At 55.0% G+C, this 115,343-nt stretch carries 103 protein-coding genes and 1 pseudogene (1 of these 104 running past the window's edge); 24 read left to right on the top strand and 80 right to left on the bottom strand.

Annotated elements, in window-relative coordinates; translation table 11 throughout:
- Together trmB and RB620_RS13045 are read right to left on the bottom strand one after the other, a co-directional pair.
- Nucleotides 1-113, bottom strand: the 5' end (the start) of a protein-coding gene (trmB, locus tag RB620_RS13050) for a tRNA (guanosine(46)-N7)-methyltransferase TrmB (RefSeq protein WP_308094946.1). It extends 640 nt beyond the left edge of the window; 113 of the gene's 753 nt are visible here — the first part of the coding sequence; the start codon lies at nucleotides 111-113; its stop codon lies beyond the left edge, outside the window.
- A 169-nt stretch (nucleotides 114-282) separates the two neighbouring features.
- Nucleotides 283-489, bottom strand: coding sequence for a hypothetical protein (locus RB620_RS13045; RefSeq protein WP_308094945.1), 207 nt, complete (start codon nucleotides 487-489; stop codon nucleotides 283-285).
- A gap of 280 nt (nucleotides 490-769) precedes the next feature.
- Between RB620_RS13045 and mnmL the strand changes: the two genes are divergently transcribed.
- Genes mnmL through RB620_RS13025 form a run of 4 tightly spaced genes read left to right on the top strand, consistent with a single transcriptional unit; the run spans nucleotide 770 to nucleotide 3,770 of the window.
- Nucleotides 770-1,732 (top strand): tRNA modification radical SAM protein MnmL/YtqA, encoded by a 963-nt coding sequence (gene mnmL / locus RB620_RS13040; protein WP_308094943.1) that lies wholly within the window; start codon nucleotides 770-772, stop codon nucleotides 1,730-1,732.
- A 4-nt stretch (nucleotides 1,733-1,736) separates the two neighbouring features.
- Nucleotides 1,737-2,321: a tRNA 5-(aminomethyl)-2-thiouridylate-methyltransferase MnmM gene (mnmM, locus tag RB620_RS13035; RefSeq protein ID WP_308094941.1), complete on the top strand. Its 585-nt coding sequence runs from the start codon at nucleotides 1,737-1,739 to the stop codon at nucleotides 2,319-2,321.
- Nucleotides 2,322-2,361: 40 nt separating this feature from the next.
- On the top strand, nucleotides 2,362-2,763 hold the full coding sequence (locus RB620_RS13030) for a VOC family protein (RefSeq protein ID WP_308094938.1): 402 nt from the start codon (nucleotides 2,362-2,364) through the stop codon (nucleotides 2,761-2,763).
- Between the two features lie 32 nt (nucleotides 2,764-2,795).
- On the top strand, nucleotides 2,796-3,770 hold the full coding sequence (locus RB620_RS13025; RefSeq protein ID WP_308094936.1) for a type I phosphomannose isomerase catalytic subunit: 975 nt from the start codon (nucleotides 2,796-2,798) through the stop codon (nucleotides 3,768-3,770).
- Between the two features lie 123 nt (nucleotides 3,771-3,893).
- On the opposite strand, the gene RB620_RS13020 is transcribed toward RB620_RS13025, so the two are convergent.
- From RB620_RS13020 to RB620_RS12990, 7 genes are all read right to left on the bottom strand, one after another.
- Nucleotides 3,894-5,720: a B12-binding domain-containing radical SAM protein gene (locus RB620_RS13020; protein WP_308094934.1), complete on the bottom strand. Its 1,827-nt coding sequence runs from the start codon at nucleotides 5,718-5,720 to the stop codon at nucleotides 3,894-3,896.
- Nucleotides 5,721-5,826: 106 nt separating this feature from the next.
- Nucleotides 5,827-7,371, bottom strand: coding sequence for a trypsin-like peptidase domain-containing protein (locus RB620_RS13015; RefSeq protein WP_308094932.1), 1,545 nt, complete (start codon nucleotides 7,369-7,371; stop codon nucleotides 5,827-5,829).
- Between the two features lie 151 nt (nucleotides 7,372-7,522).
- Nucleotides 7,523-9,106, bottom strand: a complete 1,584-nt coding sequence (locus RB620_RS13010; RefSeq protein WP_308094930.1) for an ArnT family glycosyltransferase — start codon at nucleotides 9,104-9,106, stop codon at nucleotides 7,523-7,525.
- A gap of 43 nt (nucleotides 9,107-9,149) precedes the next feature.
- On the bottom strand, nucleotides 9,150-9,710 hold the full coding sequence (locus RB620_RS13005; RefSeq protein ID WP_308094929.1) for a GNAT family N-acetyltransferase: 561 nt from the start codon (nucleotides 9,708-9,710) through the stop codon (nucleotides 9,150-9,152).
- A 118-nt stretch (nucleotides 9,711-9,828) separates the two neighbouring features.
- Nucleotides 9,829-10,335, bottom strand: a complete 507-nt coding sequence (locus RB620_RS13000; RefSeq protein WP_308094927.1) for a ferritin — start codon at nucleotides 10,333-10,335, stop codon at nucleotides 9,829-9,831.
- 95 nt (nucleotides 10,336-10,430) lie between these two features.
- Entirely contained in the window at nucleotides 10,431-10,652 is a 222-nt protein-coding gene (locus tag RB620_RS12995; protein WP_308094924.1) for a DUF1450 domain-containing protein, read from the bottom strand.
- 221 nt (nucleotides 10,653-10,873) lie between these two features.
- The gene (locus RB620_RS12990; RefSeq protein WP_308094923.1) at nucleotides 10,874-12,295 is read right to left on the bottom strand and encodes a S41 family peptidase; all 1,422 of its coding nucleotides are present in this window, start codon (nucleotides 12,293-12,295) and stop codon (nucleotides 10,874-10,876) included.
- A gap of 94 nt (nucleotides 12,296-12,389) precedes the next feature.
- Here RB620_RS12990 and RB620_RS12985 point away from each other — a divergent pair, with 94 nt between their 5' ends.
- Both RB620_RS12985 and RB620_RS12980 read left to right on the top strand, forming a co-directional pair.
- Nucleotides 12,390-13,184 carry a Cof-type HAD-IIB family hydrolase gene (locus RB620_RS12985; protein WP_308094921.1) on the top strand — a complete coding sequence of 265 codons (795 nt, stop codon included), beginning with the start codon at nucleotides 12,390-12,392 and terminating at the stop codon, nucleotides 13,182-13,184.
- A gap of 14 nt (nucleotides 13,185-13,198) precedes the next feature.
- Complete coding sequence (locus tag RB620_RS12980) at nucleotides 13,199-13,420, top strand: cysteine-rich CWC family protein (protein ID WP_308094920.1); 222 nt, start codon at nucleotides 13,199-13,201, stop codon at nucleotides 13,418-13,420.
- A gap of 120 nt (nucleotides 13,421-13,540) precedes the next feature.
- On the opposite strand, the gene fur is transcribed toward RB620_RS12980, so the two are convergent.
- The 10 genes from fur to RB620_RS12930 form a co-directional block, all read right to left on the bottom strand.
- Nucleotides 13,541-14,017 (bottom strand): ferric iron uptake transcriptional regulator, encoded by a 477-nt coding sequence (gene fur / locus RB620_RS12975; protein WP_308094918.1) that lies wholly within the window; start codon nucleotides 14,015-14,017, stop codon nucleotides 13,541-13,543.
- Nucleotides 14,018-14,297: 280 nt separating this feature from the next.
- The gene (locus RB620_RS12970; RefSeq protein ID WP_374121406.1) at nucleotides 14,298-15,299 is read right to left on the bottom strand and encodes a sulfate ABC transporter substrate-binding protein; all 1,002 of its coding nucleotides are present in this window, start codon (nucleotides 15,297-15,299) and stop codon (nucleotides 14,298-14,300) included.
- A 90-nt stretch (nucleotides 15,300-15,389) separates the two neighbouring features.
- Complete coding sequence (locus RB620_RS12965; protein WP_308094914.1) at nucleotides 15,390-16,454, bottom strand: sulfate/molybdate ABC transporter ATP-binding protein; 1,065 nt, start codon at nucleotides 16,452-16,454, stop codon at nucleotides 15,390-15,392.
- A 3-nt stretch (nucleotides 16,455-16,457) separates the two neighbouring features.
- On the bottom strand, nucleotides 16,458-17,255 hold the full coding sequence (locus tag RB620_RS12960) for a sulfate ABC transporter permease subunit (protein ID WP_308094913.1): 798 nt from the start codon (nucleotides 17,253-17,255) through the stop codon (nucleotides 16,458-16,460).
- Nucleotides 17,252-18,013, bottom strand: a complete 762-nt coding sequence (cysT, locus tag RB620_RS12955) for a sulfate ABC transporter permease subunit CysT (protein ID WP_374121405.1) — start codon at nucleotides 18,011-18,013, stop codon at nucleotides 17,252-17,254. Before cysT ends, RB620_RS12960 begins: the two co-directional genes overlap by 4 nt.
- Nucleotides 18,014-18,274: 261 nt before the next feature.
- On the bottom strand, nucleotides 18,275-19,216 hold the full coding sequence (locus RB620_RS12950) for a DUF1861 family protein (protein ID WP_308094910.1): 942 nt from the start codon (nucleotides 19,214-19,216) through the stop codon (nucleotides 18,275-18,277).
- The gene (locus RB620_RS12945) at nucleotides 19,213-20,331 is read right to left on the bottom strand and encodes a glycoside hydrolase family 130 protein (RefSeq protein ID WP_308094908.1); all 1,119 of its coding nucleotides are present in this window, start codon (nucleotides 20,329-20,331) and stop codon (nucleotides 19,213-19,215) included. Before RB620_RS12945 ends, RB620_RS12950 begins: the two co-directional genes overlap by 4 nt.
- A 29-nt stretch (nucleotides 20,332-20,360) precedes the next feature.
- Nucleotides 20,361-21,239 (bottom strand): carbohydrate ABC transporter permease, encoded by an 879-nt coding sequence (locus tag RB620_RS12940; RefSeq protein ID WP_308094906.1) that lies wholly within the window; start codon nucleotides 21,237-21,239, stop codon nucleotides 20,361-20,363.
- 11 nt (nucleotides 21,240-21,250) lie between these two features.
- Complete coding sequence (locus tag RB620_RS12935) at nucleotides 21,251-22,240, bottom strand: carbohydrate ABC transporter permease (protein WP_308094903.1); 990 nt, start codon at nucleotides 22,238-22,240, stop codon at nucleotides 21,251-21,253.
- Nucleotides 22,241-22,306: 66 nt separating this feature from the next.
- Nucleotides 22,307-23,608, bottom strand: coding sequence for an ABC transporter substrate-binding protein (locus tag RB620_RS12930; RefSeq protein ID WP_308094902.1), 1,302 nt, complete (start codon nucleotides 23,606-23,608; stop codon nucleotides 22,307-22,309).
- A 212-nt stretch (nucleotides 23,609-23,820) separates the two neighbouring features.
- On the opposite strand from RB620_RS12930, the gene RB620_RS12925 reads away from it, so the two are divergent.
- A complete protein-coding gene (locus RB620_RS12925; protein ID WP_308094900.1) occupies nucleotides 23,821-24,825 on the top strand; it encodes a LacI family DNA-binding transcriptional regulator in 1,005 nt (334 codons plus the stop codon).
- Between the two features lie 65 nt (nucleotides 24,826-24,890).
- On the opposite strand, the gene RB620_RS12920 is transcribed toward RB620_RS12925, so the two are convergent.
- The 7 genes from RB620_RS12920 to RB620_RS12890 form a co-directional block, all read right to left on the bottom strand.
- Complete coding sequence (locus tag RB620_RS12920; RefSeq protein WP_308094898.1) at nucleotides 24,891-25,526, bottom strand: YigZ family protein; 636 nt, start codon at nucleotides 25,524-25,526, stop codon at nucleotides 24,891-24,893.
- A gap of 24 nt (nucleotides 25,527-25,550) precedes the next feature.
- Nucleotides 25,551-26,900: a glucose-6-phosphate isomerase gene (locus RB620_RS12915; protein ID WP_308094897.1), complete on the bottom strand. Its 1,350-nt coding sequence runs from the start codon at nucleotides 26,898-26,900 to the stop codon at nucleotides 25,551-25,553.
- Nucleotides 26,901-27,021: 121 nt separating this feature from the next.
- Nucleotides 27,022-27,543: a DUF420 domain-containing protein gene (locus RB620_RS12910; RefSeq protein WP_308094895.1), complete on the bottom strand. Its 522-nt coding sequence runs from the start codon at nucleotides 27,541-27,543 to the stop codon at nucleotides 27,022-27,024.
- Nucleotides 27,544-28,015: 472 nt separating this feature from the next.
- Entirely contained in the window at nucleotides 28,016-28,333 is a 318-nt protein-coding gene (gene ppnP / locus RB620_RS12905; protein WP_308094894.1) for a pyrimidine/purine nucleoside phosphorylase, read from the bottom strand.
- Nucleotides 28,334-28,397: 64 nt separating this feature from the next.
- Nucleotides 28,398-30,413 carry a transketolase gene (tkt, locus tag RB620_RS12900; RefSeq protein WP_308094893.1) on the bottom strand — a complete coding sequence of 672 codons (2,016 nt, stop codon included), beginning with the start codon at nucleotides 30,411-30,413 and terminating at the stop codon, nucleotides 28,398-28,400.
- Between the two features lie 53 nt (nucleotides 30,414-30,466).
- Nucleotides 30,467-31,303 (bottom strand): formyltetrahydrofolate deformylase, encoded by an 837-nt coding sequence (purU, locus tag RB620_RS12895; RefSeq protein WP_308094891.1) that lies wholly within the window; start codon nucleotides 31,301-31,303, stop codon nucleotides 30,467-30,469.
- Nucleotides 31,304-31,416: 113 nt separating this feature from the next.
- Nucleotides 31,417-32,547: a deoxyribonuclease IV gene (locus RB620_RS12890; RefSeq protein WP_308094890.1), complete on the bottom strand. Its 1,131-nt coding sequence runs from the start codon at nucleotides 32,545-32,547 to the stop codon at nucleotides 31,417-31,419.
- Between the two features lie 100 nt (nucleotides 32,548-32,647).
- Between RB620_RS12890 and RB620_RS12885 the strand changes: the two genes are divergently transcribed.
- The 3 genes from RB620_RS12885 to RB620_RS12875 all read left to right on the top strand — a co-directional run bounded on the left by RB620_RS12885 (nucleotide 32,648) and on the right by RB620_RS12875 (nucleotide 34,613).
- Nucleotides 32,648-33,085 carry a DUF2621 domain-containing protein gene (locus tag RB620_RS12885; protein ID WP_308094888.1) on the top strand — a complete coding sequence of 146 codons (438 nt, stop codon included), beginning with the start codon at nucleotides 32,648-32,650 and terminating at the stop codon, nucleotides 33,083-33,085.
- A 98-nt stretch (nucleotides 33,086-33,183) separates the two neighbouring features.
- Nucleotides 33,184-33,678, top strand: a complete 495-nt coding sequence (locus tag RB620_RS12880; protein ID WP_308094887.1) for a hypothetical protein — start codon at nucleotides 33,184-33,186, stop codon at nucleotides 33,676-33,678.
- Between the two features lie 20 nt (nucleotides 33,679-33,698).
- Nucleotides 33,699-34,613 carry a TIGR01777 family oxidoreductase gene (locus RB620_RS12875; RefSeq protein ID WP_374121404.1) on the top strand — a complete coding sequence of 305 codons (915 nt, stop codon included), beginning with the start codon at nucleotides 33,699-33,701 and terminating at the stop codon, nucleotides 34,611-34,613.
- 37 nt (nucleotides 34,614-34,650) lie between these two features.
- On the opposite strand, the gene RB620_RS12870 is transcribed toward RB620_RS12875, so the two are convergent.
- The 14 genes from RB620_RS12870 to RB620_RS12805 all read right to left on the bottom strand — a co-directional run bounded on the left by RB620_RS12870 (nucleotide 34,651) and on the right by RB620_RS12805 (nucleotide 49,548).
- Nucleotides 34,651-36,240 carry a DUF6382 domain-containing protein gene (locus tag RB620_RS12870; RefSeq protein WP_308094884.1) on the bottom strand — a complete coding sequence of 530 codons (1,590 nt, stop codon included), beginning with the start codon at nucleotides 36,238-36,240 and terminating at the stop codon, nucleotides 34,651-34,653.
- A gap of 34 nt (nucleotides 36,241-36,274) precedes the next feature.
- Nucleotides 36,275-36,799 (bottom strand): prepilin peptidase, encoded by a 525-nt coding sequence (locus RB620_RS12865; protein ID WP_308094882.1) that lies wholly within the window; start codon nucleotides 36,797-36,799, stop codon nucleotides 36,275-36,277.
- A gap of 12 nt (nucleotides 36,800-36,811) precedes the next feature.
- Nucleotides 36,812-37,849, bottom strand: a complete 1,038-nt coding sequence (locus RB620_RS12860) for a TadE family protein (protein ID WP_308094880.1) — start codon at nucleotides 37,847-37,849, stop codon at nucleotides 36,812-36,814.
- Complete coding sequence (locus tag RB620_RS12855) at nucleotides 37,815-40,058, bottom strand: TadE/TadG family type IV pilus assembly protein (RefSeq protein ID WP_308094878.1); 2,244 nt, start codon at nucleotides 40,056-40,058, stop codon at nucleotides 37,815-37,817. Before RB620_RS12855 ends, RB620_RS12860 begins: the two co-directional genes overlap by 35 nt.
- A gap of 29 nt (nucleotides 40,059-40,087) precedes the next feature.
- Complete coding sequence (locus RB620_RS12850; protein WP_308094876.1) at nucleotides 40,088-40,804, bottom strand: TadE/TadG family type IV pilus assembly protein; 717 nt, start codon at nucleotides 40,802-40,804, stop codon at nucleotides 40,088-40,090.
- 28 nt (nucleotides 40,805-40,832) lie between these two features.
- Entirely contained in the window at nucleotides 40,833-41,021 is a 189-nt protein-coding gene (locus RB620_RS12845; RefSeq protein ID WP_308094875.1) for a Flp1 family type IVb pilin, read from the bottom strand.
- 40 nt (nucleotides 41,022-41,061) lie between these two features.
- Complete coding sequence (locus RB620_RS12840) at nucleotides 41,062-41,931, bottom strand: type II secretion system F family protein (RefSeq protein WP_308094873.1); 870 nt, start codon at nucleotides 41,929-41,931, stop codon at nucleotides 41,062-41,064.
- A gap of 15 nt (nucleotides 41,932-41,946) precedes the next feature.
- On the bottom strand, nucleotides 41,947-42,801 hold the full coding sequence (locus RB620_RS12835; RefSeq protein ID WP_308094871.1) for a type II secretion system F family protein: 855 nt from the start codon (nucleotides 42,799-42,801) through the stop codon (nucleotides 41,947-41,949).
- Nucleotides 42,779-44,020 carry a TadA family conjugal transfer-associated ATPase gene (locus tag RB620_RS12830; RefSeq protein WP_374121403.1) on the bottom strand — a complete coding sequence of 414 codons (1,242 nt, stop codon included), beginning with the start codon at nucleotides 44,018-44,020 and terminating at the stop codon, nucleotides 42,779-42,781. The genes RB620_RS12835 and RB620_RS12830 overlap by 23 nt, the downstream gene beginning before the upstream one ends.
- Complete coding sequence (locus RB620_RS12825) at nucleotides 44,010-45,179, bottom strand: P-loop NTPase family protein (RefSeq protein WP_308094867.1); 1,170 nt, start codon at nucleotides 45,177-45,179, stop codon at nucleotides 44,010-44,012. Before RB620_RS12825 ends, RB620_RS12830 begins: the two co-directional genes overlap by 11 nt.
- A 345-nt stretch (nucleotides 45,180-45,524) precedes the next feature.
- Nucleotides 45,525-45,923: a nucleoside-diphosphate kinase gene (gene ndk, locus RB620_RS12820; RefSeq protein WP_308094865.1), complete on the bottom strand. Its 399-nt coding sequence runs from the start codon at nucleotides 45,921-45,923 to the stop codon at nucleotides 45,525-45,527.
- Between the two features lie 34 nt (nucleotides 45,924-45,957).
- On the bottom strand, nucleotides 45,958-46,758 hold the full coding sequence (locus RB620_RS12815; RefSeq protein ID WP_308094863.1) for a pyruvate, water dikinase regulatory protein: 801 nt from the start codon (nucleotides 46,756-46,758) through the stop codon (nucleotides 45,958-45,960).
- Nucleotides 46,755-47,390, bottom strand: a complete 636-nt coding sequence (locus RB620_RS12810; RefSeq protein ID WP_308094861.1) for a helix-turn-helix transcriptional regulator — start codon at nucleotides 47,388-47,390, stop codon at nucleotides 46,755-46,757. The genes RB620_RS12815 and RB620_RS12810 overlap by 4 nt, the downstream gene beginning before the upstream one ends.
- 373 nt (nucleotides 47,391-47,763) lie before the next feature.
- A complete protein-coding gene (locus RB620_RS12805) occupies nucleotides 47,764-49,548 on the bottom strand; it encodes a M3 family oligoendopeptidase (RefSeq protein WP_308094859.1) in 1,785 nt (594 codons plus the stop codon).
- A gap of 129 nt (nucleotides 49,549-49,677) precedes the next feature.
- Between RB620_RS12805 and RB620_RS12800 the strand changes: the two genes are divergently transcribed.
- Together RB620_RS12800 and RB620_RS12795 are read left to right on the top strand one after the other, a co-directional pair.
- Nucleotides 49,678-49,878 (top strand): YycC family protein, encoded by a 201-nt coding sequence (locus RB620_RS12800; protein WP_308094857.1) that lies wholly within the window; start codon nucleotides 49,678-49,680, stop codon nucleotides 49,876-49,878.
- Nucleotides 49,878-50,120: a hypothetical protein gene (locus RB620_RS12795; RefSeq protein WP_308095014.1), complete on the top strand. Its 243-nt coding sequence runs from the start codon at nucleotides 49,878-49,880 to the stop codon at nucleotides 50,118-50,120. Before RB620_RS12800 ends, RB620_RS12795 begins: the two co-directional genes overlap by 1 nt.
- Before the next feature lie 45 nt (nucleotides 50,121-50,165).
- On the opposite strand, the gene RB620_RS12790 is transcribed toward RB620_RS12795, so the two are convergent.
- Both RB620_RS12790 and RB620_RS12785 read right to left on the bottom strand, forming a co-directional pair.
- Nucleotides 50,166-50,879: a DUF2225 domain-containing protein gene (locus tag RB620_RS12790; protein ID WP_374121402.1), complete on the bottom strand. Its 714-nt coding sequence runs from the start codon at nucleotides 50,877-50,879 to the stop codon at nucleotides 50,166-50,168.
- Nucleotides 50,879-51,268: a globin domain-containing protein gene (locus tag RB620_RS12785; RefSeq protein WP_308094855.1), complete on the bottom strand. Its 390-nt coding sequence runs from the start codon at nucleotides 51,266-51,268 to the stop codon at nucleotides 50,879-50,881. Before RB620_RS12785 ends, RB620_RS12790 begins: the two co-directional genes overlap by 1 nt.
- A 543-nt stretch (nucleotides 51,269-51,811) precedes the next feature.
- Here RB620_RS12785 and ylbJ point away from each other — a divergent pair.
- Together ylbJ and RB620_RS12775 are read left to right on the top strand one after the other, a co-directional pair.
- On the top strand, nucleotides 51,812-52,951 hold the full coding sequence (gene ylbJ, locus RB620_RS12780; protein ID WP_308094853.1) for a sporulation integral membrane protein YlbJ: 1,140 nt from the start codon (nucleotides 51,812-51,814) through the stop codon (nucleotides 52,949-52,951).
- An 89-nt stretch (nucleotides 52,952-53,040) separates the two neighbouring features.
- On the top strand, nucleotides 53,041-53,832 hold the full coding sequence (locus RB620_RS12775) for an NAD kinase (RefSeq protein ID WP_308094851.1): 792 nt from the start codon (nucleotides 53,041-53,043) through the stop codon (nucleotides 53,830-53,832).
- A gap of 50 nt (nucleotides 53,833-53,882) precedes the next feature.
- On the opposite strand, the gene RB620_RS12770 is transcribed toward RB620_RS12775, so the two are convergent.
- Nucleotides 53,883-54,596, bottom strand: a complete 714-nt coding sequence (locus RB620_RS12770; protein ID WP_308094849.1) for a YutD family protein — start codon at nucleotides 54,594-54,596, stop codon at nucleotides 53,883-53,885.
- Between the two features lie 30 nt (nucleotides 54,597-54,626).
- Nucleotides 54,627-55,619, bottom strand: a complete 993-nt coding sequence (gene lipA, locus RB620_RS12765) for a lipoyl synthase (RefSeq protein WP_308094847.1) — start codon at nucleotides 55,617-55,619, stop codon at nucleotides 54,627-54,629.
- A gap of 226 nt (nucleotides 55,620-55,845) precedes the next feature.
- On the opposite strand from lipA, the gene RB620_RS12760 reads away from it, so the two are divergent.
- A complete protein-coding gene (locus RB620_RS12760) occupies nucleotides 55,846-56,925 on the top strand; it encodes a M23 family metallopeptidase (RefSeq protein WP_308094846.1) in 1,080 nt (359 codons plus the stop codon).
- Between the two features lie 90 nt (nucleotides 56,926-57,015).
- Here RB620_RS12760 and RB620_RS12755 read toward each other — a convergent pair whose 3' ends face one another.
- The 15 genes from RB620_RS12755 to RB620_RS12685 form a co-directional block, all read right to left on the bottom strand.
- Nucleotides 57,016-57,207, bottom strand: coding sequence for a hypothetical protein (locus RB620_RS12755; protein WP_308094845.1), 192 nt, complete (start codon nucleotides 57,205-57,207; stop codon nucleotides 57,016-57,018).
- Between the two features lie 271 nt (nucleotides 57,208-57,478).
- Entirely contained in the window at nucleotides 57,479-58,606 is a 1,128-nt protein-coding gene (yunB, locus tag RB620_RS12750; protein ID WP_308094843.1) for a sporulation protein YunB, read from the bottom strand.
- A 469-nt stretch (nucleotides 58,607-59,075) separates the two neighbouring features.
- The gene (locus tag RB620_RS12745; RefSeq protein WP_308094841.1) at nucleotides 59,076-60,065 is read right to left on the bottom strand and encodes a PfkB family carbohydrate kinase; all 990 of its coding nucleotides are present in this window, start codon (nucleotides 60,063-60,065) and stop codon (nucleotides 59,076-59,078) included.
- 10 nt (nucleotides 60,066-60,075) lie between these two features.
- Nucleotides 60,076-61,566 (bottom strand): glycoside hydrolase family 32 protein, encoded by a 1,491-nt coding sequence (locus RB620_RS12740; RefSeq protein WP_308094839.1) that lies wholly within the window; start codon nucleotides 61,564-61,566, stop codon nucleotides 60,076-60,078.
- Between the two features lie 29 nt (nucleotides 61,567-61,595).
- Nucleotides 61,596-63,068: a glycoside hydrolase family 32 protein gene (locus tag RB620_RS12735; protein WP_308094837.1), complete on the bottom strand. Its 1,473-nt coding sequence runs from the start codon at nucleotides 63,066-63,068 to the stop codon at nucleotides 61,596-61,598.
- Nucleotides 63,069-63,071: 3 nt separating this feature from the next.
- Nucleotides 63,072-64,679: a glycoside hydrolase family 32 protein gene (locus RB620_RS12730; RefSeq protein ID WP_308094835.1), complete on the bottom strand. Its 1,608-nt coding sequence runs from the start codon at nucleotides 64,677-64,679 to the stop codon at nucleotides 63,072-63,074.
- Between the two features lie 76 nt (nucleotides 64,680-64,755).
- The gene (locus RB620_RS12725) at nucleotides 64,756-66,123 is read right to left on the bottom strand and encodes an ABC transporter substrate-binding protein (protein WP_308094833.1); all 1,368 of its coding nucleotides are present in this window, start codon (nucleotides 66,121-66,123) and stop codon (nucleotides 64,756-64,758) included.
- Nucleotides 66,124-66,272: 149 nt separating this feature from the next.
- Entirely contained in the window at nucleotides 66,273-67,232 is a 960-nt protein-coding gene (locus RB620_RS12720) for a carbohydrate ABC transporter permease (protein ID WP_308094832.1), read from the bottom strand.
- A gap of 22 nt (nucleotides 67,233-67,254) precedes the next feature.
- Nucleotides 67,255-68,157: a carbohydrate ABC transporter permease gene (locus RB620_RS12715; protein ID WP_308094830.1), complete on the bottom strand. Its 903-nt coding sequence runs from the start codon at nucleotides 68,155-68,157 to the stop codon at nucleotides 67,255-67,257.
- Nucleotides 68,158-68,168: 11 nt separating this feature from the next.
- The gene (locus RB620_RS12710) at nucleotides 68,169-70,466 is read right to left on the bottom strand and encodes a DUF5696 domain-containing protein (protein WP_308094828.1); all 2,298 of its coding nucleotides are present in this window, start codon (nucleotides 70,464-70,466) and stop codon (nucleotides 68,169-68,171) included.
- 33 nt (nucleotides 70,467-70,499) lie between these two features.
- The gene (locus RB620_RS12705; RefSeq protein WP_308094827.1) at nucleotides 70,500-71,135 is read right to left on the bottom strand and encodes a Yip1 family protein; all 636 of its coding nucleotides are present in this window, start codon (nucleotides 71,133-71,135) and stop codon (nucleotides 70,500-70,502) included.
- Entirely contained in the window at nucleotides 71,132-72,601 is a 1,470-nt protein-coding gene (locus RB620_RS12700; protein WP_308094826.1) for a hypothetical protein, read from the bottom strand. The genes RB620_RS12705 and RB620_RS12700 overlap by 4 nt, the downstream gene beginning before the upstream one ends.
- Before the next feature lie 19 nt (nucleotides 72,602-72,620).
- On the bottom strand, nucleotides 72,621-73,490 hold the full coding sequence (locus RB620_RS12695) for a carbohydrate ABC transporter permease (protein WP_308094824.1): 870 nt from the start codon (nucleotides 73,488-73,490) through the stop codon (nucleotides 72,621-72,623).
- An 18-nt stretch (nucleotides 73,491-73,508) separates the two neighbouring features.
- Entirely contained in the window at nucleotides 73,509-74,408 is a 900-nt protein-coding gene (locus RB620_RS12690) for a carbohydrate ABC transporter permease (protein WP_308094822.1), read from the bottom strand.
- On the bottom strand, nucleotides 74,405-77,281 hold the full coding sequence (locus RB620_RS12685; RefSeq protein WP_308094821.1) for an extracellular solute-binding protein: 2,877 nt from the start codon (nucleotides 77,279-77,281) through the stop codon (nucleotides 74,405-74,407). The genes RB620_RS12690 and RB620_RS12685 overlap by 4 nt, the downstream gene beginning before the upstream one ends.
- Before the next feature lie 154 nt (nucleotides 77,282-77,435).
- On the opposite strand from RB620_RS12685, the gene RB620_RS12680 reads away from it, so the two are divergent.
- Nucleotides 77,436-78,353, top strand: a complete 918-nt coding sequence (locus tag RB620_RS12680; protein ID WP_308094819.1) for a hypothetical protein — start codon at nucleotides 77,436-77,438, stop codon at nucleotides 78,351-78,353.
- Nucleotides 78,354-78,372: 19 nt separating this feature from the next.
- On the opposite strand, the gene RB620_RS12675 is transcribed toward RB620_RS12680, so the two are convergent.
- The 4 genes from RB620_RS12675 to RB620_RS12660 form a co-directional block, all read right to left on the bottom strand.
- A complete protein-coding gene (locus RB620_RS12675) occupies nucleotides 78,373-80,121 on the bottom strand; it encodes a response regulator transcription factor (RefSeq protein WP_308094818.1) in 1,749 nt (582 codons plus the stop codon).
- Nucleotides 80,122-80,128: 7 nt separating this feature from the next.
- Nucleotides 80,129-81,913, bottom strand: a complete 1,785-nt coding sequence (locus RB620_RS12670) for a cache domain-containing sensor histidine kinase (protein ID WP_308094816.1) — start codon at nucleotides 81,911-81,913, stop codon at nucleotides 80,129-80,131.
- A gap of 29 nt (nucleotides 81,914-81,942) precedes the next feature.
- A complete protein-coding gene (locus RB620_RS12665) occupies nucleotides 81,943-83,289 on the bottom strand; it encodes an ABC transporter substrate-binding protein (RefSeq protein WP_308094814.1) in 1,347 nt (448 codons plus the stop codon).
- A 231-nt stretch (nucleotides 83,290-83,520) separates the two neighbouring features.
- Nucleotides 83,521-84,387 (bottom strand): sugar phosphate isomerase/epimerase family protein, encoded by an 867-nt coding sequence (locus RB620_RS12660; RefSeq protein ID WP_308094813.1) that lies wholly within the window; start codon nucleotides 84,385-84,387, stop codon nucleotides 83,521-83,523.
- A gap of 199 nt (nucleotides 84,388-84,586) precedes the next feature.
- Between RB620_RS12660 and RB620_RS12655 the strand changes: the two genes are divergently transcribed.
- From RB620_RS12655 to RB620_RS12645, 3 genes are all read left to right on the top strand, one after another.
- Nucleotides 84,587-84,802 (top strand): hypothetical protein, encoded by a 216-nt coding sequence (locus RB620_RS12655; protein ID WP_308094812.1) that lies wholly within the window; start codon nucleotides 84,587-84,589, stop codon nucleotides 84,800-84,802.
- Between the two features lie 95 nt (nucleotides 84,803-84,897).
- Nucleotides 84,898-85,056 (top strand): DUF3934 family protein, encoded by a 159-nt coding sequence (locus RB620_RS12650; protein WP_308095012.1) that lies wholly within the window; start codon nucleotides 84,898-84,900, stop codon nucleotides 85,054-85,056.
- Between the two features lie 14 nt (nucleotides 85,057-85,070).
- Nucleotides 85,071-85,373, top strand: coding sequence for a hypothetical protein (locus RB620_RS12645; RefSeq protein WP_374121401.1), 303 nt, complete (start codon nucleotides 85,071-85,073; stop codon nucleotides 85,371-85,373).
- A 47-nt stretch (nucleotides 85,374-85,420) separates the two neighbouring features.
- Here the strand turns inward: RB620_RS12645 and RB620_RS12640 are convergent, their stop codons facing one another.
- The 5 genes and pseudogenes from RB620_RS12640 to RB620_RS12620 all read right to left on the bottom strand — a co-directional run bounded on the left by RB620_RS12640 (nucleotide 85,421) and on the right by RB620_RS12620 (nucleotide 92,373).
- On the bottom strand, nucleotides 85,421-86,146 hold the full coding sequence (locus RB620_RS12640; RefSeq protein WP_308094810.1) for a type II toxin-antitoxin system prevent-host-death family antitoxin: 726 nt from the start codon (nucleotides 86,144-86,146) through the stop codon (nucleotides 85,421-85,423).
- A 184-nt stretch (nucleotides 86,147-86,330) separates the two neighbouring features.
- A complete protein-coding gene (locus RB620_RS12635; protein WP_308094809.1) occupies nucleotides 86,331-87,368 on the bottom strand; it encodes a glycoside hydrolase family 18 protein in 1,038 nt (345 codons plus the stop codon).
- A complete protein-coding gene (locus RB620_RS12630; protein ID WP_308094808.1) occupies nucleotides 87,365-90,019 on the bottom strand; it encodes a transglutaminase domain-containing protein in 2,655 nt (884 codons plus the stop codon). Before RB620_RS12630 ends, RB620_RS12635 begins: the two co-directional genes overlap by 4 nt.
- Before the next feature lie 6 nt (nucleotides 90,020-90,025).
- Nucleotides 90,026-91,047: pseudogene (locus RB620_RS12625) on the bottom strand (carbohydrate-binding family 9-like protein).
- Nucleotides 91,048-91,086: 39 nt separating this feature from the next.
- Nucleotides 91,087-92,373 (bottom strand): alpha-L-fucosidase, encoded by a 1,287-nt coding sequence (locus tag RB620_RS12620; protein WP_308094806.1) that lies wholly within the window; start codon nucleotides 92,371-92,373, stop codon nucleotides 91,087-91,089.
- A gap of 98 nt (nucleotides 92,374-92,471) precedes the next feature.
- Here RB620_RS12620 and RB620_RS12615 point away from each other — a divergent pair, with 98 nt between their 5' ends.
- Nucleotides 92,472-94,772, top strand: a complete 2,301-nt coding sequence (locus RB620_RS12615) for a helix-turn-helix domain-containing protein (RefSeq protein ID WP_308094805.1) — start codon at nucleotides 92,472-92,474, stop codon at nucleotides 94,770-94,772.
- 79 nt (nucleotides 94,773-94,851) lie between these two features.
- Here the strand turns inward: RB620_RS12615 and RB620_RS12610 are convergent, their stop codons facing one another.
- From RB620_RS12610 to RB620_RS12565, 10 genes are all read right to left on the bottom strand, one after another.
- Nucleotides 94,852-96,471, bottom strand: a complete 1,620-nt coding sequence (locus RB620_RS12610) for an extracellular solute-binding protein (RefSeq protein ID WP_308094803.1) — start codon at nucleotides 96,469-96,471, stop codon at nucleotides 94,852-94,854.
- A 41-nt stretch (nucleotides 96,472-96,512) separates the two neighbouring features.
- A complete protein-coding gene (locus RB620_RS12605) occupies nucleotides 96,513-97,421 on the bottom strand; it encodes a carbohydrate ABC transporter permease (RefSeq protein WP_308094802.1) in 909 nt (302 codons plus the stop codon).
- A gap of 18 nt (nucleotides 97,422-97,439) precedes the next feature.
- On the bottom strand, nucleotides 97,440-98,384 hold the full coding sequence (locus tag RB620_RS12600) for an ABC transporter permease (protein WP_308094800.1): 945 nt from the start codon (nucleotides 98,382-98,384) through the stop codon (nucleotides 97,440-97,442).
- Between the two features lie 427 nt (nucleotides 98,385-98,811).
- Nucleotides 98,812-101,568, bottom strand: a complete 2,757-nt coding sequence (locus tag RB620_RS12595; protein WP_308094798.1) for a discoidin domain-containing protein — start codon at nucleotides 101,566-101,568, stop codon at nucleotides 98,812-98,814.
- Between the two features lie 10 nt (nucleotides 101,569-101,578).
- A complete protein-coding gene (locus tag RB620_RS12590) occupies nucleotides 101,579-103,024 on the bottom strand; it encodes an ABC transporter substrate-binding protein (RefSeq protein WP_308094796.1) in 1,446 nt (481 codons plus the stop codon).
- A 150-nt stretch (nucleotides 103,025-103,174) separates the two neighbouring features.
- Complete coding sequence (locus RB620_RS12585; RefSeq protein WP_308094795.1) at nucleotides 103,175-104,044, bottom strand: carbohydrate ABC transporter permease; 870 nt, start codon at nucleotides 104,042-104,044, stop codon at nucleotides 103,175-103,177.
- On the bottom strand, nucleotides 104,041-104,964 hold the full coding sequence (locus tag RB620_RS12580) for a carbohydrate ABC transporter permease (RefSeq protein WP_308094793.1): 924 nt from the start codon (nucleotides 104,962-104,964) through the stop codon (nucleotides 104,041-104,043). The genes RB620_RS12585 and RB620_RS12580 overlap by 4 nt, the downstream gene beginning before the upstream one ends.
- A gap of 277 nt (nucleotides 104,965-105,241) precedes the next feature.
- On the bottom strand, nucleotides 105,242-106,570 hold the full coding sequence (locus RB620_RS12575) for a response regulator transcription factor (protein ID WP_308094792.1): 1,329 nt from the start codon (nucleotides 106,568-106,570) through the stop codon (nucleotides 105,242-105,244).
- A gap of 41 nt (nucleotides 106,571-106,611) precedes the next feature.
- The gene (locus RB620_RS12570; protein WP_308094790.1) at nucleotides 106,612-108,423 is read right to left on the bottom strand and encodes a cache domain-containing sensor histidine kinase; all 1,812 of its coding nucleotides are present in this window, start codon (nucleotides 108,421-108,423) and stop codon (nucleotides 106,612-106,614) included.
- Between the two features lie 228 nt (nucleotides 108,424-108,651).
- Nucleotides 108,652-109,461 (bottom strand): TrmH family RNA methyltransferase, encoded by an 810-nt coding sequence (locus RB620_RS12565; protein WP_308094789.1) that lies wholly within the window; start codon nucleotides 109,459-109,461, stop codon nucleotides 108,652-108,654.
- 177 nt (nucleotides 109,462-109,638) lie between these two features.
- Between RB620_RS12565 and sspI the strand changes: the two genes are divergently transcribed.
- Nucleotides 109,639-109,887, top strand: coding sequence for a small acid-soluble spore protein SspI (gene sspI, locus RB620_RS12560; RefSeq protein ID WP_308094788.1), 249 nt, complete (start codon nucleotides 109,639-109,641; stop codon nucleotides 109,885-109,887).
- A 4-nt stretch (nucleotides 109,888-109,891) separates the two neighbouring features.
- Here the strand turns inward: sspI and RB620_RS12555 are convergent, their stop codons facing one another.
- Together RB620_RS12555 and RB620_RS12550 are read right to left on the bottom strand one after the other, a co-directional pair.
- Nucleotides 109,892-111,148: an alpha-D-ribose 1-methylphosphonate 5-triphosphate diphosphatase gene (locus RB620_RS12555; protein ID WP_308094787.1), complete on the bottom strand. Its 1,257-nt coding sequence runs from the start codon at nucleotides 111,146-111,148 to the stop codon at nucleotides 109,892-109,894.
- A gap of 105 nt (nucleotides 111,149-111,253) precedes the next feature.
- Nucleotides 111,254-111,811: a GbsR/MarR family transcriptional regulator gene (locus tag RB620_RS12550; RefSeq protein ID WP_308094785.1), complete on the bottom strand. Its 558-nt coding sequence runs from the start codon at nucleotides 111,809-111,811 to the stop codon at nucleotides 111,254-111,256.
- Nucleotides 111,812-112,066: 255 nt separating this feature from the next.
- On the opposite strand from RB620_RS12550, the gene RB620_RS12545 reads away from it, so the two are divergent.
- The 3 genes from RB620_RS12545 to RB620_RS12535 are packed head-to-tail and all read left to right on the top strand — an operon-like array spanning nucleotide 112,067 to nucleotide 115,025.
- Nucleotides 112,067-113,284: a quaternary amine ABC transporter ATP-binding protein gene (locus RB620_RS12545; RefSeq protein WP_308094784.1), complete on the top strand. Its 1,218-nt coding sequence runs from the start codon at nucleotides 112,067-112,069 to the stop codon at nucleotides 113,282-113,284.
- Nucleotides 113,271-114,104, top strand: coding sequence for an ABC transporter permease (locus tag RB620_RS12540; RefSeq protein WP_308094782.1), 834 nt, complete (start codon nucleotides 113,271-113,273; stop codon nucleotides 114,102-114,104). The genes RB620_RS12545 and RB620_RS12540 overlap by 14 nt, the downstream gene beginning before the upstream one ends.
- Nucleotides 114,105-114,140: 36 nt before the next feature.
- A complete protein-coding gene (locus RB620_RS12535; protein ID WP_308094780.1) occupies nucleotides 114,141-115,025 on the top strand; it encodes a glycine betaine ABC transporter substrate-binding protein in 885 nt (294 codons plus the stop codon).
- Nucleotides 115,026-115,343: the final 318 nt, after the last annotated feature.

Below are 115,343 nucleotides of genomic sequence, written 5' to 3'. Positions count from 1 at the left end.
TCGTTGCCGAAAAATTCTCTCCATTTGCCGCGATGCGGCGCCGCGTCCAGCACAACCAGCTCCGGCTGGCTTTCCAGACTTTCCCGAATGCCTTTCCTGCCTCTCAAACGCATAGCTTCGAACTCCTTCTTCTGATCGCGTTAATAACAATTCGTCCTTTATTGTGCCCAACTAGACGTCCATTGTAAAGCGTTTTTACCTCGGGAAACGAAAAAGCCGCTGCCTCGCGGCTAGCGGCCTTGCGGATATGGATTCGATCATCGACGCGCGGTCGGATCGGCTTTAGCTAAGCAGTTGGTAAGGGATCGGGGCGTTTTCCTTGGATTCGCGCTCGTACGTGTCTTCGAGAATCTGGTTCAGCTTCTTCCGGGCCGAGACCTCAACCGCATGGTTGGAATGGAAGCGGATGCCCGCAAGCGCCTGCAGTTCTTTAACGGTAAGCTCCACCGTTACTTTCTCGTCGCCATAAGGAATTTTTGCCGTTGTCATCTCACATCACCTCATCGATTTATTTTCTTCATTATTTCCATTTTATCGACTTATCATGTGTACGGTTACATTTAGGCTATGTCAGATACGTTTATTGATTTGTCGCACTTTTAATATAACACACCATGTTAGGTTACGCAAGCCTAAATTATTCCTTGGCGGATTTATTTTCCAGTACTCCAGATCCGAACAATCTTGGGAGGGTCATGGATTAGGCATGGCTTTTCGGTCGCTTTTTCGTTAAAATGTAGGATGAACGCAAGATGAGAAGGGGATTTTCATGATTCAGCCGCAACCGTTCTCCACGCAGCCGCTGCTGTGGGGGGAAAAAAGATTTCATACATGGAATTACGAAATGCGGGAGCAGTTCGGCTGCAAAGTATTCAAAGTCACGCTGGATGCAGGGTTCACCTGCCCGAACCGGGACGGCTCCCTCGCCAAAGGCGGCTGCACGTTCTGCAGCGCCAGAGGTTCCGGAGACTTCGCGGGCAGCCGGCGAGACGATCTTGTCACGCAGTTCAACACAATCCGGGACAGGCAGCACCGGAAGTGGCCGGAGGCCAAATATATCGGCTATTTCCAAGCCTATACGAACACGTACGCGCCGGTCGAAGAGCTTCGCGAATATTATGAAGTGATTCTGCAACAGCCGGGAGTCGTCGGGCTGTCCATCGCGACTCGCCCCGATTGCCTGCCGGACGACGTCATCGATTATTTGGCCGAGCTGAACGAACGCACTTATCTTTGGGTCGAGATGGGCTTGCAGACGATCCATGAATCAACGTCGCAGCTCATCAATCGCGCGCATGATACCGAGTGTTATCTCGATGCGGTACGCAAGCTGCGCGAGCGCGGGATCCGCGTCTGCGCCCACATTATTTACGGTTTGCCTCAAGAGTCCCGCGAGATGATGCTGGATACCGGCCGCGCCGTCGCCCGCATGGACGTGCAAGGCATCAAGATCCACTTGCTGCATCTCATGCGGAAGACGCCGATGGTGAAGCAATACGAAGCCGGCCTGCTGCGTTTCCTGGAGCAAGATGAATATATGAAGCTCGTGGTCGACTCCCTCGAGTTCCTGCCGCCGGAGATGATCGTGCACAGGTTAACCGGGGACGCGCCCCGCGATCTTCTCATCGGCCCGATGTGGAGCCAGAAAAAATGGGAAGTGCTGAACGAGATCGACGACGAGCTGCGGCGCCGAAAGACATGGCAAGGCAAGCTCTGGCAGCCGGAGGGATAAGCTGATGGGATTCTTATCGGTACTAAGCATGGCGCATAAGTGGATCGCGGAGCGGACGCAGCCGGGCGATACGGTCATCGACGCAACCGCAGGCGGCGGCGTCGATACGCTCGCCTTGGCGGAACTTGTTGGCCCGAAGGGTTGCGTCTACGCTTTCGACATCCAGGAGGATGCCTTGCATAGGACGAGGCAGCGGCTGGCTCCTTTGATCGAGGCGGGCAGGCTGCCGCGACTTCACCTGAAGCTGGCCGACCATGCGGACATGGCCGACTATGTGGACGAGGAAGCCGCAGGCTGCGCGGCCGCGGTCATGTTTAACCTAGGCTATCTGCCCGGTGGCGATCCCGCAGTCATTACGAGAACCGAATCGACGCTGCGGGCGCTCGAATCGGCGCTCGATCTGCTGCGGCCGGGCGGCATCCTGACCTGCGTCCTCTATCCCGGCCATCCGGGCGGGGAAGCGGAGGCTGCCGCCGTCGAAGCTTGGGCGGCGAAATTGCCGCAATCTGCCGGACAGGCCGTGCTCTACCGGCAGCCTCAGCGGCAGGCCGCACCCTATTTGATCGCTGTTGAACGCCGCAAATCTTAGGATCCAAAACCAAACCGTACATATGGAAGGGGATTTTCGAATGGCAGTCAAAAAAATTGAGCATCTCGGCATTATGGTTAGCAACATCGAGCAGTCCGTTGCCTTCTACACATCCGTTCTAGGTCTGGAGCACAAATACACAATGCTGCATACGAACGGCATCATTCGGCTCGGGTTTCTGTCCTTCCCGGGTCATGAGGAGACGGAGATCGAATTGATCGAAGGGTATAACAGCGCTTTGCCCGCAGAAGGGAAAACCCATCACACGGCTTACACCGTCGACGATATCGAAAGCGAATTCGAGCGCGTGAAAGCGCTCGGCGTTCCACTGCGCGATACCGAAATCACGACGTTGCCGAATGGCGCCCGTTACTTCTTCCTGTACGGGCCGGACGGCGAGCTGCTCGAGCTATTCCAGCCGGCAGTGCAATTAGGCAACTAACAAGCACGTATTCAAAGATTGGAGGAATAAGTATGACCGTTCAACCTTATCCACTGAAGTTCAAGGCGGAGATGAAAGAGAGAGTTTGGGGCGGCAGGGCGCTGGAGCAATTCGGACTGGAGCTGCCGGATGGCGCCATCGGGGAAGGCTGGATGATCGGCGATCATCCGAACGGCACGACGAAGGTGATCAACGGCGAGCTCGCCGGTCTCGGACTCGATGAAATCCGCGGGCAGTACGGCCGCGAATGGTTCGGCAGCCGCGGTTTTTCCGAGAAGAACGGCCGATTCCCGCTGCTGATCAAGCTGCTCGATTGCAATGACGACCTGTCTGTGCAGGTCCATCCGACGGACAGCTACGACCGGCTGCCTGCCGGCGAACTTGGCAAGACGGAGATGTGGTATATACTCAGCGCGAAGCCTGGAGCCAAGATCATTTACGGCCTGAAGGAAGGCATCGACCGTGCTTCCATGGAGCAAGCGATCAATGAAGGCCGGATCATGGAGACGCTGCAAGAAGTGTCGGTAGAGGCCGGCGACGCATTCTACATCCCGGCAGGCACCGTGCACGCGCTCTGCTCTGGTGTCGTCGTAGCGGAAATTCAGCAAAATTCCGATACGACGTACCGCCTTTACGATTACGATCGTCCCGGACTCGACGGCAAGCTGCGCGAGCTGCATGTCGAAGACTCCCTGAACGTCATCGCCTACGAGGGCGCAGGCGCGCAGCGCATGAAGACGGATGGCGTCGGCGCCGGCGAATGGCTAACGATCGCTTCATCCCCATACTTCCAAGTGGAGAAGGGCGTAATCGAAGGACCGCTTCCGCTGTCGACCGATTCCGACAGCTTCGTCATTCTAGTCGTCGCCGCAGGCGAAGGCCGGCTGCGTTGGGCGGACGAAGAGCTTCCGGCCAAAGCCGGCGAATGTTTCCTTCTTCCTGCGACGCTTGGCCGTTATGAGCTGTCCGGCAGCATGACCGTACTGCGCAGCGTCGTTCCAGCCTAAGGAGCGGCAAACTCTGCACCCAGAGCCGACGGCTCGTGGATGGGTTTCGAAATGAACAAAGGTCGGAGATGACGGACTTAACCGTTGTCTCCGACCTTATTTTTACGATTAAATCTCTATCGCCTACAGGGCCGTCGCCGGCTCCATTTGCATCAAGAACGGTCGCGGCTTCGACTTGCTGTTTTCCTTATCGAGCGCATACAACATGATTAGAAGCGAATGGCGATCGGTCGACAGCTCTCCCGTCTCCAGAAACGCAGCCAGATCGAACGGCAGCTTCTCCAGTACGGCGTGCTTATGCAGATCCCGCTCGTTCAGCCCGACCGCCGCGAACTCCGCCGACACGTTCTCCGGCCGCTCCGCAAGCATCCGCATCCATCCGCTCCACTCCGACTTGTCCATCGAGTAATCCCACCACGTTTTGCGCGGCTTATAGTTGTGATTCAGGAAATAATCGTATTTCATTAACCCCAGCACGACGCTCGTATCAAGCTTTGAGCCGACCGTCCCGCCATCCTCGCCAAGCGCCGTATCCTTCGGCAGCGTCGATAAGAAACCCCATAGTCGCGAGAACAGATCTTCGAGCTGATGGCCGATCTTGCTCCAGCCGCGCTCTTCCCAATAATCGCCGAACATTTGGAAGAAATCGAACGGAGACGGGAACACCCGATCGACCAAATAAAGAAGTGTATGGTCCATGCGATGGGCGTTCCAATATTTTTCCAGCACATCCTCGACGCGTTTGATTCTCACGATATCGCCGAACGGCATCAATTCGTTGCCTAACATCTCGTAAGGCGCGCGGTCCATGTAGATATAACCCCACTTGTCCGCGTCGCGCCTCAGGCCGGTACCGCGCAGCATCTTGAGGAAACCGAGCTGCAGCTCTTCGGGTCGCAGCGCGAACACGTCGTTGAAGGTGCCTCTGAACGTGTCGTAATTTTCGAGCGGCAGCCCGGCAATCAAATCCAAGTGCTGGTCGATCTTGCCGGAATCCTTCACTTTCGTCACGGTGCGTACGAGCTTCGACCAATTCTGCCGGCGCTGGACGGCCAAATTCGTAGGGTCGTTGGTCGACTGGACGCCGATCTCAAAGCGGAAGATGCCCGGGGGTGCATGCTCGGCCAAATAATCGAGCACCTCCGGCCGCATAATGTCCGCCGTAATCTCGAATTGGAAGACGCAGCCACGATGGTTCTCGATCAGAAATCGGAACATCTCGAGCGCGTAGTCCCGTTTGATGTTGAACGTCCGGTCCACGAATTTGATCAGTTTGGCGCCGTTGTCGATCAAATAAACAATATCGGATTTGGTCCGTTCCATATCGAAGTAACGAACGCCGACCTCGATGCTGGACAGGCAGAACTGGCAGCTGAACGGACAGCCTCGGCTCGTCTCGAAGTAGACGACGCGGCTGCCGAGCTGCGGAATGTCTTCGGCGAACCGATACGGCGACGGAAGTTCGTTTAAGTTCAGCTTCGGGCGCGGAGGATTGACGAGAATTTCCGTTCCGTGCTCCCGCTGCTTCCTGTAGGCGATGCCGAACACCATATGGTATTTGCCCGCGCCCTGGATCTCCGTCAGCAGATGGTCGAACGTTTCTTCTCCTTCTCCCACGACGATGAAGTCTACTTCGGGCAGACGCTCCATCCAATACTCGGTATCATAGCTGACCTCGGGTCCCCCGAGCACGATCTTCAGCTCCGGCTTAATTTTGCGCAGCATGTTAATCACCGTGATCGTCTCTTCGATATTCCAAATGTAGCAGGAGAAACCGACCACGTCGGGATTGCGGCCGAATAGATCCGAAGCGATGTTCATCGCCGGATCCTTGATCGTATATTCGGCGATGTCGATATCGAACCGGTCGCCACTGAACGCCTTCAAGCAGCGAAGGGCGAGCGATGTATGAATGAACTTAGCGTTTAATGTGGAAAGCACGACTTTCATGTTTAATCCCTCTCTTAATGAACAAGCTGCCTTCTATTGTACCGAACTTCCGCGCAAAATAGAAGCGGCGCCGATCTCGCGTACCGCGGCGATCGGCGCCTGCCTATTATATCCTCGTGCGAATATACATTTGATCCTTGAGCTGCATGTCGATAACTGTATGCTTCACCCGCCACTTGCCTTCACCGATGAACGTTACTTCTCCCTGCGCAAAGCCGCGAGGCTGGAAGCCGTAATCCCGCTCGAAGGAAATGAGGACTTGAATCTTGTCATCGGGCAGCATGCGATGGAACTCTTGGCCGAGCAGAACCGTCCAGAACCGCAGCTCATCCTCGACTTGCTTCGCATAATATAAGTAGAAGAGCGGGTCGATGTTGGCCGTCAAGACGAGCCACCCTTCCGAATCGCGCTTCGCTTCCCACTTCGTAAACTCGGCAACGCCTTCCGATGTCGCAACCGACGAGAATTCCTTCTCAAGCAGCTTCTGAATATCGGATAACGGAGCACCTACCAGCGTCTCGGGGAAAATCGGCTCCAAAAATTCGGCGTCCTTCACCATCTTGTCCGTCACCTGATCCATCAGCATGGCGGCGTGGAACGCGGATACGGCGAAATTCAAATCGGCAAGGCTGTTGTCGTACCCCGCCGAAGTGATGCCGATGAATTGACCGTATTCGTTAAACAACGCGCCTCCGGAGCTGCCGTGATCGGTTGGTGCGTTGAACTGAATCCAGCTAACGCCGGCGTCATAGCTTAAATTGCTGATCAAGCCGTCCGAGACGGTATTCTGCAGGCCGAGAGGGCTTCCGATCGCAACGACGCGATCTCCCTTATTCGCTTCGAAAGCGTAGCCGACTTCTACCGGCATCAGATCATGAGGCTTCTCGGTGCGAATAATCGCGAGGTCCGCCGCTTCGTTCACGGCAACGACACCCTTCACCTTCATCTCATCGGAGTAGATGTCGTACGCGGTTGCGGATGCCGCGTCCGCGATGACATGGTAGTTGGTCAGGATCAAATCTTCGCCAACCGCAATGCCGCTTCCTTGGGCCTTGTTCGTCATGATCATCACGACGCTGCCGTCATATAGATTCACGATATCGTTAGCGGACAATTTCGGAAGATCGGGCAGATTCCCTTCCTCTTCCCCTAGCTCGTCTTCGCCCTGATAGCTCCACGTTTCGATCTTGATCGCGTTCGCGGCGGAATCCCATTCGACCGATGCTTCAAGCTGCTCGGCTACGAACCGGACCGGTACATAAGGCACGCCGTTCTTCAAGATCGCGGGCGTTGCCAAGACAACCGTATTCCCGTTTACGATCGCTTCCTTCTTGCCCACGGCCATAGAAAGCGTTAATCCGCCATCTCTCACGATAATCGTGCCCGTCTTGGATTCCAGCGCCGATACGACGCCCATAGCATCCAGCAATTCCTTCATAGGCGCGAGAGCCGCGCCGTTCTCCTTCACAATCGGAGACGACAACGTCATCTTCTTGCCATCCACCCACAATGCCAACTCTTGCGATTGCTGCGAAGCCGTCTTCGCCGATGCGGCATGCGCGTAGCTGCCCGTAGCGGCTAGCGGCGCGAATAGCAGCCCCGCGGCCAACATCGTGCATACCGCCGCCTTATACCAAGTCGATCGTTTCATCTCTAGCTCCTCCAAATCTCCCATTTTACGACTAGAAACATACACCAATTAATCCTATCACCCTTATTTTGGAATGTCTATTGTTTCTTGCTAGTTTTGAAGACCCGACTTATATTGAATCTCTCCTTATATCGGCAGAAACATGTTCGGTTTAGAGCGAATTGGAAGCCTTTTCCGTCAAGACGGAAAAGTTTTTGAATCTGCGAATCTCGTAACCTTCCAAAATTGCGGCAGGCGGAAGCTCGCTATTATGCAGGACGTAGGCGGCCGCCCTCCCGCGTACCGGCGCGGCGTCGCCGAACGTATACCTGCCGAATGAGCGCACTTGCTGGAATGGCGCGCCGGGATTGCTATAGGTCACCGTGTCGACGAACGAACGCGGATCGACGCGCTCGTAGAACAAGACGTAGATATAAGGCATGTTCACTGCGCCCGTCACCGCGATCGGGCCGTCCGTCTCGCCCGAGGCATAGCGGACTGCTTCTCCGAACGATTCGTAGAAGGTAGGACCTATCTCGTCCGGGTACTTCGTAAAGTAATGCCAGCCGAACAGCGCGAACAACATGACGAAGGCGGGCAGCACGATTTTAAGAGAATCGCGGATCCATTCGCCGAACCAGACTAAACCTGCCGAACCGAGCAATAAGATCGGATAAAAAATAACGTTGATCCGGTTCATGTTGATATCCATGATAAGTGCCATGAGCAGCGCCGCCGCGAACCATAGACAGACGATGGCATGAGGCGCGCTTTTGTTCTTGAACATCTTCGCGGCGACGACGCCGATTCCGATCGCGATGAATGGAATCCCTAGCGGATATATGTAGCCGTAGTCGGGAATCGCGTTCCATGGCAAACCGTCGTCCTGCGATAGTAGCAGCTCCAGCAGTTTATTCGCACGAAGCGCGATCCCTTCCGCCAAACCGTCCGAGAAGAGCGCGGATACTTGCTCCACCCTCGGAACCGTTAGCTTCGGAATCGTGAAGAAAGGCGTTACGATCGCCTCTTTACCTGCTTTATTAATATAAAGGAACAACAGGATAGGCAGAGACAAGACGGCCAGAAGAGCTGCCTGCAGCAGCAGGATGGCGGGTTTCACGCGTTTCGTAGCCCACAGGTAAGTCGCGGCGGCAACGGTGAACACCGGGACAAAAAAGTAAGCCGTGCCGTATGCGTACAGCGACAAGGCAAGCATGATCGTGGAGCCGTATAGCCACTTCGGCTTTTCTAGTCCCAGCAGCAAGAAATAAACCGCAAGCAGCGCCAGCGTCGGGAACAGATTCGACTCCAGCCCCCACCTGGACATCATGATATGCCAAGGACAGATGGCGGTCAGGAACAACGCGAGCAGGACTCCCTTGCGGCTGTCGAACATCCTCCTGCCGATGCCGTACATGGCTGCCATGCCGATCAGCCCGAAGAGCATGCTGACCGCGCGCACGGACCAGACATTCAAGCCGAACAAATAAATAAACGGCATGGAGAAGTAGGCGTACAGCGCATTCTGTCCGCTCCCCCACGCGATCAGATGTACGGGCAGGCTCGCTCCGTTGCGGTCAATCCCATAGTGCAAGATCGCGTAAGCATCGTAGCCTACAGAAGCTTCGTCTTGATTAAGCCCAGGCGGGATCACTCCTCCGTACCACAATCTGACGAGCGCTCCAACAGCGAACAACAGAATAAGCAGCGGATTGCGCCTTATCCACCCCAACGACGACTTCAGTGCCTCTTTCACCGTTCTCCCCCTAAGAGAACCGTCCGCTAAACTTCATGAACGGCTACAGCTCTTTGATCATTCGTATATACGTCCCGCCGCTTACGATCCATAAGCCGTCATCGACGAAACCCAGCTTTCGGTACAGCGCGTACGCGCCTTCATTGTATTGCTCGACGATAAGAGAGAGCCTTCGGAACCCGCCCGCTTTGCCGCGCTCTTCGAAAGCCGCGATCAGCGCTTTGGCGATGCCCTGTCCCCGGTAACGCTCATCCACCGCGACGGCGTCGAGGTAGAAGTCGCCGGGCTTGCATTCCGGCACCAACGCTCCGGCAGCCTCCGCCCCGTAATTTCGCTCCAATCGCTCCCTTATCGGACGATCCAACTCGATCGCTTCATCGCCGGGATAACAAATCAGCATCCCAGCGATACCGCCGTCCCTGCGATCCACAATGATATTGCCGTAGCTGATCCGGTTCCGCTCTTGCCCGATGTATCCGAGCAGGACATCCCATGTTTCCGAATCTTCGGACGTGCCCGATAACGTATGCGCAATCGAACCGATGGCCGACAGAAGCAGCGGCATCAGCTTGTCCGCGTCGCTTTTCAAGGCTGAATCAATCATATTACACCTCTCCCTATCTGAAAACCCGAATTATAAAAAAATAGAGCCCTCCCAGCATGTTTCACATGCTTGGCGAGTGGCTCTACCCGAATTCCCGAACGATCGGTCCCGCTTAGGATTATTCCCCCGCCGGAGGCGTGAAGGAACGTCCCGCAAATTCCGCGTCCAGCATATAGAAGGCGTTGCTGTCCTTATCGATCCGCTTCAGCTTGTTGATAATGCTGTCGAACAATGCTTCCTCTTCCACCTGCTCGTCGATGAACCACTTCAGGAAGTTGATCGTCGCATGTTCGCGGTCGTTCATGGCGAGGTCGGACAGGTTGTAGAATCTCTCCGTATTTTGTTGTTCGTGCTTGTAGCCTTGTTCGAAGGCATGAAGGATGGAAGTATATTCGTTAGTCGGCTCCGGCAGCGCTTCTAATGTTGCGCGACGGCCGCGGTCGTTCAGGAATTTATAGATCTTCATGGCGTGGAACCGTTCTTCTTCCGCTTGAACGATGAAGAAATTCGCGAAGCCGTCCAGGCTGTCTCCGGAGCAATACGCAGCCATCGCAAGATACACATGGGCGGAGTAAAACTCGAAATTCATTTGTTCGTTTAAAGCTTTGGCCAATGAGTCTTTCATATAGATGTGCACCTCGCCTTCTTATTTGTACTCATTCTAACATAAAAATAAGAGGCGGCAAATGGCCGCCCCTCCTATATTTCCCAACTTTTAAATTAACCAATCATTTTTTTCAAACGTTTATATAGCAGCTCGGGGGTTGGCGCGCTTACGGTCTTAGACTTGACGACGACAAAACATTCCATCTTGCACGTCTTGCAATTGCCCAGGCAGTCGCTTTTCTTCCGCTTGATCCCGGGATGCTTCTCCTTCATCGCCTTATAGACCGACTTCGAGCCGAGCTTCAAGTTGCGTTTGCAATATTTGACCTTCTTCATGCTCCACCCCGCGTCGCCAAGAATACAACCTTTGATAATCGCTCTCATTAAGATGATAGTAATTATCATTCCCGTTGTCAAGAGGCGAGTTAGAAAATACCATGCCCAGATGGCGCATGTTTCAAAGCTGCGCCAGCCCAGCGCCGTGATCGCGTAAAAAAAGGACCATCCTCGCCATGACGGCGCCGGGATAGTCCTTTCGCTTTCGGATTCGCTTTCGCTTACTGCTGCTTCAGCAGCTCTATGCCTTTCTTCACCTGCGTGTCTTCCTGCTTCAGCTTCGCGCGCAGCAGCTCAATCAGCTTATAGCTGGTCGCGTCGCCGAACTTGCCGGTAACGTCCAGTCCATGGTCGCCCTGGAACTTGCGAAGAGCGGCTTCCGCCTCCGCGTCGAACAAGCCGTCTTGGCCAACAGGCGCATAGCCGAGCGCCCCAAGCATGCCTTGCAGCGACTTGACCTCGTCTCCGTAGCTCCCGCGCTTCAGCACCGTGCCAAGGGCGAGCTGACGCAGCGAAGCGTATTCCGGCAGCGCGACGACATGATCCGGCGCGACGCCTTGTTTGTTGATCCACGTGCCGCCCGGCGTCTTCCACTGCGCTTCCGTCAGGCTGATCACGGACCCGTCCTTGAACTGCTTGAAGCCTTGCACGACGCCCTTGCCGTAGGTCTTCTCACCGACAAGGACAGCTCCTGCCGATTCCTTCAGTGCCGATGCGAGCACCTCGCTCGCGCTAGCGGAACGTCCGTTCACGAGCACGACGATCGGCGCCTTCCACTCTTCCTGCTGTTTGGACTTTAGCGATACGATTCTTCGTTCGTTTTTGTAGACGATGTCCAGAATTTTTTTGTCCTTGGGTATGAGGATGCTCGCGATTTCGGTTGTCGGCTGCAGAAGACCTCCGGGATTCGAGCGAAGGTCGAGCAGCAAACCCTTCAGCTCGCCATCCGCCTTCAGCTTCTCTAGCTCCGCCTTGAACTCCTTAGCCGTCTCTTCCGCGAACCGGCTGATCGTAATAAGCCCAATGCCCCCTTCAAGCCTCTCTGAGGTGACGGTATGCACGGGGATGGCTGCCCGCTTCATCGTAAATTCCAGCGGCTCCTGCTCGGCAGCCCTGTGGACGCGGATCTTGATCGTCGTGCCTTCGTCTCCCCGCACGATGCCCAGCAGATCCTGCAACGTCTTGCCGGTGACGTCCTTGCCGTCTACCGCGATGATCACATCGCCCGGCTGCAGCCCCGCCCGTTCCGCCGGCGTATCTTTGATGATTACGCTTATCATCACTTTGCCGTCCTCTTGCTTCATCTCCGCCCCGATGCCGTAGAACTGGCCTTCGTACGACTGCGTGTACTCTTCCCCCTTGTCGCCGGCCAAATAATGCGAATATGGATCTTCCAGCGCCTCAACCATGCCGGTCGCCGCTCCTTGAATGAGCTGCTCCGGCGTCGCGCCGTTCAAATAATCGTTTAGGATATGGGTGTAAGAAGCGTTAAACTGCTTGAATAGCGGTTCCTTGATAACCGGATACCGCGTTCCCATGAACATCATGCCGAGCGCGAAGCCGGCGGCGAGCAGCAGGATCGCCCCGATCGCGTAGAGGGCGCCGGAGCGCTGCTTCGCCTGGGTTGACGCATTATTGTACATGTGATGATCTCCTTGTATGTAGGCTCGAATTTCGCTACAATCAACTTTATTATGACGATAGAGACTGGATGCCGAGAGGAGCCTTACCGTACTTATGTATAAGCTGATTGCCATTGATGTAGACGATACGCTGCTGACTGACGAATTGACCGTGACCGAAGGGACCAAAAAAGCGATGGAAGCCGCAATAGCCGCGGGTGTGACCGTTACGCTCGCGACCGGTCGCATGTTCGCGTCGGCGCAGAAGATTGCCCGCCAGATCGAACTTAATGTACCTATTATTACGTATCAGGGAGCGCTAGTCAAAACGCTGCTGGACGGCCAGGTGCTCTACGAGCGCAACGTGCCGACGGACGCCGCAGTCGAGTTGCATGAATATTGCCAAAAGCAAGGGCTTCATCTGCAACTGTACGTAGACGACGAGTTGTACGGGACGGAGGATAACGACCGGATTAAGGCCTACTCCAAGCTGTCCAACATACCTTACAAAATCGAACCCGATTTCGACAAACTGATCCGTAAGCCGATGAACAAAATGCTCGTCATCGACGATCCTGCCCGCCTAGACGAAATCGCGCTCGAGCTTGCCCCGCTGATCGGCGACCGGGTCCATATTACGAAGTCCAAGGCGCATTACCTGGAGTTCATGCACAAAGAAGGGACCAAAGGCCACGCTTTGCAATTCATGGCCGAACATCTCGGCTGCACGATGGATCAGACCATAGCCATGGGCGATGCCTGGAACGATCGCGAGATGATTCAGGCGGCCGGGCTCGGCGTTGCCATGGGCAATGCGATCGACACGCTGAAGGAGATCGCCGACTACGTCACGTTCTCCAACAATGAAGAAGGCGTTAGGCATGTCATCGAAAAATTCGTTTTGTCCTAAGGAGTGACGAATCCATGACGGACCGCTGCCCGATCTGCGGAAGCGATAATGGCTGCGCGCTGAAGGAACCGGGGACGAAGGCTAACGAGTGCTGGTGCTTCCATGCAAAGTTCCCGCAAGAGCTGTTGGCGCTCGTGCCAGAAGAAGCGCGGAATAAATCCTGCATATGCCGCCATTGCACGGAAGGCTTCTCCTCCGCCGAAGAATCTTCCTCTCCGGCAGACCCGCGATCGTAATCCATACGAAATGATCAAAGAAACCGCCGGAATAATAGCTTCCGGCGGTTTCTTATTGATAAAGCAAGCAACCTAATCGATTGATTCAACAAGCAAAGAACACCCGATTCATGCATTCGCTTACGAAACAGCTTTGTTCCCCCGCTTGCATTCGCCATTCGAACATTCCTTGTAATTGCCGATAAAATCAAGCCGGTGATCAAGCACTTTAAATCCGTATTCGCGCTCAAGCCTCTCTTCCAGCTCCGTCAGCCAGTCTTCCTTGATCTCGTCCAGCGCGCCGCATTTCTCGCAGATCAGATGATGGTGCATATGCTCTTGGCCTTCGCCCCGAAGATCGTATCTCGCGACTCCGTCGCCGAAATTCATCTTCGCTACAACCTGCAGATCCGCCAGAAGCTCCAGCGTCCGGTAGACCGTCGCAAGCCCGATCTCCGGAAACTTCTCCTTCACGAGCATATATACGTCCTCGGCGCTCAAGTGGTCTTGTTCGTTCTCCAGCAGCACGCGCACGATGATTTCCCGTTGCGTCGTCAGCTTGGAGCCGTTCTCCATCAGCGCCCGTTTTATTTTGTCGATCTCAGCCGAAACGTTCATTCCGCTCCGCTCCCTTCCGCCGAATCATCTATTTTTGGTTTACGTGTATGATTATTCATATACCAAAGCAAATAATTTAGAATTATTCTAAACTAATGGTAGTCGATTTGGGCCGATAATGCAATCTCAATATGCGAACGTTCGGGTCCCGTTCAGTCGATCATTGCATCACGCGAGACATCTCCCTATTCTATAGCAATAACGCGATTGACTCAACCGAAAAAACCAACCGACTCGCAAGGAGGTCGGCTGGTTCCGGTTAGCTTATTCATATCCTCATCTAAATGCCGGCGAGCACCTGGTACCACACGCCCTTCTTGGCATACAGTTTCTTCCGCACTTCGTCCCATCCGCCCAAATACGAAATATCGAACAACCCTTCCGGTACCGCGAATTGACCGCTCGTCTCCTGCTTCACGACGGGACTAACCGGGCGGAAGCCGTGATTGACAAAGATGCGCTGGGCTTCTTCGGTGTGAAGATAAGCGATGAACGCTTCGGCTACTTTCCGCGTTCCGTGTTTGTCGACGTTCTTATCCACGACCGCCGCGGGATTCTGAATTAATATCGTATGTTTCGGCACGACGATCTCGTAAGGCACGCCCTGCTGAATGCGTGCTCTCAGCTCGTTCTCGTACGTCACGATGACGTCGCCTACTCCGTATTCGAAGGCAGCCATTGAAGCCCGGCCGCTCTTGTCCAGCGACTCCACATTCGCGTGGATCGCCTCCAGGAACGACTTCGCGTAAGCCTCCGATTTCGTGCCTTCGAGCTCCTCCGACCGTTTGAGACCCGCGCCATAAATCGCGTTAATATCCCACTGCGCGCCGCCGGACGTCTTCGGATTCGGATAAAGCACCTTCACTCCGTCCTCCGTCAGGTCTTCCCAGTCCCGGATGCCAAGCGGATTGCCTTCCCGCGTGCCGAGCACCACGATGGATTCCGTAATCATTCCGCCCTCGCTGCCTGCGCGCCAATCATGATCGATGAATCCCGCGGTTTCGATCTTATCGAGGTCGCCTTCCATCGCCAGCACCGCCACGTCGGCTTCGAAACCTCCCGCGATGGCCCTTGCTTGCGTGCCGGACGCTTCGTACGATTCCTGGAAAACCACCCGCTGCCCTGTCTCCTTCAGCCATTGCTCCTGAAATGCCGGCAGCAGCTCCGCAAACGCATCCCTTACAACGGAATAAGCGCCCACGACTAACGTTACGTCTCCTTGCAGAGCATCGACAGCGGCTTCTTCCTTTCCGCAGCCGGCCGCGGTCAAGATCGTCGTCATTATGATCAACGAAGCGAGCAGCCGCTTGTGTAATTCTCGAATTCGTATCATCTGGTCAACAACTCTTTCTCGTGAAAGTCGTTAGCGTGATTAGATATGGATCGGCATCGGATCGACCTTCAGCGGATTCTCCATGATCCAGCTGTCATTGTCGTTGAACATATACGCACGGTGTACCAGCACATGGACTTGTTCGCCTACCTGGAGCACTTCCCTCTCCAAGGAGCGGTACGTGATGAGTTTCGTATCCCCGATCGCGAGCTCCACCATCCATTCGCTGCCGCGAAAATGAAGATGCCGGACCGTAGCCGGCATTGCCGCCGATGCAAGCTTGATCTCGCCCGGCTTGCCGTGCTCGATGTATTCCGGACGGATAAGCGCCTTCGTGCCCGGGAGCTCGACGGCCGCGTCGAAACCTTTTAACGAAGAAATATTGTCTACGATCGTCGATTCGCCGATAAAGCTTGCGACGAACGGCGTCTCTGGATTTTTGTAAATCGCCCATGGGCTGCCTTTCTGCTCCAAGCGGCCTTTGTTAATGATCATGATTTCGTCGGCGACCTCGATCGCTTCCTCTTGGTCATGCGTAACGAAGATCGACGTAATGCCGACGCGCTCGATCATATCCTTGAGCCAAGTGCGGAGCTCTGTCCGGATCTTCGCGTCGATCGCCGCGAACGGCTCGTCGAGCAGCAGCAGCTGCGGCTCCGGCGCTAACGCTCTCGCGAACGCGACCCGCTGGCGCTGGCCGCCCGACAGTTGGTGCGGGTAACGATGCTCGAAGCCTTTGAGGCCCGTCAGTTCGACCAGATACATGACCCGCTCGCGGATCTTCTCCTTCGACAGCTTCTTCACCTTAAGTCCGAACGCCACGTTATCGTAAACCGTCATATGTTTGAACAGCGCATAGTTTTGGAACACGAATCCGATGCCGCGCTCTTGCGGAGGCAGATCGTTGACGCGTTTGCCATGGAACACGATATCACCGCTGGACGGCGTCTCGAGACCCGCCAACATGCGAAGAATGGACGTCTTGCCGCCGCCGCTTGGGCCGAGCAATCCGATCAGCTTGCCCTTCTCGATGTCGAAGCCAACGTCTTTCACGGCGTGGAAGTCGCCGAAGCTTTTACTTAATCCGCGCACTTCAATATGCATGGGCTAATGCACTTCCTTTCTTTTCTTCGACCACTCCATTAGCAGCAGGAGTCCGACGGAGACCGCGGCAAGCACCAGCGCGATTCCGTTCGCGGCCACCACATTGAAATTTTCGACATCCTGATAGACGAGCGTGGTAGCCGTCTGCGTTTTGTTCATAATATTCCCGGAAACGACGAGAACCGCACCGAACTCGCCAAGCGAGCGGGCAACCGTCAGAACGACGCCGTAGATGACGCCCCAGCGGATGGACGGCCAGGTTACTTTCCAGAAGGTGTACCAGGAATACGCGCCGAGGGTAGAGGCCGCTTCTTCCTGCTGCGCGCCGATCTCTTGCAGCACCGGCATCACTTCGCGGACCATAATCGGGAACGTGACGAACAACGTCGCTAGTATCATGCCGGGCAGAGCGTATACGATATCGACGCCCATATCCGCGAACAACGCCCCGATAACCGTCCCAGGTCCCAAGATCAACACGATCATCAGTCCGCCGATAACCGGCGACACCGCGAACGGAAGGTCGACCACGCTGTTCAGCAGTCGTTTCAGCTTCGGTCCGAGCCACTCGGCTCTAACCAGGTACAACGCAAGCATAACGCCGAATATAGTATTGATTGCCGTCACGACGACGACGATGATGCCCGTCATCATTAAGGCATGGATGGATTGCGGTCGAGACAAGGCGTCCCAGAAGCCTTGCAGGCCATCCTCCCAAGCGCCGGTGAAAATTTTGACCAGCGGCACGATGAGGAGAAGAGCGAACACGACGTAAGTTAGAACGATCCACAGCCTTCTCATGGCTTCGACCTCCTAGCCTGCAGCTGGTTCACAACCCAGAGAATCAGGAAGGATAACGTAAGCAGCATGACAGACACGGCTGCGGCTCCTTGCGGATTGTTGCTTTCAATCTCTCCAAAAATATAAACCGATGCGACCAGCGTCTTGCCGGGAATATTGCCCGCTACCAGCACGACGGCTCCGAATTCCGCCAGCCCTCTGGAGAAAGCGAGCATCGCGCCGCTCAGAATGCCAGGAAGCATCGTCGGGAAGATGACGCTGAAGAACGTTTTCGCCTTGGAGGCGCCGAGCGTATAGGCGGCTTCCTCTTCCGAACGATCCAGCTCTTCCAGCAGCGGCTGAATGGCCCGGATGACGAACGGAAATGTAACGAACAGCATCGCGATGACGATGGCGGGTTCATGAAATACGATTTCGATGCCTACTGCTTGCGCCAACTCGCCCACCAAGCTGTTCGGACCGAGCAGAAGCAGGATAAGCAGGCCGCCGACTGCGGTCGGCAGCGCGAAAGGCAAGTCAACCAGGCTGTTCAAGATGCTCCGGCCTGGGAACCTGTAACGGATCAGCACCCAGCCGATCATCGTTCCGATTAACATATTTAACAAAGTAGCGATCGCAGCCAGCTTCACGGTGAGCAAGACGGCCTTCCAAGCGAGCGGGTCCGAAATACTCTCCCAGAACGGCATCCAACCGAGCGAGAAGGACTGGGTATAAATTCCGATGATCGGCAACACGATAAGACAGATAAAATAAAGCATGATGGCGCTTCGGAACCCGAAGCTCCACGGTTTCCCACGGAATAAAGCATTCACTGTGACTTAACCCTCCAGACCATCGGCTCGAGCCGTAGGTGTCGCAAACGATAACTACATAATTCCTATTAACTTACTAGGTATTATAAATGTAGCATCCTCCCCTAAAGGAAGTCAATGGTTATTTAAGAAAAATGAATCGATGCTATAGTTTATGCTTATAGCATTAATGTGCCCCTGCGGATTCCGCAGGGGCTGACGTCGTTATTATTCAAATCCGATGAACGGATCCTCAATTTCGATCTTCTGAGCCTCGGCATCACTGATGCCTGCATACAATTCGGCCTTGCCTTCGGGAAGGCGCACAATGCCGCCGCTGAACACAACATCCTTTAGATCATCGCGCTTTGTCGGGCCCTCCACAAAATCCGCTCGTTCCGCGACGAGGCTCATCTCCGTATAAGCGCCTGTCAGCGGATCGTATGCGAATACCATCGGATAATAATGACGGTCTCCGCGTTCGTCGAAGCAGGCAACATGGCCAAGCACGCCCAACTTCCCGTTCGCGAGCAAATGAATTTCGTTCGCTCCGCCCCACTCTTCGTCCAGGAACTGCTCCAGCAGCGGCGCCTCGAGCACAACCTCCTTCGTCAACCGCTCCAGCGAAGGAACGGCGGTATAACCGATTTTCCCTCTGCCGCCTTTGGATCCCTGCGGTCTGGTGAATACGCCGACGCTGCCGTCCGCCAATTCGACCAGACGCAAATCCTTCATTTGATCGGGACCTTCATAGAATCGTTCCAAGCTCGCAATGCCGTCGCCCTTGTAGAAGACGGTTCGCCAGCTGAGCGCATTCTCCACTTCGGGGTGGGGGAAAGTCTGCACGCCGCCGAATACGAGCAGCCCTCCAATTCGGGTATGGAACGGGTCCTGCAGCTTGAACACGGGCGCACCATCCTTCGGCACCCATTTCTCCCCGCGACGGATAAAAAACCAGATCTCCGATTCCTCGCTGTCCCGGCTTTCCACGCGGCCGGCGATTACAAGCTCTCCCTCGTCTTCGAACGGTGCGGCAATGTTGTAAACATCCCGATCGCCCATTCCGTCAAACACGATTTTCTCCGCTTGCCCGGCTTTGCCGCCGCCGGCTCGGTAAGCCGCGAGCAGCTCGCTGCAAGCTTGTGTCCTGCCCTCTCGCCATGCCGTCATGACCGTGCAGCTCCTCTCTGTTCGCTTCTTCTTAACAAACTCATGAGCGGCTCAAGCTCAAACGAAACGCATGCAATCGAATCGTCGGCCGCGCCGTAATACATGATCGCTTGGCCAACGTTCACGACTGTGCCGCATGCAAAGATGACATTTTGGAAAAATCCACTTGTCTCGTAATCCGCTTCCGGCGTCATAAACGGTTCGTCCATTCTGGCTATGACTCGTCCCGGGTCTTGCAGATCCAGCAGCGCAGCTCCCAAACAATACCGGTTATCGCGGTCCGCCCCGTGATACAGAATGAGCCAGCCGTCCTCCGTCTTGATCGGTACGCAGCCCGCTCCGATTCGTGTGTCGTCCCACTTCTTGGACCTAAGTCCCATCAGGAAACGATGGCCGCCCCAATGCTTCAGGTCGGGAGACGAGGCGATCCACATCTCCGGCTCGCCTAGCCCTTCGGGAACCGGACGGTGCAGCATGTAGTAGCTGCCGCCGATCGTTTCCGGGAAAAACGCCACATCTTTGTTCGTCGGCGCCAGGATCATGCCTTCCCGCCGGAAGGAGACAAAATCTTCGGTCGTCATCATCCCTACGGCAACGCCTTTGTCGGATACGGCGCTGTAAGCAATGTAATACTTGCCGTTCAAATCCGTTATCCGCGGATCTTCAATCCCCCATCTCTCCATCGGCCCTTCAGGCAAGACTGTCGGGCGCTCGTCGATCTCGAAGCTTACGCCGTCCCGGCTGCGCGCAACGCGCAGATGCGAAATCGAGGTCAAATACAACGTATTTCCTTCCAGATCGCGAATGACGCGAGGATCGGAGAAGTCCAGCTCCGAATCGTTCCGGTCGAGTTCAATCGTACGCATAACGGGCATGTCGGCATGGCCCTCTACCCGGTCGCAGTTCAGCACCGGAACAAGCGCCTTGCGCGGATCCGCTTGAACGGGACGTTCTGCTACTCGAACGAGCAGAATCGTCTCGTCGCCATGCTGCGCGACGCCTGCATTAAATGCGCCAAGCACCTCCCAGTCCGGGAAAGACGGCTTGATGTCCTTTGGCGTTATGATCGGATTGCCTGCGAATCGTGTAATTTCTATTGTTTTGTCTATAATCAATGTAGCTCCTCCTATCCGTAAACCCAAACTTAATCTTTAATGCCCGTAAACGTGATACCTTCGATAAAATAGCGCTGCGCCGCAAAAAACAGCAGGATCACCGGCAGCGCAACCAGTGTCGACATTGCCATCAAATAATTCCATTGAGGCGCTTCGTTAACGCCGCCCATAAAGAAATACATGCCGACGTTCAGCGTATACAGCTCCATGTTGGACAAATAAATGAGCGGGCCGAGAAAGTCGTTCCAATAGCCTCGAAAGGCGAATATGGCGACTGCCATCAACGCCGGCTTCACTTGCGGAAGCATGATGTGATAGAACGTCTGGAAGAAGTTCGAGCCGTCGATCTCGGCCGCATCGTCCAATTCGCGCGGGAGCGTAAGAAAAAATTGGCGAAGCAAGAAGATATAAAACGGCCCCCAAGCCGTCCATGCCCGCAGCACCAGCGGATCAAACTGTCCGACCAGACCGAATTCCTGCCAGATGAGGAAGGTCGGAATCAGCGTGACGTGAAACGGCAGCATCATCGTCGCCAGCAACACGAGAAACAGAAAGTCGCTGCCAGGGAAACGGAACCTCGCGAAGCCATAGGCGACGATCGTGGCGCTGGCCAGCTCCGCCGTGATCCCGAGCGCCACAATAAAGACGGTGTTAAACAAATATTGATTAAACGGCATTGCCGTCCAAGCATCGACGAAGTTATGCCACTGCGGCGGATCCGGGATCCATTGCGGCGGCCAAGCGAATATATCCCCTTCGGCTTGCAAGGCGGTCGATACCATCCAGAAGAACGGAACAAGAATGACGACGGCAAGAAAGACGACGATGCCGTAGATCAAGACGCGATTAATGGCTCTGACCCGCTTGCCGGAGAACGCCCGCGTCCGAGCGGAATATCTATTTTCCATGAGATTGCCTCCTATCGTTTGACATCCGATTCATAATGAACCCATGCAGGGCTGGATCGGAATACAAGCAGCGTCATCGCCAGAATGATGACGAACAACACCCAGGCGATTGCCGAGGCTTCACCCATTTGCAATTGCGTAAACCCGCGCTCGTACACGAGTTGATTCATAAACTTGCCCGCTGAAGACGTCGGACGCACAAACATGGCGATTGTAAAAATTTGCAGCGCGCCGATCATGCCCATAATCACTTGCAGCAGAATAACCGGCGATATTTGCGGAATTGTAATATGTTTGAACTTCGACAACGATCCCGCTCCGTCAATCTCCGCCGCCTCGTACAACGAACGCGGAACCCCTTGCAGGCCGGCGAGGAACACAACGGTGTTCGTTCCGAATATTCCCCACAAGCTCATAATGACAAATGCGCCAAGGACATACGTCGGATCGCCGAACCAATTCGGTTTATCGATGCCGAACAACTGGAAGAACGGAGACAACACATAATTGATGATTCCGGTTTCACTGTTGAACATCCAGCGCCATAGCAGCGCCACCGCAACCTCCGGCATAACCGCCGGCAAGAAGAAGATCGTTCGGAACGTGCCGTTGCCCTTCAGTTTGTTGTTTAGCAGCATGGCCACCAGCAGCGCGCCCATCACGCCAAGCGGCAAGGACAAGGCGGCATACATCAGGGTAACCCTTACCGAAGGCCAGAACTCGACGTCCTGAGTAAACAACTTGACGTAATTGCCCAGTCCAACCCACTCGGCGCCTCCGAAAATCGTTGATTTCGTGAAGCTTAGATATAACGAATTGCCCAAGGGATACAACGTAAAGACAAGAAAACCTACAAGCCACGGCGATACCAGAGCCAGGCCGATCGCTTGTTTCTTCTTCCACCCAAATCTCGAGAAGACGAAATACAATACACAACCGATGACAAGCAATAACGCCGGCACCAGAATCCATCGCATCAACGTAGCCAGATGGTTGTCCATAACGCCCCCTCCTTTCTCAGTATGATAAAGGGAGGAGGCAACGCCCTCCTCCCTCTTATCGGCTCGTCACTTTTTTAATGCGGCCTCTAACAACGGCTTCACGCTCGCGATCAGATCGTCCGGGTCAGCCCCTGCGTTAACGATTGGATCCATCAACTGCGTCCAATAAATGTTGTCCCAATCCGGGTACTGCTCGGAGTAGCGGTAAGGACGGGCATATTCCATCGAAGCGATGATCGCTTCCAGGGAATGCGTTTTTTTCGGATGCAGCTTCTGCAGCGTCTCAAGATCGGCCAGCGAAGCGCGCGGCGGCATGATCTTCCAGTGATGGATGGCGTCCGTCAAGTCCAGCAAAGCGTCGACGGCTGTATCCTTATGTTTTGTTTTGGCATTGATGCCCATGCCGAGAATATCGCCGAATGTCGCATGAATGCCGGTCGGACCCGCAGGAACCATAAACGCCTGCACGTTCTCGATCGTTGAATCGAGATCGTCGGCCGCGCCGCCCATGAACATGGCGACTTGACCGTCGCGGAACATCTTGTCGAAGCCGCGGTCGCGAATAATTTGCTGCGGCGGAGTCAGCGGCCCGTTCACCAAGTCCGCGTAGAAGTTCAGCGCTTCTACCGCTTCCTTGGAATCGATCGGAGAAGCGCCGTCTTCGGTCAGGACGTCTCCGCCGTTCTGCCAGATAAACATTTGAGAAGGCGGCCAGCCATTCAGTGTGAAGCCCCATTGCTGAGTCGACTTGTCGTCGAAGCCCGCGTCTCCCGGGTGGTTGCCATTCGCATCCTTCGTCAGCTTGGTCGCTGCTGCGATCATGTCATCCCATGTCCAATTCTCGTCGGGATACGTGACGCCCGCTTCATCGAACATTCCTTTGTTCACATACAGCATAACCGGCTGTTGCAGCCACGGCAGACCGTACACTTTGTCCTTGTTCGTGAACGGCTGGAGCGACGCCTCATAATAATCGTCGAGCTGCCCTGCAGGATGATCGGATTCATTTAGCCGATCCGTAATGTCCAGCATTGCGCCTTGAGCCGCGAATTGCGCCGCCCGCTGCGCGTTGATCCAGAACAAGTCCGGGCCGGTGCCGCCGGTCAGCTGCGTAATCAAGCGCGTATCGTACTCGGCCGGATTAGAATCTTGAATGAGCGTATACGTTGTAGACTTGGCGTTAATGTCGTCAATCAGCTTCTGAAGCTCCTTCGCTTCGTCCGCTCCCGCCCAGGTCGCCAATCGGATCTCTACCTTTTTGTCCGGCTTTCCTTCGTCGCCCTTGCCGCTGCCGCCGCCCGAGCAAGCCGCCATAGTCAAGGAACTTGCAAGCATAAGTGCCGTCATGAACGAAAATCGTTTGTTCACATGAAATCCCCCTCTTAAATGAAAGTAAGTAACTCTTTTTGTAACGTTACAATATAATTACAATTACATTATCTAATTAGTTGACAGCGCTGTCAAGGAAAAGTTGCAAACGCTTTATAAAACGATACCATTTACAATTTGACAAAGTGAGTGTATATTGATTTGTAACGTTACAAAACATAAAGAAACTATGCGGATAGCGAGGGGCAGTTATGAACAAGAAGCAAAAGGTCGTGATGCAAGACATTGCCGATCGCCTAAGTATCTCCAAAAACTCCGTATCGCAAGCGTTGTCGGGCAAGGACGGCGTCAGCGAGGAGACGAAGATGAAAATTCTCCAGACCGCCGACGAGATGGGCTATCAATATAAAAAAAAGCAAGTGTCCGGCGCCAATGCTCCAACCAAAACGATTGGGCTTATTGCTTCCGAATTTGCTTTTTCCATGAAAAACTTTTTTGGCGAAATCTATTTGTCCATTGAACGCGAAGCGCAAAAAAACGGCATTACCTTAATGATTCAATCCGTATCTCCATCCATGCGCGACCGGCTGATCATGCCTTCCTTCATTCAGGACGGAAGCGTGGACGGCATCTTTATCTTGTCGCATATCAGCACCGAATATATTAAACAAGTGATCGCCCAAGACATTCCGAGCGTATTGATCGACCACCACCACCCTCTCTTGTTATCCGATGCCGTGTTAACCAACAATCGATTCGGCGCTTATATGGCAGTTAAACATCTGCTGGATCTCGGGCATCGCAAGATCGGTCTGATTGGGAATATTGACGCTTCGCCAAGCTATCTGGAGCGCTGGGAAGGGTATATACTGGCCATGCGCGAGCACGATGCCGCCGTCAATCAGGAGCATGTATTCGTTGACGTGATCGAGGACGAGACGAGGATCGACACCGTCGTACGGTCGATCGAACAGCAGCCTGACGCATGGTTCTGCCTGAATGACGGATTCGGCTATTATGTATGCTCCTCGTTGAAGGCGCTCGGCTATCGCATTCCCGAACAAATCGCGATTTGCGGATTTGACAACACGCATTTCTCTCAAATGTGTATCCCGAAGCTGACAACGATGGATATCGACATTCCGTTCTTCGCGCACAAGGCATTCTCCCAGTTGCTGTGGCGCATGCAGAACCCTGACGAGGTGTATCAGGAAGTGCTGCTTCCGACTGCATTGGTCAAACGCGAATCCACGTAACGCAGGGAGACGAAACAAGGCTGTCCCCGAGGTCATCATAGACCCTAGAGACAGCCTTTTTGCTCTTATTCGCCTTCTATATAATAGCGGCTCTCGCCTTCCGTGATCGTCACTTGCCCCTGCGTCAGATCGGTCATCCACGCAATGAACGACTCCTTCTCCGGCTCCTCGGGCAGACAGCAGACGATAACGCGGTCCGTGAATTCGGTGCCGCCCACTCTCGTCCCGCGGCCGTGCAGCTCGTTCTCTAGCTTGCCGTACCACGTATAGTCGACGTCGACGAATACTTCCCGGTGAAGAACGAGCTCGATCTCGCCGGCGGCCTCGATGCCCGCGACGGCGCCGTCCGTATAGGCGCGGACAAGGCCGCCGGCGCCGAGCATGATGCCCCCGAAGTACCGCGTCACGACGACGGCGACGTTCTTCAATCCCTTGTTCTTGATGACTTCCAGAATAGGCTTGCCCGCCGTTCCGCTCGGCTCTCCGTCATCGGACGCCTTCTGGTGCTGGTCGCGCTCCCCTACCACGTAAGCGGAGCAGTTATGCGTGGCTTGCCGGTGCAGCCGCTTGATCTCCTCGATGTAGGCGACCGCTTCCTCCTCGGATTGCACGGGCTTCGCGTGACCGATAAACCGTGACTTTTTAATCACGATTTCGTTATGAGCTTCTTGCCTGACCGTCCTATACCTGATTAGATTCATCTCGCTTGTTCCCGCTTCCGGGAACTACAAGCGCGCTTCCAGCTCGGCCTTTTCCTTCTCGAAGCCCGGTTTGCCGAGCAGCGCGAACATGTTGCGCTTGTAAGCCTCGACGCCCGGCTGGTCGAACGGATTCACTCCGAGCAAGTAGCCGCTGATGCCGCAAGCTTTCTCGAAGAAGTACACCAGGTAGCCGAACGTGTACGGCGTCATGTCCGCGATGTTCACGATCAGGTTCGGAACTTGACCGTCCGTATGCGCCAGCAGCGTGCCTTCGAACGCCTTTTTATTTACGAAGTCCATCGTTTTGCCCGTCAGGAAGTTAAGACCGTCCAGGTTATCGTCGTCATGGCCGATCGTGATATGCTCCGCCACTTCCTTCACTTGAATGACCGTCTCGAAAATGTTCCGGTTACCCTCTTGGATGAACTGGCCCATGGAATGCAGATCGGTCGAGAAGTCGACGGACGCCGGATAGATCCCTTTGTAGTCCTTGCCTTCGCTTTCGCCGAACAGTTGCTTCCACCATTCCGACACGAAATGCAGGTTCGGCTCGTAATTGACGAGAATTTCCGTCACTTTGCCTTTGCGGTACAAGGCGTTCCGAGCAGCCGCGTACTGGTAAGCTTCGTTCTCGGCCAGATTCGGATTGCCGTACTCCTTGGAAGCGTCGGCCGCGCCTTGCATCATGGCGTCGATGTCGATGCCCGCAACCGCGATCGGCAGGAGACCAACGGCCGTAAGAACGGAGTAGCGGCCGCCCACATCGTCCGGAATGACGAACGATTCGTACCCTTCCTCGTTCGAAAGCTTTTTGAGCGCGCCCTTCTCTTGATCCGTCGTTGCGTAGATGCGTTTGCGCGCTTCTTCCTTGCCGTACTTCTTCTCAAGCTCCGCGCGGAAGACGCGGAAAGCGATGGCAGGCTCCGTCGTCGTGCCGGATTTGGAGATGACGTTGATCGACCAGTCTCTGCCTTCGAGCAGCCCAAGCAGATGCGTCACGTAAGTCGAGCTGATGTTGTTGCCCGCGAACAGCACTTGCGGCGTCTTGCGCTGCTCCTTCGTTTGGATATTGTAAAACGAATTCGAAAGCATCTCGATCGCCGCGCGCGCGCCGAGATAAGATCCGCCGATGCCGATGACGATCAGCACTTCGGAGTCGGATTGAATTTTGGCGGCTGCTTGTTTGATCCGCGCGAATTCTTCCTTGTCGTAGTTCGTCGGCAGATCGATCCAGCCGAGGTAGTCGGAGCCTGCTCCCGTACCGTTATGTAATTGGCTGTGCGCCGCTTTGACTTGCTCCGTCAGATTGTCGATTTCGTGTTTGCCGATGAAGGCCAGCGCTTTGCCGTAATCGAATTGAACCGTTTTGCTCATGGTTACTGTTTCCCCCTAGTTTCCAACTATTTTTTAAGAATATCGGATTTACCCCGCAAACACAAGCTTCTAGGGTATGGTTCCCCGCCATGGAAGAGCCGCGTTTCCCGCTTGCCGGCGCTTAATAATAGGGCGATATCATGAGATACACGACTACTCCGGTGAAGCTGACGTACAGCCAAATCGGCATCGTCCATCTCGCGATCCGGCGATGTTTCTCGACCTGGTTCGTCATCCCCCGGACGGCGGATAGCAGCGCGAGCGGCACGACAACGACGGCCAATACGATATGCGTCAGGAGCACGAAGAAGTAGATTCCCCTCAATAGGCCTTCGCCGCCGTATTTGGTCGATTCGGTGAGGTAATGGTACGTCACGTACGAGGCGAGGAACAATGTCGTGGACAAGAACGCTAGGCCGATAAAAGCACGGTGCATTTTTACGTTTTTGTTCCGGATCGCGAACAGCGCGACAAGTAGCGTTAGAAACGTAAAGCTGTTGAAAATCGCGTTCAGCAGCGGCAGCACTTTGACGTCGAAGCCGATCTCGCCTTCGTAAGCCGGCAAGAAGAACAAAATGGCGACAAGCGCCACGATGACGACCGTGAGTACGGCTACTAACGGCGTGTAATTTTTTTCTTTCATGGATCGAATCCCCCTAGTCGTGACTTGTCATGGTTGTCTTAACTGTAGCCCATTTGGCATGCGGAATTCAATGCAGCAGCGATGACGTTTATGTGAAATCGCAATGCCGGGCGGGGAGGACTGGGCAAATGTAGCTGGAATTTCGCGCACAATGAGGTCAATGGGCAGGGTGGCGAGCCAATGTAGCTGGAATTTCGCGCACAATGAGGTCAATGGGCAGAGTGGCGAGCCAATGTAGCTGGAATTTCGTACACAATCATGTCAATGGGCAGCGTGGCGAGCCAATGTAGCTGGAATTTCGTACACAATCAGGTCAATGGGCAGGGTGATTGACTATTATAGCTGGAATTTCGTACACAATCATGCCAATGGGCAGGGTGGCGAGCCACTTAGTTGCAATTTTATGTGTGGGCGCCCCATCAACGCAAAGGGCTGCATTGCCGTAGCGATGCAGCCCTTATCCCAATATGGATTACTCGTAGATATACGAGCAGCAGTAGTCCGTCACTTCAGCAACCTGAAGCTTGAATTTCGTGTTGGCAGGCACTTTGAACTCGCCTTCGCCTTGAATGTGCAGCCATTCCGTCTCGCCAGGCAGAAGCACCTTCAGGTCGCCTCCCAGAATCTCCATGATTTCCAGGCAGTCCGTACCGAATTCATAGTCGCCTGGCAACATAATGCCAAGCGTCTTCTTCGTGCCGTCCGCGAATACGACCGCGCGGCTCGTTACTTTGCCATCGAAATATACGTTGGCTTTTTTGATTACCGTTACATTCTCGAATTGCGACATGAGTGATCTGATCTCCTTTTTCTCGATGGGACATTTATTGATAAGGCTCAGGAAGTCAACCGTTCTACAGCAGTGCTTTCACCTTGCTGACAACGTTCTCTACCGTGAAGCCGTATTCCTTGATCACGCGATCGCCAGGGGCGGAAGCGCCGAAACGGTCGATCGCCAGAATATCTCCTTGGTCGCCTGTGTAACGCTCCCAGCCGAACGGATGAGCCATCTCGATCGCGAGGCGGGCTTTCACGCCAGGCAAAATGACGGAATCTCTGTACGCCTTCGGCTGCTTCTCGAACAGATCCCAGCTTGGCATGCTGACGACGCGCACCTGGATGCCCTCTTCCGCCAATGCTTTCTGGGCGGCAACGGCAAGCTGTACTTCGGAGCCCGTAGCGAGCAATTGCGCTTGAGGTTCGCCGCTGGCATCGGAGACAACGTAAGCGCCTTTGCTTATGTTCTCGCGAGCGCCCGTTACCGTTCCTTCCAAAATTGGCAGGTTCTGGCGCGTCAATACGAGCGCTACCGGATTGCCTTTGTTCTCCGTCGCGTAAGCCCAAGCCGCGGACGTTTCGTTCGCGTCCGCCGGACGGATCACCGTCAAGCCAGGGATGATGCGAATGGAAGCCAGCTGCTCGATCGGCTCATGCGTCGGTCCGTCTTCGCCGACCGCGATGGAATCATGCGTCAGCACGTATACGACAGGCAGATTCATCAGCGCGGCCAGACGAATGGCAGGACGCAGGTAGTCCGTGAACACGAAGAACGTGCCCCCGAACACTTTGATGCCGGAGTGCAGGCTAATCCCGTTCATCGCGGCGGCCATGCCGAATTCGCGAACCCCGAAGTAAATATTGCGTCCGTCGTAGCTGCCCGGCTTGAACTGGGTCAGCCCTTTCAGATGCGTCATCGTGGAGCTCTCCAGGTCGGCGGAGCCGCCGGCCAAGTTCGGCACGCGTTTGGCCAGACCGTTCAGCGCGTTGCCGGAAGCGACGCGCGTCGACAATGGCTTGTCTTCCGTCGTGTAGGCAGGAAGATCGGCATCCCAGCCTTCAGGCAGGTTGCCTGCCGTAGCCAGCTCGAATTGTTTCGCCAGCTCCGGGTAAGTTTCCTTGTACGAAGCAAAAAGCGTGTTCCATGCCGCGTTCGCTTGCTCGCCTTTCGCTTTCACTTCGCCGAAGTGAGCGCGAACTTCGTCCGGCACGTGGAACTGTTGGTTCTCGTCCCAGCCATATACTTGCTTCGTCAGCTTCGTCTCGTCCGCGCCCAGCGGGGAGCCGTGCGGGCCGGCGTGGCCGCCTTTACCGCCTTTGTTCGGGCTGCCGAAGCCGATAACCGTCTTCACTTCGATGAGCGTCGGCTTCGACGTATCGGCTTTCGCTTCCGCGATCGCCTTCGTCAAAGCGCCAAGATCGTTGCCGTCGGCTACGCGAAGCACTTGCCAGCCATATCCTTCGAAGCGCTTCTGAACCGTCTCCGAATAGGAAAGATTCAGCTCTCCGTCAAGGGAGATGTCGTTGGAATCGTACAGCACGACGAGCTTGCCGAGCTGCAGATGGCCCGCCAGAGATGCCGCTTCATGGGAGATGCCTTCCATCAAGTCGCCGTCTCCGCAGATGGAGTACGTAAAGTGATCGATGACGTTATAGCCTTCTTTGTTATAGACGGCTGCAAGATGGGCTTCCGCCATCGCCATGCCGACCGCCATCGCCACGCCTTGGCCGAGCGGGCCTGTCGTTGCGTCTACGCCGGCCGTATGGCCGAACTCAGGATGGCCCGGCGTAAGCGAACCCCATTGGCGGAAGTTCTGCAGCTCTTCCATCGGAAGCGCGTAACCGGACAAGTGGAGCAGGCTGTACAGAAGCATGGAGCCGTGGCCGGCGGACAATACGAACCGGTCGCGGTTAACCCACTCCGGATTGGATGGGTTATGGTTCATATCCTTGGCGAACAATTGATAGCCCATCGGAGCGGCGCCCATCGGCATGCCCGGATGACCGGATTTTGCTTTTTCGATCGCGTCGATCGCAAGCGTGCGGATCGTATCGATCGAAAGCTGTTCAATGGATTTTTGCGTGACTGACATTTCTGTTTCCTCCTATTTGGTCAATCTCATTCCGAATATTGTATCACCCGCGATTAATTGAATACAACCGTCTTGTTCTGATGGACGATGACGCGATCCTCGATATGCCATTTCACGGCGCGCGCGAGCACGACGCGTTCGATGGTCCGCCCGATCCGCTTCAGATCGTCGACGTTGTCGCGGTGCGTGACGCGCTGCACGTCCTGCTCGATAATCGGTCCCCCGTCGAGCTCTTCCGTCACGTAATGCGCCGTTGCCCCGATAATTTTGACGCCGCGGTTATACGCTTGAGCGTAAGGCTTGCCGCCAACGAACGCAGGAAGGAAGGAGTGGTGAATATTGATGATGCGATTCGGGAACTGCTCGATGAATTTCGGCGAGATGATCTGCATGTAGCGGGCAAGCACGATGATGTCCGCCTTATCCGCCACGACCTCCATCTGCTTGCGTTCCGCTTCCGCCTTCGTATCCGCCGTAACCGGGATATGATGGTACGGGATGCCGAACGATTCCACCAGCTCCCGCATGTCGGGATGGTTGCTGATGACCATAGCGATCTCCGCATCGAGCTCGCCCGCGCGCCATTGCCACAGCAGCTCCATCAAGCAGTGATCTTCCTTGGAGACGAAGATGGCAAGACGTTTCTTGCGGCTCGCCCTGAACGTATGCCATTTCATCTGGAAGCGGTCGGCCACGCGCGCGAAGTCCTCGACTAGCACGGGCAGCTCGCGGTCCAGATCGTTCAGGTCGAATTCGAAACGGATGAAGAACATGCCGCCTTCGGGATCCATCGTATATTGGTCCGAAGAAACGATATTGGCGCCATGCTCATAGAGGAAATGCGATACGGCCGCGACGATGCCCGAACGGTCCGGACAGGAGATCAGCATCCGAGCGCGTCCTCCGTTTCCTTTCGAAGTTTTTGCAGGTTGGGATGACATCAGACGATTCTTCCTTTTCTATTGTAGATTTTGTTCGAATTTGAACATGCATTCCTGTTATCTTATGCTTTTACCAAAAGATCCTTCCCGGCGAACCACGCGGTCAAGCGCTGATTCACTTGCTCCTCCGTCAAATCGGACGATATCGGACCCTCGACTTCGAGCATGTCGTACAGGCGCTCCATCGGTTCGCGCGGGTCGGCTTTCTTCGCCTTCGCGTCGTTTTTCAGCAGCGTCCACGTATCGATCACGTACGATCTCGGGTCGATCTCGTGTTTGCCGAAGAAGCTATGCAGCCTCTCGACATCCTCAAGGAAGCTTTCGCCGAAGCGCTCCTTCACATCACCGCGCAGAAGCGAGATCTCGGCTTCGTACATCGGACGCTCCTTTTTGTCGACTTTGCCGATCCAAGGCGTTTCCAGGATAAACGGGCGATTCTTGAGCCCTTCGTGACGAATAATGCGCGAGATCGCTTCGTGGCCGAGCCAGCCGGCTCCGATTGGAGCATGGCGGTCCTTGCCCGCGCCTCTCGGGTTTTTGCTGTCGTTGACGTGAACCACGGCGACGCGGTCCAGGCCGACGATGCGGTCGAACGTTTCCAGCACGCCGTCCAGGTCATGGACCAGATCGTAGCCAGCGTCGTGCATATGGCATGTATCCATGCATACGGTCAGACGATGATTGTCTTTGACCTTCTCGATAATCGACGCGATCTCCTCGAAGCTGCGTCCGATTTCCGTTCCTTTGCCCGCCATCGTTTCGAGAGCGATGTTAACCCCCGTGCCGCTCGTGCCGGCGAGCACCTCGTTCAGGCCTTCGGCGATCCGGTTAATGCCGTACTCCGCGTCCTTGTCCGTGTAAGCGCCCGGATGAAGTACGATGTTGCGGACGCCGATGCTGTCCGTGCGGCGGATCTCTTCCTGCAGGAAGTTAACCGCGAGCTCGAACGTGTCGTCCTTATAGGAACCCAGGTTGACAATGTATGGGGCATGGACGACGATTTCGCCGATGCCGGCTTTCTCCATCAGCGCTTTGCCTTCTTCGATATATAACGTGTCGATCGGTTTGCGGCGCGTGTTTTGCGGCGCTCCGGTGTAAATCATGAACGAGCTGGAACCGTACGAGATTGCTTCTTCCGCTGCCGTTAGCAGCCCCTTGTCCGAAAATGAAACATGGGAACCTATTTTCAACATAACTTGAACGCCCCTTTCGGTTGATCAAACCTTATTTTACAAGGAATGTCGAAATAAATCTAGGAATACGATATAATTCATTATTGAGGTGACGTAAGGTATGGACGCAACGCCAAACTGGTTTATGTATTTTATCGTGTTCTGGGCAATCGTGATGGTACTCGCCATGTCCGTTGGCGGTTTCTTTATGTTTCGCAAATTCCTGAAGGTGCTGCCGATGAGGGACGGCAAGTCCAAGCTCGATTGGCAAAACTATTGGGTCGAACGCAGCCGCAGCATGTGGAACGACGAATCCAAGCAGTTTCTGGACGAGCTCGTGTCCCCGGTCCCGACCGCGTTCCGGGACATCGCCAAACATTCGATCGCGGCCAAGATCGGCCAAGTTGCCATCGAACACGGCTCCGCGTCCGTAACGCGCGAGCATTGCATCGAAGGGTACATAAGGGCAACACCGAAACGCGATTACCGGAGCCTGGTCAGTTTCCTAGAGCGCAAGGGTATCGACTATACGCCGTACGTGCATTTGATCAACAAATAGGCAAGAGGCGCCGAACCGCAAATCATGCGGGATGAGAAAAAATTCATGCAACCTCTCCATTCGCTAGATCGTCATACTACACAGGAGGTGGTTCATCCATGACGAACAAAATGAACAAGAAACGCACGAAAGCAGCAACGGCCGGAGCGCTGATGCTGGCAATCATGCTAACCGTATCCGCATGCGGCGCAGGCCAAGACAAGCCCGCGCAGAACGGCAACGGTACGACCGAAGCCGGCGTAAACGATCAATTGCCGGAGGAGAACGGGGTTCAAGAGCCTGGCTCGATCGGCTCGGGCGAGACGCCGCGATCGGAAGAAACGGCAACGACAGAGGGAGAAGCGGTTACCGAAGAACCTGCCGATCTCATCATCAGCAACGAAGGCATATACACCGGACAAATCGATCCGAATTCCATAGAAATCAAGTCGGATCAAGGCGCCGATTCGTATCAGATTACGGAGGAACTTGCTCCCGTAATCGAGGCGCTGCCGACAGACGCGGCGGTCACGTTCGAATATACCGAGAAGGTCATTGACAGCGAGCAAGGCATTAAGCAGCGTTGGCTGACGAAGATCGAAACAAAATCGTAGAACGAAGCGGAGTGATGGCGGTGCGGATAGCGGTGACGGGCGGAACGGGATTTATCGGCAAAGCCTTGGTGAAGGCTTTGGTTGAACGCGGCGATACGGTTTGGATCATATCTCGGCAAGCGGCATCGACTCCAGAAGCCGCCGACTCCCATCTTCGCTCCGTTAGCTGGGACATGCTGGAGAAGGAACCGGCCATTCTTGAAGGCATCGATACCATCGTTAATCTGGCCGGGGAAAGCATTAATCAGCGCTGGACGAAGTCGGCCAAGAATCGGGTACTGAGTTCCCGCCAATGGGCCGCCGCCCGCGTCGCTAAGCTGGTTCTCTCGCTCGAAGCCAAACCTTCGGTCGTCGTGAACGCTTCCGGCATTTCTGCATACGGGATTTCCGAACGCGATGTTTTTCATGAAAACAGCCCAACCGCCGTGACCGATTTCCTGTCCGGAGTCGTGAAACATTGGGAAGAAGCCGCCGACGCCATACCTGTTCCGAGGCTTGTGAAGCTTCGAATCGGCTTGGTGCTTGCCCGCAAGGGAGGAGCATTTCCTCTGATAGCCCTGCCTTACCGGTTGTTCGGCGGGGGCAGGGTCGGATCCGGCAAACAAGGCTTGTCGTGGATTCATATCGAAGACATGATCGGGCTTATCTTATTCTGCCTCGACAACGAAACGGTGTCCGGACCGGTCAACGCATCCGCTCCAGAGCCGGTCAGCAATGACGAATTCGGCAGAGCGGTCGGCCGTGCCTTAAGCAGGCCGCATTGGTTCCCGGTCCCGGCCGTTCTCATGAAAGCTCTGTTCGGCGAAATGTCCACGCTGCTGCTGGACGGTCAGCGCGCCCTGCCTACCAAATCGCTGGAGCTTGGTTTCCGCTTTTGTTACCCGACGCTGGATAAAGCCATGCGCCAGCTCCTGGTCAAATCCCACCATGAGTAACCGGCCATCATCAGGCTAACTGAAAATCCCCCCAGACTCAGCCTATCTTCAATTGATAAGCGGGTCCCTTGTTGCCCGCGAGTTGAATCGTATCGCCGACCGCTATCGGATACGACTTGTAAGGAACCATCATCGTCCCGTTCAGCAAACTTCCGTTTCGAGAGCCTAAATCTTTGGCCGCGTGGCAGCCTTGCTCCTTCACGATCTCGAGATGCAGCCGTGATACGCCATCCGCCTTTTCTTCATATCCGATGCCTTCGCCAGCCCTGCCGATTTGGAAACGGTCCGACTCGAGCGGGATTTCCTCTTCCTTTCCGTTCCAGCTTCGCTTCAAGACGATAATCGGTAATCCCGCTTGTGCATCGGCGCTGCCGCCGGCTTCGTTCGCGCCTAGGACAACCGTTGGCGGAAGCATGCCGCGATTCAAGGCGGCTGCATAACCATGATCCACGAGAGGTTTTCCGGGTAGTGCATAACTGCCAATGGAGCTTGTCGTCCCTCCTAGCCCTATCAAGCTCTCTCGGATTCTCGGGCGATTTTGCCATCGACTCTTCTGCTGCAACGGTTCGGATCGCGGTTCGAAAGCATCGAACGGCTCGTTCGAATTCGAATTCATATCCGATTCGTTGTCGGCAAGCAGCAGCTCCGTGCCTTTTCTCCAAAGCAACGCAGCCCCGACCAAAAGCAGCATGGTTAATCCCAAACTAACGAGCAGCGTTTGCGCTGACGGATGGCCCAAATAAACGAATCGCCATATACATGCCGCCCCAAGTACGAACGCCGTCACCGATAGCCACTTGCGCTTCTTGGATCGTTCGCTCGCGGAATCGAACCCATTATCAATATCCGCGTCCGGCGCCTCCATGCCGATCGGATTATCGACTCCCGAAACAAATGTCTCGGGCAAACGGCGCTCCGTATCGATTCGATTCGCATATGCATCGGCTTCGCCATATTCGCCGCCGTATCCCGCTCCCCCGCCAGGCGGTATCGCTGCCTTATGTTTTTTAGTGTGCACAAGCGATGCCGCATAAGCTGCGGATTCTCGCTTCGCATGACGGCTGCCCATCGCATCGAGCAGCAGCTCCCTTAGCTCGACAAGCGGCCATCGGTTGCCGTTGAACAGCTGAAGCATATCCCTAAGCCCTTCTCCATCCACGTTCTCGACATAAGCCGTCCATCTTGCAACCAAAGCCAGCAAATCGTCGCCTTGCGCGCTTTCTTCTCTCCGGCTATTCAGCGGTACGTAAACGAATGACAAATCTTCAAGGTTCTCCCCGGCAAAAATGAACGTATCGCCGAGCAAACAACCTTCCGGCCTTAACATGTAATCTCTGCATTCGATAAGCGCGCCTGCAACCTGCAAAATAAGACCATAAAATTGTTCCATCGTTAGCGGCTGATGCTGAAGCTTGTGCAGCAGCATCTTCTTCCCCGATAAGGAATACCGGAATGTGACGTTCCCGTCCATCTCGAGCCACTCCAGCGGAAGCAAGCAGGGAATGCGCTGGGACTTCAGCATGTTGATCTCCAGCTCGTCCAGATCCGATCGGCGAATGCCTCCTTCCCGGTCCAGCGTCATTTCATGTCCCCGCCCCATTACAAAATCAATTCGGTATGGCTTCATGGATACTCTCCTCCCTTTTCGAAATTAACGATGATCATGGAAATATGGGCCAAATCGTGACGACCGCTGGAGCAACGGCTATCATGAACGGCATTCGCTTGCTTGCGCCCGAACGTTTGATCAAACCCCGGTTGGCTCCCGACCGATTTATCTCGCCGCCAGGGTGGACGATAAGCGAGTCTATCAATCTCCCGATCGCGCCCGAAGCGAACCGTCGCGCCGCCAGCAGAATCAGTCCGATCAGACCGGCGTACACGATCGACGCCATCATTAATTGAAGGACAGCCGCGGCGCCGATCCAAGCCCCTGCCGCCCCGAACAGCTTCACGTCTCCCGCCCCGATTCCGCCTAATAGATAGAGCAGCAGGAACGGAAGAAATCCCGCTGCCGCCCCCCACGCCGCCGTTCCCGCTCCCGCGATCCCGTTCGCCAGAACGTGGAAGAGAATCCCCGCGGCGAAAAAAGGAATCGTCAGCCGGTTCGGGATCGTTTTTTTCGTTAGGTCCGTGGCCAGCGCGGCAGTTAAAAGCAGCAATGCTGCCACCGTTGCTAGACTCATGACATTCCACCTTTACTTTATGGATGCGGCCGTAACGGATTCGCTCCGGTCCCTTTTCTCCACGACAAAATGTTTCGACACGCTGGCCTCCCCTCCGTTCGATTGAGCTTGTACGGTTAGCTGCCAGATCCCGGGCGTCGTGTTGCCCGATACATGCCAGGTCCATGATGCAAAACCGTTGCCGTCCGCCGTCGCTTCTCCCAAGTGCTTCGCCTTGCTTGCTCCGCTCTTATACATGACGCCAAGCGAGACGGAAATGCCCGGCTCCGTTCGAACGAGGACGGTCGCTTTGTGCCCGGGCCGGAGCGGCGACGGCGATATCGAGACAATTTGCAACAGCGGCATAATGTCGCTGCCTTCTCCGATCTTGGAGCCGTAAGACGCGGCAGCCGCATCGCTAATCCAAACACGTTCGAAGGCTTGCTCTCGAAGGACGATTGATTTTCCTAACAAGGGGATCTTCACCGGGAATTCGTATTGCAGCGCGACGATCAAATAAGCGGTTTCTTTGGTTTTCAAATCGGGCAAGGTCAGCCTGGCGAGCTTGATTCGCTTCGGATCAAGCACGGAATCGACGACGAATCGGCGAGCTAGCGGCTCGACGATGCCTCGTCCCAGCTCCGTCGCGGCCATATCGACTAACGGCCCCCAATCGCCGCGAAGCGCTGAGCTTGCCAGCTCTCCCGCAGGGTCGGGCAGCCATTCCGCCGCTTCGGCCGCCACTTCGCCCCATTCAGGGAGCGGGACTGGAGTCGGCAGCGACGGCAGCGCCCCGGTTAGGCCGCTTGCGATACCTTGCTGCGCCAACTCGGCGGGATACATGTGCGAAGCCATGCTTCTCGCGGTCTGCGCGGCCGCCGAATGCAGCGCCATCTGCGCCGTGCACAAGGAAATGACCAGCACGAACGAAGTTAATGCGAGCAGGATGAGCGGCAACACGATGGCCGCTTCCATGACGATGGAGCCTTCCGCTCTGCCCAATAAGGAACGCTCGGGCAGCCGGGCGCCTAGCCTTTTAATACGACCAGCCCACGGTTTCTGTCGTCTCATAACGCCCTTCCTTCACCCTTCCCTTCAACACGCCTAACCTTCCGATCATCTTCGTCACGCTGGGCAGAAACCATAGTTTAACCGATACCGTTGCTTCTCCGGTCACGCCGGTGGGCACCTGCGCCAATACCAGATCGCTGTTCTGCTCGATAACCGCGATCATGCGACCTAGCCTTTCTTCTTCCTTTCCGCCATGGAGCAGCGCAAACAACCGCAAGTAATCCAGGTAGGACAGCTCGGTCTTTACGTATTTGGACAATGGAGCCGCTCCCTTCTGCGCGAAGGCGAGCATATCTTCCGTCGTTTTCTCTATCCCGTAAAGAACGGCGGCAGATAAGATGAGCAGCGGGTGTCCGAGCGTTCGGCTTGCGATTAGCCCTTCCATCGTGCGGATCGCAAGCCTAGCGCCGAACAATTCGCCATAAGCCGCGATCAGATTGCCCATAGGGTCGTGAAATCCGTAGAGAACGTATTCCATCTCCTGATTATGGAAGGATGCCGCCTCCGCCACCCCTTCCACGTCGCCATGCTGCATCAGATCCAAAAGCTGCTGCGGAGCGAAGTGGCTGAATTTGCCTGCCGCATACTCCCCAAAATAAAAAACGTCCCGGCTCTTCGACAGCATCTCAGACATCCCCGAGAACAAACCTTCCATCTGCCGGGAAGACAGCTCCACCGCTTCGTCGGCATTTTGCGCTTGCATGAATCGTCCCCCTGGCTCGGCCGACGCGTTTCCCTTCTGATTGAACAGAAGATTGTCCTCGAACCGTTGCTTGACTTGCAAAAACAGCTCCCTGTGCTCCGGCAGCTCTCTCAGGCTAGCCAAGCCGTTCAGAAGCCTCCCCGCTTCCTTCCATGCCGAAGCCGTCTTGGCTTCTTGCGCCTGTAGCTGCCCCTTAAGATCCGCGTTCATCAGCTCCGTCCTGCGCTTCGCCAGTACGGATGCTTGTCCGATGTAGGCAGCCTCGTAATGGTTAACGGCAAGCTGGATTTCCGTGACGCCCAGACCGAGAGGCGCCTGCGCCGACGTTAATTGCGGATCTGTCATCGCCTGCGACAGCCGGGACAACATTTGGTCGATTTCGCTCGTAACGCCCGTTCCGTCGGTCCCCTGTTCGTTCAGCTCATTCCGATACGCAGTAAACCATGCAGATTCCCGCACCAGCCTATCGCCGGTCTTGCGAATCTCCTCAATCTCCGCGGCCGCGGTCCCCGAGGCCGGATAGGACTCCGAGCCGGGAACCTTCTTGCCTTGAACGCCGTCGTAACCGCCGGGAACCGGATTTTGAGCGCGATTCGCCACTCTTCTCATTTCGTCGTTCACCGCTTCCGCCTGAGCCAGCTTCTGCTTCGCGGTGGACAATAGCTCGGCGTGTCGTCGCTCAAGCTTGGCGCTCGCTGATCGAAGCTGCTGCGTTGTTGCCGATACATCGTCTTCATAGGACTGGATTTGGTCCGCATACGCCGGCTCCTTCCCTTCGTTTCGCTCGGCATCCAGCAGGAGATATCCCGCATACTCGGAGAAACGTCCCAAGAGCAGCTGCACCGTGCCGGATTCGCCGTTGCTGCCCGCGGATGCGGCTCCGGCCGGCACGAGCGGAAGCGCCTCGCCGCCTGATACGGCTTCCGCAGCTTGCTCTTGAAGCAGCAGCGAGCCCTCGAGCAACGCCTCCCGCTTCTCGTAAAGTCTGCGGAGCTCGCCGAGCGTATCGATGGCGGTACTGCTTTGTTTGAGCGACTGGGCGAGCGGGACAAACTTGGCGACGACCTCGAGCGTAAAGTCGACGGGCGCTTTGTATTTCATCTCCTCCAATACTTGTCTTGCAAAAACGCGATGTTCTCCAAGCACGTCTGACGTATTCAGCTTTCCAGATTCGACTTTCGTCCTGGCAAGTCCATAATCGTCATCGGAGCCGGCCTGCTTTCCCCCGAGATTCCCTTCAAGAACATCCTTGAAGATTGTTTCTCCTTCCGTGCCTCCTCTTCCGAACAATCCGTATCGTTCATAGAGCCATGCATCGTAGGCCGACAGCACGGACCGGACGCCGGACCGAGCAGCGTCCTCCGTCATGAGCTGAACCGACATGATTCTCGCGTAATCGATCAATGTTCCGAAAAACAGCAGCAGCGAAGAGAGTACAATAACCGCGAAGATCGTCACCGTGCCGTCTTCCTTCAACCACAGCCGCCGCCATTTGATTACACGCATGCTCGTCCTCCTCTGTCCCTGATGCTTCGTTATGGCTGGCTTCCGTTACCGTACGATGCCAGCACATCCGCAGCTTGTTTTTTCGTAGTTGGATTCGTCGCGGACGCGTTCGCGAACTTATTGGCGTAATAACGCGCCAAGTCTATGGTGCGTATGAACGAAACCGGCTCAGTAATGAGTGCGCCTGAAGCAGCCGATGGATCGCCGATCCTGAATCCTTCCCCCGGATAAAGAAGGGCAGCCCCGATCGGTTTCTCCAGCTTCACCTGTACGAGCCGATGCAGTCCTTCATTCGTTCGCGAAATCTCACCCGCGTAGGATAGCCCAGCCGCTATGAGCCAATCGGACGCATTCGCAAGTTTTTGCTCCGCCGGACTTCCGCTTCCCGACTCCGCCCGATCGGACGGCAACAAAACCGAAGCCGATTCGACGTCGCTCGCCAGCCCGAACAAACTTCCGATCGCCCCATCCGCCCGTAACCCGCCGTACAGTTCATCGTATCCCTTCTCCGACAGCATCCCGCTTCGCGGATCGCGGCGGCTATTATCCCAGCTGAATGCGGCACGCTCGGACGTGATCGAAGCGGCATACGTCACGACAACGTTCTGATAGACAAACATGCCCACGAACAAAAACAGGAGAATAAGCGAAAACAGGATCGGAAACACAAACGCCGACTCCAGGCTAAAACTCCCGTCCTCCCGGGCAAGGAACCCCTCTCGGCGCGTTCGGCACAAACGAAACATGAAGCCCGCTCCGGGCTTCGCGCGGCAGCTAATTTTCGAAGATTCGGTTCGCTTCGTCATCCGCTTTGCCCATTAAGTTCTCGATTAGCTCGATGATCCAATCTTTAAACAGAAGCGCAATGATGATAACGACCGCGATAATCAAAATAATTTCCAGCGTACCGAGTCCTTGCTCGTTCCTCCAGAACGATTTCCAACCAAACATGAGCTTCTTCATCAGCTTTCATTCCTTTCTGTAGTCGATATCGAAAAACTTGCTAGGACATAAGCATGAATGCGGGGGCCGCGACGATCACCATCATAATGAACAAAATGCCGACCAGCGGAAAAACAAGCTTGGAGGATGCCTCCTCGCCGCTCGTTCGCGCAGCGGCCTTCCTCTTCTCCCATAGCGAATAGGAGAACTCCCGCAGCGCGAGAACAAATTGATCGCCTCCCCTGTGGTAATTCAGCAGGACGACCGTTGTGAATACCGCCGCCTCCTGAATGGCGCAGCTTCTGTTAAACCTTTCGATGGCCGTGCCGAAAGACTGGCCGTTCTTCATCGCCATGACCGTATGCCGCCATTCCTTGTGAAGGGGATGCGCTGAGTTTTCCTTCCCTTCCAAACTTTTGGCGAACGCGCCTTGCACCGTCTCTCCAGCGCCAACAAGGAGCATGAGCCTCGCCAGCATATCCGGAAGCGCCGCTATGATAGCCCTTCGCCGGCGTTCCACTTCGCGCCCCGCCTCTATGAAGCGGCGAAGCACTAGGACGATCGCAATTACCGCTCCCATGGCGGACAACATGGATTCGCCCGCTAACCACGACAACCAAACGCTTGCGACGAAAGCGCAATAGGCTTGTCCGAGCGCCGCCGATACTTCCGCTTTCGTTTGATCCATGGACCATGACACGCCGTTTAGCACCGTGCGCTGGCGATGCAGCTTTTCTACCCGCTGCTGCACGAGCTCCCAACGTTCCGTTATGCCGAGCAAACGGCGAAACGGCCGATCCAACAATCTCGTCCTCCATCCGCCATGGAGCCGCTGCCGCTTGCGCAAAGCTTCGATGATTTCCTTGGCCGCTGCCGCACCGATCCAATAAAGCCATGCCGCCGTTACGATACCTGCAGCCGCTGCGATCATTCGGTTCCTCACTCCTTACATTTCAATGGACATAATCTTGAAAATGAGCCAAAAGCAGCCCGCAAGGAGCAGCAGCGCGAACGTCAACAGCACATAACCGAACCCTGCGTATAGCGGCGCCATATAGTCCGGAGCGGCAAAACCAAGAAAACCGAGAAAAACAAACGGGACTGCCATCATCACCGAGGCTTCAAACCGCTTCTGCGCCATAAGCACCAAAATTTCGCTGTCGACGCTCATCTTCTCTCCGATCATCGCAGACGTCCGTTTCATGACTTCCAGAAGGTCCCCGCCCGAACGTTTGCATGCGGTAAGCGTATCGGCAAACATCGTAATTTCGTCGATTCCGGCTCTCCGGGCGAAATCCCGAACGGCCTCCTCCAACGTCACCGATTGATCCAGCCGATAATGAATGACGCGCAGCTCCTTGAGCATATCCGCATACGAGTCCGAATAGAGCAGGCTAAGATCCTCCAACGCGGCACGAAACGCATTTTCGACCGAACGGCCTGCGGCAAGCGATGACGCAAGGGAGAACAACATTTCCTTGAACTGAAGTTTTAACCGGTTCCTTCGCTGCCGGAGCAAGGACGCTTGCCTGATTCTGGGCGCCGCTGCTCCGGCAATCGCGGCGATGGCGGAGACGACAATCGAATGATAGAACAGATAAAACGCCGCAAAGAGAACGGCGGATCCAATCAGCACGGAAGCCGCAACTTGCTTCCGGCTCATCCGGTAGCTGGTGTAGTCCTCCAACATACTTCGGTTAGGATGGTCCCGCCCGCTGTCCGCGAATACGGCTTCCCATCCGCACCTCCGGAGCGCTCTCCGCCAGTATGAGTCCGGATTATCCCAAGCGATTGCCTTCATGCGCAGCCATCGTCTCCTTCCCTGCAAGTCTGAGTTTATTCGTTCGTACCAGCAGGCAATCTGAACGGATCAATTGGCCGGTTGGAGCGCCCTCCGCCGATTCCTTCCGAACGAATAACGCGTTCAGCTTGATTTCGCCATCCGCAAGGCCTGCCATTTCGCAAATTTCGGTCACTCGCCGTTTCTTGTCCCTGCCTCTGGCCAAATGAATGACAATGTCGATCGCGGAAACGATCTGCTGACGGATAACCGGCAGCGGCAGCTCCGCCGCGCTAAGCGCCATTGTCTCGAGACGCCGCATCATATCGATGGCGCTGTTGCCATGCCCAGTCGAGATGGAACCTTCATGCCCCGTGTTTAGCGCCTGAAGCATATCCAGCGCCTCTCCCCCGCGGACCTCCCCCACAATAATTCGATTCGGGCGCATTCGCAGCGAGGCGCGAATCAGCTCCCGGATCGTGATCCTGCCTTTCCCTTCCGTATTCGCGTTTTTGGTCTCAAGTGATACCAGATTAGGCACCGAACGGATTTGTAGCTCGGCGGAATCCTCGATCGTCACGATTCGTTCATCGCTTGGAATATGCTGCGACAACGCATTCAGGAACGTCGTTTTCCCCGTGCCGGTACCCCCGCTAATAAAAATGTTATACTTCGCTTCGACCAGCGCTTTCAAAAAATCCGCGGCTTCTTCCGTCAATGAGCCGTTCTCGACCAGGTCGGCCATGCTCATGGGTTGCTCCGGAAACTTCCGAATCGTCAAACATGGACCCTTCAGCGCTACCGGCGGCAGAACGACATGTACGCGCGAGCCGTCCGGCAGCCGGGCGTCGACGATGGGAGAGGATTCGTTCACGATACGATTGACGCCGGCCACGATGCGTTGGATGAGATCCTGCAGCCGCTCTTCGCTCTCAAAGCCTTCTTGCAGCATCGTTATACACCCATGGCGCTCGACGAATATTTCCTTGTGCCCGTTGACCATGATTTCATTGACGGCGGGATCATCCATTAGCGGCTGAAGAATATCCAGCCCGCGGAAGGAATGGTATAGCCGCCTAACGAGCTTCACCTTCTCCGTCGCGGGCAACGAATGGCGCTCGCACCATTCGAACACGGCGGCCTCGGACTTGCGCAGAAGCTCTTCGTCCGAGATCGCCCCGCCAAAGTCGATGGTCGCGCGTATCCGGCCGCGAAGCTCGGCGATCTCGTCATCCGGCAGCACGTACGTTCTCCCCTTCCTTCAAGGATTGTTTCAAAAGCTTGCAGGCAGCCGCCAAGTAAGCGGATGAAGTCAATGGACGATGACTCCCGCTATCGCGCCACTCCGGCACTTCGGGCAACCACACCGGCGTCTCGCGGACGCCGAACATCGTTCTCCAATCCCGGCCATCAGCCTCCATGCGACTTCCATTAAATACGAGTTGGCTTCGGTTCAGCACTTCGCCGTACCGCTCTCCCTGCATCTGCCTGGCATACCTCATCGCTTGCTGCTGTTTGCCGATGACGGAACGATCATCTTTCACGACCTCGTAAACAATGCCGGAACGTTCCAACAGCGACAGCTGCGGCTCGGCCCACCCGTCATCCAGATCCAGTACGACAAGATCATATCGACCTGAGAAGGCAATGGCATCCACCAGCGTAAGCGCATCTTCGCCGCTCAACGTAATCCGATCTTCCGGATTGCAGAATCCCGGCACGTAATCGCATTTGAGCAGCGGACTATATTGGCAATATTTCGCGATCTGCCCGCCGTTCGAGGAAGATCCCGACTTCACCCGATATAGCAGATCGGATAACCCTTCATGCGGCTTTCCCTCCTTCCCGCCGCTAGCCAACCATACATTCGATGTATCCCAACGTTCCATATTAAGATAACAGGCACGCAGCCCGATAACCCCCGCCGCGCTAGCCAGATGCAGCGCAATCGTCGTCTTCCCGACGCCTCCGGCCGCAGAATGAACCGCAACAACGCCAGCCCCGCCTAAACCTTCTGCTTGATTACGATGTCCTTGCCGTCCAATCGCTTGCAGCTCCATGTGCGAGCTGTTTCTAACCATCTCTTCCAAAGCCCCCATGAACAGAGGCAGCGACTGATATTGCAGCAGCTCCCGATCCTCTACACTATCGCTAAGCCGATCTACCAAAATGACCACGGGTTTGCTTCCCGCATGATCGCGCAGCTCTGCCGCCAGCTCCTTCTCGGCGGCAATGACATCGATCCCGAAGCCTTGTTTCATATATTGCTTGCATGAATTCGCGCTCGTGAACGCCGTTACTTGCCAGCGTTCCGCGAACGAGCTCCCCCGGATATAGTCCGCCAGCCTCCTGACGTATTCTTTATCCCTTGCCGCAACGGCCAGCTGCAGCTTGCTCATCGGCCCTCCCCCTCTCGTGACTCCCGCTCGCGTCGCTCCTTAAGGCAACGCAAAAAAGCACCGCAATGGAAACAGCTTATCGCTGCTTCATTACGGTGCTTCCGTTAGTGATTTAACTTTGGTTAAAATTTACCATATGATGATTGATCCCGTCAATCACTTTTAGAGGTTGTTCAAAAAGCCCACTTTTGATCACGAAGTATATCAGGTAGCGTATTCGACATCGAATATTGAATTCAGCCGAAACTTCCGGTGCTCACGTAGCTATCACTACGCTCCGCTCCTCATTTTCTAGCTTCATCCAATCTTCTCGGTGCTGAAAACCGGACTTTTTGAACATGCAATTTAATGGAAATAGAGATTAATTTCTCTCTCGGCATTCTCGTCGGAATCGGAGCCATGAACGATATTGCTTGCAACATCGATGGCGTAGTCCCCGCGGATCGTTCCCGGCGTCGCATCCGACGGATTCGTCGCGCCGATAATCGACCTCGCGTTTTTAACCGCGTCCTTCCCTTCGAGCACCATCGCAAATACGGGGCCGGACGTAATGAAATCCACCAGCTCGCCGAAAAACGCTTTCGAACTCAGATGCTCGTAATGCACCTCCGCTACTTCCCGGTCCAGCTGCATCAGCTTTGCGTCAGCCAGCTTAAACCCTTTTGCCTCGAATCTAGCGACGATATGTCCCGTGAGTCCGCGGGCAACGCCGTCAGGCTTAACCATTACAAATGTTCGATCCATCGTAACCCCTCCGTCTATTTATAGGTATTGACAATTATTTGGTAAGCCATTCAATAATGATTCCGGCTGTTTCTTCAATTGCCCTATTCGTTACGTCGATGATCGGGCAAGATAATGTCTCCATGACGGATGCGGCATAATCAAGCTCTTCCTTGATCCGCTCGGGCGATGCATATTGGGCGGTTGACGGCAATCCCAACGCCTTGAGCCGCTCGGTACGAATCTCGAGCAGATGGCTGGGCTGCATCGTCAAACCAACGATCAATCGGCCGGGACCCTGCTTCAGCTCCTCGGGCGGATTGACCTCCGGCATAAGCGGCAGGTTCGCCGCCCGTATCCCTTTGTGGGACAGGAATACGCTGAGTGGCGTCTTCGAGGTGCGCGACACGCCGATGAGCACCACCTGCGCCTGCATGAGGCCGGTCACGTCTTTGCCGTCGTCGTATTTGACCGCGAATTCGATCGCTTCGATCCGTTTGTGATACTCTTCGTCGATCGAATGGAGAAGGCCGGGCTGCCTGCGCGGATGGTCATTGAAAGTATCGACGTAAGCCTGCATCATCGGACCCATCACATCGACTGCCCGCACGCCTTGCTTGACGGATTCTTCGCGCATCAATTCTCTCAGCTCCGGCTGTACAAGCGTATAACTGATAAACCCGCCGGTTAACGAGGCTTCTGCAACGATTCGCAAAATCTCGTCTTCCGTACGAATGTGGCCATACCGTTTTATTTTGACGTTGTCGGAGGAAAATTGCCTTAGTGTTGCTTTCGCGACGGCTTCCGCCGTCTCTCCAACAGCATCCGAACACACATAGATGTAAGGCTGTTTCATAAACCGGGCTCCCCCAATTCCTGCGAGGTTGCTATGTCCGCCATCAAACGAATGATATTCGATTTGGACACCCAACCCGTAACGACGGGCTGCTCGCCATTCTCGCCAGAAGCGACGGTTACCGGCAAACAATCCACCTGATGCAAGGACATCTTGCGGATGGCATCCCATACGGAATCATCAGGCGACAACGTCACGATGTTGGGGTACCGCGTCATCACCATGCTAACGGGAATGGAAGCCGCGCTCGCATTGCCTAACGTGATTTTGAGAAGATCCTTCGGAGTAATGATGCCGGCGAACCGCTTATTCTCCGTAACGACGAGGAGCGTGTCCGCATTCTCCGTAAACAAAGTAATAACCGCGTCGTGCACGGACAGCGAATCGGGAATGTTGACCGGGACGCCTTGTACGTCCTTCACTTTCATCGCGTTAAACCGCTGCAGCGGTTCTCCCGCCGATCGGAATGTATTTCCGAGGAAATAGCCAACCTTCGGCTTCGCGTCCAACATCCCGAGCATGACGAGCAAAGACAGATCCGAACGAAGCGTCGGCCGGCTTACGCCCAAATATTCCGCGAGCTGCTCGCCGGTTACGGGCGAATGTTTTTTCACAAGATCCAAAAGCTCCAACTGCCTGGAAGAAAGCTGAATCGTTCTCCCCTCTTTCCTAGTTTCCGAATCGATCGGAAAGGCATATTTGACTCACATTCAATTGGTAATGATAACGTTTTCCGTCATTAACATATCATATTTTCATATGATGTACAATATAAACGATATAGTTGTCATGTTAAATCCTCAATCGATGCCTTTCGATGATGAGCGACCTTCAGCTTTGCAAAGCAAAGCATCTTCGTAAGCACAAGGTAGGTTTTATCGCCAAATAGAATTTCGGTTTTCGATCGCTCGAAAACTTAAAATTCTATTGTGGTAAAAGCACAAAAATACCCCGACGCAATCCGCAAAAATTGCATCGGGGTTCTCTGTTTTCGTTGCGCCGCGTTTACTTCTCTTCCGTCATGTCCAGGAACTGCTTCACGTCGACATCCGTCAGCGCGACGGCCGCACGCCAGAAGTCCGCCTTCTCCAGATCGACGCCGAGATGTTTCCGAGCCAGCTCTTCCACCGTCATGCTTCCCGTGTCGCGGAGAAGGGCGACGTATTTGTCCGCGAACGCCGGACCTTCTTCCAACGCTTTGGCATATAGCCCCGCGCTGAACAAATAACCGAAGGTGTACGGGAAGTTGTAGAACGGCACGTCGGTGGCGTAGAAATGCAGCTTCGACAGCCAGAAATACGGATGGACCTCGCCAAGCTTATCTCGATACGCTTCCCGCTGCGCCGCTTCCATGAGCCCGTTCAGCTCGTCCACGGATACTAGCCCCTGCTTCCGCTTCTCGTAGAAACGGGTTTCGAACAGCAGGCGAGCATGGATGTTCATAAAGAACGCAACCGAACGCTGGATCTTATCCTCCAAGAGTCCTAGCTTCTCTTCGTTGTCCTCAGTTGCCTTCAGCGCGCGGTCCGAAACGATCATCTCGGCGAAGGTCGACGCCGTCTCCGCAACGTTCATCGCATACTCCTGCGCGAACGCAGGTTTGTCGTTCATCACATGCTGATGGTAGGCATGGCCAAGCTCATGCGCAAGCGTCGAAATATTCGACGCGGTGCCTGAGTACGTCATGAAAATGCGCGTCTGCCCGCTCTTCGGGAACGCTGTGCAGAAGCCGCCCGGCCGTTTGCCCGCGCGATCCTCCGCTTCGATCCAGGCGTCCTTGAACGCCATCTCGGAGAATTCCGCTAGGCGTGGATCGAACTCCCGGAACTGTTCGATGATGAACGCCGCTCCCTCGTCGTACGATACCGTCTTCGCGGACGAGCCGATCGGCGCTTCAACATCATGCCAGTCGAGCTTCTCTACGCCAAGCAGGCGGGCCTTGCGCTCAAGATAGGCAACGAGCGATGTTTTGCCCTCTTCAATGGCGTCCCACATCGCGTTTAGCGTCGCCTCGCTCATCCGGTTAATCTGAAGCGGCTCGCGCAGCACGTTGTCCCAGCCGCGGTTCTCGTACAGCTTCAGCCGGAAACCGGCCAGCCTGTTGAGCGTCTCCGCTCCGAGCTCCGCGAACGACGACCATTCGCGCTCCCATTCGGCGAATGCTGTCTGGCGCACGGTCCGGTCTCCGTCCGAGAGCCGGTTGAACATTTGTCCCGCGGACAACAGCTTCTGCTCGCCGTTCTCCTCGACGCGGAATTGGGCTCTGGACACCAGCGTATCGTAAAAATCTCCCCAGCCATGATAACCGTTGATCGCGAGATCTCCGGCTAGCGCTTCCAGCTCCGGCGCCATCTTCTGCTTCGCAATTTCCCGGCGTTCACGCAAGTTGAACGCGATCTCGGATACTTCCGGCTTGCCGAGCAGTTCCTCCAAGGCGGCATCCTCGACGCCGCGAAGCATATTATCGTATTTCGTCATGGCCGACGTGTACTTGGCCGCGATCGTCTTCACGCGATCGTTCAAGACGCCCGCCGCGCCGTCCTTCATATTTTGCGCGACCAAACAGGCCACAAACGATTCGGATTGCCGAAACGCAAGCAAGATCTCTTGGGACAAGGCCGTCATCTCGAGCAACCGGCCTACCGGATCGCCGTTATTACCGGAAAGCAGCTCGTTCAGCTTCCCGATCCCGTTCTCCATGCCTGCAAGCTCGGCTGCGAACGCCTCGGACTTCGAACCCCCCGGATAAAAAACATCCAAATTCCATTGCAAAGGATATTGATTAGCCATATACCTCTCACCTCGTCATATGTAATGAGCCATCCAATAGAAAAAACCGAGCAGCTTCCGCAATCCATTTGCGCAAACCCACTCGGCGGTGTATAACATTATTATATCTATAATGGAGGAAAACGCCACATGTCCAAACCGTTGCAAATTTCGCCCGATACGGCGATCAAGCTCTCGAAACAACTGAACGTGCCGATCGAGCGCCTCATGCATATGCCTCGCCATATCCTGCTGCAGAAACTGGCGGAGCTCGCGAAATCCGAATCGGAGCCCGCTTCCGAGGAAGCCGCTTCGGCGAAACCGGCAGAGGAGGATCCCTCCCAGCAATGATGATCCCATTCGAGAACACTTGGCCTTACGAGTCAGTAATGGGCGATCTGTACGTTGCCGAGTGCCCATTCTGCGACGCGGAGAACGTACTTCTGCTGCTGAAGCCGGACGAGCTTCCCGTCATTCGCGAAGGCAAAAAAAGACTGATGGTATTCCCATGCTGCCATGGACGGATCACGATCGTGGACGCGGATCAGGATTATTTGCTGGCCGACGGTCCGCTTCGCAAGTCCAAAGTCTGATTGTTGGTCCCCCAGCCTCCTGTTCCGCACAAAAAACGTCTATGATTATGCCGTACTCGCCGTCTCTTCTGTACCGCCGGCCAAAGACGGACCTTGCTCCATCTCCTCGCGAACAAGCTGCCATTGTTCGCGGCAAGCCCGAATCATGGCCGCGTCCATGATTCGTTTGTCGCTGACGACGCGCGAGAACCATTTGACCGCTTCATGCCTTTCCCCGATCCTTCGATTCAGCTCCCCGATAAGGAACATCAGCCTCGCGTTGTTCAAGCTAATGCCTTCCAGCTGGTACACACGTACGTATGCCTCGAGCGCATAGGTCAAGAACCGTCTTTCTTCCTTCTCGTTGCCCTCGTAACGGTACAACCAAGCGATATGATGAAGCAATCCCGAAATAATCCGATCGGGCGCCCCCGTCACCTGCGCCGTCAGCAAAGCGAGCTTGTAGGTCGCCATCGCTTGTTCCGCCGAACGTTCCCCGCCGTAGTCGAGTCCTTTCCAATTCGAGCCGATCCGGTCGTAATAATCTAATTTCTGCTTGTCGCTCAGCCGTTCGAGGCCGTTCTCCGTCGAAGCGTAGCCGCAGCTCGGGCATACCCGCACGACATAAAAATCCGGATTGACGCCCTTCGTGTAATAGCCGCAAAAATCTGAATCCATGCGTGTTGCTTTCTTGAAACTCGGGCGCACTCTAGCTGTCAGGTAAGTGGTTTCGCAGCAAATGCAAACAATCTTGGATTCATACAGCGGTTCCAAGGGGATCACGTCTCCTCTTCAGATGTGTTGACGAAATGATACGCAGGTCCCGACAACCGTTCGATAATTGCCGCCTGCAGCTCTGGCGCAAGCCCGGTTTCCTCGAGCGCCCGGCGCATGCAGCCCAGCCATGCGGCCGCATGCCGCGGCGTTATCGGGAAGGGCAAATGCCTCGCCCGCATCATGGGATGGCCGTATTGGTCGGAGTACAACGATGGACCTCCGAAAAATTGAGAAAGAAATAAAAACTGCTTGTCCATCACCGGATTGATATCCTCCGGGAACAGAGGGCCTAATAAGGGATGCGCTTGCACCTTCGGATAAAACGATTCGACTATAGACCTAAGTCCTTCCGCTTCGCCGATCGCCTCATAAAGGCTTATATTCCTATTCATCGTCATCTTCATCTCCAATATGTAGGTATTTAGTATTATATCATAAGGTGAAACGGCTGTCGCCGTCCTTTGGCGGCGCAGCGCGTTTCATTCCGAGAAATATAAGCACAGTATAGAGAAAACTTATACTTTCTTATATTTTAAGAAAAGTTTCCTATGGACAAAAAAAAGCCCGCGGTCGCGGGACTTAGGGCTTATGATGGTAAGCAACCGGTTGGTTAGGTTTCGTATTCCTCTTCGTTTGGTGCCGCGATGGACTCCCTGATGACGTAGACAAAAGCGCAGACAAGGATGCCGGCGATAATACTCATAATCATCACTCCAAGCGTGTCAGGATGATTCTATTGTACCATAAAAAACGTCGTTTAAAACCTAAAACGCAAGCGTTTACAAACTGTAATGTTCCTGTAACATTCCGTAATAGTGCATGTTCAAAAAGTCCGGTTTTCAGCACCGAGACCTCTAATAGTTATGGATGTCCCAAACCCGTCATATAAGTAGGTATAGAGTCCGTACAGGCTATCCATTCGAAGGAGGAACGAGATGCTGCGCGTGATGATCCACCCCTTGTCCCTGACGGCGTTGTCCGCGTTGTTCATCGCGCTGCTCATGGCCGTATACCCGGACGAAACGTTATATTCTTCCTTGCGCGGCTTATCGATCTGGTGGCAGGTGCTGTTCCCTGCCTTATTCCCGTTTTTCGTCATCTCCGAGCTCATGCTCGGCTTCGGGATCGTTCATTTCTTCGGCAAATTGCTCGATCCCCTCATGCGTCCTCTGTTCAGGCTTCCCGGAATAGGCGGTTTCGTCGTCGCGATGGGTTATATGTCGGGTTATCCCGTCGGCGCGCGGTTGACGTCCCAGCTTTGGGAGCAACGACTCATAACGAGGAACGAAGGGGAGCGTTTAGTCGCGTTCACGACGACATCCGATCCGATCTTTCTGATCGGCGCGGTATCCGTCGGTTTTTTTCACAACGTTGCGCTCGCGCCGCTCCTGGCCGCCGCCCATTACGGAAGCGGATTTCTTATCGGACTTTTGATGAGATTCCATGGGATGCGGGAAGATTCGGCTTCCGCGCCAACCATAGGCGGCACTCCGGTTCCGAATGCTCCCAGCCCTTACGGCGCATTGGAGCCCCACGGTTCGAAGTCTGGCAGGAGACCGACCCCACGTTCCAAAAGCCGGCTGTATATCGCGCTGCACGCCATGCATGAAGCAAGGCTTCTCGACGGCCGAAGCTTGGGCAAGCTTCTTCAGGATTCGGTCCAATCCGCGCTTAAGCTGATGATCGTCGTTGGCGGCCTTGTCGTATTTTTCTCTGTCGTCATGGAAATGCTTACGCATGCGGGCCTCGTGTCAGCGCTTGCCGAAGGGCTTCGTCTCATCTTCAGTCTCTTCGGCTTGCCGGCAGCGTTAGCCGACGCCTCCATTTTCGGCTTGTTCGAGGTTACGCTCGGCGCCAGAGCCGCAGGCATGGCCGGTACCGGACTTCTGCATCAAGCCGCGATCGCAGCTTGGGTGCTGTCATGGGGAGGCTTATCGGTCCACGCGCAGATCGCCAGCTTGATCAGCCGTACGACGATGCGGTATCAGCCCTTTCTGGCAGCGCGGTTGCTGCATGCTTTTCTCGCCTCGGGCATGGTCTATCTGCTGTGGGGTTGGCTTGGTCCTCCGCATTAACGCGGCAAACCGTCATTCGCATCGTTGAAATAAGCGGCAATTTCCGATATCATCTAGATACGACTGACTGTTCGGAAGGAGAAAGCGACTTGAAATACGCCGTAATCGACAGAGGGGACCCGGTATCCAAATCCCTGGTTCAACAATTCCACGCCCTTGCCGCCGAAAGAGGGTTCGTCTTGCATGAAGAGAGACCCGAATTCGTCATCTCCATCGGCGGAGACGGCACTCTGCTTCAGGCGTTCCACCAACATGTGGATCATATCGCGGACGTCGCTTTCATAGGTATTCACACCGGTCATCTTGGTTTCTACGCGGACTGGAACGCGGATGAGCTGGAGGAATTGGTGAGGCTGATGGCCGAGGAAACGCCTCGTTTGGTCCGCTATCCGCTCGCCCAGATCGAGGTTGAGACAAGCACGGAGACGCTCCATTACTTGGCGCTGAACGAATTTACGCTGAAAGGCGTAGACGGAACGTTGGTCGCCCAGATCAATATTAACGACGAGCTGTTCGAAATGTTCCGAGGCGACGGGATCGTCATTTCGACTCCTTCGGGAAGTACCGCATATAACAAAAGCTTGGGAGGCGCCATCGTTCACCCTTCCATCGAATCGCTTCAGATCGCCGAGATCGCTTCGATCAACAATCGGGTATTCCGGACGCTTGGTTCCTCCGTTCTGCTGCCGAAACATCATCATTGCGACATCATCTCCAAAAAAGATCAACGCATCCAGCTGAGCGTCGACCATGTGAACATGATGTACGGCGACATCCGGTCGATCCGATGCAGCGTCTCGACGCGCAAAGTGACGTTTCCTCGTTACAGAGCCTTCACGTTCTGGAACCGCGTACGCGAAGCCTTCATCGATATGACTTAAAACAAAGACGCCGGGTACTCCGTTTGGGGAGCGCCCGGCGTCTCTTTCGTTTACTGTTGCTGTTGCTGCGACTTATGATTCTGGCCTTCCGAAGCGGCTGCCGATTCGCTTGCGGCAATCTTCATCGGTTTTTTGGCGCGATGGTCGTGATGGCGGTTGCGGTTGTTCTTCCGGTACGGTTGGTCGCGGCGTTTGCCCTCTCCGCCTTCCGCCGAACGCCCTTGGCCTTCTTGCTTCGAAGGGTTGCCCTGCTGATTGTTCCCGCCATGGTCTTTGTGGCTGTTGTGGCCGTGGTTATGCCTATGCCGTCCGCCTGAATGGGAATCCCTTCGTGAAGGTGCAGGCCTTACGCTCTCTTCGACTTGCTCCAACTCCGCGGAGATAGCCGTAGCCGCGGATTCCGCGGCCGCACGAAGGTCGTAACCCTCCAAGCGAGGCGCATCCGGCTCATAGTTCAGATCCAGATCGTCTTCATCCGGCTCCCGGTTTGCGTTCTGCTTCTTCTCCAGAATGAAATACGCGCAGCCGAAATTGCAATATTCATTAATGTAATCCGAAACGCTGGAGAAGTTGCTCTCCTTACTCGCCTTCTGATGGCCGTCACGGAAAAATCCCTTCAGGCGAAGCTGGTTGTAGCCCCAGTCCCCGATAATGTAATCGTATCTCTCCAGTACTTCGCTATAGCGATTGCGGAAGGCTTCGGGATTCCACCCGTTCCTGTTCTCGTGCATGAGCTCGTACGACTTGCCTCCGATATGAATCAAAGCCACTGTTCCACCCCACTTCAGCGTCGATTAATTAGCTCCGGCCAGCGCGCCCGCGGCAGCGCTAGCGCATGAGCCCGAAGATTCCAGGCCGTAGCCCGTGCCTTCTGCTTCGGCCTGATCGGCCGTGTCCGCCGCGATTGCCGCATGCGCGGAATCCGTCTGTTCGTGCGCATGGTACGAGCTGCGGACGAGCGGTCCCGATTCGACGTGGCGGAATCCGCGATTTTTGCCCTCTGCCTTAAGCTGGGCGAATTCGTCCGGGTGAACGTACCGTTCGATCGGCAGATGTTTCGGCGTCGGCTGCAGATACTGGCCGAGCGTCAGAATGTTGCAGTCTACCGCGCGGAGATCGTCCATAGCTTGCAAAATTTCTTCATATTGTTCCCCTACGCCAAGCATGATGCTGGATTTCGTAGGAATTTTCGGTTTCATTTCTTTGGCGCGCTTCAGCAGCTCCAGGGAGCGTTTGTACTTTGCTTTCGCGCGGACGCGGTCGGACAGGCGTTCCACCGTCTCGATGTTATGATTTAGGATATCCGGGTTCGCATCCATCACGACCTGCAGCGCATCCCAATTGCCCATGAAGTCTGGAATAAGCACCTCGACGCGGCAGAACGGCAGCCGCTTCCGGATCGCCGTAATCGTAGCCGCAAAGATGGACGCCCCGCCGTCGGCCAAGTCGTCCCTAGCGACGGAGGTCACGACGCAGTGCATGAGACCCATCTGCTCCGCTGCTTCCGCCACGCGCTCCGGCTCTTGCAAGTCAAGCTCCGTCGGCATGCCCGTCTTCACCGCGCAGAACCGGCAAGCGCGCGTGCAAATATCGCCTAGAATCATGAACGTCGCCGTCCGGTTGGACCAGCATTCGTAAATATTCGGGCAACGCGCTTCTTCGCATACGGTGTGAAGCGTCTTGTTCCTCATCATGTTTTTGATTTCGGCGTAATTGCCGTCGGTCGTTAATTTTATGCGAAGCCAGTCCGGCTTTGGCAGTTTCTCGCGTTTGTTGCGTTCGCTCATGTATGTTCCCTGCTTTCACGTTCTGTTATAAGTTTACGGCATTGCCATCATTATAACACGCCATGCAGGCAAAAAGTAATGATAAGGCTTTCGAGATTAGGCCGCTATCCATAGTTTATCGGAATGTTATCTATCGCAAACCGATATAAGTCGGGGATTTGGGATAAAAACGGAAGTTCTGCAAAACATAGCGTTATGACCTCATGCTTCCGAAAGGGTGAGACGTTTGAAGGCAATCATTCCGATAGCCGCGTTTGTTGCGGCTGCATCGATATTAGCCGTGCCGGCAACGAGAGCCGCAGCTGCTTGGGAGAACGGAACAGTTTATCGCCCGGCGGCGATTTATGCAACTCGTATTGCCCGATCCGCGGCGGAAGAGGCAGGGGCCGCGAACCCGTTCGACCAGCGCCGGGATCTGTACGACAAACTTAGCAGCGTTACGGGCGTCGAATGGTACTGGATCGCGGCAGTGGATCAATATGAACGCTCCATGTCCAAAGCGAAGCCGAAAACCCATCCGATCCTCGGACAGACTGCCGGCGTGTTCGTTGAGCCGGAGCGTTGGGCGGGCACGCTTAATCCCGACGCCGAAGACAGTTCGCCGGTGTCCATCCGATTCTTCAACGGCATCGGGAAGGACGGAGACGGCAACGGATTCGCCGAGCGGACGAACGACTTCGACCTGCTCTACTCGCTCGTCTCCTACATGAGCGCGAGCGGTACGTCGGAAGTCCGGTTCCCGGCGGGCGTATGGGATTATTACCGCAACAGCAGGGCCGTGCAGCGGGTTCAGCAATTCGCCTCCATCTATAGGCATTACGGCAAGCTGGACTTATTCGAGCATGCCTTCCCGCTGCCTCTCGGCACCACCTATTCCTACAAGGATACATGGGGCGACCGAAGAGGCTGGGGCGGACGCCGCAGCCATGAAGGAACCGATATTTTCGCCGGCCATGGGACTCCCGTCCGCAGCACCTGCTACGGCGTCATCGAAATCAAAGGCTGGAACAAATTTGGCGGCTGGCGTATCGGCATTCGCGATTTGAACAATCACTATCACTATTACGCGCATCTGTCCGGGTTCGATAAGTCCCTTGGCGTAGGCGACATCGTGGCGGCCGGACAAGTCGTCGGTTGGGTCGGCAGCTCCGGCTACGGCAAGCCGGGAACGTCGGGCAAATTCCCTCCGCATCTGCACTACGGCGTCTACAGCGATCGCGGCCTCGTGGAATGGGCGTTCGACCCGTATCCGATGCTGCGTCGCTGGGAACAGTCGGAGCGAAAGCGGCTTCGTTCGAAACAGTAAGGTCGATTATGGCATAAGAACCCGTCACTTCGCTGACGGGTTCTTATTTTTCCGACGGGAAATTGCTTATCCAATGCCAGCGACGACCGACTATCGCAACCTACCTGCTGCGCCGTTTGCCTGCCGCCTTTCCATACCGCCTGCCGTTACTGCGACCTGCTGCCTACTGCCTGCCGCCTGCTGCCTGCTGCCTGCTGCCTGCTGCCTACTGCCTGCCGCCTGCCGCCTGCTGCCTAATGCCTGCTGCCTGCTGCCTGCCGCCTTCTGCATATTGCCTGCCACCTGCTGCCTCCTGCCAACTGTTGCCTCAACAAGCTATCCCGTTGCCGTTGCTGCATTCTGTACAGCATTTCCGAAACAAAATCGCATCATATCCATGTATTTCTGTATTTTGTGCAGCAATTTGGCCCTAATTTTCCGTCCACGCCATGAATATGCGAAAAATGCTGTATGTTATGCAGGAATGACTTTGCCCCAACATTTGATGCAAAAAAATGCTGTACGAATTGCACCATTCGAATCATTTTGAAACTCATCCACCGTCTCGTATTCCTTATTCCGCTTCCATTTGAAGCAGCGAATCCACTTGCGTCTCTCCGTTGTCCGAAGTATGGTCCGATGGCAGCGAATCCGCGGAAGGTTCCTCTTCTGTCCCTGCGTCGTTCGGATTTGTCGTTACGCCTCCTCCGGAACCTTGCTCCAGCGGCACCGAAATATTCGGAGCTTGCTGCGCCGATTCCCCGACGGGCTTGCCCGTGCTATCGTAGTAATACATCGGCACGTCGCCGACCACCAGCAAATACGAGATCGGAATTTCCGTATCGACGAGCTCGGGCTCCGAATCGAACGGGATGATGATGGACACCTCGGCGACGACTTTGATGTATACCTCTATCAGTACCATATTGATTCCCGCGTTGCGCTCGCGCGTGCTCAACTCTACCTTGGCCGCGCCGACAGGCTCGAACTTAACGGGCACCGTCGGACCGAAGGACGAAATAATAGCGCTGCCGACCGCGTGTCCGATCGGAATATGCTCCGGAATATCTTTAATTTCGCTAAGCGCTGCCTGCACGGTTTGCACCGTTTCCGACGTGATGCTGATATGCTCCGCGTAATTCAGCATGAAGCCGGAAATTTTGCCGTTCGCGTTCATTTTCCAATCGATCAATTTATCGGCTTCAGACTTGCGCGCGACCTGATCCGTAATCGCTTTGTTGATCGCCTGCGTCGCCACTTGCTTCACCCTTATCTTCGCGATGTTCATGAGCGGCGGACGCAAATTGCGCTCGATGAAAATAAAGGACGGTATCGTAAACAACATCATAAAAACGAGCATCCACAGCAGCAGCGTCCGCTTGCGCATGCGGGGCCGGCTTCGAGGCTCTCTCGGCTTCGTTCCCCAAACCGCCGGTTGCGAAACCCGCTTTGAGCGGCCGCCGAAGGAGAACATTGGCGACCTCCGGCTGCTTCCCCAGCTTGCGGCCGGCTTCGCCGCTGCCGGTCTCGTTCCCCACTTGATGCCGCTCCCGCTTGCCGAGCTCGATTTCGACGCCCCGCTTTTTCCGCGCCCGCTTCCCCAGCTCACCGTCTTCACCCGGCGGAACGAACCGCCGGAGCCATGGCCGGACAGCGCGTCGCCGATCCGGTGCCACCAGCTTTTTCTCCCCCATTTCGCCATCGTCATCCCCTCCGATCCTGTCCTGCTACATACCCAAGCTTATGCGGGGAGGGAGCAAAAAAGAAACGGAAGGACTTAATCGGCGGAGGTTCGAAGTTTGCTCCAAATGACAAAAACCATTCGATGATATAACGGAACTCAGCGCTCTTATTACGCATTATTGAGCCCATTTAGATATCTAACGGAGCCCACAACTCTTAAATCGATTGAAAATGGTATTTTTTCAGGAATAGTAACATAATAAGACTCCTTACTTCCGTTAGATTTCCAAATCGAATAAAAATGAACCGAATAGCGACGACTGCTTCCGTTAGCGTCCGAGAACAACCGCAACCGCAATGGCATCGGTTTTTCAGGATCGTTCTACTAGGTTTCCCAGATTCCGTTGAGATTCCGTTGATCAAACGGGCTTTGCAAAGCAAAAAAAGGCGGTTGTCTAATGACAACCACCCTCCTAATAACAGCTTCCTCACTTCTCTTCCAATTCTGCAAAAGTCATTGCCTGCTCTAGCGTCGGAAGCGACGGGATCGCGCCTTTACCGGTCGCGGTCAACGCGCCCATCGCGTTGGCGAACGCGAGCATTCGAAGCAGCTTCTCCTCCGTCCAAGCCGGCGAGGACAAGTCGTCCTCCCCAAGCAGGCGGTACAATACGCCTCCGAAAAAGGCGTCGCCCGAACCCGTCGTGTCGACGACGTCCACTTTGAAGCCGCCATTCCTTGCCGTAAGCGCCGCCCCGTCTACCGAAGTCGTCCGGCAGTAGCTGCCATCCGGCCCAAGGGTTACGAGGAGCAGCTTCATGCCGTATTGCTCCATCAACTGCATGGAGCCTGCATCCAGCTCATCCGTGCCGGTCAGGAACAGCAGCTCCTCCTCCGACACTTTGACGACATCGGCCAACGCCATCCCTTCCAAAATCGCGGCCCTCGCATGCTCCGCGTCCCGCCACAGCGACAAACGCAGGTTCGGATCGTAGGAGACGACCGCGCCGCTCTCCTTGGCCAAAGCCGCCGCTTCCAGCGTTGCCGTGCGCGAAGGCTCGTTCGTCATGCTGATGGAGCCGAAATGGAACAAGCGGGTACCGCCGACCAACCCCCGGTCTATTTGCTCCGTCCGCAGCAGTTGATCGGCTCCTGGCTTGCGGCAGAACGTAAAGGAACGATCGCCGCCCGGGTCCAAATGGACGAAGGCAAGCGTCGTCTGCGCTTCCTCCGTCACGATCAAGCCTTCGACGTTTATGCCGCTGCCGCGCAGCGTATCCGCAAGGAAACGCCCGAACGCGTCGTCGCCGACCGACCCGATAAAAGCCGTCCGAACGCCCAGCTTCGATAGGGCAGCCAGCACGTTTGCCGGCGCGCCGCCGGGATTCCGTTCATATAAGGGTTGACCCTGCTCCGATTCCCCGTGCGGCGTAAAATCGATCAACAGCTCCCCGAGCGCTACTACATCCATCTTCTTCATCCCTCTCCGCTTACCCCCAGATGCCATTAAGCCGCCACGAATCAAGCGACACGAGTTCCGCCTCGCCGCCGCGGGCAACAAAAGAAATTCCCGTTTGATCCGCTTTGCCGTAAATCCGGTTCGTCATGGCGATCCGGCCGTCGTTCGCGAACAGCTCCGCCGACGAGCGGTCCAAATAAAGGCGAAGCTCGATCGTACCGTCGGACAACAACGATAACGGCGCGACGCTGACTCCGCCGTCGCCGGCGCCTGCCCGGCTGCGGTCCATGCTCAGCTTTCCTCCAGCGACATCATAGACGATCTCCGCATAAGCTTCACCGTCCGCGGAAGCAAAAAAGCGCAGACCCACCTCGGATGCGTCTCCGGGGCGAATGCGGGCGATCAGCTCCAGTTGTTGGCCTGCAACTCCCGCCACGCCCGCAGGCTCCCCGTCCCGGAGAACGATGCCGCTTGCTTGAACCGCCTCGCCGCGAAGCACCTCCAGCTCCTTCACGGGACGGCTGCGCAGCGTGCCGTCCGCCTCAAGCGTCAGCTCTCGCGGCAACGTCATCGCGCCGTACCAGCCAAGCTCCTGCTCCGGTGCGACTGCTCCCCAGATGTTCATCCAGGCGAGCATGATCCGGCGGCCTTGGTCGTCCAGCAACGTCTGAGGCGCGTAGAAATCGAATCCGTAATCGATCAGCTCGGCGTACCCCTTCTCCAGCCTGCATGCCTCGTAATCGAATCTGCCCGTCACGTACAGATTTTTGTAGGATCCCGTGTTCATCGGCGAGATAAGAAGAGCGTGATGCTCGCCTCCGCCGATCGGGAACAAATCCGGGCATTCCCACATATCCCCCATCGTGCCGTCGCTCTCCAGCGCGGCCCCTCTGTACGTCCACACTCTCAAATTCTCAGAGGTATAAATGATGGCTTTCCCCAGCCCGTCCTTGCCGTAGCCGACCGCCATATACCAGAGCTCGCCCCGCTTCCATACCTTCGGATCGCGGAAGCCGAACCGCTCGCGGTCGGGCGAATCTTCGATCACGGGATTCTGATCCGGCTTGTTAAACACGATACCGTCGACGCTGACGGCCAAGCTTTGCACCTCTTCCGGCGAACGCCCGTCGACATGACCGGTATAAATCAGCGTCAGCGTGCCGTTATCGTCGACCGCGCTGCCCGACCAGCAGCCTTGGCCGCCTGCGGGCCCGCTGTCGTAGGTTTCGGACGGCGCAAGCGCGACGGGCTGATGCTCCCAGTGGACCAAATCGAGGCTTGTCGCATGGCCCCAATGCATCGGGCCTTGTTTGGATTGGTACGGATCATGCTGATAAAACGCGTGATAGACGCCTTGGAATTGGATCAGTCCGTTCGGATCGTTCATCCAGCCTGCAGGCGGCATCAGATGATAACCAAGCCGATACGTCCGGTCCATGGCGGACTCGAGCGAGGAAAGCGCCTCTCCCGCCCGATCGATTAGCGCCGCGTGTTTCAATTGATTAACAGTCAGGTTTCCCATTTCTCTTCACCATGCTTTCTCTGCAACTATTACACCCACGCCGAATTCATTCTGCGTACGGTCACTTCCGTAAAAACGACTTTTCCCCCATCCGCGAACAGCTCGATGCCGTCCGCTTTCCCTTCGGGGTAGACGAGCGAAGTAAATACCGTCTCTCCGCCATCCACGAACAGCTCCACGACGGATTCGTCCACGAAAGCCCGCAGTCTGATTCGGCTGTCCTTCGCCCCATGCGGAGCCTCGAACCTTTTGCCGAAATGAAAAGGCTTGCCTTTCCTGCTGACGAAGTCGTTCCGCCCCGCGGCCGTCCGGTCCAAGAAGGCCAGCGCGGCTCCGGGCTCATACCCCAGCAAGGTGCGTTCTTCGCCGGACGCCCGCACCCGCAGTCCGAACGCGGTAGGTGTATCGTCCTCCCGCCATTCCGCCTCCGCTTCGATCTCGTAAGAGCTGCCCGTAAACTCAAGCTTCAACGCTCCGTCCGACAAAACGACGTCCCGCCAAACAAGCGGCCTTCCCTCACGAAGACTCTCCAACTCGGCAATCGGGTGCTGGCATAAGACGATCCTCCCTTTCTCAGACGTCTTGAGCGTGAGCGAGCGAGGAACGGACATGCCTCCCTTCCACGGAGAGGTCGGTCCCGCGAACGGATATTTCCAGTTGGACGTCCAGCCGAGCCATACCGTCCGGCCATCCGCTTCCGGCATATCCGAGTACGTCACCGCCGCATAGAAGTCCTGCCCGTAATCCGTCCATCGAACCTCGCCGCCGCTCTCGTCGTCGTTCCGGAATTGCCTTCCGTCGAACTCGCCGATGAAATATTGCGCCGTGGACCCGTCCGTCTCCCCGTTGTCGCCGATGCTGACATGCAGCACCCACTTCGACAAGCCAGGCCTTCCTTCCACGGGCAGCCGAAACAAATCGGGGCATTCCCATACCGCCGCGCGGCAGCCTTGGCCTTCGCCGAAGCGGCTCTCGAACCGCCATTCGAGCAGATTGGCCGATGAATAAAAATAGACTTCCTTATCGACCGACACGACCATGACCCACTTTGCCGCCTCTTCATGCCAGAGCACCTTCGGATCCCGGAAATCCTTCAGGCCGGGATTCGGTATAACGGGGTTGCCTTCGTATTTGGCCCAAGTGCGTCCGCGATCGCGGCTGTAGGCCATGCTTTGCGACTGCAAACCGTCCTTGAAGTGGGTGAATAACGCGACCATGCCGGATTCATCCCGGAAGAGCCCGCTCGTATTCCGCTTGTCGATCACGCAACTGCCCGACCATATATCGCCGAGCTCATCCCCCACGAGCGCGAGAGGAAGATGCTCCCAATGGATCAAATCGCGGCTAATTGCATGCCCCCACCGCCCCGTGAATTGATAAAACTGATGATATTCCCCGTCAACGTAGACCATGCCGTTCGGATCGCTCATCGGACCGGACGGCGGCGTCAGATGGAACCTCGGCCGGTATCTTTCCTTGTACAAGGGTTCGCCCGTCGTCATCGCTTAATCCTCCTTCGGCGTGAACAGCGCAAGCTCGGACAACGTCACGGCGCCGCCGCGGGCGTACCAGCCCCAGTTGCCGCCCGGCATCTTATAGATGCGCGTCGTCAATGCGTAATCGTCGACATAGAAGACGGCAACATCGTCTTCGATCAGAAGCGTGAACGGGTATTCCGTCCCTGCGCGGAACGGAACCGAAACGCTGACGTCAGGCTCGACGGTGGTGAGCGCTTCGCCCTGCACCGCGTCGTAACGAATCCGGCTTTTTCCCGGTTCCGCTTGAATGCCGTACGCCTTCTCGGCGTCCTCGCCGACGCTGGCCACGAACCCGGTGAACTGCGTGCCTTCTTCAAAGCGGAACTTGCCGGTCAATTTGGCGATTTGCGGCAGCTTATCGAACACGACGCCCGCTAGCCCGGATTCGCCGTCCAGCTTCCACTCTCCGCCGCTGCCCGTAGCGGTGCCGAGCGTACGCTCCATCTTCATTTCCTCGGGCTTCGATAAGTAGTCGGCAAGCTGGTCGGGCGGTTTCACGCCAAGCGTACCGTCTTCATGCGCGACGATTTGATGGGGGACGAGATTGCCTGCCCAATCCCATTTCATGAAGTCCTTCTCCATCTGGCGCGTCGGCACCCAGCCGTACAAGAAACGTTCGTCGCCCAGCATGCCGGTCTTCGCCGCGTAGAACGCCCTGCCGTCGAACAAGTCGTCGCCGTCCTTCGGCAGCAGCCATGGCCCCTCGAGCGAATCGCTGACCCGGTAATGGGTCGCTTTCTTGTCGCTGAACTCCGAGAAAACCAAATACCATTTGTCCCCGATCCGGAACACGTCCGGACATTCCAGCATGAAGAACGATGACGACGCTTCGACCTCCAGCGGCTCGCTTACCTCCCATCGCTCCAAATCCTTGGATACAAACTTCGCGATAACGCCGCCGACGCCTTCCTTCCTTGCGCTCACCAGCATCCAATAAACGCCCGCTTCTTCGTTATACAACACGAACGGATCACGGAAATCGTGTATTTCATAACCTTCCGGGGCAACAAACGTATGCTCGGGCAGCTTCGTCCATGTTTTGAGATCCTGGCTGACCGCGTGCATCATCGCTTCCTTCGGCTTTCCCTGATCCGGGAACTTCCAATTATGGCCCGTGTAGAAGGCGTGGTACGTATTCCCTTCCTTGATGACGCTGCCCGTGCCGATCGCCAGATCCGGCTCATGTTCTAAACCGACGGGAATCGATTCCCCTTCATCCGCATAGTCCGTCAGCGTCGTTGTCGTCACCTGATGCCAAGGATGGAAGCCCGGCGCTCCGTCTCGCCAATCCTGCAGGTAGAACAAATGCAGCTTATCCGTCCCGTCGTTGTACGGCATCAAGTCGCCGACCCAGCCTGCCGGCGGCTTCCAGAACAGTCGATCGGAAGGAGCCATCGCTTCCGCTTCGCCGGGAACAGCCGACTCCGCCGGCTTCTGCGATGGGGCGATCGACGCTTGCGGCGTTTCCTGCCTGCTCTCGCCCGGCCCGTTCGCGCCATTGCTGCATGCCGAGAGCGCCATTATCGCGGCGGCGCCCAATAGGCAGGCAACCGTCCTCTTCTTACGAACTGCCATTTCTTCATTCCCCCCATCTTCCCTTAAAAGGCATACCCGCCGCCATAAATCATGACAGCGGGCTGCTTCAAGAGTTTTATTGCGTCAAGGTGATGTTGATGCCTTCCTCCAGCATCGCCTTCGCCGTTGCGGCGAACGTGCCGACCGGCGTGCCGTCCTTGATGCCCGTAAGAAGCGCGGTATTGGCATCCCAGTATTTTTCGACGCCGATTGGCGCGAACAGGATTTTGCCTGCGAGCTCGTTCATGAAATCAACCTTCTCCTGGCCGTACAGCTCGACGTTTTTGGCCGTCGCGACCTTTTGCTCGTTCTCCGACAGCAGCTTGATGAACGCCGCGGCGCCTTCCGGGTTTTTCGAGACGGTCGGGATCGACCAGCCGGACATGCCGCCAGGGCCTACGCCGGGCTCGCCTTTAGGGCCTTTCGGCACCGGCACGAAGTCGATTTCGTAGTCGCTCTTAAAGACGTTGAACCCGCCGAAACCGTATTCCGCCGTCATGGCCAGCTTGCCGTTTTTGAACTCGGCGTTGAAGTAGTCGCCTTCCTTGTCCTTGTCGATGTATTTGTCCTTCAGAAGCGCGTCCTGCGTGAATTGAACCGCTTCCTTCACGTTGTCGGAATCGTGGTTCGCGGAGATCGTGCCGTCTTCGTTGTAGGTCAGCAGCGTTTTGCCGTTGGAAGCGACCATCAGCGCGTAACCCGCATCCCACCAGCCGAAGCCGAATTGGTCGCTCGCGCCGTCGCCGTCCGTATCCTGCGTCATCTCCATAGCCGTGGAGCGGAACGTTTCCCATGTCCAGTTGCCTTCGGCGTACAGCTCGGAAGGTGATTTCACGCCGTTGTTTTCGAATAACGTTTTGTTGTAATAGATCACGATCGGAGCCGCTCCCACGCCGGCCGCGTACGGCTCGCCGCCGAACTCAAACGCTTTCAAAACCGAGCTGTTCCAGAGCGGGTCGGCCAGATCGATGTAATCGCCAAGCGGCATCAGCATCTTCTTCAGCGGATAGACGGGGAAGTTCTGGTCGTTCGCCTGCGCCACGTCCACCTGCTCGCCCGCATTCACCATCGAGATCAGCGTCGCCTTCTGGTCGCCCCAAGGCACCGCGATCAGATTGACCTTGCCGCCATGCTGCTTCTCGAATTCGGGAATTGATTCCAGAAGCGCGTCGTACGCATCCGGGTTATTCGTTTTGCTCTCTTGATACTGCTCGAGCGACGTATGGTACAGCACCGTAATGTTGCCGTTTGCAAGCTTAACCAGCTCTTCTTCCTTAACCTCATTGCCTTCGGCTTCCGCGCTTCCGTTGCCCGCGTTTCCGGTATTGGCCGCATTGCCGGCATTGCCCGCATTGCCGTTGCCGCCGGAGCAAGCCGACAGCACCGTAGTCGTCATCATCACTGTCGCAAGCATCATTGCCCAAGATTTTACGTTTTTGTTCATTTGGATAGCCTCCTCGTTTAATGGATGATTCCTTTTTTTGGTTGACTCCCTCGATCATTAACCAGCAAAACAAAATCCTCTTGCCTGCCATGCAGAACCTTCGGCCTCGCCTCCCTTCAAGCCGGGCGGGTCGCCCCGCCCGCTGCCCGTTACTTAATGCCTACATGCTCGATGCTGTCGGCGAATTGCCGCTGCGTAATCAAATAAAGAACGATAAGCGGCAATATCGCGAGCAAAGCGCCTGCTTGGATCCTCGTCACGATCACCAGCGGGTCGCTGATCGTCTGCACGTTCACGATGGATTGCAGATCGACGCGCAGCATGGAAATCGCGATCGCGAAGTTTTTTTTCATATTGCCGAGCAAGAGGTTCGACATGTAATATTCGTTCCAGTGCCAGACAAAGGAAAACAGGAATACGGTAATCATCGCGTTTCTGGCGTTAGGCAGCATGACCCGGAAGAACGTCTTGAACGGTCCGCAGCCGTCCATGTAAGCCGCGTCCTCAAGCTCCTTCGGCATGCCCATAAAAAACTGGCGGAAAATAAAGATGAACAGTCCCGCCCTTAACCCCATGGCGAACATGGAGGGCAGATAAAACGACCAGTAGCTGCCGACCAGACTAACGGACTCCGGCCCTCCGGTTATCGCCGACGTCAGCTTCATGAGGCCGAACGCATCGAAGTACCGCATATCCGCGTAGAGCGGGAGAATGATGGTCTGAACCGGGATGACAAGTGTTAAGATGACAAGGGAGAACAGCAGCCCCGAGAAGGGGAACTTGAATCTAGCAAAGCCGTAAGCGACGAAGGCGCAGGACAGGACGTCGAGCAAACCGCAGCCGAGGCCGATCAGGACGCTGTTCTGCAGCGCGTCCCAGAAGTCCATGACCCGCAGCGCGTCGGCAAAGTTGCTAAGCGTGAACGACTTCGGCACCCAGATGACGCTCGGGTCGATCGCCTCCTCCGGCTTTCGCAGCGCCATGCTCATCATATAGAGCAGCGGGTACAGAAGCTGGTAAGCGATCGCCGCGAGCAGCGCGTAACGCGCCGTCGCCGACGCTATTTTTTTGGCCAGCTTCAGCTGGCGTCTTCCTACAATGGCGTTCAACTTTCGATTCCCCGCTTTCCGATTAATCCTTGAGGTATACGATCCGTTTCTTGAGCAGTACATACACGAGCCCGAGGAAGGCCGCGATCGCAAGGCAATACAGCCATGCAAGCGCGCTGCTGTAGCCGAACCGAACTTGGGAGAATGCCGTGTTGTAAATCATCATGATGACGCCGTTGCCGTAATCGGTGAACGTATCGATGATGGTATATACGATGTTCAGCAGCATCATCGGCGTCAGCATTGGCAGCGTTACCTTCCAGAACTGCTCCCAAGGACGGGCTCCCTCCAGCGAGGATGCCTCGTACAAGTAACCCGGAATCGTATGCAAGCCCGCTAGGAACAGCAGAACCTGGACGCCGGAGCGCCATGTCAGGTCGAAAATGCGGCTGATGACGTTATTGAAGATTTCGATCAACTGAGGCCCGAGCCCGAGCTCCGTCAAAATGCCGTTCATGCCCGCTCCCGCGAACAGGTAGACGCTCTCCGCGCCGCCCCGCATTCCCTGCGAGAACACGTCCTCCTTCAAAATTTGCATCAGGACGCCGGAGGCGATGATGACCGGAAGGAAGGATACCGCCCGCATGAAGCCGCGGCCCGGGAACTTATGTTTGATCATCACGGCGACGAACAGACTGTACACCAAGATGAGCGGCACGCCGTACAGCATATTAATGAAGGAATTGACGGCTTCGCGTATAAAGCTTGGATCCTTGTAGATCGCATACTCGAAATTTTCCCAGCCGATGAAGCTTCCTTTCAGCCCCTGAGGCGTCAGCTCCAGGTTTTGAAAGGCATAGATGAAGGAAGTCAGAAGCGGCTTTGCGAAAAACAATATAAATCCGATGATCCATGGCAGCACGAACAATAACCCGTACAGCTCTTTCTTCTTCGTATAGGGCATTGCCCGTAGACGTCTGAACATGCTCTCACTCCCTAACGAATGAGGTAGCCGTTCGCCGGAATGTCGAACCCGCCGGCGACGGCGTTCTTATCGTTATAATTGACAAAGGCTGTTATGCCGTTCTCGAAGTTCGTTTCGTATACGCCCTCCGCAAGCTTCCGATGGCCCGTAATCGCGCTGCCCCGGAATTCCTTCATGGCGGCGCTAAGCTCCCGGTGCTGCTCCAGCAGCTCCTCGCTCCATAGCCCGTACTCCGCGCTGTACAGATCGTCGAACTCGGTGCCCGTCAGCAGGGAAGCTTCCCTGGCGATAAAGCGGTAAGCGGGATAAGTTCCGGTCTCGATCAGCTTCAACATGTAGTCGCGCGGCATGCTGGAGAGATTGACCGGTTCGCTGTATGCGGGCAGCAAGCCGCTGGTTGCGATACGGTAGAAAGGCACCTCTTCGTCCGTGACGTCGAATCCGCTCGCGTATAGCGGCACATCGGTCAGCGCCGACGCATACGGGAACGCGTAAGCGTTCGGATGGTCGAAGAGGATAGGGCCGGCTTTCTCCGAAGCGCCGCGCAACGCTTCCTCCCAGATGCGGCCCGTCTCGTTTTTGGACAAGCCGCCCCGCTTGAAGTCGGAGTAGACGGCGGAACCGATGCCTTGCAGCGCGATGCCGCCAAGCTCGTTCCTCTCCGCGCTTGCCGCAAGCCTCACCGCGGCTTCGGCCGCGGAGTCCGGCTTCATGAGGTACCATCTTGCCGAGCTTTTGTCCTTCGTGCCGTCGCTAAGCCGGTACTGGAATTTCAGCGCCGGCGCGCGGCTGATGCCTTTGGCCGTATCGGAAAATTTGCTGAAGCCGTTGCCGCCTTCATACATTCGGGTCGGGTCTGCCGCGGGATAGAAGGCGACGCCTTTATCCGTAAGCTCCCGGCTCAGCTTCAACAATCCCTTCGTGCCGCCAAGCTTTCGCTCCGCGCTTAGCGACACCGGCACTTCGTCCATGGCGCCTCCCGGGCTCCAGCCCGTCATGCGGACGGATAGGCCAGTGATCCCTTCGCCGATCAGCTCGCTTGCGATATTCGAAACATCCTTGAAGGAAGTCAGCGTCTCCACCGTTTCGTACGGGAAGCCGAGGAACGTCTCCCGCTTCTTCGCGCCACCGACAAAGTCGATGAGCAGCGGCAGGGACTCCTCCTCTGAATCCGCAGGTTGCTCCCATGCTTTGACGCCCAGCTCCTCCTGCAGATACGTCCGGTAACGGCCCGCCATTCCCGCGTAGGTCGATTGTTCTTCGCCGCTAAGCAGGTAATAACGAACTTCGAACGGTTCTTCCCCGGTCATCGAATCCGAAGTGCGCGTCACTTGTTTTTCGTTCGGCGTGCCTTCGAGCAGTACATTCGTTTCCGATTCCATCAAGTTGAGATAGCCGAACACGTTGTTGTAGCTGTTGTTTTTGCCGCTCACCTCGGCCGTGATGCCGGCCTGGTATTCCCCGCTCGCCATGACGGCGAGCAAGCCGCGGTTTCCTTTGTTAATGCCGAACACGGGCAGTCGCGCCGTTTCTTTGTTTTCAACCGCGGCAGGGAGATCGAGCGCAGCATCCCCGCCGTAAACCCGCTCGTTATAGCTCCGGTAACTGCTCTTGCCGTTGTTGAAGCGTATCAGCGCTCCGCTTCCGTCCGGCACCAGCATGAAGCCTTCTTCCTCTGGGCCTCCCGCCCCGAAGAAAGGAAGCAGGCTAATATTGACCAAATTAAACTTTCCCGTCTGTCGAATGCCTTCGGTCACGATCGCCGCCGACAGGTAATCCTCGCCGAGCGTATATCTTACAGGGATAACGAAGCCCGCTTTCGGGAAGCCGAACGCGATCTCGACGCCTCCCTCTACTTGCTTCAGCTCGGGTTTTCCTTCCTTCACGCTGCCCGTAAAGCTGTTCGCCTGGAACGGCTTGTTCAGCCCGTCGACGTAATCGATAAGCAGCTGTGATGAAAGCTCCATTTTTTTGGCGCCTTTGGCCAGCTTGTCATGCTCGCGGTCTGCCGGATTACTGAGCCATACCGCGCCCGTGCCGGTATCCGAAACCGCGATTTCGGCGGTATCCGGGCTTACGTGCAAGGTAAGCCTGCCGTTCTCGGCAACGAGCTTCCAGCCGGACAAATCCGGCGATTCGGCCGCTTGCTTAGGCTGCGCTTCGCTTCGAACCGTTTCGCCGCCCGCGGCGACTTCGGCAGGCGCCGCCGCCTTTTCCCCTTGCGCAAGCGCACTGCCTCCCGCCCCGCCCGCGGCCGCAGCGATCAGCAGCGCGGCGACAAGCAGCGCCGGCAACATTTTTGTTTTCATCCAGGTGTCCTCCTTCCTCATGGGCTCGCAGCATCAGTAGCGGAACAGCATCTCGTTATAGATCGTGTAGAAAAACACGTACACTTGATTGAACAGCGTATAGAACAGGACGAGCAGGAACAGGACGATCGCCATGGCCGCGAACGTTAGCGCGATGGATTGCAGCGTCTTCAGCGCGCCGTAATCGTGAACGATGTTGAGTCCGATGAACAGAAGCAGCCCGCTCCATAACGTCGCGATCGTCATCGCGTATCCGAGGAACATGCCTTCCTCCTGCACGAGCACGTTGCTCAGCAGCGTCGTTAGAATAAGAGCCGCGACATACGGTATGATGGCGTACGAGCTGACGATCATGATTTCCTTCGCTTTTCCCTCGCCGTCCATCCATGTCGCGACCGCCCAATTCGCCGCTACCCACAAGCCGTACAGCGCGACCGTCTTCGCCGCCATGATCCAAACGTTAAGCGCGTTTAAGTCCGCCATATTGAACGGGTAACCCGTGCTCTGGCGCTTGAAAATCGTCGCGAAGAACAAGAGCACTACGATTACGGCCGAAATGGCGATCGAGCCTTTCCCTTCGTCCTTGACCGCGGCAAACCCGTCGAACGGATGAAGCAGGCAGCGAAGCGGATTCAATCTGCTGGTACTCGTCTGCGACATTGTCGTCATCCTCCGGCGACCTCCTTCCTCTTGGCGTTTCTCCAGAGCCGGAAGCCCTTATAGCCGTAATAGCCGGCAAGCGCAGCGATCAGCACGGTCATGATTAGAGGCAGGTTGCCTCGCACCGTATCCATCCGCTTCAGGCCGAACGTATCGGAGTAACCCGATCGGCTCGTGCCCAGCTTGTAATAATGAAGCGCTTCTTCGTAATCGCCTTCCTTCTCCAGCGCCTTCGCCATACCGAGATAAGCGATTTCGTTGCTCGTGTTGCGGCGCGCTACTTCCTTCCAGATGACTGCGGCCTCCTCGTACAGCCCCTGGTTGTATAGGATCGTCGCTTCGCGGACGAGGCTGCCGTATTCGGAGCGAACGAACCTTGTGACGTTGCGTTTGCCCGCGTCGAGAACGAGCAGCTCGTCTTTCCAGTAAGCGAGCGCCACCGGCTGCCCAAACGTGCCTCTCTGATGGCCGAGCGATCCGAAGATGGATACGGGATTGCCTTCGGCATCGTATTCGAACACCTTGCCCCTCGTCCGGTCAAGCCCGGCGATGAAACCGTCGCCGTCGACGGCGACGTCCAGGAACGACGAATCCTGCTTGACGCCGCCCTTGAAGCTTATTTCCTTATCCCCGAAATCCGCCGCTCCGCCGCTCGTCACGAGCACGTTGTTGCCTAGCGGGTTCAGCTTCTTGATTTCCTCCCGGGAATTCCGGGAAACGATGGTCGTCGTATACACGAAATTGTCCGCGCCGATATGCAGATTGGAATACTCGATCGGCAGCAGCTTCATCATGGCGTCGCGTTGCTCTTTGGAGAGGATGCTCTTCCAGAACGACTCCAGCACGACCGCCGGCGTCACTTCTACCCGGTTGCTTCCGTAATACCCCGTAAACTTGCCCTTAGCGTCAAACTGCATCAACCCGAAAAACTGCCCTTCCGACAAAACGTAAATGCGTCCCGCGTTATCCGCCGCAACCTTGACCGGCTTAAACACGAAGTCCGATGCGATAAGCGGATCCTGCGGCTTCTCGATCACGAGATCCGCCTTCCCGTCCGCTCCGGCGCGGATGACGCGTCCCGCTTCCTTGTCGGCGATATACATCGTCCCGTCGCCCGATACGAACAGTCCCGTCGGCGCGCTGAGCTTCAGCTCCGAGCCTTGCCAGCTCAAGCCGTCGATGACGGTTTCGGCTTTAAACTCTTCATTCAGTTTGACGATGCGCTTGTTGCCCGTATCGGCGACGTAGACGTTATCCTGCGCATCGACGAATAGATCTTGAGGTTCCATGAACGCTCCCGCTCCGGCCTCTATGCCGGTGTACGAACCGCCGGGAAGGTACCCGGTCGGAGACGCCTTCGACTGATCCCATTCGTTATACACGTACGACTTGTATGGAGCTTCCGCATGCGCCGTCTGACCGGCCGCCAGCATCGGCAGAAGAAGCGCGGCGGCTAACGTAAGTTTGAATTTCAATGTGGCTCACCTCTTCTTGTCACTTGATTCCCGCGAAGGTCATCGTCTCGACGACCTTGCGCTGCAATAGCACGAATACGATGATCGGCGGAATCATCAGAATGACCGAGGCGGCTGCGCCGGCGCCCATCCTTGCGATGGGATCGCCTGCGACGATCTGCTCCAGCGCCAGCCTGAATACTTTGTTCGATTCGCTGTAGATCAGCTCTTTGGGCGCATAGTTCCACAAGTTGACGAATTGGAAAATGACGACCGTCATCAATGCCGGAACCGAGTTCGGCCAAATGATGGAGAAGAAAATTTTGTATTCGCTGGCGCCGTCGATTCGGGCCGCCTCCAGGATGGCGTCCGGCAGCTGCTCGATGAATTGCTTCATCAGGAACAGGCCGAGCGACGAGCCGATCCACGGCAGGATCATCGCCGCGTACGTGTCTACGATGTTCAGCTCCGCCATCATGATGAATTGCGGAATGAACGTCACTTGCGGCACGAACATCAGCGCCATTACGATCACGGAGAACAGGTTGTTTTTGCCCGGGAATCGATGTTTGGCTAGCGGATAAGCCGCCATGGCCGCGAAGACGACATGCAGCGCCGTCCCCGCAACCGCTACGAACACGGTGTTGAAAATATACCTCGACAGAGGCACCCACATATTCGCCGCGAGCTGGTACAGATCGGTAAAGTTCGTCCAAGTCGGACGAAGCACGATCAGTCGCGGAGGGAATTGCAGCAGCTCGTCGAGCGGCTTGAACGCCGTCACGACCGCAAAGTACATCGGGAATGCCGAGAAGACGCCTAGCAGCGCAACGAATCCGAAGATGAACAAATTCCCCGTAAAGGAACGCCTTGCTTTGGCCCCGGCTTTTTTTCTGGTAATCGTAAACATGGTTCTACTCCCTCCGGATCAGATTCCGACCTTATTCAGCAGCTTCGTGACGAGCCGGTTCGTGAACACCATCAGGAAGAACAGCACGACGGCCATCGCCGACGCGTACCCCATCTCGTAGCGGATACTGCCGTAGTCCATGACATGCGTCACCATCGTTTCGCCCGCGTATTCCGTACTAGGGAAGCCTGCAAGCTGAATCGATACGTCCGCGACGCTGAACGAAATGACGATCTGCATGACCGCGCCGAAGATCAGCTGCGGAATCATGGACGGCAGCGTGATGTACCAAAGCTCCTGGAAGCGGTTTTTGATGCCGTCCATGACGCCCGCTTCGTAGAGGCTCCGGTCGACCGTCTGCAGTCCCGCGACAAACGCGAGGAAGCTGATGCCGAGACTCATCCACAGCTGGACGAGAATCAAAATGATCAGGACGTATTCCTTGTCGAGCAGCCAGGCGACGGGTTCGGATATAAAGCCCATGCCCATGAGGAGGCCGTTCAGGTAGCCGTATTCGTCCGGGCTGAAGATCAGGCGCCACATCGGGAAGATCGCCGCTCCGATCACGGTCGGGATATAAAACACCGACGTCGCGATCGAGCGAAGCGTCTTGGACAAGTCATTGATCATCCAAGCGACGAAAAAGCTGAGCATATAGCTGACCGGACCGGTCACGAAGGCGAAAAACAACGTGTTCTTAAGCGCGATGATAAAGACGTCGTCATCCAGGAACAGCCGGATGTAGTTGTACCAGCCGATGAAACGCGGCGGCTCGATCATATTGTAATAAGTGAAGCCCAGCACGACGGACAAGATGACGGGCAGGATCGTAAACAGCAGGAAAAATACCATGTACGGCGCCATCAGCACATAGCTTTCCTTGTGCTTGCCGATCGTGCGGATCATTGAACCTTTCATTGCTCCACCCCGAATTCATACCTTTTTCGTTCGATTTCATCATTGATGTCTTTGTTCCAATAAAAGAGCGTCTCGCGGGCGTTCCGCTTCTGAAAGACGGTCTCGCGGAAGGCGTTATCCAGGTTGCGCAGCGTGTAGTAGCCGCCCGGCAGCTCCGGAATTTCCGTCACCTGGTCCCATTGCTCGTTCAAGCTGGCCTGGTCGGCGCGGCTCCATCTCGTGGCGTCTATCGCTTCCGTATTGGCTGGAAGCCTTCTGCCGAGCACGCCCATTTCGTTCTCCAGTTCGTTCACGAATTGGGCTTGCACCTCGGCCGAATTCCACCATTGCAAGAATTTCCATGCCGCTTCCTTGTTTTTCGTATCCTTCAGCATGATGCCGGCCGTTCCCGTCGCGCCCGTCGCGCGATCGATGCTGCCGTCCGATTGCGGCATACCCGGAATCGGCGCCATTGCCCAGGTGCCCGTAATTTCCGGGGCCGCGGCTGCCAGCCGGGTATAGAGCTTGTAGGAAGAAATCACGATCGGCATCTCGCCCGTGCGGAATCGGTTCAAATCGTCCTTGTAAAGCGCATAATCGTATAAATTATAGAAATCCGTCCATTGCTTGAACGCTTTGAACGCCTCCGGCTCGTGAAGCCTTGTGCCGGTCTGCTCCTCGTTGTAGATGCCGCTGCCATTCTGCATCAGCAGCGTCGGGTACAGATTCAGCGCGCCTATGCCTTTGGTCAGAAGCTGGAACGCGTCCAGGTTCTCGTACGGCAGGCCGATGCCCATATTGTTGTTTTGCAGGATGGGCGCGATTTTCATGACGTCATCCCATGTTTGCGGCGGTTCGATGCCAAGCTCTCCCAGCACGTCCTTGCGATAGAACATCATAAAAAATTCCTGATCGTCCGGAATGCCGTAAATGCGGTTTCCGTATTCGTACGGGACAAACGCGGAGTTTTTGAATTCGTTTTTTAGACTGTCGAATCCCTGCCACTCGTCTAGCGGCTCGAGCGCCCCGCGGAAAGCGAGATTCATCGTGTCGCCGCGGCTCGTGAACAGGTTCACGTCCGGGCCTTCGCCGGCCATCACCGCCGTCACGAGCGACGTACCGACCAGATTCAGCTCGACGCCGATTCCCGTCTCCGGGATAAACGACTCGTCGATCATCCGCTTCAGCACGTAAGCCTGGTCGCGGCCGAGTCCGATCCAGACTTGGATCGATTCGCCGCTTTCGCCTTCGGCTTCGAGCGCGTCGTAATTTTGCAGGAAGGATCCCGCAAAAGCTCTGATCTCGTGGGTCGCCCTCGCGGCCAAGCCCGCTTCTGCCTTCGGTTTCTTCGCATCCGGCGACGCAACGTACAAGTAGTCGAGCTCGAGCGGCTGCTGTTTTATCGTCAGCAGCCAGTCCGCAATGGCCGCAACGTTGTTTTTGAAGTTGGCAAGCCGTTTCGGAATGCCGTCCGGTCGGTCGATAAAGCTTTCGAGCTGCCGGACAAGGATGCGGAGCGTCCGGGAGCCTGTGCCGGATTGTCCGGACATGGCATCCAACCTGTCAGCTTCGGCTTGCATCCGGTCCGCCAGCTCGCGGAATAGCTTCGGAAGCTCCGGAATCGTTTTGTCGATATCGTAATCGCGGTATGGATCCGGGTTCATCCCGGTGACCATGACGATGTTGCGGTAAATCTGGTTCAGGTCGTACACGATGTCCTGTACTTCCTTCGCCGTCTCCGTCACGTCGCCGAGCGTCACCTCCAGCTTCAGCACGTGCTCGCCTTTCGTCAGGTAGAAGAGATAAGGCTCTCCGTCCTCGCCGCCTAATTCGTTGACCGCCCAGTCCAGCACGTACGGGAAACGAAGCGCGTCCATCTCTTGGAACAGACGCTTGCCGTCCAGCTCCATCTTGCGGGAGACGAACATCCCCTTCACCTTGGACTGGTGGTAGCGGGCGCCGATCTTGTACCAGCCGTCCTCCGGCACTTCGAACTTCCAATCGATCCATTGACCCGGAATGTCCCAGTTGCTGGCGCCGATCGTGTTAATCCGAAGCTGATACGGATGGTACGGCGTCGTCAGAGGCGACGTGCGGTCCACCGTCGGGAACAGTCCGGCGTCCGACTTCGCGAATGCGTTCTCGGCTTGAATCGTTAGCAGAAATGGTTCGTCCGACGTTTGGCCCTTCACGTTGTTCGCGTCGGCCGCTGAGTCAGCTCCGTCATTCGTTGCATCCGCCTTGTAGGCCGAGTAATCGGGTGCGGCTTCCGCTTTGGCAAGATGGATATATTCGATCGCCGCCTGCTCGCGCAGGCTTTCGAGCTCGATCGTGTTGCTGCCTTGCTTAAGCGACAAGCGCAGGTTGCCATCGCCGAACTCCCCAGGCGCCTGTACCGTCGCGAGCTGCCAGACGCCGCCTTCCAGCTGCTTCGGCCAGATTTCGTTGCCGCCGCTCCGCTTGAGCTCGCCCGGCTCGTCGTAGTAGACGCGCGCAAGCTCCAGCGGCGCAAATTCGTCGCCGATCTTCTCGCCGTTCGCCGCGAGCGTAAAATCGATCGGCTGTCCTTTCCCCGCAAGCGGCAAATAACCGATGGACAGCTCGTACTCGCCGGCTTCCGGCATCATGACCGTCCATGACAGCTTCGTGCCTTCCAGCCATTCAACCACGCCGCTTCTTCCGCCATGTTCGGTGAGCGTTGCGGCATTGCCATCCGCTTGAAGGGCCTGTTCGGCGCTAAAGAGGAAACCGTCGGAAGGTTTCTCCGCGTCTTGCAGCTCGTACGTTTTGGGCGGATCGACGCGTTTTTCTTTATACGAGCTTACCGTCGCCGCGCAGACGATGAAGATAAGCAGCAAACTGATTACTGTGTAAGAAATCCATTTCTTTTTCACGGCCAACCCCCGCATTCCTTATTCGCAGCCTTGCTGTAGCACAAGTTGATAAAACTTATACTTTCTTATATTTGAAGAATAACAGAGCGGGGCGCGGCTCTAATTTCACTTTGCTCGGGATGTGACTTTCAAAGTTTTTGGTGTTTCACCACCTATGCTTCAAGAATGTTCTGCAACCCGAAATAACCACAGTCGGCCCAGCCCCATTGCCCAGAAGACCCGTCCGGTTCGGCTCACCTTTCAATTACGCCACATCAGCGACACATTCCATTCCTTCATTCAAAGTCGATTGATCTCGTTCATCGCTTACCGACTCTTTACGTACAATCACAAATGCGCTACGATACAAGAAAGCGAAATTACCGTCGCAGGAAAAATTTCAAAACACAAACGTGAAGAACACGCTATCCGCCCCGATCATCGGGGATATGGATCGCGTGTTATTTTTTTTGGAGAACAAAAACAGGATGCGGACGCCCGCAGATTGGAAATGCTTGAGAGAGACTTATTAGGTACGAAGAGGATGTTTTCGGAGGTATTATGGCCGGTGTTCAGCACGCTTGACGGGTTTCAATTGGAGCATCGAATCGTGGGAGGTTCTGGCGTTTCCATGTATATTGATGCATTTTACGAGCCGCTCGGTCTGGCATTTGAAAGTGAGGGTTTTGCCTTTCATGCGGAGAACATCACAAGGGAGAGATTCAGCTTCGAACGGGCTAAGATTCGCGCCATGTTGAAGAATGGCTACGTGTATGTCCCGTTTACGATGGATGAAATCGACAAAAAACCGGAAGCCTGCCGCAGCTCGCTTTACGAAATTCTTCGGTACTGGGGCGGACGCCAGCCTTCCGAGGAAATCACCTTGCATGAGCGTGAACTTCTGCGCTATGTCTCGCGTCTTGGCCGCCCCTTCAAGCTGGCCGACGTCGAGACTTGTCTCCGGATGAAACGTACCTTTTGTTTGAACTTGATAAAGGGGCTCGCAGCCAAAAAACTTATAAAACCGCTGCACCCATCTCGAAAACGCAACCACTATTATGAGTTGGAGAAAGATTCGAACAAATATTTATAGTACGTTTCGCGTACCTGCATCACTTCTCGTCTGCGTGTTTCTCGCGATACTCCTTGGGACTCATGCCAAAGTACTTTTTGAAGGAAGTGCTGAAGTAACTGGAGCTTGACACCCCTACCAGCATAGCGATGTCCGTCAGCTTCAAATCGCTTTCGCGCAGCAATTCGCCTGCTTTGTTCATCCGCAGCTTGGTCAAATATTCGCTAAACGTAACGCCGACGCGGTTTTTAAACAAGCCGGACAAATACGTTTCGTTCAGATGAAACATATCCGCCAAACCTGCCAACGTTAACTCATAGGCAAAATTGTCATCCACGTATTTCTGTACGGCCGAAGCGATCGAACCTCCGCCGCCAGAGCTTCGCGCCTTAAGCGCCGCAACCATCACTTGCCGGCCCAACTCCTGCAGTTGCCCGAAAATAAGATCGCGCGACTGCAAATCGCCAATCGTCATCTGGCATTCCCAAAGCCGATTCTCCAGCGTGTCATCGTTTGTTTTGTATTTTTTGGCGACCGAGTGCAGCAGAAGCAGCAGCCTCGACGCAATAAACGTAAACGTAAACATCGGGTTGTCCTGATCTTTGGGCAAAATCCGCATCATCAAATAGGCAAACGTATTCTGATCGCCGTTCTCGACCGCGATAACAAGCTGTCGCTCCGTTTCGGGAGAAAGCGCCGCCATGATTTCCCCCGCTCCGCCGTCCGCAGCGCGATGAGTGCCATCGACGGTACTGCGACTCCAGGAGAGCATGCTGGTGGAGTATCCGTTTTTGAATTGAAGCACGTCGCTGACAGGGTCGCCGATGCCGATTACGCAGTCAAGCCGCAAATAATGCCGGATATTGTGGCGAAGCGCCCGCGCCAAGCTGTCCGCGCCAGCCCAGGCTGACCCGCCAGCAGCCGCCCGATCCGCTTCCACTCCGTTCGACGCTGCACCGCCAGCAGCCGCGCGATCCGCTTCCGCTCCGTTCCCCGTCGCTCCTTCGGCAACTTTCCGATCGTTCGCCAGCCTCGAAGACGCGCCTTCCAACAGAAGAATATGCATCATGGACGGATGGCCCGCATCATAAAACGGATAAGCGCCGTTATGCGTTTCCGCCGTCTCTCGGCATAACATTCGGAAAGCCATCCTCAGCAAATCGCCGTGCTGGTCGTTATCGCCAAGCCGACCTGCCGGGACCCGCATCTCCACCGCGAGAAACCGCGCGCTTCTGCCATCGCCGAGCCCCAGCAGCTCGCCTAAGCCCAGCTGTGAAATTCTTTCTTTCACCGCAAGCAAGCTTGAGCTCTCTTCCTTGACGAGCCGCAGCAGCAAGCCTTCCCTGGAAGCTTGAAGCTGCTGCTTGCGCTGTGTGCGCTCCGACCGCTTCTTCAAATCCTCGGTACGTTCCGCAACGATTTCCTGGCTTAGCTTCTCCAGCAGCGCAACCAGCTCCTTGCGGCCTACCGGCTTTAGCAAATAATCTTTGACGCCGGCTTGAATGGCAGCCTGCATGTATTCATAATCCGAAAACCCGGAAAGCACGACGATCTTTAGTTCCGGATACAGCTTCTTGCAAGCTTTAATAAGTCCGATGCCGTCCATCTGCGGCATACGAATATCCGTCATCAGCACGTCGGGAAGCGGCCCTTCGGCCAACAAACGAAGCGCGGCCTCTCCGTCTGAAGCCTCCGCCGCAACGACGAACCCCGCCTGTTCCCAATCGATTTTGGCCTTGATGCTGTTTCTTACCCCGATTTCATCGTCAACGATCATGATGCTGTTCATGCTGCGCTCACCCTTTCGCCGCGGGAATGGTAAGCTGAATGGCCGTTCCTTCCCCAAGCTTTGAATCAATTGTAACCTTTAGGCCTTCTCCATAATAGAGGCGGCAGCGCGAAAGCACGTTTCGAAGCCCGATGCTGTCTCCGCCGCTATTCAGTATATCCGCGGAATCGCTGACGCTAACCTCCGTTAGCAATTGCTGCACATAAGCGGGCGCCATGCCGATCCCATTATCCGCCACCCGAAGCTCGAGCTTGTCTCCGGCTTTGCGGACGGTAATAGACACCTGCGCGATCCCGTTTTTCTCCAGGCTGTACTTCACCGCGTTTTCCACGATCGGCTGCAGGAGAAACTTCGCGATCAGAAGCCCGCCGGCCGCCATATCCTCTTCGATCGCGACCTCGAGCCGATCCTCGTACCGGAGCTGGAGAATAAACAAATAATCGCGAATATACGCCATCTCTTCCTTCACTTTCACCAAATCGCTGTTCAGATTCAGCGAATAACGCATCATTTGGCCCAATGCTTCCGTTGCGTCCATCACGACGTCATTGCGTTTCATGGCGGCAAGCCCGCCGATGATTTCGAGCGTGTTGTTGAAAAAATGCGGATTGATCTGCAGCAGCAGCGCTTTGTATTCCGCGTTTTTGCGCCGCAGGTTCGTTTCGAATTCCGTTTCGATCAAATACCGGAGACGGTTGGCCATACTTTCAAAGACGCGGGTAACGTAACCGACCTCGCTATGCCCCGTCCGGACGCTCGGCATCATGGCAAGCGCCTGGGCGAATTCCCCCTTCTCGACATGCTTCATCGCGCGGGCCATTGATGTAAGCGGCCTCGTTATGCCATAGGATAACCAGAACGCCAGCAGTATTGCGCTCACCAGAAGCCCGAAACTAATCAGCAGCAGCGTCCGTTTAATATCATCGATCTTGACGAACAATTCCTTCTCCGGCACCGCTCCTACCACATACCAATTCTGCGCGGGAAAATATCGGTAGAATAACAAATAGTTCTTCCCCGCCTGCTCGATCGAAAAAAAACCTTCCGGCTCGCCTGCAGCCTGACCGTTGATCCGATCCATTCCAAGCTTGACGATGTGTTGCTCCTCCGCCGTCAAGGGCTGCTCCAAAACGCTGCTGCCGTCCTTTTCGACCAAGAACGCTCTGCCCGACTCGCCGAACGATATTTTATCGAGGCCGCTGCGGAGCGCGGTCGTCGGATAATTGACTTTGACGAAGCCGACGTTAGTGAACGTCTGCAGCTGCACGAGCGGGAGCGCGTAACTGTTGATCAGCCTTGATTTCATCGTCTCGTCGGCCTGATCGGGATCGTAATGCGCCTTCGTCCATCGAACTTCGTCCTCGCTGAATCGCTTATGCCAGCTTTGATCCGCGAATGTCCGATCCTGCGTCCAAATCCCCCCGGTATAATCGGTAAAAACACCTATCGTAATGCCGCTGGAATTGTTGATCGTATACGAAGCGAGAGAATCAACTAGCCGCTGTTTGGCGATCAGCCGCTCCTCCATAGCGCTATCCGGATTCATCAGCGTCGTGATCCATTCCTGCGTCATGCTGCTGCTCATGACTTGATTGCCGATTTCCTCTACTTGTTTCAGGAACGTATTCAAATGCGAGCCGAACTGCTCGATCGTCTGCGACGTCGACGTTTCGATCGACTCCCGTATAAGCTCGGACGACGCTTCGGTCAGAAGAAAGACGAGCGCCGTAAACGGTATGATGAGCAGAAGGGAAAAGGCAAGCATCAACCTGCTGCGCAATGAAAATAACATTTTGGTCACCTCATGACTGCACTTCTCGGTTAAGGATTAAGCCGCTTCGAGTCGGCGTATGCCTTATCGATTTTGGCAATGGCCTTCTCTACCGCTTCGTCCACCCCAAGCTTCTCCAGCGTCACGTCTTCGAACAGCGCTTTGACTGCCTCCGCCATCTGCGGAAAGATCGGGGTGATGGGACGCGGCCTGCCGTACTTCTGATTTTGAACGACAAAAATATTTTTCGGATATTCGTTAAACTCCATAAACTCCTTGGCGACGGAGTATCGGGCGGGAATATCGCGCGTGATGCTGGTGTACAGTTTCTGTCCCTCGTACCCGGTCATCCAATGGATGAATGTCCATGCTTCCTCCGGATGTTTCGTCGATGAGGAAATGCCAAGCGCCCAGCTTCCGTTCGCGACGGCCTGCCTGACGCCCTTCGGCAATGGGGCTACGCCATAGTCGACGCCCAGCTTGAAATCCGGAAATTTTTCCGCCAGATGCGCCAGCGTCCAGGTACCGTCGATCGTGATGCCCAGCTTGCGGTTCGGGAAAGCATCCAGCGGATATTCGTACGAAGCAACCTTGTATTTGGTGAACAGCTCCGAATAAAACGCCAGCGCCCGCTTCGTCTCCGGCGAATCCAGCGCTCCTCTTGCCGATGTCCCTTCGGCGTTCATCACATCGCCGCCGAACTGCCATATGATCGGATATTTGAAATACGCCGTCGCTCCCGCATTCTGAAACCCTTGGGCAGGGTCGATGCCGAAAATGCCGTTAGCGGGATCATTGATTTGGATGGCAGCTTCCAGTACCCGCTCCCATGTCCAGGCTTCGTCCGGATCCGCGGACGGAAGCTCGAGACCTGCTTCCCGGAACAGCTTCATATTATAAAACATCGCGATCGACGATTCCGTCATCGGCGAGGCGTAAAGTTCGTTTTGATACGTATATCCTTCCATCGTCGACGTCGGAATATCTTCCAAGTCCCCTTCGGCCTTATAGGAATCCGTCATGGAAAGCAGAGCTCCCGCTTGCGCGTACGATGCCAAATTCGGCGCGTCGATCGCCATAATATCCGGTGGATTCCCCGCGGCAACCGTGGTCCGCAGCTTCGTGTCGTAATCGGAATACGGAAAAGAAGTCATCTCGATCCGAATGTCCGGATGCTCCTCCATGAACCGTGCGATCAACGTTTCGTAGGCGGAGTTTTCGGCCGAATTGCCCGAATTCCGCCAAAATGTAAGCGTTACCATTTTATCGTTGGCGGAAAGATTACCGCTCGAACCATTTTGATCAGCTTGCTTCGGTTCGTTACGATTAGTACAGCCTGACGCCAGCAGTGCTAACGCAACCATTAAAATGACGGCGGTACGCGAACGTTTGCCCAACGTTTCTCTCTCCTTTTTTTCATCCGATTACCCGATTATGATCCATCGTAACTTATACCGAGAATGAATGACTTTCGATTTGCTCTGTATTTCACTTTTAATTTGCTCTGATCTATGTTACCACATTGATCCTCAAGTCACGAGCAGCCTGTGGTTGCTAGAAGGAATCCATACGTCTCCGCGCGCAAAAAAAAACGAGACATCCAAGATGCCCCGTCTTTCCCTATGCGCTTATAACAGCGACTTGATGTAGGCCAAGTTCTCGCGAAGCAGCGTTTCCGTCGGCGCCGAGCCGCTGAAGTCCTCGAAGCTTAGCCAACTGTTGTAGCCGATCGCTTTGAGGTCGGCCAGCATTTGCGGCCAATGGACGACGCCTTCGCTCAGCGCGCACCACGACGCTTGCCACAGCTTCTCGTGATCGCCGTAGCCGCCGCTAGGCACGGCTGCTGCGGTGCGGGCCCACGACGCGTTTTTTACATGGACATGTCCCAAATATTCGCCGAGCGCTTCCAGCCCCATTCGGTATTGCTCGAACCCTTCATGCACCATGTTGCCCGGATCGTAGATCACGCCGATGCGGGAGGCGTCGAATCCGTCCACCAATCTTCTCGCGAGCGTGGCGCTGCAAGCGATATTGCCGTGATGGACTTCGATGAGCCCTTTCACGCCGATCGAGCGGCTCATCTCTTCGACTTCGCCCAAGTAGTCTCTTGCTTCCTTAAACAAATCCCCGTAAGGACGGCTCCGGTCGTACATCGGGACGCCAACCCGAATCGACGGCGCGCCAAGCAGCTTGGCCGCTTTCATCGCCCGCTCCGTCGCTTCCAAGTCCCCGCTCTGAATATAAGCAGCCAAATTCGGCGTCTCGAGTCCGAGCGCATCCGTCCGAGCGCGAAGCGCGGACAGCTCCTCCACAGATGCGGAAGCATCTACAGTGGACAAGTTATTGCCCCAAAACGATGGCGCTTCCGTGCTCCTCGAAGGATCATTCCGCGTAAAACGCCATTCGACTCCGTCGTACCCGTATTCTTTGAGCAGCGTTAGCGTGCGTTCCGTCGTGCAATCCGGCATCATTACCGTAAATACGCCAAATTTCATGATTTTCATCCTCCCGTCCTATTGGTTTCATCTTAACATGCCGACAGGCGCTCCCACTTCCATATCCTTTGCCAGAATGGCGCTTAACCTTGACTGTGGTTGTTCATCGGAGGCGGATGAGGTAGACTAAAGGACTAGAGGATACATACCGGCTCCCGCTCCGACGAGGCGCCAATTCGAGCACGAAGGAGGGTTGGCCATGTCGCTCAACCGTAGATTATTAACCGACGCCGATTTCGAAGAGGCGCTGCAGAAGGGCACGCGGATCCGCGTATTCAAGGATAACCATATCGTGGACGCGAGCTCCGTTATTGTCCGATTCGACGAACGGACCGTCGTCACCCAGGCCAGCGTCAGCGATCTTATGTACCATAAGCGCGCCGAATGCGAATTTTTTGATTTAAGAAAACGATAAACTTGGCAAGAAGGTATACATGGCTTATTTCGGAGTAATAACATATAATGAAGCGAATGGTTTGAACATGGCAAGCAGAAGACGGAGTGATCCACCTGAGCAAAGCAAAAGGAAAAGGCGGAACGGGTCGAGGCACCGACAAAAAGGGCTGGAACCGCTGGCAAGCCGGCGCCCGGAAAGCCGCGAGCGCGCCCAAGCCATACAAAAGCAAAGGCACGAAAAAAGCATTACCGAAAGCGGGCACTGATACTTAATAAGGAGTGGTCATTTGAGAAGAAACAATTCGATGTCGTTCGACGATCTGCTGAAGGAACTGCAAGAGCAACGGGCGAATCCCGAGGAGCAAGCATCGCTTGGCAAGCTGTTTAACGAAGGTTTCATGAGCAAGTATTCCAATTGCAGAAGCATGCAGGAGTTTCTGGAAAAGGGCAACTTCCAGGCCTGGTCCACGGAAGATATGGCGCTCATTCCCGAGGAGCTGCTCAATCGCCACGTCGCGCGCGAAACGAAGTTCGCCGACTGGAAGTCGATGTTGGACAAGGCGACCACGGAGCTTGCCGGACAATCATAACGTAAAGATAGTCGAAGGTTTGTCTACGGACGAACGTTTGGCTTTTTTTATTCGAAGATATCGCTTAGCGCGATGCCGAGTCCTTCAAAATAAAAAGATTGGACACGATGTTCGGCGCTCCGGTCAAAGCCCTTGTTGTTGACGATGTCGCGATCCGCGAACTGATAGACGAAAATTTGCTCATTCATCGGATCAACGAGCCAATACTCTCTCACGCCGCATTGTTTGTACAAGTCGAGCTTCGTAACCAAATCCTTGCCTCTGGTCGAAGGGGATAATACCTCTACGGCCAGGACGGGAACCCCCGTATACTTGTCGCGCTTATCTCTGTTGTCCGGATCGCAAATCACGACGATATCCGGTTGAACGACGCAAATATTGTCTTCTTCCTTCGTTAACGTAATATCAAACGGCGAAGTAAGCGGGATACAGCTTTTTCCTTTAAAATAATTGTAGAAGGTGACAAATAATTCACCAACTGCGTGTTGGTGCTTATAAGTAGGCGACGCAAGATTGTAGACGACGCCGTCAATCAGCTCAAACCGCTGCTCCGAACCTTCCGACAACTCCAGAAACTGTTCGTAGGTTACCCAATCGCCGCTCGCTCTGTATAGCGCGGAGCTTTCCATCAATCGATCTCCGTTCCAATCATCGCAAGGAACAATTTTGGCGACATCCCTCCCGTTTTTCGTAACGATGATTTCCTCATTCGCCTCGACGAATTTCAAGTATTTGCCGAAATTATTTTGTACGTCCGTGGATGGAACTTTCATCGCGCGCACATCCTTTTAGCTAATATGTAGATATTATAATCCATATTAGCTATTTCATCAATCCAATATCATGCGTTTTAGCTAATAATAAGTTGCGTACACTCGGAAATGGCGACACAGGACCATCCTCCTGCATCGCCATTTCCTAAGCGTGCTGCCGCATCTGATTCAGCCCTAAAGCCCGCTACTCCTTAAGCCCTTCATACATCGCGTCGAGCAGCCGGTGCGTCCCGTCGCAGCCATACTCCCAAAACATCATGCCCGCTAATCCGCTGCGTTTAATATAGCCGCTTTTATGCTCTAGCGATTGTTCATCGTCATAGGATATAAAGCTGCTTCCGTTAAAGAGGTACGGCGCTTTGGCTTCGTTGTCCCAATAACGGACATACCCGTTCTTATCGATGTAATCTGCCGTGAGAGCGGTGAAATCCGGCCCATACCCGCCGGTGCTTCCGGCCATTTGGTGAAGCCCGTTGCCGATGTCCTGCACCTGATGCCAGACGCGGGAATAAAATGCCGCCCCGATGACGATTTTCTCCTTTGGCACGCCGGCGCGGATGAACAAGTTGACAGAGGCGTCAACGCTGATCCGGAACAAATCGCCGGTCGGCGTATACAGATTCGTATGGTGGCCCGTCAAAATTTGAAAGCCTCCGCGCATATCGTAGGTCATCAATTGGACAAAATCCAAGAACTGCTGGACTTGATCCATTTCCGTCCCGTCTACATAATATTGATCGGCGCCCGCGGCAATGGTAAGCAGGTAATGTCGGCTGTCTTGCGCCCCTTTACGGTCCAGGGCTTCCCGCATCGTCTTGAGAAGCAAAGTAAAGTTCGTCTTATCCTCGGCGCTTGACGCAATGCCTGCTTCCCCGTAGCAAGGGTATTCCCAATCCAAATCGATTCCGTCGAAAGGAAGATCGGCTAATACGCGAACCGCCGAAGACGCCATTGCCTTTCTTCCCTCTTCGGTCGACGCCGCCTCGGAGAAGCCGCCTGCGCTCCAGCCGCCGACGGACAACAAAATCGTAAGCTCGGGATGCTCGTTTTTGATCCTTTGCAGAAGATCCATATGCTTCAAATGCTCCGTCACAATTTCATCGCCGCGCACATGGCCGAAGGCTACATTCAAATGGGTTAACTTCAACAGATCTTCCTTCGTGATGTCAGGAAGCTTGGAATCGACGGCGTAACCCGCCACGATGTATTTCCGCTTCGTCATTGTTTATCACTCCGTTCAGTAGATTGCCGGCATAGGCCGGTTAATAACCGGTAAGCTTCCTTCCCCGTTCCGATCTTGTATCCGGATGCGGCGTAACGAATTTGGTCCTGGCCGTCCAGCACGAAGAGATGCGGGAAACCCGCTTCGCTGGCCGGCGGCTGGGATATAAAGCCCGGCAGCGCTGCGTAAGAGGAGTCCCGGACAAATTGGGCGCAAGGCGGCAGCTGCGGATAACGGGAAGGATCGAACGACGCGTCCCGCTCGGAATCGCCGACAACGAGAACGATCGGAGCGCCAAGCTCGGCAAAATCGTCGGCGAGCTCGCCGAGCTCGCGGATCAAATGTTTGGTCGGCTCGCGTTCCGGCTCGATCCAGGCTATGATGGCTCCGCTGTTGCCGATCAGCTCGCCCATCGTTTTGGCGGCGCCGTCCAGCATCGCGAGAGCTTGGCTCCTGTCCATCGTCCCAAGCACGGGACGGTCGAGCATGGCCTCGCGGAAGGTGAGCGGAATGTCCGTTTGTTCCCCGGCGCGCACCGCGAAATAAACAAAACGCGCCCGTACCGTGCCATCCTTCAGCCGTATGCCCGTCGTTAACCGGTACGAGCCCGGTTCAACCTCGAATGGTTCATCGTATACATCCGTTTTCCCGTAAGGATAGAACAGCGTTTTGTAGATGCCGTTCTCCAGCCGGGCAAACGTAAAGTTTTCGAAGTACGAAGCGGCCTGCGCTTCTGCCGAAGCCTCGCTGTCTCGAAGGAGCCGGAGCAGGCCGTTTTCCTTCTTCGCCGCCTGCAAAGGCTTCGTTCCCTGCGCGAATAACGCATCGCGCCAGCTTCCGTTACTCATAAATTGCGGCTTCTGCTCGCTCGGATGCAGTCGTGCCGGAATACCGAGGCTGCGACAGATCGCAACGAACAGAATATCCAAGGAAATCCGGTCCCCCTTCTTGAATTTAAAGGTGCCCGCCGGATTTCCCTTGCCCTTCAGGTTAGGGAGGTCCTCCCAAAGCTCCCACTCCTCATCCAACTTGCGGACAAGCGCGGAAGGATCTTCCCGGAACATGGCCGATTCCGCAGTGGTGAAATGATCTTGGAACAAACGCCTGTAAGGCACGATCATCTCATACAAAATACGTGGACAAAGGACATACCGGATAAATATTTCCTGCGGCAGCTCTCCTACTCCGCGCAGCGACAGCGCGCCGGTCAGATGATCGTCAAGCGCAGGGCGGAAGGTATCGACAAGATCCTTTTCGTTTAAGCTTTCCAGCAGCAACAGCGGCCACTCTCCATATTCGGAGGAGCGCTCCCGCAGGAAAGCGGCGATCTCGCGGCTGTTCCCGCGCGCCTTGCGCAGAACCTCCCATACCCGCTCCGGCGGAATGCCGGCTGCTCCGGCCAGCTCTAACGCCTCCTCCTCGTCCATGAAGGTACGTTCATAGCTGCTGCGAATAGTCGTGCCTTCTTCCAAACGGCTGTCGTGGCACAAAAGCTTCTCCTCGGAAAGCGGCTCTGCAGCCTCTCCGCTGCGTTCCGGCGGAGGCACCATGTCAAAGTCCGTCGTTCCGTCCGGCTGCTGCGTCCGGTCTAGCACAAGCTCGAAACGTCCGCCGCGAGCGGTGCCGATCTTGTCTTCTCCCCACCTGCCGTCCTTCACGGCTCGGATCAGCAATTCCCCGAAGCCTGTCTTAAACGAAGCTTCGCCCAGCGCGTTCGCCTTCAGAATCGCTATCGGATACATTTCAGCCATATTATACAGCTCGAAATAAACATCGGAGCCGCTGACCGGCCGGCCCTGCCCGTCCTTCACAAGGACGGTAATCATCCGGGTCGGTGCATAGCCTTCCAAAAGATTGATTTCCGTGAACCATTCGTCGGCAAGCGTAATGTCCTCGGGTCCTTCGTAATTGGCGAAAATGCGCGTGTTGATCAGCATTGCCCTCCGAGCAGGCGGACTGAACCAGCCTTGGTTCAGACGCGGCTCCGGCTCGCAGGCGCCGATGTAAAACCACTCTCCGTCGGCCCATGCTTCCACCCAAGCGTGATTATCGTCGCAATGCGCCCAGCGCGGCGTATACACTTGGCGTGCGGGAATGCCGATGCTGCGAAGCGCGGCAACCGCAAGCGTCGACTCCTCGCCGCAGCGCCCCCGCGCATTCCGGATCATCGTCAGCGGAGAAATCGTCCGCAGATCGCTGCCAATGTAGGCAGCCTTCTCATGGCACCAGTAGTTCGTTTCCAAAATCGCATCCGCCATCGACAATCGCTTCGTGCGGTCCGCCAGCTCGTTGTACAAAATGCCGCGGGAATCCTCGATATTCTCCGTATTGACCCGGTATGGCAGTACGAAATGCAGGAACAGATGATCGGGCACCCGCTCTCCCCAAGGCATCTGCCTCCGAATCTCCAGCGTCCGGCGCACATGGCTCAAAAATAAATGGCCGTCATAATCGGCCAAATCGTTGACCGGCATATACGCGAATAAAAACTTGAGCGCCCACGTCTCTTCTTCGGTCAGCTCTTGCCGAAAGACGCCGAACAGCTGCTCATCCGCTCTAGCTTCGGCGATCAGCTGCTTCTTGCGGAATTTGCGCTCGATCAGTTCCATCGCCTGCTGATCCAATGAGAATACGGAAGTTTGCATAGTCAATCGCAGTCACTCCTTCCACAGCTTACCGTCTTCTCTGATGCAGAAGCTGAACTTCCCATCCGTTGACGGTACCGTAATTTGAAATAGGGTGCGGGTCGTCTCAATGACCGGAGCAATGCTCCAGCATTCGCCCTCATTCGTTAACAACTTTAAATCGCTCGTAAAATGGCCATGGCTCGCATTGTAATTACGCTCGCGATAATACAGCTTGCGCAGCTCCCACTTTATACGTTCATCCGGCGGCAGCTCGAAAGATTCCGGGCCTTCTTCGTCCGCGAACACGACATAGCCCCATAACTCCGGATAATGCATATTGATCAGACCCATCGGAGACCACACCCAGTTGTCCTCCGGAAATGATTTTCCCGTATCCGGATTGACGACCTTGCGGAACTCGCCGTCCTGCACCTCTACGCGCCATTCGACGCGCGAGAAATTGACGCGCCAGAACTCTCCCTTCGCCGGTGGACGGCCTTCAGCCGCGCACTCGCGCAGGCTCCTCCACGGCATGGCCGCCTCTATGCTCCACTTCCTGTTCGCCGCGCCCGGCCGGTTCAGCTCGCCGTCGATGTGCACCGCCGTCCGCAATCCGTTAATGTCCCATCCGTTAACGGGAGGACCTCCCGGTAAGGCTTAATAAGCAGAAGATCCCAGACGGTGTTCAGCGCATTGATTTCGAACTCATAATAGTGATGGGTATCCCCGTCGGGATCGATAAAAATTTCAAAATCATTATCGTAAAAGATAACGGAATCCCTCTCCGTCAACGTCGCCCAAATCTGGTCTTCCATCAGCTCCGCCGCAAAATAAAAATAATCGTCGTCCCACAGCATTTTTACGCGGGTCTGTTTCGCGGGCTTCGGACGAAGATCGCCTTCGATATCGACGAAATCATCCGTCCAGTCCGCCGCTGCCCAAAACGGTTTATCGACTCGGCCGTCCAGAACAAGCTTCTCCGCCGCGCGGCGGCATAAATAATGTTTGGGAGCGTAATCGATAATCGGCTCCGGTACTCCGCTTAAATTCATGTAAGCCCCTCCGTCCCTTTCTGCATTGCTTATACGCTCCTAGTTATGCGTGACTACGGCGCCGGAGCCGCCGTACATCTCCAGCTCCCCGTCAAGTTCCAGCTTAAGGACGGTCACTTGAGGATGCGTATCTTCCGGCGTCATATGAATCCAGGTCGTTCCCGGTATGTTGAACCAAGGCACTCCGCCGTGAATTTCATGCACAAGCTCCTTGCCGGAATGCAGCACCGTAATTTTATGGATAGGATTGGTTAATCCTTTCAGGCACACATTCTCTTTCGGATCGTCATACACAAAGAGGTACAGCGTCTTTCTATCCTTCGAGACGGTGCTGCCGCCCAAATAATAACGGGGCATAATGCCTTCCTCTGTCCCGTACACCGCTTCTTCATGCGTACGGATCCATTCGCCGAGTCCAAGCAAAATATCCACTTGTCTCTGATCGACCGTCCCGTCTTCCATAGGCCCGATATCGAGCAGCATATTGCCGCCCATGGTAATGCAGTCGCAGAACATCCGGATGATTTGGCCCAGCGACTTGTATTTGTTATCCGTCCCGACATATCCCCAAGAGTTGTTGATGGTGGTGCAAAATTCCCAAGGCCCCTCCGGCCGCGTAATCGGAATTCCTTGCTCCGGCGTCTTGTAATCCCCGTAGCCTTGCAGACGCGAGTTGATGATAATGTCCGTGTTGAAGGATTGCAGGTACTGCTTGAACGCGGGCAAATTCCACTGCTCGGCGCTCCTCTCCCAATCCCCGTCGAACCAGAGCAAATCAACCTTGCCATAGTTCACCAAAAGCTCTCGCAGCTGATCATTGTTGAACTGCAGAAACTTCTTCCACTTCTCCTCATCCTGAATGCCGTCAACCGGACTTGAAAATCGATTCGCCTTGCTGGGATCGTCAGGCGCCTTGCCGCCTTCAAATACGCTCGGATAATCGGGATGCGACCAGTCAATCAACGAATAATAGAATCCGAGGCGAATCCCTCTTTTCGTAACGGCCTCCGCATATTCCTTGATCAGATCCCGCTTCGCCGGCGTCTTCTTCACAACGTTCAAGTCGCTGTATTTCGTATCCCAGAGGGCAACCCCGTCATGGTGTTTCGTCGTAAGAACGGCGTATTTGGCCCCTGACCGCTCGATAAGCTCCGCCCATTGGTCCGCGTCGAATTTCGATGCGGTAAAGCGCTCCAATTGCTTCATGTAATCCTCGTACGACATTTTCCCGTTATAGAAAGACCACGACTCGGCGACTCCGTCCACGGCATAAATGCCATAGTGAATAAATATACCGAGCTTTGCTTCCTCGAACCATTTCTGCATCTTTATTTCTCCTTTTGACCGCACTATGTCCAAATTGTGAATTTGTTGATATGATAAGGATCTACAAAACGAGCCCTCACCTAATAGGAGGCCAATCCATGAAATGGAACTACTTTCAATCCAAGCTATTTCTAAAATACATTTGGTCTTATTTGTTCATTTTGCTTATCCCGTTAGTGTTTATGACCCTATTCATCTACCAAAGCGCCGTCACCAATCTCCGTTCCGAAATCGAACAATCCCGTCTCGATCAATTAACGCAAACCAAAGTCATTATCGACGGCCGGATGAAGGAGCTCAGCGAAATTGCATCCCGCGTAGCCTACGACGTGAGGCTCACTCCCTATCGGATTCACGATCCTTACTACAGCAGCGAAGCCATTCAAGCGCTGGATCAATATAAAGCGACAAGCTCTATCATTGGCGAGATGTTCTTGTATCTTCATAAGGATGAAAAAATTTACTCTGCGCAAGGGATGTCGAGTCTCGACGTAATAACCGACACGTATCGCTTCCAAAGCTGGAATAAAGAAGCCTTTTTTCACGATTTGAACAATGTCAAGTTTCCGTCGATGCGTCCGGCCGACACCGTCATCCGCAATTCTTATTTGCAGGATTCGATGCTGGCGTATCTCGTTCCCATCACGCCCTTCAGCCCTAATCCGCACGGAACGGTGCTGTATCTGATCCAGGAATCCGAGCTCACGAGCTTAATCGATACGATTCTTGGCAATTACCAGGGACTGACTTATATTCTCGATAACGAGGGCCAAATCCTGGTCGACAACCGTCAAGGAGAAGCCCTAACGAATGCGGAGGCGAAATCCTTATTCGGTCTCTCTCCCGGCATTCACGATAAAATATTGCACGGCAAGCCGCACTCGATCGTATCCGTCACGTCGGAAAATAACGGATGGACGTATGTCACCGCCATGCCGAGCTCGCAATTTTTCAGCAGCGTCGTTCATGTCCGCAGCTTTATCGTCATGCTGTTCATCATCGTCGTGCTCGTCGGAGCCGCGATTGCGCTCGTGCTTGCCAGAATGCAGTACCAGCCGATCTCTACGCTGCTGGAATTTGCGAATTCCAAATCGAAGCCGGACCCTGCGACGGACAAGGCTGCCGCAGGCGGCAACGAGCTTGACCGGATCCGGACGGCGCTGCAGCAATACAGCTCGCGCGTAGATCTCCAGGAGCCGTACGCCCGCAATCATTTTCTGTCCATGCTGCTCAAATACGGCAACGCGCAAAGTCTTACGCCCGCGCTTCAAGAAGCCTTCGATCTTCAGTTCAACCGGACCCATCACTTCGTTATCGTAATCGGATGGGGCGAGATGGAGGATACGCAGAACGAGCGGCAGGAACGTCAGGAAATGATCGAGCTGCTTGCCCAGATCGAATTCCCGGAGCTGGAAGCTCATGCCTACGGCGTAGAGCTGGCTCAGCTCGATCAGCTTGCGCTCATTATCAGCTTCAACATGAATCAAACGGAGCAGACGCACGCGCCTATTCGTCAGCTTGTCGAAGCGGTCCGCAGCAATTTGCTCGAAACATTCGACGTCACGCCGGCAATTGGCGTAGGAACCTGTTACGCGAATCCGGATCAGCTGAATCAATCGTTTATCGAAGCATGCTCTGCATTCGAGCTGAGGGCATCCGGCGGCCATGGCACCGTCACCTATTTCGAGAAGCTGCACGATACGACGGATCACACATTCTGGATCCCGAACAACTCGCTCATCAAGCTCGCTCAAAGTCTGAAGCTGGGAAGCTATGACGTGGCTGCGCAAATGATCAGCCAGTCGCTGCGCAGCCTGCAATCATCCGAGCACTCCGCGCTGCTCAAACGGTGCATCTGCTTCGACATTTTAAATACGATGCTGAAAACAGCAGCCGAACTCGACATTCATAATTTGATACAGGAAATAGCGCCGAATATGATTTACACCCATTCGCTGGATGAAATGGAGAGCGGCTTCCTGAATCTCGCTTCCCGGATCTGCAGTCAAGTGGAGCGCAACAATCAGAAGGAAGAGCAATCCCAGATCGACCGGATCGTGTCCTATATCGACGAGCATTACACGGATCAATCGCTAAGTCTGGAGTCGATCGCCTTCGAGTTCGCGATTTCGCCTTCGCATGTCAGCCGGTCGTTCAAGGAAAAGACAGGCATCAACTTCATCCAGTATATTTGGCAGAAAAGGCTGGAAGAGGTGATGCGCCTTTTAAAAACGACGAACGCTCCGCTCAAAGACATCATTATCCGGGTCGGTTACTTGGATACGCCGAACTTTATCCGGAAGTTCAAGAAGGAAACCGGTCATACGCCGGGCCAGTACCGCAAGCTGTACGGAGAGAACGAGCAGGCCGGGGCGGCTTCCGATCCGGAGGACGAATAACGGAAACCCGGTCACGCTTACGCATGACCGGGTTTTCTCGCTTCTGCTTCATGCATGGGCTGATCTATTCGACTGTGTTCTATCTGTCGTAAGCGCTTTGATACAGCTCAGCGATACGGTCGCCGCCCATTTTTTTAATTTGCTCCACATATTTGTCCCAATTGGACAGCGATTCCTGGCCGGTTACGAACTTCGCTTCCATCTGCTTCACATACGTGTCCAGATCGGACAACAATGCGGATGCCTCCGTTTGCTCTTCATTCGTCAAGTAAACGTTGCGGAACGGCGCTTTGGCGATCGGCGTCAGCTTTTCCGCATTTTGTTTGTCGATCCATTCGTCGAACTCGTTGCGGAGTCCTACGGAAAGCTCGCTTGAGCTCATGCCCGGCGTCAGGATGCCATAGTTCGGCGTGATCGTTCCGCGGTATTCTTCACGGTCGCCGCCGCCCGGAACGGGAAGCCATTCTTTCTCGTGCGTTTCTTTGTTTTTATATTTCCACAGCAGGTTTTCCGGACCTTGATTGAACAAAGTCGCCCCTTCATAGCTGTACAGGTAATCCACCCAGCGCATGGTAGCTTCCGGATTTGGATTGCTGCTCGTGATGGCGAAGGTGCCGTTTGCGGAGATGCCCGGATGTTTGCCATAGACCGGCGATCCGGCAATTTCGCTTTTTACAGGCGTCATCAGCGGATGTTCTTCGCTCGGCTCGCCGCCTAACGTAAAGTAAGGGTGCCAGTCGGAGAACAAAGCGACTTGATTGTTTTTCCCTTTCGCCTTCTTCTGTTCGTCCGTCTGCGAGAACGCCTCATGGTCAAGCAGCTCCTCGTTCCAAAGACGGTTCAGGAATGTCAAATAGCTTTTGTAGCCTTCTTCTTGAGGCGTGTAATGCACTTTGCCTTCCTTATCGGCATAGTAGACCTCGTTGTAAATGCCCCAGAAGCCGAGGAAATACATCCGCAAATCGTCCAGCTTAACGGAGGTGAGCGGAATTTCATCCTTTTTCCCGTTCCCGTTCGGATCTTCTTCCTTAACGCGCTTCAGATAGGTGTACAGCTCGTCTGTCGTCTTAGGCTCCGATGCCCCGAGCGCATTCAAGAACTTGCCGTTATACCACAACGGTCCGCGGTACCATACGGCCGCCAGATCGACCGTCGGCAGCGCATAGATGTGGCCGTCCGGCGTTGTGAACGACTCTCGGATATCCGGATGATCGTCAAAAATTTTCTTGATGTTCGGCGCATAACCTTCATCAATGTATTTTTCAAGAGGAATAAGTACGCCTTGCGTGCCGTAGGTCACTTGTTCTGCCGGCTTAAGATCCGCTGCGTAGAACATGTCAGGCAAGTCGCCGCTGGCAAACACAAGATTTTTTTTCGTTGCAAAGCTGTCGAGAGGAGCGTTCTGGAATTCAAGCTTGATGCCCGATAATTTCTCCATCTCCTGCAGGACGGGCATTTTGTTCCAATCGGCAACGCCGACATCCTGCGACATCATCGTGAGCGTAATTGGCTCGCTGACAATTGGAAACCCTTCCTTGCTGACTCCTTCAGACGCTTCGGGTGTCGACGTTTCGGCAGCGGTATTGGTATTGCCGCCATTCGTCGTACCCTCTTCGTTCGGCGAGCCGCATGCCGCTGCTACTGAGGCGAGCAGCGTAAAACTTAGAAGAAGCGATGATGCTTTATGAAGCTTTTTCATCTTAAAACCCTCTCCTTTTTTAATATCATTTATGAGCAAGATCAGCCCTTAACGGAACCGATCATGACACCTTGCACGAAGTAACGCTGAAGGAACGGATAGATGGCGATAATCGGCGCGGTCGCCACGATAATAACGGCGTATTTGACCAGTGCGGCGATTTCCGCTTTGTTGTTGAGCGCCGACGCCGTTGATGCGTCCATTAAGGCCCCGCCCTGGGCCGACATCTCCTGCAGCACTAGGATTTGGCGCAGAATAAGCTGCAGAGGGTACTTGGCGGCATCGTTCAAGTAGATGAGCGCCGAGAAGTAGCTGTTCCAGTTGCCTACGCCGTAGAACAAAGCCATAACCGCGATAATCGGCATCGATAACGGCAAAATGATTTTGAAGAACAGCCGCAGGTTCGTACAACCGTCGATCTGTGCGGCCTCCTGCAACTCCTTCGGAATCGAAGATTGGAAGAACGTACGCGATACGATGATGTTCCAGATCGATGCGGCTGAAGGAATGACAAGCGCCCACATCGTGTCGACCATTCCCAGCTCTTTGACAAGCAAATAGCTTGGAATCAAGCCGCCGCCGAAAAACATCGTGACCATGAACATGCCCATAAAAAAGTGGCGGCCTGCAAAATCTTTACGGCTTAGCGCATACGCCGCAGGAAGCGTAACGAATAAATTGATCGCCGTTCCCACTACCGTATAGAGGATGGTATTTCCATATCCCGTCCAAATACTCGTGGTCTGGAATACCCGCTGATAACCTTCGAACGTTATGCCTTTCGGCCACAGCCACATTTCGCCTGAGCCGACCAGCTTCGGATCGCTGATGGAAGCGCTGATCATGTAAACGACAGGATAAGCTACAATAATAAAGGCAAGGAATACATAAAGATAGTTGGAAATTAGAAACAATTTATCCCGCCCGGTTTCTTTAACGGCTGAAACCATTGCCGCACCTCCTTTTTTCTACCACAGGCTGTTTTCATTGGTACGCCGGACGATCTGATTCACGACGATTAACACAAACGCATTAATGACGGAATTGAACAAGCCGATCGCCGTCGAGAAGCTGTACTGGGCATCAACAAGCCCCGAGCGGTACACGAAAGTCGAAATAACATCCGATGATTCCATGTTCAGCGAGTTTTGCAGCAACAATATTTTCTCGAATCCTACTCCGAGCAGACTTCCCATATTCAGAATCAGAAGAATGGTCATCGTAGGGACAAGCGTCGGAATGTTAATGTGACGGACACGCTGGAACCTTGAAGCTCCGTCAATAATCGCCGCTTCGTGCAAACCCGGATCCACCCCGGAAAGCGCCGCCAAATAAATGATTGTTCCCCAGCCGGCGCTTTGCCACACACCCGAGAACACGTACATCGTCTTAAACCACGCAGGATCCGTCAGAAAATCAGGCGATTCAAAGCCGAGCCATTCAATCAAGTGTGTCACCATTCCCGTCGAAGGCGACAGGAACGTAATGATCATCCCCGCCATGACGACCACCGAAATAAAATGCGGCGCATACGTGACGGTCTGGGCCATCTTTTTGAAGAAGCCGCTCCTCAGTTCATTGAACGCCAGCGCCAAAATAATCGGAATCGGAAACCCGATCGCTAGTTCGTACAAGCTAATGCTCAATGTGTTCCACAACAAATCCCAAAAATAATACGAATTGAAGAACCGGGTAAAATGATCGAACCCGACCCAAGGGCTGCCGAAAATTCCTTTCGTGGCGATGAAGTTCTTAAACGCAATTTGAATGCCGTACATCGGACCGTAAGAGAAAATAAGGAAGTAGAAAAATGCGGGTGCAATGAACAAATAAAGCTCCCAGTTTCGAATCACTCTTCTCCATAATTTGCTCTTCACCGTATCCGGTTCCGGAAGCAGGCTGCGTGTTGCCATTCTTTTAGCCTCCTGCATGACATCACCCCTTCCCGGTTTCGATATGGTTGCTTGCTTCGAGATTAGCGGCTGCCTCGTTCAACGATGCCGCTTACACAACCAACGATAGCGGACATATGGATAACTCGTAAATATGTCATTTCCAGCCTTCTGTGAAAGCGCATACGTAAAAGGAAAGCGCTTAACGGTGAACTACTTAGACTTTTCTGATAATAAGGGTAATGTGTCATTTTTGCTTTAAAAAACGCCTATTTAACGCCCACCGCAAAGAATACCAATGCCATGGAGCGGGCGGAACAAGCCCGCGGAATAGGCGAAAATGGTTAAGTCAAAAATGACATGTATGCGTTTTCATGAAATAATCAAGCAGCACACGGCAAACAGCCCTTCGGCGGATTTTTCCGTCAAAGGGCTGTTTCGTTATGCTCTAATAAACCTCGAACTCCGACACCTGGGCCGCCGGCCAAGCGCTGTTCGACGTGATCGCGACGCGGATGTACCGCGCGTTTGCAGTCGACGCGAGCTTCAGCTCGACTTTGTTCTCCGTCTTCGGATCGTACGTGTAAGCCGCGGTCTCCAGCAAAGTCGCGAATGTCTCCCCGTCCGCGCTGCCGAGCACTTCGATCTCTTGCGTTCGCGTTTCCCACGCATCCTGCGGAGGCAGCCGGAGCACGATCTTGCTCACGCTCTTCTCCTCGCCAAGATCGACGGTGAGCGATTGCGGGAACTTCTTCGCCGTGCTTTCCCAATAAGTGAACGGATCCCCGTCGACCGACAGCTTCGGATCAAATGCTTCGGCCGTCAGCGAAGTGCCCGTTACCGGCTTGCCGAGCGCCTGGTTGACTTCCAGCTTCACTTTCGGGAACGTTTCTGTCGCCGCGCTTGGTTCATCCGAACCCGTCAGCTCCACGTAGCCTACCTTCTTCTCCTTGATAAGCGCCACATAGTCGAAAATCACATACTCGCCGTCTTCCTTCACCTGCAGATCGGCGATCTTCGTGCCATCCGCTTCGTAAGCAGCGGCAATCGCATGTTTCCACTTGCCGATTCCCTTCACACGCAATGTCGTATCGGAGCCGATCGGTTGATAGATGCGGACGGCTTCCCCGCTCCGCACTTCAACGAGATGATGTTCGCCCGCGTCCAGATCCTGCGCCTCGTAACGCGAATAGTTGCCGGCCGTGACGCTGCCGTCTTCCGCTTCGACATGATAGCCGCCGGGCGATAACGTTCGGTTCGGGTCCAGCACATGAGCCGCTTCCTTATCCCAGTTGGCCGTTACCTGATGCGTGCCGAAGTCCGTCTTGGTCACCGTAGGCGTCACTTGCTCGAAACCTTGTACGAGCCGATCGACATACCCGGACAACACATATTTTTGGAAAATGCCGATCGCGTCGACCCAAGGACTCGTTACGCCATTGTAGAAGTCCGCGCTCAGGTTGTAGCCCATCGCCAAATTCCAACGCAGCATATCCGGATCGTCCGTCATCGTTTCCCCCGCGAGATTATGATGGAAGAACATCACTTTATCCCGCATGAGCATGCCCGAGAGCGGATAATAGTCCGTATAGCTGGCCGTTTTGTTCCGATAGCCCAGAAGATCCCACAAGTAGGTCGAACCCATAAACCCTATCGAATCGTCAGCGAGCACATCCGTTCCGTCCTCGATATACATCCGGTGTTCAGCCGCGTCGAAATAATCGCGCATGCCTTGGAAGTATGCCGTGGAAGGATCCGTTCCTTCCGGAATCGCTTCGTTATAAACGTAAGGCGAGTTCCGAATGCCCCATTGATCCTCGAAAATACCGTCGAAACCGGCTTCCTCGGTCAGCTTGCGATGCTCCTCCGCCGTGCGCTCCAAGAAAAACGGATGGCCGGTGTTCGCCACGTAACCGCTGTGAGGACCGTAATCCTCCTGCATCATCGTGCCGTTCTCCTTCTCCACCATGATATCCGCAAGATCCCTGCCCGCAGGGAGCCGGCCCAGCGTCGGGGAGTTGACGCCCCACCAGCTCATGTTCGTATACGGCACGACGATATTGCCGTTCTCTTTGGCTGCCTTCATGAAGGCAAGGAACTTGTCTTCGCCGCCCCATATCGCATCCGGCGGATAAAAATCGGGATAATTTTCGTCATGTCCGCCGGTTTGGAAGCCAACCAGATGGATCATGCCGTTGTAATTCATCTGCTCGACGAAATCGCTCGTCAGCCGTTCCCAATTCGCATCCTTGATCGCGGAGATATCCGTCTTGTAGAGCGGAAGCTCGAACAGCTTATCGGCATCGTCGCCGAGCTTATCGGCCAGCGAACGGTATTCGCCGATCCCGTTCAGCTCGCGGTAGCTGGCGATCGATGATTCGTAGCCGCCTCCGATCTCGAGCACGATCTCGGGACTGGTCCACCGTTCATCCGCCTCGATCCACGTTTTGTAATTGTGCACCATCGACGTCTTGCCTGAATCGTTGATTTGGTGCTTGTAGCCGATCTCCGTTAGCGGCGTCTTCTCCACGCCCAGATCGTACATCGCAATGCTGCCCTCATCCGTCCGCATGGCCAAGTAAGACGCGAACATGACGCCCGGATATTGATCGGAGAACGAATTGCTTTCCCGGAAAAACTCGGGCTTCAGCTTCGCGCCGGGCAGCATCGGCAGCATCGCGTCCCGCACGCCGGCCTGATCCAGCTTCAGCTCGTAAGGGAACCGGAACGACTTGATCGTCTGTCCGGTCCCGTTCGCCAGCGATGCCTTCATGTAAATCCGATCATCGGCGCCGAATCGGATCGCGACGTCCACCGCAACCGCACCTCCGTAATGGAACGCCAGCTCGCGGTCGTCTTTTTCCCACTCGTACGAGAACGACTCGCTCTGCGCGCTCTGCACGGAGGAATCGTCGCCGAGAATGGCCCACCATAACGCTTCGTTTCCTACCGTCAGAAGGCCGTCCTTTCCTTGTTCCTTCATATATACAATGCCGCCGTTCGCGGCATCGAACGCGATCTCGTACCGGTCGCTTCCGACGACGAGCCGATTCTCTTCTTCGTTCAGCTCGAACGTTGCTTTGCTGCCGCCTCCGTTCCACACGCCTGAGAGCAGGATCACGCTAACGATCGCAATAATCGCAGCGGCCGCGATCGCGAGCCGTATCCCTTTGTTAACTTTGTTAAACCGCAACTGCTTCGACATAGGCTAATGATTACGGTTTGATCGTATCGTAGAATTTCTCTTGCACGTACTTCGCAGTCAGATCCAGCTGCGCTTTCATGTCGACGCCTTGCTTGGAGAATACCTCTTGGATGACGTTCGTCATCTGCGCGTAGTAGTCTTGCGTGTTGTACTGGGACTCCGGTTTGCCGTCGATCAAGCCAAGCGTCTCTTGACCGTACTGGTACACGTTGTCGTATTTGTTGAACAGGTCGATAACCTTCTTGCCGTATTCGGAATCGGATTTGAAGTATTGCAGAACCGCAGGCACGTAATATTTGTTGTCCGTCTTGCGGGCTTGGATGTTCTTCTCGAGCGACTCCAGTCCTTTGTCGGAGAAGTAGTCGAACGTTGCGTAATAGAACGCGATTTCTTGTTCGTCTTTCGTCGCGTTCGGGTTGATGACCAGGAAGTCGCCGCCGAGCACGCCGTAATGTTTGCCGCCTTTCTCGTAAGCCGGAATCGGATACACGAGAATGTCTTCCGGCGTCATGCCGCCTTGGTTGAGGCCTTGGTCGACAGGACCGTCAGGACCCGCGATAACCATCGCCGTTCTGCCTTGCGCGAACGCGCCAACCGCGTCTCCCCATCCAAGCGCCCAGTCTTGTGGAATCGCATTTGCTTCCCACTTCAGCTTGTTGTAGTAGTCAAGCGCTTTGACGCCGGCTTCGGAGTTGAACGTCGCCGTTACTTTGCCGCCGTCTACCGATTGGATTTCGCCGCCGGCCGTGAACAAGAAGTTGGTCCAGTTCCAGCCCGCTTCGTTGCCTTTGCCCATCGGCGCGATACCGGAGATGCCCGCGCCAGGATCGGATACCGCTTTCGCCGTGTTCAGCATATCTTCCCAAGTCCAGTCGAACGCCGGGATCGTTACGCCTTTTGCGTCGAGCATTTTTTTGTTGACGGCTACGCCCGTCGGGTAACCGCGCTGCGCGATGCCGTACACTTTGCCGTCCACCGTGAACAGGTCTTGAAGGACAGGGTTCATTTGATCTTTGAACTGGTAGTTGTTGAAGATTTCCGTAATGTCGGCCGCCCAGCCCTTCTCCGCCAGGAACTTGCCCTCCGACGCGTAAGTGTTGAACAGCGTAGGCGCTTCGTTCGCGCCCATCTTGATGCCGATTTCGTTCGGATTGTATTGCCAGTCGCTCTTAATGATCTCGACGTTCGGATACACTTCGTTGAAGCGTTTGATCTTGTCGTCTTCCAATGCGCGATCTTCCACGCGGTCAGGCGTCGGGTAGTAGATGCTGATGGATACCTTCTTCGATTTGATGTCGTCTTCCGCCGGCGCTTCCGTGCTTGTGTTCTCCGTCGGTTTCTCTGTCGGATCCACGTTGCCTGGCGCATTGTTGCCGCCGCTGTTGCCCTTGCCGCATGCGGCGAGCATCATGGTGAGTGTAAGAACGACCGCGAGCATCACTTGGAACTTACGCATGTTGTTAATCCCCTCTTCGTTATAGAATGTTTTGGCTTACATGCTCATCATAATGGAGGCACATTCATATAGGCGATGTGTATTCCTATTCGGATCATGTGCAGTTTTACGTTTCAATTAAACGACTACATAATTCCATAACATCTAATATTAGCCCTTTACTCCGCCGAGATATAATCCTCTTAATATGAATTTCTGGAAGAACAAGAAAATAATAACCGGTGGAATCATGACAATCGTTAATATCGCGAAACGAATATTCAAATCCAATCGGCGGGCATTGAGCACAAAATCGCGGATCGCTGCCGACAATGGCTTATTCTCTTGGCTCAGGATGAAGCTTGGCCAGAACCAATCGTTCCAAGCCGTCGCGAACACGAAGATCGACAACGTCGCGAAGATCGGAATCGAAAGCGGGAACGCGATCTGGAAGAAACAGCGCAGCTCGGAAGCGCCGTCGATCCGGGCCGATTCGAAGATTTCCATATGGATGCCGTCCATAAACGTCTTCAGCAGGAGAAGGAAAAAGGCGTTGGCGCCGGCCGGCAGCCAGACGGCTGCGAACGAACCCATGAGGCCCAGATCCTTTAAGTTAATGAAATTCGGTATCATGTATGTCGTGGCCGGGATAAACAACGTCATCAGGAAGTAATAGCTGATGCCGGATTTGAACGGCACGTGCATCTTGGACAACGAGTAGGAGGCAAGCCCGAGCACGAGCACGGTTACGACCATGTTGCCGGCGAACAGCAGCATCGTATTTTTGAAATACATCGGCAGATCGATGTAATTCCACGCTTTCGTATAATTCTCGAAATGCCATTCCTTCGGCAGGAAGGTCGGCGGGAACGAATTGACCTCGGTGTTCAGCTTCAGGCCGTTGAACAAGGAGATCAGAATCGGATATACCATGCAGCACATCATCGCGATGATAAGCAAATTCATAAGGGCGTAAACTAGCTTGACTTTGCCCTTCTTCAGATCGTAGCTGGACATAATGCCGCGGTCGAACGATTTCATTGGCCGACTCCCCCTCTGTTGTTAATTCGATATTGTGCGATCGCGAGAATGCTCAGCGCAAGGAACATGAGCACCCCGAGGGCGGAGGCGACGCCGTAATCCAGTCGTACGAAGGCATACCTGACGATAAGAAGCGCGTAAGTCAGCGTGGCGTTGTTCGGCCCGCCGTCCAGCATGGCGAATTGCGTCTGAAACGCTTGCGACGTCGCGATGAGCTGCAGCATCAGAAGCAGCAGAATCTGGCCCCGGATCGCCGGCAGCGTAATGTGGCGAATGCGGCTCCAAATGCCCGCTCCGTCAATTTCCGCCGCTTCGTACCAATCCCGCGGCACGCTCAGAATGGCGGCAAGATAAATAAGCATGGCGGAACCGAAGCTCTGCCAAGTCTCCATAATGACGATGGAAATCATCGACCAGCTTCGATCGACCATGAAGTTGATTTGCCCGATCCCGATACCCTTCAGCACGGCGTTGATCGGACCGACCGGATCGTACAGCCATCTCCATACGCCGTAAAGGACGACGAACGGCACGACATAAGGCAGATAAGCCGCTACCCGGGCGAAACCCTGGAATCTACGCATTTCGGATATGCCGATCGCGATCACGATCGGGACCCAGAATCCGATAACGAGCGCGAGTCCCATGTAATAAAGCGTATTCTTCACGGAAACCATGACATCCGGGTCCGAGAAGATCGTTTTGTAATTGTCGAATCCGGCGAAGCTGTTGCCTTTGACGAAGTCGACGACGTAGAAGCTGTTTAATACCCCTTTGAAAATCGGCAGCCATAAAAACAGCGTAAACGTCACGACAGCGGGCAAGAGGAACAAGTATCCCCACATATACCTTTTGAATTTCCCATCGCGCCGCGACTGCGGCTTCGCCTTGCTTACCGGAACAGCCGTTGTTTGCTCCATGCAGTGGTCCCTCATTCCTTCATAGGTAGTTCAAAAAGTCCGGCTTTGATCACGAAGTATGCCAAGATGCTTACTCGACATCGAATCTTGAACTCAGCCGGAACTTCCGGTGCTCACGTAGCGCTGCTACGCTCCGCTCCTCAGTTCTCGGCTTCATCCAATCTTCTCGGTGCTGAAAGCCGAACTTTTTGAACCTCATTAATTGTGTTCTATCTTTAATTGTAAGAAGGGGGACCCCTTTTGAACATGTGCGTATCTATCCGGATGATAGGCGATCTTACTTCTTCATCTCGCTTGGGCTCATCCCGAAGTATTTTTTGAATATTTTGCTAAAATGTTCCGGGGATTCATAGCCGACCAGCTCGGAAATCTCATAACGGCGCAGGTCGGTGTTCAGAATAAGCCGCTTGCTCTCTTCCATCCGCAGCTTGATGACGTATTCCCATAGGTTGTAGCCCGTCTTTTTCTTGAACAAATAGCTGAGGTAGTTCGGGCTGACATGGTTTTTTTGCGCGATTTCGTTCAAGGTCAGCCCCTTCTGGGCATAGTTCTGGTGAATGTATTTGCTGGAGCGCTCCACGATCAGGTTATTTTGGGCCGTAATCTCGTCCTCGGTCGGCTCCTCTTCCGAATAGACGCCCCACTTGAAATCACCGTAGTAGAAGACGTAATGGTCCTTGAATTGACGGCTCCATAACATGGCCTTGTTCGCTTGCTCGTGTACCTCGCCGAGGAAACCGGCGCCTTTCAAAATTTGGCTAATGCCGACGACGCACCCGAAGCCAAGAAACTTATGGACGTTAAAATGCAGGCTGCGGCCGATCATCTCGAGCTGGTTCACCTTGTCGACGCTCGAATCGCCGTAACGCGCCTCATCCCACTGAATGACGATGCATACCGTCCCGTCCGCGTCATAAAACGATTGATGATCCCATTCCTTGTCGAGCAGCTCGCCCGCGATATTGAGCACCGCGTACTGAAGCAGCTGGCCGTCCTTCTGCGAGATATCCCGTCCTCCGGATTCCAGATCCAGCCTGACTTTGATGACCGCGTAGTAAGGCCCGCCAAGATCGACCCCATGCTGCCTGGACAGCTCGGCGACGATCGTTTCGCGATCCGTCGCATCGCGAGCGAGCAGCCGGTTCAGCAGCGCCGTTCTTACGGGCAATGGTTCCCGCATACGGAAGCTGTCGCTAAGGTCGGACATAAGCTGATCCTGGTCGCGGGCGGTTTTGTCGATATGAAGCAGCACATGCCGCACCGAGCTTAAGAATTGCTCGCTGCTAAGCGGCTTGATCAGATAATCCTTGGCGCCGAACCGGATCGCGAGTTGCGCGTATTGGAACGTCTCATGCGCCGAAATTATGATAACCTCTACCCAAGGTTTGATAATTTTGGCTTGCTGCATCAGTTCGATGCCGCTCATCGTGCCCATCTGAATGTCCGTGACGAGAAGGTCGATATCCTCCATGCGCAGGTAGTCCAGCGCTTCGTACCCGCTATTCGCATTGTAAATATGATTGATGTCGATGCCCGAGGTGAATAGAAGCTGGGTCAACCCTTCGCATATAAGCGGCTCGTCGTCAACGATGAGAATATTGTACATGTTGTCCATCCTTTCTTATTGGCGAGGCGGTCGTCTACCGGTTATGGTGATGCGGGTTCGTCAAAGGTCGCGGGTAACATGAGGATGGCCGCCGTGCCGCCCTCTTCCCGTCTGCGGTAACTGAGCCCGAACAAATTGCCAAAATGAAGCTGGATCCGTTGATGGATGTTGCGGATGCCGTAGCCGAGCGAATGATCCGCCTTCTCTTCGTAGAGCAGTCGTTCGATAGCCGCGATGTCGGCTTGTTTGTAGCCGTTATCTTCAACCTTGATCGTCACCCGCTCGCCTTCGAGCGCGGCCGAGACGATGATCTCACCATCGTCGCCCATCAGCTTCACGCCATGGATAATGGCGTTCTCGATGAGCGGCTGCAGCGATATTTTCGGAATGCGTATCTGCTTGACGGCGTCGGGAATGTTCCAGATTACTTTGAACTCGTACGAATATCGTTTCTGCTGCAGATTGACGTACGCGCCCGCATGCTCCAGCTCCTCCTCGAGCCGGATCAGTTCTCTTCCGCGGCTAAGCCCGATCCTCATCAGCTTCGACAATTCTTTGATCATTTCAGACGATTCCGTATTGCCTTCCAGCGTGCTCTTCCAATAGATGCTCTCCAGCGTGTTATAGAGGAGATGCGGGTTGATCTGCTGGTAGAGCAGCTGCAGCTGCGATTCCTTCTGCTTCAAGTCCATATGGTACTTGTAATGGATGAGGGCATTCAGCCTGCGCGCCATATCGTACATGGCCGCCATGAGCACGCCGACCTCGTCGTGCCTGCGCTTGCCCGGCGTCTCAGGCACTAGCTTACCGGGCTCGTACGTGCGGACGAACTGCGCCAGCTTCTGCAGCGGCGTCATGAGCGACCGCCAGAAGTAGACGAGGAATACGCAGCCGAGCAGCATGTAGGCAACCGTGATGAACTGAATGATCCGTTTCAGCTCATTTTGCTGCTTCAGAAGCGAGCTGACCGGGATTTGATAGATAAGCCGCTGATCCAGCTGCCGGTTGTAATTGATCACGTAGATCGAGTCTTTCGTAATGGCATCTATGGTTCCTGCGGTCGCTTTGTCCGTATCGAAGCCCGCCTCCGGCGGCAGCTCGGCAAGCCTCCCGCTAAGGCCAGGCTTCGTCGAGGTTAGGATTCGGCCGGACCAATCCGTGAACATCATCATATGGCCTTCCGGCAGCGACACGGATTCGAACGCCTCCTGCACCTTTTTGTCCATCTTCGTCGCGACGAGCACGCCGATCATGCGGTCGCCGTTGCCGACGTTGATGGCTGCGCGAATATAAGCAAGCGACTGGATGCGCGCGAGGTTCTGGTTGCTTTCGACCAAATCCATGTACCCGCTTCCCTTCCTCCTCACGGCTTCGTCGAACCAAACCGGCTTCGTCTCGTCGTTGAAGAAATAAACGCCCGTCTCCAGTAGCTGCCGTTTCGGAGCGAAAAAATAATTATCGTTCGGATCGTATATATAAAGCGAATAATAAACGGCTTCGCCGCCGTTCACTGGAATCGACAGACTAGCGAGCAGCTTGTCGACGGCATCGTATTTCCTCACACGTTCGATTACCGTGTCGTTCTCGTTCGGCACCAGCTTCTGCGTCGCGGGATGCTGGATAATCGATGCCGTCACCTTATTGATCGTATCGATATCGCGGTTGATCAGCGCATGGTTTTGTTTGATCAGCTCCACGTACGCGTTTGTCACATGGTCCTTGAGAAGCTCCTCGGCTTTCAAATTGCCGTACCAATGGAGCAGGAACACGGGACTAACCATGACCAAAAACAACAAAATGAGCTGCTGCTTCATATTCAATTTCGTCAAAGGATTCATCATCGATCTGCCCAAAGTCGCACCTCCCGCTACTATTTGTACTATAGCATGGATACAGCGCTTTCAGTGTAGCTAATTCTACGGGGTTGAAGGCATAGCGGAGGGAGGAATCGTAGAAATGCACATGCCGGCCAAGAGAAAAAAAAGACCTGCGAATGGATTCGCAAGTCGTTCCTGCCAAACGCCCTTTTGGCGCCTATTCTTCTTAAAAATACCGTACGCAGCTGCCAGAGCCAGCCTTGTTTACATCTGCCTCTGCCTTGCCGCCTCGAACAACAGGACGGTCGTCGCCATCGCGACGTTCAGCGACTCCGCTTCCCCGCGCATCGGAATGATGACCGACTCGTCCATAAGCTCGCGGACGGAAGCCGACAGGCCGTTCGATTCGTTGCCCATAAGCAGCCAAGTCGGCTGCTTCCAGTCGTAGCCGTAGCAGCTGTGATCCGCCCGCAGGCTTGTCCCGACCAGCTTGATGCCGCGGTCGCCCGCCTGCGGAAGCATTTGCAGCAAATCCGCTTCCACGATCGGAAGATGGAACAACGAGCCCATCGTGGAACGTACGACCTTAGGGTTGTAAAGATCGACGCTGCCTTTGCCGAGCAGCACGGCGTCCGCGCCTACCGCGTCCGCGCTTCGGATGATCGTGCCTACGTTGCCCGGATCGCGGACCCCGTCGAGCACGACGACCAGGCTGCCTTCGCGGAACAACTCGTCCGTTCGATCCGGCAGTTTATCGACCACCGCAAATACAGGCGGAGGCGTGTCCGTATCGGAGCACTTCGCCATGACGGGGCGAGCGGCCCGAATCCATTCAGCGTCCAGCCCTTCCGGCGATTCCGCGATATCGGATAACTCCTTCGGCAACCCTCTATCGTCATCATAAATGACGGTACGAACCGCCGCGCTGGATTTGAACGCTTCCAGGATGAGATGAACGCCTTCGATCAGAAATTGGCCTGTTTTGTCCCGGTTTTTTTTGTCCAGGAGCGAGGCCCAGCCTTTCACCCGGTCGTTCTGAACGGAACTGATGAATGCGTGAAATGGTTGATTCATTATGCGATTTCCCTGCCTATTCCTACAATATAATGGTTCGTCTCGCCGCATCGGCGACCGCTATCCCAAGCTCCGTCCAGTATACCACAAACCGATGGATCCCTTGGATGAAGCCCGTCCGGCATGGGAATAGTAAGTCGTGCAACGCAACCTGATAACCGGCGGGAGGTTTTTTTTTTGAATCCGATTATTGACTTGCGACAAGCCATCGTGAACCGCGTGCAGGACAACTCCAAGGAACAGCTGGCCGAAGTCATCGAAGGTTCGGTCGACCATGACGAGAAGGCGCTGCCCGGTCTTGGCGTGCTATTCGAGATGATCTGGAAGCAATCGAGCCAGACGGAGCAGACGCATCTGGTGGACACGCTTTATCAGCATCTGAATACGGATGCCGGCGCTGGCGCCGCTAATCCTTCTCCATCGTAACCTGCTAATAGCGGACGGCTGCTCCGTACACCCGAGTGCCGCCAACGATTGTATCCGACACCCAAGGTATTCCTTCATAACGGCCTACGACGATCAAATCGGCCGATTTGCCCTGCTCAATGGAACCCAACCGGTCATCGATCCGCATCGCCTGCGCCGGATGAAGGGATGCCATACGAACAGCCAAGGGCAGATCGGCCGTTCCTTCTTCCGCTAATTTGAAGATCGCCGATAACAAGGAAGAAGGATGATAATCCGAACATATGATATTCGCAGCCCCTTCGCGAATGGCTTCCGAAGCGCTAAGGTTTCCGTCATGCGAGACACCGCGCACGATATTCGGCGCTCCGACGCATACGCTCATGCCTCTCCCCGCGGCATATTTCGCCGTCTCCATCGTAATCGGGAATTCGCTGACGTTCGCGCCGAGCCCAATGGACCGATCGACTTGCTCCGGCGTGTCGTCGTCATGGGATGCGACGCCGATTCCAATCTCACTCGCTAGCAATCCCAATCGGCGCAGCCGGTCCGAATCGACCGCTTTTCTCCGTTCCGCCAGCTCGTCAACGATCATTTTTACTTCATCCATGGTTACGCCCTGGTTTTTCATCACGTAGCGCTCGAACGAACCCGGCTTGCGGTATTGTCCGTAACCTGGCGAATGGTCCATGAAAGACAAATATTGAATCGCGCCCTCTTGGATATATCGCTCCACGACAGGCAAGCCGGCATGATGCGACACCTCGAACCGGAGATGAATCAAATTGCGGATCATGGATCGCCGCTCGTTATACTTCCCGATCAACTCGACCATTCCCGTAAGCAGATGATCGCCTCTTAAGCTTAGTCCTACCCCGAGCGACAACGAATGATACATCGTCGTAATGCCGTGCAGCGGAAGCTTCCGCTCGAATTCGAGCAGCGCAAGCTCCAGCGGGAACAACGTACCCGGCCGCGGCTGCACTTCTTTTTCGATGGCGTCGCAGTGGATGTCGATCAAGCCGGGAAGCACGTATTTCTCCGCGGCGTCGATGACGACCGCTTCGGAGTACGTTTCGAGGAACCGCGCAACCGATTGGCCTTCCGACTCCCCTTTGTCTGCCCCTCCTTCATGTTCGAATATCGAATGAATGCGCCCATCGACGATCCCGACCGAGCCTTGGACGACGCGGTCCCGCAGCACGAGCTGCCCGTTCAAGACCAGCATCGGCTGCGATGGCCTATCCATCAGCGCGGGTATCGTTAGGTTCTGTTTCTTCACGCTGCGATCAGTCCCTTTCCCCTATGTAGATTATGTAAATGTAGCGTACCACAACATCGCGCCAAAAAAAATAACCGCGGGGGAACCCCGCGGCCAATCGCAATCTTATTGTTCCTTCGGAATAAGCTCGTAGATTTCGCCTGACTCGAACGAATCGATCAAGCGATCCAGCCATCTGTAGTAGCTTAGCGCATCCTCGATTTTCTCCTTATCGTTCCGGAGCACCTGCATGAAGTCATCATCCGATTCGTATTGCTCCATCATTCCCGCGATGTCCTTTAACGTTCTTGTCATGACGTTCATGTTCTGCTCGACCGCTTTCCTCCACTTGATCGAGAAAAAATCGGCGAAGTTCTGGTGCCAGTCCGGCTCGACTTCGTACAGATCCTTGCGCGAGCCTTTGCCCCATACCTTGTTGATCATCTTCAAATCATGAAGCGTCCGCATGCCGGTGCTCATCGACGTCTTGCTCATTCCCATCGTTTCGCTCATCTCGTCCAGCGTGACGGGCCCCTGATTGAAGTACATATTGCCATATAAATGTCCAATGGATAACGTAATCCCGTATAAATCCATATTTTTGCCGATCGATTCCACCACTCGCCTGCGCGTGCCAAGGAGCTTCGACCGTTGCTCGTCCGTAAGTGCTGCTAGTTCGTTCATCTGTAGTTCCCTCCCAAGGAGCGGCAGCTGCTGTTTCAAGTACCATACGTTATTGTATGCATAATTGGATAGACATGTAAAGGCTGCGATCCGATAGCATTTCGGAGTTATCCGGAGTATTCCGTATGTAAAGTTCGTAAAGTTAAAACTGTACGTATTTTACGAAGGCTCAGCCGCTTTGACCATACCAATCCGATCCAACTACACTTAAAGAGTCGAATTTTTCCTACGGGAGGCAAGAGAGGGGGCTTACACATGGCCATTATAGAAGCCAAAAAACTAACAAAAGTTTTCGGCAACGATCCGAAAAGGGCCATTCCACTGCTCGGCAAAGGTTGGTCGAAGGAAAAGATTTTCGCGGAGACGAAGCTGACCGTTGGCGTCAATCAAGCGGATTTTACGATTGAACAGGGTCAGATTTTCGTCATTATGGGCTTGTCGGGAAGCGGCAAGTCGACGCTCGTTCGTTTGCTCAATCGGTTGATCGAGCCGACGGAAGGCGAGCTGCTGTTCGAAGGGCAGGATGTGCGCAAGATGACGTCCGAGCAGCTTCGGGAGTTCCGTCGGAAAAACATCGGTATGGTGTTCCAAAAGTTCGCGTTGTTCCCGCACCGCACGGTTATCAAGAACGTGGAGTACGGACTCGAGGTGCAGGGAATCGACAAAAAAACGCGCAAGGAAATGGCGATGCGATCGCTCGAATTGGTCGGACTAAAAGGCTGGGAGAACAGTTATCCCGATCAGCTAAGCGGCGGCATGCAACAGCGCGTCGGGCTGGCTCGCGGTCTCGCCAGCGATCCGGATATATTGCTCATGGACGAAGCGTTCAGCGCGCTCGACCCGCTCATCCGCAAGGATATGCAGGATGAGCTGCTGGAACTGCAAAGCAAGATGAAAAAAACGATCGTGTTCATTACGCACGATCTTGACGAAGCGCTCCGAATCGGCGATCGAATCGCGCTCATGAAGGACGGCCGCATCGTGCAAATCGGCACGCCGGAGGACATCCTGATGCAGCCCGCCAACGAATACGTCGAACGTTTCGTCGAAGACGTCGACCTGTCGAAGGTGCTTACGGCCGCGCATGTCATGGATAAGGCAGAGACGATTACGCCGGACAGAGGTCCTCGCGTCGCGCTGCAATTCATGCGGGACCGGGGCGTATCCAGTCTGTACGTGGTCGACAAAGCCATGACGCTGCTCGGCATCGTGACGGCGGAAGATGCGTCGAACGCCGTAAAGGAGAACCGGAAGCTGGATGAAGCCATGCAGCGCGAATTGCCTTGCGTCGCGCCGGAAGCGCTGCTTCACGAATTGTTTGAATTAATGGGCAATTCCAGGCTGCCGGTAGCCGTCACCGACGGAAGCGGACGCCTGAAGGGCGTCGTCATCAAGGGAGCCGTGCTGGCCGCGCTGGCCGGCAACGCCAACTCCTTATCGGATGGAGGTGGAACGCGCAATGAATCTGCCTAAAATCCCGCTCGCGGATTGGATTGAGCTGCTCGAGGAATGGCTAGAGAACAATTTGGGACCGCTGTTCGACTTCGTCAAGCTCGTCATCGGAAGCACGGTCGAAGGGTTGAACGCGGCGCTCGATTGGCTGCCGCCTCTGGCCGTCATCGTCTTGTTCGCCGCTCTTGCTTGGTATATCGGAAAGTGGAAGATGGGCGTATTCACCGCGGTCGGCCTGCTCGTCATCGATAATTTGGAGCTGTGGAGCCAAACCATGCAGACGCTGGCGCTTGTGCTCACCGCGGCGTTCATCTCCATTCTGATCGGCATTCCGCTCGGCATTCTGAGCGCGCGCTCGAACGGGCTGCAGCGGGTTCTGACGCCGGTGCTCGACTTCATGCAGACGATGCCGGCATTCGTCTATTTGCTGCCCGCCGTCACGTTCTTCAGCTTGGGCGTCGTGCCCGGCGTCATTTCCTCCATTATTTTCGCCATCCCGCCGACGATCCGGCTCACGAATCTCGGCATCCGCCAAGTGCCGGCCGAGCTTGTCGAAGCCGCGGACGCCTTCGGCTCAACGCCGGGGCAGAAGCTGGTGAAGCTGCAGCTGCCGATCGCGCTGCCGACGATCATGGCCGGCGTAAACCAGACGATCATGTTATCGTTGTCCATGGTCGTCATCGCGTCGATGGTCGGCGCTCAAGGCGTAGGAGCTACCGTTTACCGGGCAGTAACGCAGGTGAAGACGGGCATCGGCTTCGAAGCCGGTCTCGCCATCGTTATTCTTGCCATTATATTGGACCGTTTGACGCAGCAAGTGATCAAGCGTTCCAAGGCTTAATTTCATACTTTGAACAACAAGGAGTGAAGATTCCACATGAAAAAAGGATCTATAATCGCGGCTGTCGTACTCGTGGCGGCCCTGCTTGCAGGCTGCTCGGCCAACGGCAATAACGGGAGTACGGGCGGCAAAGATGCCAAAAAGGAAATCAAGCTAGCCTATGTCGCTTGGGATTCCGAAATCGCGAGCACGCATGTCGTAAAGGAAGTGCTTGAATCGCGGCTCGGCTATACGGTCGACATGCTTCAGGTGGATGCCGGCCCGATGTGGTCAGGCATTGCGGACGGCAGCGCGGACGCGATGGTAGCCGCGTGGCTGCCGACGACGCACGAGTCTTATTTGAAGGAAAACGAAGGCAAGCTGGAGGACCTTGGACCGAACCTGGAGGGTACCAAGCTAGGTCTTGTCGTTCCGGCCTATATGGACGTGAACAGCATCGAGCAATTGACCGACCCGGCTGTCGGGGAAGGCGTCGACTTCACGATTACCGGCATCGAGCCGGGCGCCGGCCTCATGATGAAGACGGAGTCCGTGCTGGACGAATACGGCTTGAAGGACAAGTGGACGCTGCTGGAGAGTTCCTCCGCCGCCATGACGCAAGCGCTGGAGAGCGCCTATAAAAGCCAAGAGCCGATTGTCTTGACCGGCTGGACGCCGCACTGGATGTTCGCCAAGATGGATTTGAAATACCTTGAAGATCCGAAGGGCGTATACGGCCAAGACGAGCAGATTCATACGGTCGCGCGAAACGGCCTGAAGGACGCGCAGCCGGAAGCCTACGCTTTCCTCGACAAGTTTAACTGGACGCCGGACGATATGGCGGCCGTCATGATCGACATCGTTGAAGGCGCATCGCCTGAGGAAGCGGCCAAAGCTTGGGTCGAAGCGAACGCCGACAAGGTTGACGCTTGGCTGGAATAGTCCGGCAGGGCAAGTCTCGCGTTAGGCCATTGCTGCTGTAAAAGCGATATTCGAAGCGTGATTCGATCGCGATCGTCGATCACGCGTGAAAAAGGGCTGTCCCGAAAGTCATAAATGACTTAGGGACGGCCCTATTTTTTGCACAAGATAACCGACTCAGCGCCAGCATTTTCGCCTCCGCTCGCCGAACATCCTGCAAATATCAGGCTGTTGAGAAATTCAAAAACTTCAATAAATCACCGCGTTAATATGGTATAATGAGGGTAGAAACCATTCCATAGAAAGCGCGGTGTTTTTATGCTTCGCACGAATGATCCT

Origin of the sequence: Paenibacillus sp. LHD-117 (genome assembly GCF_030929555.1) — a bacterium.
Taxonomy (GTDB): Bacteria; Bacillota; Bacilli; order Paenibacillales; family Paenibacillaceae; genus Pristimantibacillus.
The sequence above is the reverse complement of the archived record's forward strand: the minus strand, read 5'-3'. Positions and strand labels throughout refer to the sequence as shown.

Excerpts from the sequence above, each read along its gene's own strand:
- RB620_RS13045 (WP_308094945.1), bottom strand. The coding sequence starts at position 489 with ATGACAACGGCAAAAATTCCTTATGGCGACGAGAAAGTAACGGTGGAG.
- RB620_RS12935 (WP_308094903.1), bottom strand. The coding sequence starts at position 22,240 with ATGGACAACCATCTGGCTACGTTGATGCGATGGATTCTGGTGCCGGCG.
- RB620_RS12785 (WP_308094855.1), bottom strand. The coding sequence starts at position 51,268 with ATGAATAGGAATATAAGCCTTTATGAGGCGATCGGCGAAGCGGAAGGA.
- RB620_RS12850 (WP_308094876.1), bottom strand. The coding sequence starts at position 40,804 with ATGTTTCGTTTGTGCCGAACGCGCCGAGAGGGGTTCCTTGCCCGGGAG.
- RB620_RS12745 (WP_308094841.1), bottom strand. The coding sequence starts at position 60,065 with ATGAAGAAGATGGATGTAGTAGCGCTCGGGGAGCTGTTGATCGATTTT.
- RB620_RS12845 (WP_308094875.1), bottom strand. The coding sequence starts at position 41,021 with ATGAAGAAGCTCATGTTTGGTTGGAAATCGTTCTGGAGGAACGAGCAA.
- RB620_RS12585 (WP_308094795.1), bottom strand. The coding sequence starts at position 104,044 with ATGAAATCGTTCGACCGCGGCATTATGTCCAGCTACGATCTGAAGAAG.
- RB620_RS12660 (WP_308094813.1), bottom strand. The coding sequence starts at position 84,387 with ATGAAATTTGGCGTATTTACGGTAATGATGCCGGATTGCACGACGGAA.
- yunB (WP_308094843.1), bottom strand. The coding sequence starts at position 58,606 with ATGGCGAAATGGGGGAGAAAAAGCTGGTGGCACCGGATCGGCGACGCG.
- RB620_RS12825 (WP_308094867.1), bottom strand. The coding sequence starts at position 45,179 with ATGAGCAAGCTGCAGCTGGCCGTTGCGGCAAGGGATAAAGAATACGTC.
- RB620_RS12915 (WP_308094897.1), bottom strand. The coding sequence starts at position 26,900 with ATGAGCAAAACGGTTCAATTCGATTACGGCAAAGCGCTGGCCTTCATC.
- RB620_RS12890 (WP_308094890.1), bottom strand. The coding sequence starts at position 32,547 with ATGTTGAAAATAGGTTCCCATGTTTCATTTTCGGACAAGGGGCTGCTA.
- RB620_RS12960 (WP_308094913.1), bottom strand. The coding sequence starts at position 17,255 with ATGAGAAGGCTGTGGATCGTTCTAACTTACGTCGTGTTCGCTCTTCTC.
- RB620_RS12725 (WP_308094833.1), bottom strand. The coding sequence starts at position 66,123 with ATGAACAAAAACGTAAAATCTTGGGCAATGATGCTTGCGACAGTGATG.
- RB620_RS12995 (WP_308094924.1), bottom strand. The coding sequence starts at position 10,652 with ATGAAGAAGGTCAAATATTGCAAACGCAACTTGAAGCTCGGCTCGAAG.
- RB620_RS12655 (WP_308094812.1), top strand. The coding sequence starts at position 84,587 with ATGTCGCTCAACCGTAGATTATTAACCGACGCCGATTTCGAAGAGGCG.
- mnmM (WP_308094941.1), top strand. The coding sequence starts at position 1,737 with ATGGGATTCTTATCGGTACTAAGCATGGCGCATAAGTGGATCGCGGAG.
- RB620_RS12980 (WP_308094920.1), top strand. The coding sequence starts at position 13,199 with ATGACGGACCGCTGCCCGATCTGCGGAAGCGATAATGGCTGCGCGCTG.
- RB620_RS13020 (WP_308094934.1), bottom strand. The coding sequence starts at position 5,720 with ATGAAAGTCGTGCTTTCCACATTAAACGCTAAGTTCATTCATACATCG.
- RB620_RS12635 (WP_308094809.1), bottom strand. The coding sequence starts at position 87,368 with ATGACGAAGCGGAAATACATCGTGGCGGGTTACGCCGTCGATTCCAAG.
- RB620_RS12710 (WP_308094828.1), bottom strand. The coding sequence starts at position 70,466 with ATGAAAACAAAAATGTTGCCGGCGCTGCTTGTCGCCGCGCTGCTGATC.
- RB620_RS12985 (WP_308094921.1), top strand. The coding sequence starts at position 12,390 with ATGTATAAGCTGATTGCCATTGATGTAGACGATACGCTGCTGACTGAC.
- RB620_RS12965 (WP_308094914.1), bottom strand. The coding sequence starts at position 16,454 with ATGCATATTGAAGTGCGCGGATTAAGTAAAAGCTTCGGCGACTTCCAC.
- RB620_RS12865 (WP_308094882.1), bottom strand. The coding sequence starts at position 36,799 with ATGAGTCTAGCAACGGTGGCAGCATTGCTGCTTTTAACTGCCGCGCTG.
- mnmL (WP_308094943.1), top strand. The coding sequence starts at position 770 with ATGATTCAGCCGCAACCGTTCTCCACGCAGCCGCTGCTGTGGGGGGAA.
- cysT (WP_374121405.1), bottom strand. The coding sequence starts at position 18,013 with ATGCTTTATTTTATCTGTCTTATCGTGTTGCCGATCATCGGAATTTAT.
- RB620_RS12600 (WP_308094800.1), bottom strand. The coding sequence starts at position 98,384 with ATGGCAACACGCAGCCTGCTTCCGGAACCGGATACGGTGAAGAGCAAA.
- RB620_RS12805 (WP_308094859.1), bottom strand. The coding sequence starts at position 49,548 with ATGGCTAATCAATATCCTTTGCAATGGAATTTGGATGTTTTTTATCCG.
- RB620_RS12545 (WP_308094784.1), top strand. The coding sequence starts at position 112,067 with ATGGCCATTATAGAAGCCAAAAAACTAACAAAAGTTTTCGGCAACGAT.
- RB620_RS13005 (WP_308094929.1), bottom strand. The coding sequence starts at position 9,710 with ATGATTGATTCAGCCTTGAAAAGCGACGCGGACAAGCTGATGCCGCTG.
- RB620_RS12620 (WP_308094806.1), bottom strand. The coding sequence starts at position 92,373 with ATGCAGAAATGGTTCGAGGAAGCAAAGCTCGGTATATTTATTCACTAT.
- RB620_RS12835 (WP_308094871.1), bottom strand. The coding sequence starts at position 42,801 with ATGAAGGCAATCGCTTGGGATAATCCGGACTCATACTGGCGGAGAGCG.
- RB620_RS12970 (WP_374121406.1), bottom strand. The coding sequence starts at position 15,299 with ATGACGACGATCTTGACCGCGGCCGGCTGCGGAAAGGAAGAAGCCGCT.
- RB620_RS12690 (WP_308094822.1), bottom strand. The coding sequence starts at position 74,408 with ATGAAAGGTTCAATGATCCGCACGATCGGCAAGCACAAGGAAAGCTAT.
- RB620_RS12715 (WP_308094830.1), bottom strand. The coding sequence starts at position 68,157 with ATGTTCAGACGTCTACGGGCAATGCCCTATACGAAGAAGAAAGAGCTG.
- RB620_RS12535 (WP_308094780.1), top strand. The coding sequence starts at position 114,141 with ATGAAAAAAGGATCTATAATCGCGGCTGTCGTACTCGTGGCGGCCCTG.
- RB620_RS12590 (WP_308094796.1), bottom strand. The coding sequence starts at position 103,024 with ATGCGTAAGTTCCAAGTGATGCTCGCGGTCGTTCTTACACTCACCATG.
- RB620_RS12990 (WP_308094923.1), bottom strand. The coding sequence starts at position 12,295 with ATGTACAATAATGCGTCAACCCAGGCGAAGCAGCGCTCCGGCGCCCTC.
- RB620_RS12705 (WP_308094827.1), bottom strand. The coding sequence starts at position 71,135 with ATGACGACAATGTCGCAGACGAGTACCAGCAGATTGAATCCGCTTCGC.
- ylbJ (WP_308094853.1), top strand. The coding sequence starts at position 51,812 with ATGCTGCGCGTGATGATCCACCCCTTGTCCCTGACGGCGTTGTCCGCG.
- lipA (WP_308094847.1), bottom strand. The coding sequence starts at position 55,619 with ATGAGCGAACGCAACAAACGCGAGAAACTGCCAAAGCCGGACTGGCTT.
- RB620_RS12880 (WP_308094887.1), top strand. The coding sequence starts at position 33,184 with ATGACGAACAAAATGAACAAGAAACGCACGAAAGCAGCAACGGCCGGA.
- RB620_RS12550 (WP_308094785.1), bottom strand. The coding sequence starts at position 111,811 with ATGAACGAACTAGCAGCACTTACGGACGAGCAACGGTCGAAGCTCCTT.
- RB620_RS13015 (WP_308094932.1), bottom strand. The coding sequence starts at position 7,371 with ATGAAACGATCGACTTGGTATAAGGCGGCGGTATGCACGATGTTGGCC.
- RB620_RS13000 (WP_308094927.1), bottom strand. The coding sequence starts at position 10,335 with ATGAAAGACTCATTGGCCAAAGCTTTAAACGAACAAATGAATTTCGAG.
- RB620_RS12925 (WP_308094900.1), top strand. The coding sequence starts at position 23,821 with ATGAACAAGAAGCAAAAGGTCGTGATGCAAGACATTGCCGATCGCCTA.
- RB620_RS12670 (WP_308094816.1), bottom strand. The coding sequence starts at position 81,913 with ATGTTATTTTCATTGCGCAGCAGGTTGATGCTTGCCTTTTCCCTTCTG.
- RB620_RS12885 (WP_308094888.1), top strand. The coding sequence starts at position 32,648 with ATGGACGCAACGCCAAACTGGTTTATGTATTTTATCGTGTTCTGGGCA.
- RB620_RS12580 (WP_308094793.1), bottom strand. The coding sequence starts at position 104,964 with ATGGAGCAAACAACGGCTGTTCCGGTAAGCAAGGCGAAGCCGCAGTCG.
- RB620_RS12910 (WP_308094895.1), bottom strand. The coding sequence starts at position 27,543 with ATGAAAGAAAAAAATTACACGCCGTTAGTAGCCGTACTCACGGTCGTC.
- RB620_RS12860 (WP_308094880.1), bottom strand. The coding sequence starts at position 37,849 with ATGAGACGACAGAAACCGTGGGCTGGTCGTATTAAAAGGCTAGGCGCC.
- RB620_RS12735 (WP_308094837.1), bottom strand. The coding sequence starts at position 63,068 with ATGACGACGGGCGAACCCTTGTACAAGGAAAGATACCGGCCGAGGTTC.
- RB620_RS12920 (WP_308094898.1), bottom strand. The coding sequence starts at position 25,526 with ATGAATCTAATCAGGTATAGGACGGTCAGGCAAGAAGCTCATAACGAA.
- RB620_RS12595 (WP_308094798.1), bottom strand. The coding sequence starts at position 101,568 with ATGTCGAAGCAGTTGCGGTTTAACAAAGTTAACAAAGGGATACGGCTC.
- RB620_RS12640 (WP_308094810.1), bottom strand. The coding sequence starts at position 86,146 with ATGAAAGTTCCATCCACGGACGTACAAAATAATTTCGGCAAATACTTG.
- RB620_RS12940 (WP_308094906.1), bottom strand. The coding sequence starts at position 21,239 with ATGGAAAATAGATATTCCGCTCGGACGCGGGCGTTCTCCGGCAAGCGG.
- RB620_RS12695 (WP_308094824.1), bottom strand. The coding sequence starts at position 73,490 with ATGTTTACGATTACCAGAAAAAAAGCCGGGGCCAAAGCAAGGCGTTCC.
- RB620_RS12840 (WP_308094873.1), bottom strand. The coding sequence starts at position 41,931 with ATGATCGCAGCGGCTGCAGGTATCGTAACGGCGGCATGGCTTTATTGG.
- RB620_RS12950 (WP_308094910.1), bottom strand. The coding sequence starts at position 19,216 with ATGACGGCATGGCGAGAGGGCAGGACACAAGCTTGCAGCGAGCTGCTC.
- RB620_RS12675 (WP_308094818.1), bottom strand. The coding sequence starts at position 80,121 with ATGAACAGCATCATGATCGTTGACGATGAAATCGGGGTAAGAAACAGC.
- RB620_RS12870 (WP_308094884.1), bottom strand. The coding sequence starts at position 36,240 with ATGAAGCCATACCGAATTGATTTTGTAATGGGGCGGGGACATGAAATG.
- RB620_RS12605 (WP_308094802.1), bottom strand. The coding sequence starts at position 97,421 with ATGGTTTCAGCCGTTAAAGAAACCGGGCGGGATAAATTGTTTCTAATT.
- RB620_RS12855 (WP_308094878.1), bottom strand. The coding sequence starts at position 40,058 with ATGCGTGTAATCAAATGGCGGCGGCTGTGGTTGAAGGAAGACGGCACG.
- fur (WP_308094918.1), bottom strand. The coding sequence starts at position 14,017 with ATGAACGTTTCGGCTGAGATCGACAAAATAAAACGGGCGCTGATGGAG.
- purU (WP_308094891.1), bottom strand. The coding sequence starts at position 31,303 with ATGCTGATCTCCTGTCCGGACCGTTCGGGCATCGTCGCGGCCGTATCG.
- RB620_RS12795 (WP_308095014.1), top strand. The coding sequence starts at position 49,878 with ATGATCCCATTCGAGAACACTTGGCCTTACGAGTCAGTAATGGGCGAT.
- RB620_RS12730 (WP_308094835.1), bottom strand. The coding sequence starts at position 64,679 with ATGGCAGTTCGTAAGAAGAGGACGGTTGCCTGCCTATTGGGCGCCGCC.
- RB620_RS13025 (WP_308094936.1), top strand. The coding sequence starts at position 2,796 with ATGACCGTTCAACCTTATCCACTGAAGTTCAAGGCGGAGATGAAAGAG.
- RB620_RS13030 (WP_308094938.1), top strand. The coding sequence starts at position 2,362 with ATGGCAGTCAAAAAAATTGAGCATCTCGGCATTATGGTTAGCAACATC.
- RB620_RS12680 (WP_308094819.1), top strand. The coding sequence starts at position 77,436 with ATGCTTCAAGAATGTTCTGCAACCCGAAATAACCACAGTCGGCCCAGC.
- tkt (WP_308094893.1), bottom strand. The coding sequence starts at position 30,413 with ATGTCAGTCACGCAAAAATCCATTGAACAGCTTTCGATCGATACGATC.
- ppnP (WP_308094894.1), bottom strand. The coding sequence starts at position 28,333 with ATGTCGCAATTCGAGAATGTAACGGTAATCAAAAAAGCCAACGTATAT.
- RB620_RS12610 (WP_308094803.1), bottom strand. The coding sequence starts at position 96,471 with ATGAAAAAGCTTCATAAAGCATCATCGCTTCTTCTAAGTTTTACGCTG.
- RB620_RS12800 (WP_308094857.1), top strand. The coding sequence starts at position 49,678 with ATGTCCAAACCGTTGCAAATTTCGCCCGATACGGCGATCAAGCTCTCG.
- RB620_RS12615 (WP_308094805.1), top strand. The coding sequence starts at position 92,472 with ATGAAATGGAACTACTTTCAATCCAAGCTATTTCTAAAATACATTTGG.
- RB620_RS12575 (WP_308094792.1), bottom strand. The coding sequence starts at position 106,570 with ATGTACAATATTCTCATCGTTGACGACGAGCCGCTTATATGCGAAGGG.
- RB620_RS12815 (WP_308094863.1), bottom strand. The coding sequence starts at position 46,758 with ATGAAACAGCCTTACATCTATGTGTGTTCGGATGCTGTTGGAGAGACG.
- RB620_RS12740 (WP_308094839.1), bottom strand. The coding sequence starts at position 61,566 with ATGGGAAACCTGACTGTTAATCAATTGAAACACGCGGCGCTAATCGAT.
- ndk (WP_308094865.1), bottom strand. The coding sequence starts at position 45,923 with ATGGATCGAACATTTGTAATGGTTAAGCCTGACGGCGTTGCCCGCGGA.
- RB620_RS12540 (WP_308094782.1), top strand. The coding sequence starts at position 113,271 with ATGAATCTGCCTAAAATCCCGCTCGCGGATTGGATTGAGCTGCTCGAG.
- RB620_RS12565 (WP_308094789.1), bottom strand. The coding sequence starts at position 109,461 with ATGAATCAACCATTTCACGCATTCATCAGTTCCGTTCAGAACGACCGG.